Origin of the sequence: Nonomuraea sp. NPDC026600 (assembly GCF_040638335.1) — a bacterium.
Taxonomy (GTDB): Bacteria; Actinomycetota; Actinomycetes; order Streptosporangiales; family Streptosporangiaceae; genus Nonomuraea.
Map to the genome: position 1 here is coordinate 1 of NZ_JBEZYD010000031.1, position 109,666 is coordinate 109,666.

Annotated in this window: 116 protein-coding genes, 2 tRNA genes and 1 pseudogene (1 of these 119 cut by a window edge); 48 read left to right on the forward strand and 71 right to left on the reverse strand. The window is 68.7% G+C overall.

Annotated features, from left to right (window positions below; translation table 11 throughout):
* The first annotated feature begins 82 nt into the window (after positions 1 to 82).
* Positions 83 to 652, forward strand: coding sequence for an RNA polymerase sigma factor (locus AB0F17_RS46735; protein WP_358037558.1), 570 nt, complete (start codon positions 83 to 85; stop codon positions 650 to 652).
* The gene (locus AB0F17_RS46740; protein ID WP_358037107.1) at positions 649 to 1,245 is read left to right on the forward strand and encodes a hypothetical protein; all 597 of its coding nucleotides are present in this window, start codon (positions 649 to 651) and stop codon (positions 1,243 to 1,245) included. Before AB0F17_RS46735 ends, AB0F17_RS46740 begins: the two co-directional genes overlap by 4 nt.
* Positions 1,246 to 1,451: 206 nt before the next feature.
* On the opposite strand, the gene AB0F17_RS46745 is transcribed toward AB0F17_RS46740, so the two are convergent.
* The 3 genes from AB0F17_RS46745 to AB0F17_RS46755 all read right to left on the reverse strand — a co-directional run bounded on the left by AB0F17_RS46745 (position 1,452) and on the right by AB0F17_RS46755 (position 3,847).
* On the reverse strand, positions 1,452 to 2,297 hold the full coding sequence (locus AB0F17_RS46745) for a hypothetical protein (protein WP_358037110.1): 846 nt from the start codon (positions 2,295 to 2,297) through the stop codon (positions 1,452 to 1,454).
* A 144-nt stretch (positions 2,298 to 2,441) separates the two neighbouring features.
* Complete coding sequence (locus tag AB0F17_RS46750) at positions 2,442 to 2,828, reverse strand: SCO5389 family protein (RefSeq protein WP_358037113.1); 387 nt, start codon at positions 2,826 to 2,828, stop codon at positions 2,442 to 2,444.
* 77 nt (positions 2,829 to 2,905) lie between these two features.
* On the reverse strand, positions 2,906 to 3,847 hold the full coding sequence (locus AB0F17_RS46755) for an ATP-binding protein (RefSeq protein ID WP_358037561.1): 942 nt from the start codon (positions 3,845 to 3,847) through the stop codon (positions 2,906 to 2,908).
* A gap of 69 nt (positions 3,848 to 3,916) precedes the next feature.
* Between AB0F17_RS46755 and AB0F17_RS46760 the strand changes: the two genes are divergently transcribed.
* The gene (locus AB0F17_RS46760; protein WP_358037115.1) at positions 3,917 to 4,426 is read left to right on the forward strand and encodes a tetratricopeptide repeat protein; all 510 of its coding nucleotides are present in this window, start codon (positions 3,917 to 3,919) and stop codon (positions 4,424 to 4,426) included.
* On the opposite strand, the gene AB0F17_RS46765 is transcribed toward AB0F17_RS46760, so the two are convergent.
* Genes AB0F17_RS46765 through AB0F17_RS46780 form a run of 4 tightly spaced genes read right to left on the reverse strand, consistent with a single transcriptional unit; the run spans position 4,396 to position 7,481 of the window.
* The gene (locus AB0F17_RS46765) at positions 4,396 to 4,791 is read right to left on the reverse strand and encodes an Rrf2 family transcriptional regulator (protein ID WP_358037118.1); all 396 of its coding nucleotides are present in this window, start codon (positions 4,789 to 4,791) and stop codon (positions 4,396 to 4,398) included. The genes AB0F17_RS46760 and AB0F17_RS46765 overlap by 31 nt on opposite strands.
* A complete protein-coding gene (locus AB0F17_RS46770) occupies positions 4,791 to 5,645 on the reverse strand; it encodes an ABC transporter permease (RefSeq protein WP_358037120.1) in 855 nt (284 codons plus the stop codon). Before AB0F17_RS46770 ends, AB0F17_RS46765 begins: the two co-directional genes overlap by 1 nt.
* The gene (locus AB0F17_RS46775) at positions 5,635 to 6,438 is read right to left on the reverse strand and encodes an ABC transporter ATP-binding protein (RefSeq protein ID WP_358037123.1); all 804 of its coding nucleotides are present in this window, start codon (positions 6,436 to 6,438) and stop codon (positions 5,635 to 5,637) included. The genes AB0F17_RS46770 and AB0F17_RS46775 overlap by 11 nt, the downstream gene beginning before the upstream one ends.
* Positions 6,439 to 6,443: 5 nt before the next feature.
* Positions 6,444 to 7,481 (reverse strand): ABC transporter substrate-binding protein, encoded by a 1,038-nt coding sequence (locus AB0F17_RS46780; protein ID WP_358037126.1) that lies wholly within the window; start codon positions 7,479 to 7,481, stop codon positions 6,444 to 6,446.
* Positions 7,482 to 7,586: 105 nt separating this feature from the next.
* Here AB0F17_RS46780 and AB0F17_RS46785 point away from each other — a divergent pair, with 105 nt between their 5' ends.
* On the forward strand, positions 7,587 to 8,315 hold the full coding sequence (locus AB0F17_RS46785; RefSeq protein WP_358037129.1) for a class I SAM-dependent methyltransferase: 729 nt from the start codon (positions 7,587 to 7,589) through the stop codon (positions 8,313 to 8,315).
* Here AB0F17_RS46785 and AB0F17_RS46790 read toward each other — a convergent pair.
* Positions 8,312 to 9,604 carry an LCP family protein gene (locus tag AB0F17_RS46790; RefSeq protein WP_358037132.1) on the reverse strand — a complete coding sequence of 431 codons (1,293 nt, stop codon included), beginning with the start codon at positions 9,602 to 9,604 and terminating at the stop codon, positions 8,312 to 8,314. The two genes, AB0F17_RS46785 and AB0F17_RS46790, sit on opposite strands and share 4 nt — an antisense overlap.
* Before the next feature lie 202 nt (positions 9,605 to 9,806).
* Between AB0F17_RS46790 and AB0F17_RS46795 the strand changes: the two genes are divergently transcribed.
* Positions 9,807 to 10,658 (forward strand): class I SAM-dependent methyltransferase, encoded by an 852-nt coding sequence (locus tag AB0F17_RS46795; protein ID WP_358037135.1) that lies wholly within the window; start codon positions 9,807 to 9,809, stop codon positions 10,656 to 10,658.
* On the opposite strand, the gene AB0F17_RS46800 is transcribed toward AB0F17_RS46795, so the two are convergent.
* From AB0F17_RS46800 to AB0F17_RS46825, 6 genes are all read right to left on the reverse strand, one after another.
* Complete coding sequence (locus AB0F17_RS46800) at positions 10,613 to 11,497, reverse strand: NAD(P)-dependent oxidoreductase (protein ID WP_358037138.1); 885 nt, start codon at positions 11,495 to 11,497, stop codon at positions 10,613 to 10,615. The two genes, AB0F17_RS46795 and AB0F17_RS46800, sit on opposite strands and share 46 nt — an antisense overlap.
* Positions 11,494 to 12,660 (reverse strand): cytochrome P450, encoded by a 1,167-nt coding sequence (locus AB0F17_RS46805; RefSeq protein ID WP_358037141.1) that lies wholly within the window; start codon positions 12,658 to 12,660, stop codon positions 11,494 to 11,496. The genes AB0F17_RS46800 and AB0F17_RS46805 overlap by 4 nt, the downstream gene beginning before the upstream one ends.
* A gap of 17 nt (positions 12,661 to 12,677) precedes the next feature.
* Complete coding sequence (locus AB0F17_RS46810) at positions 12,678 to 13,628, reverse strand: ketoacyl-ACP synthase III (RefSeq protein WP_358037144.1); 951 nt, start codon at positions 13,626 to 13,628, stop codon at positions 12,678 to 12,680.
* Between the two features lie 58 nt (positions 13,629 to 13,686).
* Complete coding sequence (locus AB0F17_RS46815) at positions 13,687 to 14,256, reverse strand: hypothetical protein (RefSeq protein ID WP_358037147.1); 570 nt, start codon at positions 14,254 to 14,256, stop codon at positions 13,687 to 13,689.
* Positions 14,257 to 14,307: 51 nt separating this feature from the next.
* Complete coding sequence (locus tag AB0F17_RS46820; protein WP_358037150.1) at positions 14,308 to 14,979, reverse strand: hypothetical protein; 672 nt, start codon at positions 14,977 to 14,979, stop codon at positions 14,308 to 14,310.
* Positions 14,980 to 15,287: 308 nt separating this feature from the next.
* Positions 15,288 to 16,280, reverse strand: a complete 993-nt coding sequence (locus AB0F17_RS46825) for a hypothetical protein (protein ID WP_358037153.1) — start codon at positions 16,278 to 16,280, stop codon at positions 15,288 to 15,290.
* Positions 16,281 to 16,772: 492 nt separating this feature from the next.
* Here AB0F17_RS46825 and AB0F17_RS46830 point away from each other — a divergent pair, with 492 nt between their 5' ends.
* Genes AB0F17_RS46830 through AB0F17_RS46845 form a run of 4 tightly spaced genes read left to right on the forward strand, consistent with a single transcriptional unit; the run spans position 16,773 to position 19,627 of the window.
* On the forward strand, positions 16,773 to 17,174 hold the full coding sequence (locus AB0F17_RS46830) for a VOC family protein (protein ID WP_358037156.1): 402 nt from the start codon (positions 16,773 to 16,775) through the stop codon (positions 17,172 to 17,174).
* A 55-nt stretch (positions 17,175 to 17,229) separates the two neighbouring features.
* A complete protein-coding gene (locus AB0F17_RS46835) occupies positions 17,230 to 18,186 on the forward strand; it encodes a serine hydrolase domain-containing protein (protein ID WP_358037159.1) in 957 nt (318 codons plus the stop codon).
* Between the two features lie 57 nt (positions 18,187 to 18,243).
* Positions 18,244 to 19,080 carry an alpha/beta hydrolase gene (locus AB0F17_RS46840; protein ID WP_358037162.1) on the forward strand — a complete coding sequence of 279 codons (837 nt, stop codon included), beginning with the start codon at positions 18,244 to 18,246 and terminating at the stop codon, positions 19,078 to 19,080.
* Positions 19,073 to 19,627 carry a WHG domain-containing protein gene (locus AB0F17_RS46845; RefSeq protein WP_358037165.1) on the forward strand — a complete coding sequence of 185 codons (555 nt, stop codon included), beginning with the start codon at positions 19,073 to 19,075 and terminating at the stop codon, positions 19,625 to 19,627. Before AB0F17_RS46840 ends, AB0F17_RS46845 begins: the two co-directional genes overlap by 8 nt.
* Here the strand turns inward: AB0F17_RS46845 and AB0F17_RS46850 are convergent.
* Positions 19,624 to 20,577 (reverse strand): zinc-binding dehydrogenase, encoded by a 954-nt coding sequence (locus tag AB0F17_RS46850; protein ID WP_358037167.1) that lies wholly within the window; start codon positions 20,575 to 20,577, stop codon positions 19,624 to 19,626. The two genes, AB0F17_RS46845 and AB0F17_RS46850, sit on opposite strands and share 4 nt — an antisense overlap.
* Before the next feature lie 80 nt (positions 20,578 to 20,657).
* On the opposite strand from AB0F17_RS46850, the gene AB0F17_RS46855 reads away from it, so the two are divergent.
* Positions 20,658 to 21,263: a TetR/AcrR family transcriptional regulator gene (locus AB0F17_RS46855; protein ID WP_358037170.1), complete on the forward strand. Its 606-nt coding sequence runs from the start codon at positions 20,658 to 20,660 to the stop codon at positions 21,261 to 21,263.
* A gap of 94 nt (positions 21,264 to 21,357) precedes the next feature.
* Here the strand turns inward: AB0F17_RS46855 and AB0F17_RS46860 are convergent, their stop codons facing one another.
* Complete coding sequence (locus AB0F17_RS46860; RefSeq protein WP_358037173.1) at positions 21,358 to 22,227, reverse strand: LysR substrate-binding domain-containing protein; 870 nt, start codon at positions 22,225 to 22,227, stop codon at positions 21,358 to 21,360.
* An 88-nt stretch (positions 22,228 to 22,315) separates the two neighbouring features.
* Here AB0F17_RS46860 and dapA point away from each other — a divergent pair, with 88 nt between their 5' ends.
* Complete coding sequence (dapA, locus tag AB0F17_RS46865; RefSeq protein WP_358037176.1) at positions 22,316 to 23,176, forward strand: 4-hydroxy-tetrahydrodipicolinate synthase; 861 nt, start codon at positions 22,316 to 22,318, stop codon at positions 23,174 to 23,176.
* Here dapA and AB0F17_RS46870 read toward each other — a convergent pair.
* Complete coding sequence (locus AB0F17_RS46870) at positions 23,138 to 24,283, reverse strand: FAD-dependent monooxygenase (RefSeq protein ID WP_358037179.1); 1,146 nt, start codon at positions 24,281 to 24,283, stop codon at positions 23,138 to 23,140. The two genes, dapA and AB0F17_RS46870, sit on opposite strands and share 39 nt — an antisense overlap.
* Before the next feature lie 53 nt (positions 24,284 to 24,336).
* On the opposite strand from AB0F17_RS46870, the gene AB0F17_RS46875 reads away from it, so the two are divergent.
* A complete protein-coding gene (locus AB0F17_RS46875) occupies positions 24,337 to 24,813 on the forward strand; it encodes a MarR family transcriptional regulator (RefSeq protein ID WP_358037182.1) in 477 nt (158 codons plus the stop codon).
* Positions 24,814 to 24,817: 4 nt separating this feature from the next.
* Here AB0F17_RS46875 and AB0F17_RS46880 read toward each other — a convergent pair whose 3' ends face one another.
* From AB0F17_RS46880 to AB0F17_RS46890, 3 genes are all read right to left on the reverse strand, one after another.
* Positions 24,818 to 29,599: a DNA repair ATPase gene (locus AB0F17_RS46880; RefSeq protein WP_358037563.1), complete on the reverse strand. Its 4,782-nt coding sequence runs from the start codon at positions 29,597 to 29,599 to the stop codon at positions 24,818 to 24,820.
* 81 nt (positions 29,600 to 29,680) lie between these two features.
* Positions 29,681 to 31,777, reverse strand: coding sequence for a flotillin family protein (locus AB0F17_RS46885; RefSeq protein WP_358037184.1), 2,097 nt, complete (start codon positions 31,775 to 31,777; stop codon positions 29,681 to 29,683).
* A complete protein-coding gene (locus AB0F17_RS46890) occupies positions 31,777 to 32,331 on the reverse strand; it encodes a hypothetical protein (RefSeq protein ID WP_358037187.1) in 555 nt (184 codons plus the stop codon). Before AB0F17_RS46890 ends, AB0F17_RS46885 begins: the two co-directional genes overlap by 1 nt.
* A gap of 202 nt (positions 32,332 to 32,533) precedes the next feature.
* Here AB0F17_RS46890 and AB0F17_RS46895 point away from each other — a divergent pair, with 202 nt between their 5' ends.
* Positions 32,534 to 33,388, forward strand: a complete 855-nt coding sequence (locus AB0F17_RS46895) for an NADP-dependent oxidoreductase (protein ID WP_358037190.1) — start codon at positions 32,534 to 32,536, stop codon at positions 33,386 to 33,388.
* A gap of 47 nt (positions 33,389 to 33,435) precedes the next feature.
* On the opposite strand, the gene AB0F17_RS46900 is transcribed toward AB0F17_RS46895, so the two are convergent.
* Positions 33,436 to 33,933 carry a CGNR zinc finger domain-containing protein gene (locus AB0F17_RS46900; RefSeq protein ID WP_358037193.1) on the reverse strand — a complete coding sequence of 166 codons (498 nt, stop codon included), beginning with the start codon at positions 33,931 to 33,933 and terminating at the stop codon, positions 33,436 to 33,438.
* A 109-nt stretch (positions 33,934 to 34,042) separates the two neighbouring features.
* On the opposite strand from AB0F17_RS46900, the gene AB0F17_RS46905 reads away from it, so the two are divergent.
* The gene (locus tag AB0F17_RS46905) at positions 34,043 to 34,906 is read left to right on the forward strand and encodes an alpha/beta hydrolase (RefSeq protein WP_358037196.1); all 864 of its coding nucleotides are present in this window, start codon (positions 34,043 to 34,045) and stop codon (positions 34,904 to 34,906) included.
* A gap of 15 nt (positions 34,907 to 34,921) precedes the next feature.
* Here the strand turns inward: AB0F17_RS46905 and AB0F17_RS46910 are convergent, their stop codons facing one another.
* The 10 genes from AB0F17_RS46910 to AB0F17_RS46955 form a co-directional block, all read right to left on the reverse strand.
* A complete protein-coding gene (locus AB0F17_RS46910) occupies positions 34,922 to 35,797 on the reverse strand; it encodes an aminoglycoside phosphotransferase family protein (RefSeq protein ID WP_358037198.1) in 876 nt (291 codons plus the stop codon).
* An 804-nt stretch (positions 35,798 to 36,601) separates the two neighbouring features.
* Positions 36,602 to 36,868: a hypothetical protein gene (locus AB0F17_RS46915; protein WP_358037201.1), complete on the reverse strand. Its 267-nt coding sequence runs from the start codon at positions 36,866 to 36,868 to the stop codon at positions 36,602 to 36,604.
* A gap of 190 nt (positions 36,869 to 37,058) precedes the next feature.
* Positions 37,059 to 39,134 (reverse strand): DUF4132 domain-containing protein, encoded by a 2,076-nt coding sequence (locus AB0F17_RS46920; protein ID WP_358037204.1) that lies wholly within the window; start codon positions 39,132 to 39,134, stop codon positions 37,059 to 37,061.
* Between the two features lie 14 nt (positions 39,135 to 39,148).
* The gene (locus AB0F17_RS46925) at positions 39,149 to 39,274 is read right to left on the reverse strand and encodes a hypothetical protein (RefSeq protein ID WP_358037207.1); all 126 of its coding nucleotides are present in this window, start codon (positions 39,272 to 39,274) and stop codon (positions 39,149 to 39,151) included.
* A gap of 1 nt (position 39,275) precedes the next feature.
* A complete protein-coding gene (locus tag AB0F17_RS46930) occupies positions 39,276 to 39,668 on the reverse strand; it encodes a hypothetical protein (protein WP_358037211.1) in 393 nt (130 codons plus the stop codon).
* A gap of 83 nt (positions 39,669 to 39,751) precedes the next feature.
* Positions 39,752 to 40,921, reverse strand: coding sequence for a hypothetical protein (locus AB0F17_RS46935; protein WP_358037214.1), 1,170 nt, complete (start codon positions 40,919 to 40,921; stop codon positions 39,752 to 39,754).
* Positions 40,922 to 41,146: 225 nt separating this feature from the next.
* Positions 41,147 to 41,641, reverse strand: coding sequence for a hypothetical protein (locus AB0F17_RS46940; RefSeq protein WP_358037216.1), 495 nt, complete (start codon positions 41,639 to 41,641; stop codon positions 41,147 to 41,149).
* A 75-nt stretch (positions 41,642 to 41,716) separates the two neighbouring features.
* Entirely contained in the window at positions 41,717 to 42,301 is a 585-nt protein-coding gene (locus AB0F17_RS46945; protein ID WP_358037219.1) for a DUF1707 domain-containing protein, read from the reverse strand.
* Between the two features lie 96 nt (positions 42,302 to 42,397).
* Positions 42,398 to 43,276 carry a 1,4-dihydroxy-2-naphthoyl-CoA synthase gene (locus AB0F17_RS46950; RefSeq protein ID WP_358037222.1) on the reverse strand — a complete coding sequence of 293 codons (879 nt, stop codon included), beginning with the start codon at positions 43,274 to 43,276 and terminating at the stop codon, positions 42,398 to 42,400.
* 9 nt (positions 43,277 to 43,285) lie between these two features.
* Positions 43,286 to 43,798 (reverse strand): PadR family transcriptional regulator, encoded by a 513-nt coding sequence (locus AB0F17_RS46955; protein ID WP_358037225.1) that lies wholly within the window; start codon positions 43,796 to 43,798, stop codon positions 43,286 to 43,288.
* A gap of 76 nt (positions 43,799 to 43,874) precedes the next feature.
* Between AB0F17_RS46955 and AB0F17_RS46960 the strand changes: the two genes are divergently transcribed.
* Positions 43,875 to 44,465: a hypothetical protein gene (locus tag AB0F17_RS46960; RefSeq protein WP_358037228.1), complete on the forward strand. Its 591-nt coding sequence runs from the start codon at positions 43,875 to 43,877 to the stop codon at positions 44,463 to 44,465.
* Positions 44,466 to 44,552: 87 nt separating this feature from the next.
* Here the strand turns inward: AB0F17_RS46960 and AB0F17_RS46965 are convergent, their stop codons facing one another.
* The gene (locus AB0F17_RS46965) at positions 44,553 to 45,767 is read right to left on the reverse strand and encodes an alpha/beta hydrolase (RefSeq protein WP_358037231.1); all 1,215 of its coding nucleotides are present in this window, start codon (positions 45,765 to 45,767) and stop codon (positions 44,553 to 44,555) included.
* A gap of 139 nt (positions 45,768 to 45,906) precedes the next feature.
* Entirely contained in the window at positions 45,907 to 46,239 is a 333-nt protein-coding gene (locus AB0F17_RS46970) for a metalloregulator ArsR/SmtB family transcription factor (protein WP_214635030.1), read from the reverse strand.
* 86 nt (positions 46,240 to 46,325) lie between these two features.
* Between AB0F17_RS46970 and AB0F17_RS46975 the strand changes: the two genes are divergently transcribed.
* Complete coding sequence (locus AB0F17_RS46975; RefSeq protein ID WP_358037235.1) at positions 46,326 to 46,496, forward strand: DUF3073 domain-containing protein; 171 nt, start codon at positions 46,326 to 46,328, stop codon at positions 46,494 to 46,496.
* On the opposite strand, the gene AB0F17_RS46980 is transcribed toward AB0F17_RS46975, so the two are convergent.
* On the reverse strand, positions 46,459 to 47,754 hold the full coding sequence (locus AB0F17_RS46980; protein ID WP_358037238.1) for a cytochrome P450: 1,296 nt from the start codon (positions 47,752 to 47,754) through the stop codon (positions 46,459 to 46,461). The two genes, AB0F17_RS46975 and AB0F17_RS46980, sit on opposite strands and share 38 nt — an antisense overlap.
* A 63-nt stretch (positions 47,755 to 47,817) precedes the next feature.
* Here AB0F17_RS46980 and AB0F17_RS46985 point away from each other — a divergent pair, with 63 nt between their 5' ends.
* Positions 47,818 to 48,414, forward strand: coding sequence for a TetR family transcriptional regulator (locus tag AB0F17_RS46985; RefSeq protein ID WP_358037241.1), 597 nt, complete (start codon positions 47,818 to 47,820; stop codon positions 48,412 to 48,414).
* Here the strand turns inward: AB0F17_RS46985 and AB0F17_RS46990 are convergent, their stop codons facing one another.
* From AB0F17_RS46990 to AB0F17_RS47015, 6 genes are all read right to left on the reverse strand, one after another.
* Complete coding sequence (locus AB0F17_RS46990) at positions 48,415 to 49,821, reverse strand: LCP family protein (RefSeq protein WP_358037244.1); 1,407 nt, start codon at positions 49,819 to 49,821, stop codon at positions 48,415 to 48,417.
* Between the two features lie 89 nt (positions 49,822 to 49,910).
* Complete coding sequence (locus AB0F17_RS46995) at positions 49,911 to 50,201, reverse strand: DUF6510 family protein (protein WP_358037247.1); 291 nt, start codon at positions 50,199 to 50,201, stop codon at positions 49,911 to 49,913.
* 1 nt (position 50,202) lies between these two features.
* Positions 50,203 to 50,928 (reverse strand): ferredoxin reductase, encoded by a 726-nt coding sequence (locus tag AB0F17_RS47000; RefSeq protein WP_358037250.1) that lies wholly within the window; start codon positions 50,926 to 50,928, stop codon positions 50,203 to 50,205.
* Positions 50,929 to 51,528, reverse strand: a complete 600-nt coding sequence (locus AB0F17_RS47005) for a sulfite oxidase-like oxidoreductase (RefSeq protein WP_358037253.1) — start codon at positions 51,526 to 51,528, stop codon at positions 50,929 to 50,931.
* Between the two features lie 99 nt (positions 51,529 to 51,627).
* Positions 51,628 to 52,284 (reverse strand): response regulator transcription factor, encoded by a 657-nt coding sequence (locus AB0F17_RS47010; RefSeq protein WP_358037256.1) that lies wholly within the window; start codon positions 52,282 to 52,284, stop codon positions 51,628 to 51,630.
* A complete protein-coding gene (locus AB0F17_RS47015) occupies positions 52,281 to 53,504 on the reverse strand; it encodes a sensor histidine kinase (protein WP_358037259.1) in 1,224 nt (407 codons plus the stop codon). The genes AB0F17_RS47010 and AB0F17_RS47015 overlap by 4 nt, the downstream gene beginning before the upstream one ends.
* A 68-nt stretch (positions 53,505 to 53,572) precedes the next feature.
* Between AB0F17_RS47015 and AB0F17_RS47020 the strand changes: the two genes are divergently transcribed.
* From AB0F17_RS47020 to mptB, 3 genes are all read left to right on the forward strand, one after another.
* Positions 53,573 to 53,728, forward strand: a complete 156-nt coding sequence (locus AB0F17_RS47020) for a hypothetical protein (protein WP_358037262.1) — start codon at positions 53,573 to 53,575, stop codon at positions 53,726 to 53,728.
* An 83-nt stretch (positions 53,729 to 53,811) separates the two neighbouring features.
* Positions 53,812 to 54,426, forward strand: a complete 615-nt coding sequence (locus AB0F17_RS47025; protein ID WP_358037265.1) for an STAS domain-containing protein — start codon at positions 53,812 to 53,814, stop codon at positions 54,424 to 54,426.
* 74 nt (positions 54,427 to 54,500) lie between these two features.
* Positions 54,501 to 56,078 (forward strand): polyprenol phosphomannose-dependent alpha 1,6 mannosyltransferase MptB, encoded by a 1,578-nt coding sequence (mptB, locus tag AB0F17_RS47030; RefSeq protein ID WP_358037268.1) that lies wholly within the window; start codon positions 54,501 to 54,503, stop codon positions 56,076 to 56,078.
* On the opposite strand, the gene AB0F17_RS47035 is transcribed toward mptB, so the two are convergent.
* Positions 55,960 to 58,881: a hypothetical protein gene (locus tag AB0F17_RS47035; RefSeq protein WP_358037270.1), complete on the reverse strand. Its 2,922-nt coding sequence runs from the start codon at positions 58,879 to 58,881 to the stop codon at positions 55,960 to 55,962. The genes mptB and AB0F17_RS47035 overlap by 119 nt on opposite strands.
* A gap of 26 nt (positions 58,882 to 58,907) precedes the next feature.
* Between AB0F17_RS47035 and AB0F17_RS47040 the strand changes: the two genes are divergently transcribed.
* From AB0F17_RS47040 to serS, 4 genes are all read left to right on the forward strand, one after another.
* Positions 58,908 to 60,218, forward strand: a complete 1,311-nt coding sequence (locus AB0F17_RS47040) for a glycosyltransferase 87 family protein (RefSeq protein ID WP_358037273.1) — start codon at positions 58,908 to 58,910, stop codon at positions 60,216 to 60,218.
* A gap of 42 nt (positions 60,219 to 60,260) precedes the next feature.
* The gene (locus AB0F17_RS47045) at positions 60,261 to 60,656 is read left to right on the forward strand and encodes a DUF4446 family protein (protein WP_358037276.1); all 396 of its coding nucleotides are present in this window, start codon (positions 60,261 to 60,263) and stop codon (positions 60,654 to 60,656) included.
* Between the two features lie 76 nt (positions 60,657 to 60,732).
* Positions 60,733 to 61,653 carry a prephenate dehydratase gene (gene pheA, locus AB0F17_RS47050; RefSeq protein ID WP_358037279.1) on the forward strand — a complete coding sequence of 307 codons (921 nt, stop codon included), beginning with the start codon at positions 60,733 to 60,735 and terminating at the stop codon, positions 61,651 to 61,653.
* Between the two features lie 41 nt (positions 61,654 to 61,694).
* Entirely contained in the window at positions 61,695 to 62,957 is a 1,263-nt protein-coding gene (gene serS / locus AB0F17_RS47055; RefSeq protein ID WP_358037282.1) for a serine--tRNA ligase, read from the forward strand.
* A gap of 22 nt (positions 62,958 to 62,979) precedes the next feature.
* Here the strand turns inward: serS and AB0F17_RS47060 are convergent, their stop codons facing one another.
* Both AB0F17_RS47060 and AB0F17_RS47065 read right to left on the reverse strand, forming a co-directional pair.
* Positions 62,980 to 64,503: a hypothetical protein gene (locus tag AB0F17_RS47060; protein WP_358037285.1), complete on the reverse strand. Its 1,524-nt coding sequence runs from the start codon at positions 64,501 to 64,503 to the stop codon at positions 62,980 to 62,982.
* A 370-nt stretch (positions 64,504 to 64,873) separates the two neighbouring features.
* Entirely contained in the window at positions 64,874 to 65,077 is a 204-nt protein-coding gene (locus tag AB0F17_RS47065; RefSeq protein ID WP_219534920.1) for a cold-shock protein, read from the reverse strand.
* 223 nt (positions 65,078 to 65,300) lie between these two features.
* Here AB0F17_RS47065 and AB0F17_RS47070 point away from each other — a divergent pair, with 223 nt between their 5' ends.
* Positions 65,301 to 66,107, forward strand: a complete 807-nt coding sequence (locus tag AB0F17_RS47070; protein WP_358037288.1) for an HAD family hydrolase — start codon at positions 65,301 to 65,303, stop codon at positions 66,105 to 66,107.
* Here the strand turns inward: AB0F17_RS47070 and AB0F17_RS47075 are convergent.
* The gene (locus AB0F17_RS47075) at positions 66,098 to 66,610 is read right to left on the reverse strand and encodes a bacterial proteasome activator family protein (protein WP_214635013.1); all 513 of its coding nucleotides are present in this window, start codon (positions 66,608 to 66,610) and stop codon (positions 66,098 to 66,100) included. The genes AB0F17_RS47070 and AB0F17_RS47075 overlap by 10 nt on opposite strands.
* 5 nt (positions 66,611 to 66,615) lie before the next feature.
* Entirely contained in the window at positions 66,616 to 67,572 is a 957-nt protein-coding gene (locus AB0F17_RS47080; RefSeq protein ID WP_358037292.1) for an NAD(P)H-quinone oxidoreductase, read from the reverse strand.
* A gap of 114 nt (positions 67,573 to 67,686) precedes the next feature.
* Between AB0F17_RS47080 and AB0F17_RS47085 the strand changes: the two genes are divergently transcribed.
* On the forward strand, positions 67,687 to 69,732 hold the full coding sequence (locus AB0F17_RS47085; RefSeq protein WP_358037295.1) for an AAA family ATPase: 2,046 nt from the start codon (positions 67,687 to 67,689) through the stop codon (positions 69,730 to 69,732).
* Positions 69,733 to 70,218: 486 nt separating this feature from the next.
* Here the strand turns inward: AB0F17_RS47085 and AB0F17_RS47090 are convergent, their stop codons facing one another.
* On the reverse strand, positions 70,219 to 70,803 hold the full coding sequence (locus tag AB0F17_RS47090; RefSeq protein ID WP_358037297.1) for a WHG domain-containing protein: 585 nt from the start codon (positions 70,801 to 70,803) through the stop codon (positions 70,219 to 70,221).
* A 76-nt stretch (positions 70,804 to 70,879) separates the two neighbouring features.
* Here AB0F17_RS47090 and AB0F17_RS47095 point away from each other — a divergent pair, with 76 nt between their 5' ends.
* Positions 70,880 to 72,223, forward strand: coding sequence for an alpha/beta hydrolase (locus tag AB0F17_RS47095; protein ID WP_358037300.1), 1,344 nt, complete (start codon positions 70,880 to 70,882; stop codon positions 72,221 to 72,223).
* 167 nt (positions 72,224 to 72,390) lie between these two features.
* On the opposite strand, the gene AB0F17_RS47100 is transcribed toward AB0F17_RS47095, so the two are convergent.
* A tRNA-Ser gene (locus AB0F17_RS47100) sits at positions 72,391 to 72,480 on the reverse strand.
* Positions 72,481 to 72,504: 24 nt separating this feature from the next.
* Between AB0F17_RS47100 and AB0F17_RS47105 the strand changes: the two genes are divergently transcribed.
* Entirely contained in the window at positions 72,505 to 72,858 is a 354-nt protein-coding gene (locus AB0F17_RS47105) for an STAS domain-containing protein (protein WP_358037303.1), read from the forward strand.
* 51 nt (positions 72,859 to 72,909) lie between these two features.
* Here the strand turns inward: AB0F17_RS47105 and AB0F17_RS47110 are convergent, their stop codons facing one another.
* From AB0F17_RS47110 to AB0F17_RS47135, 6 genes are read right to left on the reverse strand one after another with little or no spacing between them, the layout of a single operon-like run.
* Entirely contained in the window at positions 72,910 to 73,755 is an 846-nt protein-coding gene (locus AB0F17_RS47110) for an NUDIX domain-containing protein (protein ID WP_358037306.1), read from the reverse strand.
* Positions 73,756 to 73,781: 26 nt separating this feature from the next.
* On the reverse strand, positions 73,782 to 74,522 hold the full coding sequence (locus AB0F17_RS47115; RefSeq protein ID WP_358037308.1) for a M15 family metallopeptidase: 741 nt from the start codon (positions 74,520 to 74,522) through the stop codon (positions 73,782 to 73,784).
* 54 nt (positions 74,523 to 74,576) lie between these two features.
* Complete coding sequence (locus tag AB0F17_RS47120) at positions 74,577 to 75,062, reverse strand: universal stress protein (RefSeq protein WP_358037311.1); 486 nt, start codon at positions 75,060 to 75,062, stop codon at positions 74,577 to 74,579.
* Between the two features lie 15 nt (positions 75,063 to 75,077).
* The gene (locus tag AB0F17_RS47125) at positions 75,078 to 75,317 is read right to left on the reverse strand and encodes a hypothetical protein (RefSeq protein WP_358037314.1); all 240 of its coding nucleotides are present in this window, start codon (positions 75,315 to 75,317) and stop codon (positions 75,078 to 75,080) included.
* Entirely contained in the window at positions 75,314 to 75,736 is a 423-nt protein-coding gene (locus AB0F17_RS47130; RefSeq protein ID WP_358037317.1) for a hypothetical protein, read from the reverse strand. The genes AB0F17_RS47125 and AB0F17_RS47130 overlap by 4 nt, the downstream gene beginning before the upstream one ends.
* Positions 75,733 to 77,538, reverse strand: a complete 1,806-nt coding sequence (locus AB0F17_RS47135; protein ID WP_358037320.1) for an MDR family MFS transporter — start codon at positions 77,536 to 77,538, stop codon at positions 75,733 to 75,735. Before AB0F17_RS47135 ends, AB0F17_RS47130 begins: the two co-directional genes overlap by 4 nt.
* A gap of 97 nt (positions 77,539 to 77,635) precedes the next feature.
* Between AB0F17_RS47135 and AB0F17_RS47140 the strand changes: the two genes are divergently transcribed.
* Positions 77,636 to 78,208 (forward strand): TetR family transcriptional regulator, encoded by a 573-nt coding sequence (locus AB0F17_RS47140; protein ID WP_358037323.1) that lies wholly within the window; start codon positions 77,636 to 77,638, stop codon positions 78,206 to 78,208.
* Between the two features lie 59 nt (positions 78,209 to 78,267).
* Here AB0F17_RS47140 and AB0F17_RS47145 read toward each other — a convergent pair whose 3' ends face one another.
* Positions 78,268 to 79,029, reverse strand: coding sequence for a metallophosphoesterase (locus tag AB0F17_RS47145; protein ID WP_358037326.1), 762 nt, complete (start codon positions 79,027 to 79,029; stop codon positions 78,268 to 78,270).
* A 134-nt stretch (positions 79,030 to 79,163) separates the two neighbouring features.
* On the opposite strand from AB0F17_RS47145, the gene AB0F17_RS47150 reads away from it, so the two are divergent.
* Together AB0F17_RS47150 and AB0F17_RS47155 are read left to right on the forward strand one after the other, a co-directional pair.
* Positions 79,164 to 80,189 (forward strand): hypothetical protein, encoded by a 1,026-nt coding sequence (locus AB0F17_RS47150; RefSeq protein WP_358037329.1) that lies wholly within the window; start codon positions 79,164 to 79,166, stop codon positions 80,187 to 80,189.
* A 101-nt stretch (positions 80,190 to 80,290) separates the two neighbouring features.
* Positions 80,291 to 81,076 carry an SDR family oxidoreductase gene (locus AB0F17_RS47155; protein WP_358037332.1) on the forward strand — a complete coding sequence of 262 codons (786 nt, stop codon included), beginning with the start codon at positions 80,291 to 80,293 and terminating at the stop codon, positions 81,074 to 81,076.
* A 19-nt stretch (positions 81,077 to 81,095) separates the two neighbouring features.
* Here AB0F17_RS47155 and AB0F17_RS47160 read toward each other — a convergent pair whose 3' ends face one another.
* Positions 81,096 to 81,557 carry a GNAT family N-acetyltransferase gene (locus AB0F17_RS47160; RefSeq protein WP_358037335.1) on the reverse strand — a complete coding sequence of 154 codons (462 nt, stop codon included), beginning with the start codon at positions 81,555 to 81,557 and terminating at the stop codon, positions 81,096 to 81,098.
* Between the two features lie 117 nt (positions 81,558 to 81,674).
* Between AB0F17_RS47160 and AB0F17_RS47165 the strand changes: the two genes are divergently transcribed.
* Genes AB0F17_RS47165 through AB0F17_RS47180 form a run of 4 tightly spaced genes read left to right on the forward strand, consistent with a single transcriptional unit; the run spans position 81,675 to position 83,287 of the window.
* Positions 81,675 to 82,103, forward strand: a complete 429-nt coding sequence (locus tag AB0F17_RS47165; protein WP_358037338.1) for a hypothetical protein — start codon at positions 81,675 to 81,677, stop codon at positions 82,101 to 82,103.
* A gap of 23 nt (positions 82,104 to 82,126) precedes the next feature.
* Positions 82,127 to 82,330, forward strand: a complete 204-nt coding sequence (locus AB0F17_RS47170) for a helix-turn-helix transcriptional regulator (RefSeq protein WP_358037566.1) — start codon at positions 82,127 to 82,129, stop codon at positions 82,328 to 82,330.
* A 42-nt stretch (positions 82,331 to 82,372) separates the two neighbouring features.
* On the forward strand, positions 82,373 to 82,819 hold the full coding sequence (locus AB0F17_RS47175; protein ID WP_358037341.1) for an AraC family transcriptional regulator: 447 nt from the start codon (positions 82,373 to 82,375) through the stop codon (positions 82,817 to 82,819).
* Positions 82,820 to 82,858: 39 nt separating this feature from the next.
* Positions 82,859 to 83,287: a VOC family protein gene (locus AB0F17_RS47180; protein ID WP_214634997.1), complete on the forward strand. Its 429-nt coding sequence runs from the start codon at positions 82,859 to 82,861 to the stop codon at positions 83,285 to 83,287.
* Between the two features lie 165 nt (positions 83,288 to 83,452).
* Here AB0F17_RS47180 and AB0F17_RS47185 read toward each other — a convergent pair whose 3' ends face one another.
* Both AB0F17_RS47185 and AB0F17_RS47190 read right to left on the reverse strand, forming a co-directional pair.
* On the reverse strand, positions 83,453 to 84,106 hold the full coding sequence (locus AB0F17_RS47185; RefSeq protein ID WP_358037344.1) for a hypothetical protein: 654 nt from the start codon (positions 84,104 to 84,106) through the stop codon (positions 83,453 to 83,455).
* Complete coding sequence (locus AB0F17_RS47190) at positions 84,103 to 85,293, reverse strand: helix-turn-helix domain-containing protein (RefSeq protein WP_358037347.1); 1,191 nt, start codon at positions 85,291 to 85,293, stop codon at positions 84,103 to 84,105. Before AB0F17_RS47190 ends, AB0F17_RS47185 begins: the two co-directional genes overlap by 4 nt.
* Positions 85,294 to 85,447: 154 nt before the next feature.
* On the opposite strand from AB0F17_RS47190, the gene AB0F17_RS47195 reads away from it, so the two are divergent.
* The 4 genes from AB0F17_RS47195 (at position 85,448) to AB0F17_RS47210 (ending at position 89,962) form a co-directional block, all read left to right on the forward strand.
* A complete protein-coding gene (locus AB0F17_RS47195) occupies positions 85,448 to 85,891 on the forward strand; it encodes a MarR family transcriptional regulator (RefSeq protein ID WP_358037350.1) in 444 nt (147 codons plus the stop codon).
* Between the two features lie 27 nt (positions 85,892 to 85,918).
* A complete protein-coding gene (locus AB0F17_RS47200) occupies positions 85,919 to 87,133 on the forward strand; it encodes an epoxide hydrolase family protein (protein WP_358037353.1) in 1,215 nt (404 codons plus the stop codon).
* A gap of 166 nt (positions 87,134 to 87,299) precedes the next feature.
* Positions 87,300 to 88,943, forward strand: a complete 1,644-nt coding sequence (locus AB0F17_RS47205) for a hypothetical protein (protein ID WP_358037356.1) — start codon at positions 87,300 to 87,302, stop codon at positions 88,941 to 88,943.
* Entirely contained in the window at positions 88,940 to 89,962 is a 1,023-nt protein-coding gene (locus tag AB0F17_RS47210) for a hypothetical protein (RefSeq protein ID WP_358037359.1), read from the forward strand. Before AB0F17_RS47205 ends, AB0F17_RS47210 begins: the two co-directional genes overlap by 4 nt.
* 8 nt (positions 89,963 to 89,970) lie before the next feature.
* On the opposite strand, the gene AB0F17_RS47215 is transcribed toward AB0F17_RS47210, so the two are convergent.
* From AB0F17_RS47215 to AB0F17_RS47235, 5 genes are all read right to left on the reverse strand, one after another.
* Positions 89,971 to 90,570 (reverse strand): ATP/GTP-binding protein, encoded by a 600-nt coding sequence (locus AB0F17_RS47215; RefSeq protein WP_358037362.1) that lies wholly within the window; start codon positions 90,568 to 90,570, stop codon positions 89,971 to 89,973.
* Positions 90,551 to 90,949 carry a DUF742 domain-containing protein gene (locus tag AB0F17_RS47220; protein ID WP_358037364.1) on the reverse strand — a complete coding sequence of 133 codons (399 nt, stop codon included), beginning with the start codon at positions 90,947 to 90,949 and terminating at the stop codon, positions 90,551 to 90,553. The genes AB0F17_RS47215 and AB0F17_RS47220 overlap by 20 nt, the downstream gene beginning before the upstream one ends.
* Positions 90,946 to 91,377, reverse strand: coding sequence for a roadblock/LC7 domain-containing protein (locus AB0F17_RS47225; protein WP_358037367.1), 432 nt, complete (start codon positions 91,375 to 91,377; stop codon positions 90,946 to 90,948). The genes AB0F17_RS47220 and AB0F17_RS47225 overlap by 4 nt, the downstream gene beginning before the upstream one ends.
* Entirely contained in the window at positions 91,374 to 93,758 is a 2,385-nt protein-coding gene (locus tag AB0F17_RS47230) for a nitrate- and nitrite sensing domain-containing protein (RefSeq protein ID WP_358037370.1), read from the reverse strand. The genes AB0F17_RS47225 and AB0F17_RS47230 overlap by 4 nt, the downstream gene beginning before the upstream one ends.
* A 173-nt stretch (positions 93,759 to 93,931) precedes the next feature.
* Positions 93,932 to 95,005: a hypothetical protein gene (locus tag AB0F17_RS47235; protein WP_358037373.1), complete on the reverse strand. Its 1,074-nt coding sequence runs from the start codon at positions 95,003 to 95,005 to the stop codon at positions 93,932 to 93,934.
* A gap of 635 nt (positions 95,006 to 95,640) precedes the next feature.
* On the opposite strand from AB0F17_RS47235, the gene AB0F17_RS47240 reads away from it, so the two are divergent.
* The 4 genes from AB0F17_RS47240 (at position 95,641) to AB0F17_RS47255 (ending at position 98,915) form a co-directional block, all read left to right on the forward strand.
* Positions 95,641 to 95,799, forward strand: a complete 159-nt coding sequence (locus AB0F17_RS47240) for a hypothetical protein (RefSeq protein WP_358037376.1) — start codon at positions 95,641 to 95,643, stop codon at positions 95,797 to 95,799.
* 283 nt (positions 95,800 to 96,082) lie between these two features.
* On the forward strand, positions 96,083 to 96,595 hold the full coding sequence (locus AB0F17_RS47245; RefSeq protein WP_358037378.1) for a hypothetical protein: 513 nt from the start codon (positions 96,083 to 96,085) through the stop codon (positions 96,593 to 96,595).
* Positions 96,592 to 98,421: an ABC transporter ATP-binding protein gene (locus tag AB0F17_RS47250; protein WP_358037381.1), complete on the forward strand. Its 1,830-nt coding sequence runs from the start codon at positions 96,592 to 96,594 to the stop codon at positions 98,419 to 98,421. The genes AB0F17_RS47245 and AB0F17_RS47250 overlap by 4 nt, the downstream gene beginning before the upstream one ends.
* Positions 98,418 to 98,915, forward strand: a complete 498-nt coding sequence (locus AB0F17_RS47255) for a S26 family signal peptidase (RefSeq protein WP_358037384.1) — start codon at positions 98,418 to 98,420, stop codon at positions 98,913 to 98,915. Before AB0F17_RS47250 ends, AB0F17_RS47255 begins: the two co-directional genes overlap by 4 nt.
* 56 nt (positions 98,916 to 98,971) lie before the next feature.
* On the opposite strand, the gene AB0F17_RS47260 is transcribed toward AB0F17_RS47255, so the two are convergent.
* From AB0F17_RS47260 to AB0F17_RS47270, 3 genes are all read right to left on the reverse strand, one after another.
* Positions 98,972 to 99,559, reverse strand: a complete 588-nt coding sequence (locus tag AB0F17_RS47260; protein ID WP_358037386.1) for a hypothetical protein — start codon at positions 99,557 to 99,559, stop codon at positions 98,972 to 98,974.
* A 322-nt stretch (positions 99,560 to 99,881) separates the two neighbouring features.
* Positions 99,882 to 100,397 carry a hypothetical protein gene (locus tag AB0F17_RS47265; protein ID WP_358037389.1) on the reverse strand — a complete coding sequence of 172 codons (516 nt, stop codon included), beginning with the start codon at positions 100,395 to 100,397 and terminating at the stop codon, positions 99,882 to 99,884.
* Between the two features lie 385 nt (positions 100,398 to 100,782).
* Positions 100,783 to 101,169: a hypothetical protein gene (locus tag AB0F17_RS47270; protein ID WP_358037393.1), complete on the reverse strand. Its 387-nt coding sequence runs from the start codon at positions 101,167 to 101,169 to the stop codon at positions 100,783 to 100,785.
* Positions 101,170 to 101,590: 421 nt separating this feature from the next.
* Here AB0F17_RS47270 and AB0F17_RS47275 point away from each other — a divergent pair, with 421 nt between their 5' ends.
* On the forward strand, positions 101,591 to 101,731 hold the full coding sequence (locus tag AB0F17_RS47275; protein WP_358037395.1) for a hypothetical protein: 141 nt from the start codon (positions 101,591 to 101,593) through the stop codon (positions 101,729 to 101,731).
* 74 nt (positions 101,732 to 101,805) lie between these two features.
* On the opposite strand, the gene AB0F17_RS47280 is transcribed toward AB0F17_RS47275, so the two are convergent.
* Positions 101,806 to 103,047, reverse strand: coding sequence for a family 16 glycosylhydrolase (locus tag AB0F17_RS47280; RefSeq protein WP_358037398.1), 1,242 nt, complete (start codon positions 103,045 to 103,047; stop codon positions 101,806 to 101,808).
* A 208-nt stretch (positions 103,048 to 103,255) separates the two neighbouring features.
* Between AB0F17_RS47280 and AB0F17_RS47285 the strand changes: the two are divergent.
* Positions 103,256 to 103,645: pseudogene (locus AB0F17_RS47285) on the forward strand (tyrosine-type recombinase/integrase); the annotation flags it as partial.
* A 347-nt stretch (positions 103,646 to 103,992) separates the two neighbouring features.
* Here the strand turns inward: AB0F17_RS47285 and AB0F17_RS47290 are convergent.
* Positions 103,993 to 104,862, reverse strand: coding sequence for a hypothetical protein (locus tag AB0F17_RS47290; protein WP_358037401.1), 870 nt, complete (start codon positions 104,860 to 104,862; stop codon positions 103,993 to 103,995).
* Positions 104,859 to 105,410 (reverse strand): RNA polymerase sigma factor, encoded by a 552-nt coding sequence (locus AB0F17_RS47295; RefSeq protein ID WP_358037404.1) that lies wholly within the window; start codon positions 105,408 to 105,410, stop codon positions 104,859 to 104,861. The genes AB0F17_RS47290 and AB0F17_RS47295 overlap by 4 nt, the downstream gene beginning before the upstream one ends.
* 302 nt (positions 105,411 to 105,712) lie before the next feature.
* On the opposite strand from AB0F17_RS47295, the gene AB0F17_RS47300 reads away from it, so the two are divergent.
* On the forward strand, positions 105,713 to 106,222 hold the full coding sequence (locus AB0F17_RS47300) for a hypothetical protein (RefSeq protein ID WP_358037407.1): 510 nt from the start codon (positions 105,713 to 105,715) through the stop codon (positions 106,220 to 106,222).
* 426 nt (positions 106,223 to 106,648) lie between these two features.
* Here AB0F17_RS47300 and AB0F17_RS47305 read toward each other — a convergent pair.
* A tRNA-Ser gene (locus AB0F17_RS47305) sits at positions 106,649 to 106,737 on the reverse strand.
* Positions 106,738 to 106,964: 227 nt separating this feature from the next.
* A complete protein-coding gene (locus AB0F17_RS47310) occupies positions 106,965 to 107,528 on the reverse strand; it encodes a YceI family protein (RefSeq protein ID WP_358037410.1) in 564 nt (187 codons plus the stop codon).
* Positions 107,529 to 107,631: 103 nt separating this feature from the next.
* Between AB0F17_RS47310 and AB0F17_RS47315 the strand changes: the two genes are divergently transcribed.
* Positions 107,632 to 108,126 (forward strand): MarR family transcriptional regulator, encoded by a 495-nt coding sequence (locus AB0F17_RS47315; RefSeq protein ID WP_358037413.1) that lies wholly within the window; start codon positions 107,632 to 107,634, stop codon positions 108,124 to 108,126.
* Here AB0F17_RS47315 and AB0F17_RS47320 read toward each other — a convergent pair.
* Positions 108,083 to 108,589, reverse strand: a complete 507-nt coding sequence (locus AB0F17_RS47320; protein ID WP_358037416.1) for a SigE family RNA polymerase sigma factor — start codon at positions 108,587 to 108,589, stop codon at positions 108,083 to 108,085. The genes AB0F17_RS47315 and AB0F17_RS47320 overlap by 44 nt on opposite strands.
* 217 nt (positions 108,590 to 108,806) lie before the next feature.
* Between AB0F17_RS47320 and AB0F17_RS47325 the strand changes: the two genes are divergently transcribed.
* Positions 108,807 to 109,666 carry the 5' portion of a hypothetical protein gene (locus AB0F17_RS47325; RefSeq protein WP_358037419.1) on the forward strand. Its footprint extends 82 nt past the window's final position, so the window shows 860 of its 942 coding nt (coding positions 1–860); its start codon is at positions 108,807 to 108,809; its stop codon lies beyond the right edge, outside the window.

Here is a 109,666-nt window from a genome sequence, read left to right on the forward strand (position 1 = left end):
ACGGGCGGCGATCCGGGGTCCTCGGCACCCGAAGATCATCCCACCGCGCGGGCGCTGCTCACGCCATCGCGATCTTGAGCTCCTGAATGCTTACGATCAACGAGCGTTCGAGGAGCTTTTCGACCAGTACGCCAAAAGCGTCTACAACCACGCTTACCGGCTGACCGGTGACTGGTCGGTGGCCGAAGACGTGGTGTCGCTGACGTTCCTGGAGGCGTGGCGGTTGCGGGAGCGGCTCGCCCCGGACGGTGGTTCGCTGCGGCCATGGTTGCTCGTGGTGGCCACCAACGTGGCTCGCAACCTGCGACGGGCCAGGCGGCGTCACCAGGACGCCATGGCCAGGATGCCCCGTGACGACGCCGTCCCGGATTTCGCCGAGGAGTTGGTCGGGCAGATCGCCGACAAGGAACGACTGGCCGAGGTGCGTACGGCGATCGGGCGGTTACGCAGACATGAGCGGGATGTGCTGCTGCTGTGCGCCGGGGCCGGGCTCGACTACGCCGAGGCGGCCGAGGCGCTGGGCATCCCGATCGGCACCGTCAGATCCCGGTTGTCCCGGGCCCGGAAAAAGCTGGAACTGGCCGTGAGCCGGCGACAGATAGATGGTGACCGCGGCACCGCGGTCCGGTCCACCCAGGAGAGCACCCCATGAACATTTTCCCGGAGGAACGGGATCTTCCTGAGGGCCGTCACCAACTGCTCAAGGAGTTCGTGATGACCGCTCTGCAGGATGAGTCCAAGCAGGCCAAGCCGCGCCGCAAGCTGCTGCGCGCCGGCGTACTGGCCCCCGTGCTGGGTCTGGCCGCCGCGGCGGCGGTGGCCTTCCCGCTGATGTTCGGGGGCACACCCGCGTTCGCGGTGGCCAAGAACGCCGACGGCACCATCACCATCACCATCAACGAGGCCAAGGACCCCGAGGCCCTCGAGGCCGATCTGAAGAGGATGGGCTACAACATCGTCGTCGACTACCTGCCCAGGGGCAAGAAGTGCGCCACTCGCCCGCGCGGCGAGAACTGGCTGTCGAAGGAGGAGGCCCCGCTCGCCGTCTTCCCGCCCACCGTCGAGACGGACGGCTTTCAGATCGACCCGCAACAGATCAAGCCCGGCCAGACCGGCGTACTGGAGTTCGCCGTGGACGATGACCCCAAGCCGGGTGGCGTCGTGGCAGCGATCTGGGCGCGAGTCTCCAACAGCCCGGTAGCGCCGTGCGACCTCGTCGACGGCGCCGCACCGCTCGGCGACTAGCAGAGACCTCCAGGCCGCACCGGTCACGGAGGGGGTACATCGGGAGCCCTCCTCCGTGACCTGGGATTTATCTCGCGTCAGAGACCCACACACCAAGCAGCGCCCTGGCGTTCGGCGTGGCGTTCGGCGTGGCGGGACCGCGGTCTTGAGATCGTGGCGAATATCGTCCCAGGCGCAGCAGGCCAGGGCCGCAATCCTCACAGAGGTCAGTCCGCCATCTGGGCGCCGTTGACGCCGTAATGGAGGGTCTTGCCGTCATGGCGCGCCGGATGTCCGACGGGAAGGAGCGCATCCCGGGACGCCGGGTCCCTCTTCGCAAGCCACTCCTCGGCGACCTGGGCGAGTGATCTGCCGGATAGCCGGGCAGGCCGGTGCGTTGCGACGTGGATTCCGCGCTCGTACTGGAAGGCCACTGGCTCGCTGATCTCCCAGGCGCAGGTGTCAAAGCCCCAGAGCTGTTCGAGGTCGCGCAGCACGACCCATCGGGTGACCGTGTCTCCGTTGTTGGTCACCAGCAGTTCAACCTGTAGGACGAAGTAGTCGAAGCGGTGAGACAGAGCTTCGTCAAGGTCTCCGGCCGCGGTGGCGGCCGAGTGGTCATAGCCCGCGATGCGCTGGTTCTCACGTAGGAGAGCCAGCCCGCCGGCGGCGGCGCTCGAATGGGGATCGAGCTGGAGTGCCCTTTCGTACAGGCCGCTTGCCTCGACGCTCCGCCGCTTCCTTTCTTCATCCCACCGTTTTGAGTGGCGCATCCCCGAGGCCATGTCCCGGAGTTGTCCGCACTGAATCGACAACAGGGTCGCCAAGAGGAGAGTCGCTTCAACGTCCTGCGGTCGTGCCGCCGCCGCTTGCCGCAGCCACTTCTCCGCTCCCGGCACGTAGCCATAGCCGTCGGTCTGCGTTTCCGACCAGGACACCTGCAGCAGCATGTGCCCTAGTTCTCGTGCCGCCTCCGGGTCTTTCGCCGCATCCGCACACAGCGTCTCCAGTTCCTCGCGGGACGGACGCTTGGCAGCGATCAACCGCCGAACGCGCTCGGGCCAGCTCGTCATGAAGCGGGAGTCTCCCATGCGCCGCTGACAATCCGCTGCCATTCGCCCCAGGCGCCGTTGGCGCCGGTCTGCCTGATGTGCCACAGGGTGTTGTCGGGCGCCGCTACGTGGCGGGCCGGGAGAACCGGCCCGCCACAGGGGGAATCAGCAGTCCACCAGTTCGGGTTTCTGGTTGAGGATCTGTGCGCGCGGCGTGACGAACTCTCGCAACGCGGCCGAGGCCGACGGAGCGAACACCGCCACCCGATGGCAGTTCTGGAAGGCCAGGCGGATGCCGAAGTGGCGCTCCAGGGCGTCCCGCATCGAGTCGCTGGCCAGGCAGCGCAGGAGCTGGCCGCGGGCCTCCTCGTCCGGTGGGGGCACCTGGTTGTCGGCGAAGTCGGCGCCGGTCCTGTCGCGGTGCTGGACCAGCTCGCTGATCACCGACCAGGCGTACGGCAGGGAGTCGCGGACGCAGGCGATGAACGCCGCGTCGTCGATCTCTCCCGCTCTGGCCTGATCGAGTAGATCGTTCGGAACGGTCAGCGACATGCTGTCTCCTCTCAACGGGGATTGATTCGAACGCTAGATGGGCTCGGCGGGGGCTTCCAGACGACCGGAGGGGACAGTCATGTGGTCGGGCAGCCGCCGTAGACGAACTCCGGGTCGATCTGGTCGGCCAGGTCGAGACCGGTCTTGGCGTTGGCCCAGGAGCGGGCGTTGCGCAGGTGGAACTCCTCGGCCTGGCGGCCGAAGCGGGCCCAGTCCTTGGTCTGCGCGTCGAGGTGCTTGAGCAGCATGGCCAGCGCGTCGGTGTTGCCGGGCTCCAGGTCGTCGAGGGCGAAGCGGCGGCCCTGCTCCATGGCGCGGACGGCGGAGGAGTGCTCCATCCAGGTGAGCAGGTCGTCGCCCACCTGGCTGTGCAGGAAGTCGACGTCGGACTGGCCGTGCACCTTGTTGCCGATCACGGCGAGCGGCACGTCGTAGTCGGCGGCGTAGTCGCGATATTGCCGGTGGACGCTGACGCCCTGCCTGGTCGGCTCCGCGACGAGGAACGTCAGATCGAAGCGGGTGAACAGGCCCGAGGCGAACGAGTCGGCCCCGGCCGTCATGTCGACCACCACGTATTCGCCCGGACCGTCCACCAGGTGGTTGAGCAGCAGCTCGACGGCTCCGACCTTGGAGTGGTAGCAGGCCACGCCCAGGTCGTCCGCGCTGAAGGGGCCGGTCGCCATCAGCCGCATGCCTTCGGCCGTGGTGACCCCGAACTCGCTGGTCGCCAAATCCTTGAAGCTCAGCAGCCGGGAGCCCCGGCCCGGCGGGGTCGTCTTGACCATGGCCTGGGCCGAGGGGATGCGCGGGTTGTCGCCGCGCAGCAGCTCCTTGATCTCGGTGAGCCGGGAACCCAGCGGCTCCGGCGGCTCCTCGACGCCGAGCACCAGGGCCAGGTGCTGGTTGATGTCGGCGTCCACGGCCACCACCGGGCCGCCCTGGCTCGCCACGTATCTCGCGAACAGCGCCGACATCGTCGTCTTGCCGCTGCCGCCTTTCCCGACGAACGCCACCCTCACGAGCACCCTCCCGATGATTATGAAAACCGTTACCGTTTCAGGTCACGCTCATCATGGCACACTGAGCGCGTGCGTGACGAGGAATTGGCCCCGGCCGTGGGGCTGCGTGAGGAATTGGCGCGGGCCGTGGGGCTGCGCGAGGCGGGCGAGCGTGACGAGGCTCGCGAGCTTCTGGTCGCGCTGGCGGCGCGGCATCCCGAGGACGCCGAGGTGGCCTATCAGGCCGCATGGGTGCACGACGCGCTCGGCCTGGAGGCCGAGGCGGTGCCGTTCTACGTACGCGCGCTGGCGGGTGACGGGCTGAGCGCCGAGGACCGGCTGGGCGCCTTCCTCGGGCTGGGCAGCACCTACCGGGTGCTGGGGCGGGTGGCGGAGTCGCTGGAGACGTTCGGGCGCGGGCTGGCGGAGTTCCCCGGAGACGCGGGGCTGCGGACGTTCAACGCCATGGCGCTCTACAACGCGGGCCGGGCGCGCGAGGCCGTCAGCTCGTTGCTCACGGTCGTCGCCGAGTCAGACCGGGCGGGTGGCTACGTCAGGGCCATCTCCTACTACGCCGAGAACTTGGACGAGACGATCTGAGCGAAGGTGACTTCGGTGAGCAGCCGTTCCTCGTGCTCGCGCAGCGCGCTCCAGACGTCGGCCAACGGCCCCGCGACACCTGGATAGCCACCGTGCGCGGGATATTCGGGTTTGCCCTCGATGACGGCGATCACGTCGGCGAGCGTGATGTCGTCGGCCGGGCGTGCCAGCCAGTAGCCGCCGTCGGGGCCGCGCAGGCTGTGGATGAGTCCGGCCCGTCTGAGCTGCAGCAGGATGTTGTCGAGGAAGCGGCGCGGGATGTTCTGGGCCATGGCGATGCGTTCGGCCGGCACCGGCCCCGGCGGTGCGGCCGCTAATTCGCTGACCGCCCGCAGCGCGTAATCGGTTCGCGCGGAGATCCGCATCACACCGGATTGAGGCCCCAGCGCCGCCGCAAGGCGCTGTCGGCCGCCTCGAATAGCATGTCGATCACTATACCGATCACCAGGATCACGATCATCGTGCCGATCAGGCCCGGCGAGTCGGACAGTTCCCGCGAGATCGCCAACTGCTCTCCGAGTGACGACTGATAGGCGATGATCACCAGCAGCTCACCGGCCATCAGCGAGCGCCAGGCGAACGCCCATCCCTGCTTCAGCCCCGCCAGGAACGACGGCAGCGACGCGGGCAGGATCACATGCCGGTAGAGCTGCAACCGCCGGAACCCGAGCACGTGCCCGGCCCGCAGGAGCAGCGGAGGCGTGTAGTCGACGCCGGTGATCAGCCCGTTGGCGATCGACGGCGCGGCGCCCAGGATCACCACGAACGTGATGGCGCTCTCGGTCAGCCCGAACAGCAGGATCGCGAACGGGAACCAGGCGATCGACGGCATGGTCTGCAGGCCGGTGATCAGCGCGCCGAAGGCGGCCCGCAGCACCTTCACCCGCGACACGGCCGCGCCGACGACCAGTCCGACGAGCATGGCCAGCGCGAAGCCGGTGACGGCCCGGCGCATGGTGGTCCCCACGGCCTGGTAGAACTCGGGGTCGCCGAGGCGGTGCCCGATGTCCTGGAACGTGGTGATCGGCCCGGCGAAGACGTACTCGGGCCAGCGACCGCTCAGCACGACCAGTTGCCAGGCGACCAGCACCAGCGCGATCGCGGTCAGCATCGGCCAGACCCGCGCCCAGACCCGGGACGCTATCCCGGCGCGCTGGTCACCGGCCAGCTCCAGCGCGTCGAGCCCGGCGATCTGCCGCGCGTGCGCGTCAACGGCCATGGCGCATGACCTCTTCCTTCAGCCGGTCGGTGATCTTCGCGGCCAGCTCGGCGACCTCCGCGGAGTCGGTGCGGCGGGGCCGGGCGAGCTCGACGGGGAACTCCTCGACCACGCTGCCGGGACGGCTGCTGAGCAGCACGACCTTGTCGCCGAGCCGTACGGCTTCGCGGACGTTGTGCGTGACGAACAGGACGGACAGCGACCGCTCCCGCCAGATGCGTTCGAGCTCGTCGTGCAGCAGGTCGCGGGTCATCGCGTCGAGCGCCGCGAACGGCTCGTCCATCAGCAGCACCGCGCCCCCCTCCTCAGAGGAGGACGAGGAGGACGACGAGGAGGACTGGGCGAGCGCGCGGGCCAGGGCGACGCGCTGGCGCATGCCGCCGGACAGCTCGTGCGGGCGCTTCTTCCCGAACCCGCCCAGGTGCACGAGGTCGAGGAACTCCGCCGCCCTGGTACGACGGTCCTGCTTGGACAGGCCCGCAGCGCGGAAGGCCATCTCGACGTTGGCCGAGACCGTGAGCCAGGGGAACAGCGCCGGCTCCTGGAACATCATCGAGACCTGCCGACCGACCGTGGAGATCTCCCCCTGCGTCGGCTTGTCGAGCCCGGCGACCAGCGAGAGCAGCGTGCTCTTGCCGCAGCCGGAGGCGCCCAGGAGGCAGACGAACTCGCCGGGCCGTACCGACAGCGAGACCTTGTCGAGGGCGAGCAGCCCGTTGCCGCCGTGACCGTAGACCTTGGAGACGGCCTCCAGCCGGACCGCCGTCGTGCGATCGACCACCTGCGTCGTCATGTGCGTCACCTGTCCGAAATCGACTGCTGGCCCTGCGCGGCCAGCACCTCGTTGAGGGGCTTCAGGTTGTAGATGCCGTTCAGGTCCACCGGCTTGAGCAGCCCGACCTTGACGGCGTGGTCCGCACTGCCGGTGAGTGAGGAGGCGATGGGGTCGTTCGTGAAGGTGATGTTCTTGAACGCGCTCGCCAGCACCTCGGGCTTGAGCGGCTTCTGGGTGAGCTTCTGGATCGCGGCGTTGACGGTCTGCGCGGCCGCGGCGGGGTCGTCATTGAGGTACTTGGTGGCCTCGACGTGCCCTTCGAGCAGCTTCTTGAGCAGGTCGGGGTTGGCCTTGGCCCAGTCCTGCCGGACGATCAGGTGGGTGATCACGAACTGCTTGTTCGGCCACAGGTCACGCTCGTCCTGAAGGATCTTGCCCTTGCTCTCGATGACCAGGCGGCTGGCGAACGGCTCGGGCACCCAGGCGCCGTCGATGTCGCCGGTCGCGAAGGTCTGCAGCGTCTGCGCGTTCTCCTGGGGCACGATGTGGACGTCGCCGCCGCCCTTGGTGTCGGTCTTGAGCCCCTTGCTGTCCAGCCAGTAGCGCAGCGCCACGTCCTGGGTGTTGCCGAGCTGCGGCGTGGCGATCTTCTTGCCCTTGAGGTCGGCGGGGGAGTTGATCCCGGGCTTGACGACCAGGTAGACACCGCCGGACGCGGCGCCCGCGACGATGTTGATGGCCTTGCCCTTGGACTTCTCCCAGGCGTTGATCGCCGGGTTCGGGCCGATGTAGGTGGCGTCGATGGCGCCGGAGAAGAGCGCCTCGATCGCGGCCGGGCCGGCGTTGAACGTGCTGGTCTTCACCGGTACGCCGAGGTGCTTGGCGTAGAAGCCCTTCTCGACGCCGACCAGGGCGGTGGCGTGGGTGATGTTCGGGAAGTAGCCGAGGCGTAGTTCCTTGGCGGCGCCGGCGCCGGTGGGAGACGCGCTGCTCCCGCAGGCCGCCGCGAGCGCGGTGAGTGCGGTTGCGGCCAGAGCGGCGAGCACCCTGCGAGCGTTCATGCTCTACTCCCTATTTCCTACTTAATCAGTCGGCTATGTGCATATGAAACCCCTCAAATCCCTACACGTCAAGTTGGTATAGGGGGATAACTAGGATCTGTCCATATGGAGAGACAGCTGATCAGCCACCTCGCGCACGCCGACCACCCCATCGCCTCCCCGATCAGCGAGGCGAACCTGACCCGGCTGCTGCGCCGGGCCAAGCTGCCGAGCGGCGCGCGGATCCTGGACCTGGGCTGCGGTGAGGCGTTCTGGAGCGTCCGGCTCCTGGAGCTGTACGGCGACGCCACGGCCGACGGTGTGGACCTGTCCGACGCGGGCTTCGCCAACGCCCGCCGGATGGCGGCCGAGACCGGGGTGGCCGACCGGCTGGCCCTGCATCACGGCTCCGCGACGGGCTTCACCTCGGCCGAGCCGTACGACCTGGTGCTCTGCGTCGGCGCCACGCACGCGTTCGGCGGGCTGACGCCGTCGATGGAGGCGATCGGCGGACTGCTCGCTCCCGGTGGGCTGGCGCTGGTGGGCGAGGGGTTCTGGGAGCGGCCGCCGGCCAGGGAGGTCGAGGCGGAGATCGGCGAGTACGCGGACCTGCCGGGCACCGTGGCACAGGCCGAGTCGGGCGGGTACCACACCGTGTACGCCCACGTCAGCGAGCGGGGGGAGTGGTACGACTACGAGTGGTCGTGGACCGGGTCGCTCATCGATTGGGCGCTGCGGCACCCCGGCGACGACGGCGACGCCGCGATGGCCGCGGCGCTGGAGCACCGGAAGATGTGGCTCGACGGCTACCGTGACCTGCTCGGGTTCGTGACGCTGCTGCTCAGGCGCGGCTAACGGCAGGCGGAGTCGAGGGCGATCGGGGTCTCGGGGCTCGGCGTCCGCGGGGTGGCGCGCGGGGGTGTGGTGCCCGAGTCCTGCTCGGCCAGGGCCTGGGTGACCTTGCGCCGGATCAGGCTCCAGTCGGGGTAGACCGTGTTGATCAGCGGCGGTACGAAGCTCAGACTCTTGATCTTGTTGGCCTTCACCCGCTGCGTCAGTTCGACCAGGTCGGGCAGCACGTTCTGGGGGATGTCGGTGGAGATGGCGCGCTTCGTCGCCGCGGCCAGCTTCTCGAAACTGTTCAGCACGGTGACCGGGTCGGCCTGCTTGGCGACGGCGTTGAGCAGGCATTTCTGGCGGCCCATGCGCACGTAGTCGTCGCTGTCCGTACGCGAGCGGCCGAACCAGAGGGCGTCCGCGCCCGAGAGCTTGCGGGTGCCGGGGCGCAACAGGCCCTCGCGGTACTTGCCGTAGACGATCGGCTGTTTGATGGTGACCGTCACGCCGCCCATCGCGTCGATGATCTGCGCGAAGCCCTTCATGTCGACCATGGCGTAGTAGGTGATGGGGATGCCGAGGATGTCGCTGATCGTCTTCTTGAGCAGGGTCGGGCCGCGCTGCCCCTTGCGTATGCCGGGCTCCATCTCGGGATAGTCCTCGGCGTACTGGAACACCTCGTTGAGCAGGCCAGGAGTCTCGGGGCCCGCGCCGGTGAAGCCGTCCGGGAAGCGCTCTCTGGGCGGACCTTCCGGCAGGCGCACCCGCTGCAGGTTACGCGGCAGGCCGAGCAGGATCGCCGCGCCGGTGGCCACGTCGACGCTGGCCACGGTCATGCTGTCGGTCCGCACCCCGGGTCGGCCGGGGGCGGCGTCGGCGCCGAGGAGCAGAAGGTTGATCCGCTTCGCGCCGTCCCACGGATCCTGGGACACGACAGGGGAGACGTTGGCGGTGAACAGGCTGTTGACCACGTCACGCGACACGTAGGTCACGCGGGCCGCGTAGACGGCCGGGGTCAGGATGAGCGCGCACAGGGCGATGGTCAGCGCGCTGGTCAACGCGCGGCCCACGCGGTTCACGGGGGCCGGCCGTACCAGCAGATACGACCAGATGACGACCCCCGTCCAGATGATCGCGATTGTGGCGATCATGATGGAGAAGGCGGTGAGCCAGGCGGGCTGGACGGCCAGCGGGAGCAGCTTGCTGCCGAACACGGTGATCACGGTGAGGATCATGGCGAGCATCAGCACGTGCGCCGCCATGAGGGCGAGGCCGGTTCTCCGGCGGTCGGCGGCCAGGTGGGCCACCCCCCACAGCAGGGTAGACGCGAGGGTGAGGATGATGCTGAAGCCAAGCCCAAAACCCCGTGTTCTCACTGTCATCCCTGGCAAGCCCCCCTGTTCTACGAATTACTCCCAAGGCTAGTAACGGGTGTCACGCTGACTATTTGCGGAAAAGGCAGTGTCACGGCAAGTTTCGGTGAAGTCCATCTTGCGATATAACGTGAGTGTGAAGCGCGGTAGCTATGGATTCGACGCGCCATGGGCCCTTGCCGGACTCTTCTTCGGCGCAGTGGTGCTGCTGGTGCTGTCAGCGGTCTCGTTCGTCTCCGATGTCCCGGCGGCGGCGATCGCGTTCCTGCTCGGCGCGGTCTACACGCTGGCCAGCGCAGGCAGCTACCTCTACACGACCCGCCGGGGGAAGTTCGCCGTCTGGGCCGAGGAGCTCGGCCGGATCGAGGGCGGCGAGCAGATTCTCGACCTCGGCTGCGGGCGCGGGACGGTGCTGCTGCTCGCGGCCCAGCGGCTGCGCGAGGGCCGGGCCACCGGCATCGACCTGTGGCGCGGCGTGGATCAGTCGGGCAACGCCGAGGGCGTCACCCAGGCCAACGCCGAGGCCGAAGGGGTGTCGGATCGGGTCGAGCTGGTCACGGGTGACATGCGTGAGCTGCCGTTCGACGACGGGCGGTTCGACATGATCGTGTCCAGCCTGGCCATCCACAACATCCCGACCGTGGAAGGACGCGAGCAGGCCGTCAAGGAGGCGCATCGGGTGCTGCGTCCGGGCGGGCTGATGCTGATCGCCGATTTCCAGCACACGCCCCAGTACGAGAGCGTGCTGCGCGAGCTTGGCGTGGTCGATGTGCGCAGGCGCGACCTGGGGTGGCGGTTCTGGTACGGCGGGCCGTGGTTCAAGTCGGAGATGCTGGAGGCACGCAAGCCGAGCCCGAACGGCGGCGAGCCGCGCTCCGCCGGCGGCAAGGCGGTCGCCGACGGCGGTGAGGCGCTGCCGGAGGGCAGTCGGGTTCGCGGACCTCACCAGGACGCGGCGCCTGCGAAAGACGTCGGCGAGGGCGCGTAACCGAGTCGTTCGCGGGCCGCGGTGATGTCCAGGGTGCGCTCGACGGCCAGGTGGCCGACGGCGTAGCGGGTCAGGCGCGGCTCGCGGGTGAGCGTCTCGGAGATCGCCGCCAGGCCGTGGGCGAGCCGCCGGGGCAGGTAGAGCGGGGTCGCGTCGATGCCCTTCTCGCGTAGTACGGCACGGAGCGCGTCGTCCAGGGCCACCGGCTCGGCGTCGGTGACGTTGTAGGTGCCGAGAGGACCCGTGACGGCCAGCAGGCAGGCCTGGGCGAGGTTGGCGACCGAGGTCAGGCTGACGCGCTGCCGCCCGTCGCCGACCGCGACCAGCCTGCGGCCCCTGACCGCCCGCAGCACCCGGGGGAGCAGCGTGGTGTCGCCGGGACCGTAGACGGCGTGCGGGCGCAGGATCACCGCCTGCCCCTCGACCAGTCGCTCGGCCGCCGCCTTGGACGCGCCGTACGCGTTGACGTACCGGCTCACCGGGGCCTCGTGCTCGCGGGCCATGACCGTCGGCCGTCGCGGGTCGTACACGCTGGCCGTGCTGACGTGCACGAACCGGGCGCCGGGGAAGGCGGCCATGGCGTTCCGGGTCCCGTCGAGGTTGGCCCGCCAGATCCCGGCCGGCGGGCCCCAGTCGGTGACGCTCCCCGCGCAGTGGATCACCGCGTCGAGGTCGAGGTCCGGGTGGTCGCGGCCGGTCAGGTCCCAGGTGAGGTACGGCACGCCGGGGATCTCCGTGGGCCTGCGCCCGAAGCCGTACACCTGCCACCCCCTGGCCACGGCCGCCCGGCAGACCGCGCCACCCACGAAACCGGACGCCCCGGTGACCCCGACCCTCATGCGGCCCTGATCAGCAGCCGCTCGTAGGTCGGGATGAGCACACCCCTGGCCGCCCGCCGCGCCACCACTTCGACCGGGCGGGCGAGCACGACCCGGGCCACCGCGCGGATCTCGGCCAGCGCCAGTGGGTAGCCGATGCAGAAGTGCGGCCCGGCGCCGAACCACAGGCGGCGCAGCTCGGGCGGATGCGGCCGGGACGGATCGAACGGTCCGTACGCGCGGGCGCAGTTGTGCGTGACGATCACCACGCGGTCGCCGGGCCTGGCCAGGACCCTGCCCAGGCGTACGGGCTCGGCGACGGAACGCAGCATCACCGGGGTCGGTGTGGTGACCCGCATCGCCTCCTCGATCGCCAGATCCAGGTCGGCGCCGAAGGCGTCGTGGTCGTGCAGCAAGGCGACCAGCCGGGGCACGAACGTGGCGACCGTCTCCGTGCCGGTGAGGAAGAACGCCCCGGCCGCCCCGCGGGCCTCCGCCGCCGACAGCCCGAGCTCGCGCATCCGGCCCATCACCGTGGCGGGATCCCCCGCGTCGTAGGCGACCTGCGCGATGTCGCCGATCCCGTCGAGCACCTCGCGGGCGACGGTGAGCCGGCGGGCGGTCAATCCCCGGGTACGCAGCGAGACCATCGACACCACCCGCTCCCCGTCGGCGAACAGCCGCCTCGCCCTGGCTGCCGGCACCTCGCCGAGGCCGACGACCCGGCAGATCACCGCTCCGGCCAGCAGCCGCATCTCGTCCACCAGGTCCACCGTGTCGCCGTTCGCCAGCCGTACGCGGAGATCGTCCAGTGGGCCGGCGAGCACGTCGGAGACCAGCGTGGCGACGGACGACGGTGTGAACAGCGGGGCCAGCTTGGCGCGGAGCGCCGCGTGCGGCTCGCCCTCCATGTTGAGCAGCACCGACGGGCCGAGCACGGGCGTCCACAGGTCGCCGGGCGAGCCGGGGCCGTCTTTCCGGAAGCGGCCGTCCATGAGCACGCGCCGGGCCAGTGCCGCGTCGTTGACCACCACGCCCAGCCCCGGCACCCGCACCACCGCGCCCAGCCGGGCCAGCAGGCGCATCAGCGGGTAGGCGAAGGGGTGGGCGGCGAGGTAGAGGCGAGTCTCGTGGCGCCCCCGGCGTCGGTCGAGTCCGTCGTGTCGCTCGTGTCGGGGATTCACGGGGCTGTTGATGTCGTTCACAGGTCCGCCAGCATGACGCCCATGCTGATGCCGCCGCCAAGGCCGAGCAGCGCGACGCGGTCGCCCTCGCGGGCGTGCGCGAGTTGGAGCGGGAGTGTGGCCGACGCGCAGTTGCCGTGGTCGGGCAGCGTGATCACCAGCCGGTCCTCGGGGAGGTCCAGCGCCTGCGACAGGACCTTCAGGTACGGCAACGCCACCTGGTGCACCGCGATCACGGCGAAGTCGTCCCAGGTCAGGCCGGTGTGTTTCAGGGCGTTGAGGAAGAGGTCGGGGCCGATGAGCTCGAACGCCTCCTTCAGCCGGCGGCCGTCGCCACGGAAGTAGGAGTAGTCGGGGTCGCGCGGGTGCATGGAGCCGCCGCCGGGGAGGGTGCCGATGGCCCACGCCCTACTATCAGCCGAAAATTCGCGATAAAAGATGCCGCGCGTGGGGTCAGCTTCGACGAGCACCGCCGCGCCCGCGTCCGACAGCGTGTATCCCGCGAACGCGTCCACGAACTGCGCCCGATCCCTGACCCGCCAGCGGATCGCCCGCGAGGGCGTCTCGCCCGAGCACACCAGCACCCTGCGGTACGACCCGGAGACGATCAGGCCCTCGGCCACCTGGATCCCGTTGAGCAGGCTGTTGCAGGCGTTCTTGACGTCGAACACCGGGCACGACAGGCCGAGCTTGGCGGCCACGATGTGCGCGGTCGCGGGCTCGACCAGGTCCTGCGAGGCCGAGGCGAAGATCAGCAGATCGACGTCGGCCGCCAGCTCCTTGGCGGCCTCGACGGCCAGGTCCGAGGCCTGCTGATCGTCGGAGGCCACATGCCGGCGCCTGATGCCGGTCATCCGCTCGACGATGCCGCGCGGCGGGCGGTAGCCCCGGATGCGCCGCTCGACCTCGTCGCTGGTCAGCGTGTCTGCGGGGAGGTACGTGGAAATCCTGGTGATGCGGGCCTTCATCTGCCGAAACCTAGCGGGTCGCTCTTGCAGAACGTTTGCGAGCCGTTCACCGAGGTGCCTATATGCGATGCGGATACGGTGCGGGCCGCATGACGCGCAGCACCTGCGTGCTGTCGGCGAGATACAGGTGCGGCACGTCCACGAACACCCGCATCGGACCGGTGCCCAGCCCCAGCCGTCCGGCCATTCCGGCCTGGACGTCCGCGAGCGGCAGGTAGTTGAGGTAGCTGGTGAAGGCGTTCTGCGACCGGAACGTGGCGGTCATGACCAGCGCGTCCTCCCTGATCCTGAAGGCCAGTCCGATCAGGCAGGGCACCGAGTCGTACGGCTCGCCCGGGGTGGTCAGCGAGATCCAGGCGCTCTTGCTGTACGGCTTGGCCCGCAGCAGGTCGGCCGCCCATTGGAGCTGGCCCTTGATCCTGGCGCCGTAGCTGTACTTGAACGGCGGCACGATCGTGTCCTGGCTGAACTTCCTGCGGTACAGCGCCAGCCGGTCCGTGTCGCCGTACCTCTCGATGATGGGGTCGTTCCCACTCGTGACCGCGATCTCGAACAGCACGGACGGCGCCTCGATGACGGGACCCCGGTCATCGTCGGCGAGCGCCCCCGCCGTCCAGACATGGCGCATCAGCCATATCCACGCCTCCCCACACGACGCCCAAAGTGTTGGGCCGGGCATTCAGGTCTCCAGGTTCGGGAATTCGTAGGGATTGTGCGGGAGCCGGCGCCGCCTGGTGACGTTGCAGCGCACGTAGTAAACGGAGTAGTGGACGAGAGCCACCAGCGTGATGCCGGTCAGCAGCATGAGCAGGTTCGGATCCTGCCGGCTGAGGCCGCTGACACCCACGGTCAGGTACGTCGAGTTGACGATCGCCAGCATCATCACGTTGATTCCCGGCCAGGCCAGCGGCGCGTACGTCTCGGGAAAGCGCGGATCGACCGGCAGGTTCGGCGACCAGTTGAGTTCGTTCTTGAGCCGGGCCACGTACAGCAGCCGGAAGTTGTTGATCGCCCTGGCCGTCCTGGCGTGCGCGTTGACCGCCTCGATGAGCCGCAGGAACGGCAGCACGCTGAGCAGCCCGAACGCCGCCACCAGGGCGAACAGGTACCACGGCACCCGGTGCCACTCCGTCAGGTTCTGCGGGTCGACGACCTTCGCGCTGGTGAGCGCGATCGTGGCCAGGAACGGTCCAGACAAGAGGCTCATCGCGAGCCTCGTCATCTTGAGGCGCTCTTCCTTGGCGGCCAGGTGGACCGCGTATACGCCGTTGAAGTCGATCGCGGCGAGTTGAAGGAAGTGGTTTGACTCCAGCCTTGACTCCGGAGCCATGCGTGGGGGTGTCTTCCGCATGATCGTGCTCCTGTGGGACCAGCTTCCCCAAGTATGAGCACACGTTCCCGGATTTGACAGGATTTCTACCAATCATTCCAACAAATCGCTATGGGCAGTCGGCTGTTTTTAAAGGAACTAGATCATTTGGGGAGACGGCCGATCCACAGCGCGGGGTAAGCCAGCGGGCGAAACAACGGTGTCATCACCTCTGGGGGATAGACCTTGTACAAGCACGCCATCACCGCTCTTGCGCTGACCGCCTCCGGCCTGCTGCTGAGCGCAGGACCCGCGGCTGCCGACGACGAGTTCGACAGCAGCGGCTTCACCTACTTCCCGATCAGTGCGATCGGGACGCACGACTTCAAGGCAACGGGCCGCTTCTTCATCGCCGACTCGAACGGCGTCCGCGCCGGTACTTTCAGCATCAGCCGCTCCAGCGTGACCAGCATCAGCCGCTCCAGCGTGAGCAGCGTCCGCACCGTCCCCGGGACCAGCGCCCTCACCATGACCTCCGCGTGCCCGGCGGCGACGGCCGCTGTCCGCCCGGCCACTGTCTGTCCCGACGCCTCGACCGCTGTCAGCCCAGAGGCCGCGACGTTCGTCCGCCCTGCCGCTCCGGCCTCTCCCTGCTCCGCCGCCCCGTTCGTGGTCCGCCCGATCGCCCCGGCCTCTTCCTGCCCGGCGGCCACGACCGCTGTCCGTCCTGCGACCACGGCGGTAGTCCGTCCCTCGGCCACAGTGCTTGTCCGCCCCTCGGCCACGGTGATGGTCCGCCCGATGGTGACGACGGTTTTCCATCCGATGCTCACGACGGTCATCAGTCCCACGGTGACGGCGGTTGTCCGTCCGACGGTGATGGTGGATGCCCGTCCGACGGCCACGGTGGCCGTCCGTCCGACGGTAACGACGGTTGTCCGTCCGACGGTGACGGCGGTTGTCCATCCGGCAGTGACGGCGGTTGTCCGTCCGACGGTGATGGTGGATGCCCGTCCGACGGCCACGGTGGCCGTCCGTCCGAGGGTGACGGCGGCTGTGTGGCCGAGGGTGAGCGCGGCTGTCCGCCCGACGGTCGCGACCGATGCCTGCTCTGCCGCCTCGGCGGCTGTCGGCGCGGCGGCCCCGGCCGCGGCCTGCCCGGCTCTGGCCGCCTCGACCGCTGTTCGGCCGGTGGCCCCGGCCGCTGCCTGCCCGGCCGCTTCGGTGGCGGCGGCTCCGGCCGCGGCCTGTCCGGTCGAGCCGACCGTTGTCCGCCCGGCTGAGCCGAAGAGCGACTGCATCGACGCCGCGACCGCGAACGTCAGCAGCCTCGAGCAGCGCACGCCGTCTGAGACCTACACCTGGGACAGGGGCTGGCGCGCCTACGCACACACCCGCGACTCGTGGCAGCGCGGGTCCGTCCCCGCCTACGCACACGGATGACGTACGGGAGGTAACGGAACCCGTGGGATGAGGTTCGGCGGTTCGATCCGCGACCTTGACGGAACCGCTCCGGGCCTGACCTGGAGCGGTTCCAACTCCCACTCCTGAGCTGTACTGCTCCTGCCACGCCTGCTCGGCCTGATCAGGACCGGCATCGAGCCCCCCGGCGGTCAGTGAGGACGCCAGGCGGCCAGCAGTTCCTCGGGCCCCCATGCCTGGTCCATCCTCGGGCCCCCATGCCTGGTCCAGCGGAAGGCCGGGCTCGAACCCTGTTTTGATCGCAGAACTCCTGCGCCAGTCGGGACTTACCGACCCTGCGGCGCCACTCCAAACTATGATCCAGACATACTATGAACGCGTCATAGCTTGCTTCGGGAGCGCATGATGGCGTGGTGATCGGACACATCGGGATAAGCGTCCCCGACCTGGTGCGGGCCAAGGCCTACTACGACCAGTTGATGCCGCTCCTGGCCTTCGACGAGTTTCTGAGTGACGTCGACCAGTTCGCCTATCGGCCCGCCGGGGGCAAGCCCGGCACCTTCCTGTTCTTCTATCCGGCGGCAGACGGAACGGCCGGTTACTCCCGCGACCACCCGGGCCTGCAGCACCTGGCGTTCATGGTCGGGAGCCGGTCCGCGGTCCGCGCGGTTCACGAGCGGGTGGTCTCGCTGGGGGATGTGGTCGTGGAGGGGCCGCGCGATTTCCCCGAATATCCGCCGCCCTACTACGCCACTTTCTGGCGGGATCCGTTTGGATTCCTCCTGGAAGCCGTCTGTCACCGTGAGCGCGATTGACCCTCACACCGTGTCAGGCCGTAGACCGGGAAGTCCCAGCGAAGAGGAGATCGTCATGGCATTGGCGGATCGGGTGGACAGTGTCCTGCGGGCGGGTAAGGCGCCGAACCTGCACGGGCTCGTGGTCGTCGAGAACGGGCAGATCATCCTCGAACGGTACGGCGCGGGCCAGGACTTCAAGCTCAACGAGCCCCTCGGGCACGTCACGTTCGAGCCGGACACGCTGCACGACGTCCGGTCCGTCACCAAGAGCGTCGTCTCGCTCCTGTACGGCATCGCGCTGGCCGAGAAGCTGGTGGCGCCGCCGGAGGAGGGCTTGCTCGCCCAATTCCCGGAATATCCGGACCTGGCCGAAGACCCCCAGCGGGCCCGCCTCACCATCGAGCATGCCCTGACGATGACGCTCGGGCTGGAGTGGGACGAGAGCGTGCCGTACACCAGCACCGCCAACAGCGAGATCGCGATGGAGTACGCGCCCGACCGCCACCGCTTCGTGCTGGAGCGGCCCGTCGTCGAGGAGCCGGGGCGGCGGCGTACGTACAGCGGCGGAGCGACGGCCCTGATCGGGCAGCTCGTCGTCAAGGGGACCGGCCGGTCGCTGACCGAGTTCGGCAGGAGCGCGCTGTTCGAGCCGCTGGGCATCGGTGAGTTCGAGTGGGGGCGGGGCGGCGACGGGGCCGAGATGGCGGCGTCGGGGCTGCGGCTGGCGCCGCGCGACCTGGCCGCCATCGGCACGCTCCTGCTCGACGGCGGGCGCGGGATCGTGCCGCGGAGCTGGATCGAGGAGCTGTCGCGGCCCCGGGTGAAGATCGACGACGAGTCCGCGTACAGCTATCACTGGTATGTCGGCACCGGTGAGCACCCCTCGCTCGCCGCGCACGGCAACGGCGGCCAGGTGCTCCACCTGGCCCCCGAGCGCGGGCTGGTCGTGGCCATGACCGCGGGCAACTATGACAACTTCGCACAGTCCACCTCCGCGGCCGTGCTCGACGCGGTCCTCCAAGAGGCTTGACAGCCCCGGCTAAAGCCATTAGCTTTTTGGCTATAGGGCTTAGCCGAGGAGGGCGACATGACCGAGTTCCTGACGCACGACGGCGGACAACTCGCGTACGACGTGACGGGCGAGGGCCCGCTGGTCGTGCTGGCGCACGGCATGGGCGACGGCAGGAAGGCGTACCGCTTCCTGATCCCGAAGCTCGTGGCGGCCGGATACCAGGTGGCGAACCTGGACATCCGCGGCCACGGCGAGTCGAGCATCGGCTGGGACTCCTACACGCGCGTCGACGTGGCGGGTGACATCCTGGCGCTCATCCGCCACCTGGGCGCGGGCCCCGCCGTCGTCGTGGGCCACTCGTTCTCCGGCGGGGCCGCCACCATCGCGGCGGCCCGGAATCCCCAGCTGGTCAGTGCCGTCGTCGAGCTCGGCCCGTTCACCCGGGCGCAGAAGTTCGACCTGAACGGTCTGCGGATCGCCCGCCACCGCAAGGGCATGACGCGGCTCTTCGGCACTGTCATCCTGCGCAGCGTCGGGGTGTGGAAGAGCTACCTCGACGTCGCCTTCCCCGGCGTCAGGCAGGCCGACCACGCCGCGTACATGGCCGCGCTCGAAGCCGACCTGCGCCGGCCGGGCCGGATGGCGGTCGTCATCAAGATGGGCGGATCCGCGCCCATCGATGCCGGTGCCATGCTCCCGGACCTCCAGGTTCCCGCGCTGGTCGTCATGGGCACGCTCGACCCCGACTGGGCGAACCCCGAGGCTGAGGCCCGGGGCATCGTCGCGGCCATGCCGGAAGGGCTCGGCACGGTCACGATGATCGAGGGCGCCGGGCACTACCCGCACGCGCAGTTCCCCGAGAAGGTCGCCGCGGCCGTGCTGTCCTTCCTCAAGGAGCAGGTCCGTGGCTAGGGCGGCGCTGTCCCCTGACGCGGTCGTCTCGCTCGCGGTGGCCATCATCGATGAGGAGGGCCCTGCCGCGCTGACCCTGTCGGCGGTGGCGGCGCGGGCGGGTGTCGCCACCCCGTCCCTGTACAAGCACGTGCGGAACCTCGCCGAGCTGCGCGAACTCCTGTCCGTGCGGATACTGAACGAGATGGCGGAGCACGTGGGCGCGGCCGTGCTCGGCCGGTCCGGCGACGACGCGCTGCGGGCGCTGATGAAGGCCTGGCGCTCGTACGTCACGCGGTATCCCGGCCGCTACGCCGCGGTGATCCAGGTCCCGGACCCGGCGACGGCCGAGGCGGCGGCGCGGCTGATCGACATCCTGTTCGCGGCCCTCAGGGCGTACGGACTGGAGGGCTCGAACGCGATCCACGCGGCGCGCTCCCTGCGCGCGGCCGCCCACGGCTTCTCGGTGCTGGAGGCGGCAGGCGGGTTCGGGCTTCCCGAGAAGCTCGACGAAAGCTACGACCTGCTGATCCACATGATCATCTCAGGCCTCCACAGCCCCCGCTAGGGGATCAGCACGATTCTGCCCAGTGCGGTGCGGCCTTCGAGGCGGCGGTGGGCCTCGGCGGCCGACTCCAGTGGCAGCGTGGCCTCGACGTACGCCCGGCTGCGCCCGTCGGCCACCCTGGCCAGCATCTCCGGGTAGTGGACGCCGAACACCTCGGCTCCCCACACGGGCCCGCCGCACCCGACGATGGTCACGCCGCGAGCCCACAGATCGGCGGCGCCCACCGCGGCGGGTTCGCCGCTCAGCGAGCCGTAGCAGAGCATGCGCCCGGAGCCGGGTGTGAGGTGATCGAGCACCGCCTTGGCCGACGCCCCGCCGATCGACTCGAAGACCACGTCCACGTCGGGCAACTCACCGGGCCAGCCGGGCTCGCGGTGGTCGATGACCTCGTCGGCCCCCATCTGCCTGGCTCGCTCCCGCTTCGCCTCGGCGCCCGCGGTGGCGATCACGCGTTCCGCGCCGAACTCCTTGGCGTGGCGCAGCAGGTACGTCCCGACGGAACTCGCCCCGGCCTCCACCAGCACGGTCTCCCCGCCCTTGAGCCCGGCCCGGTGCAGCAGCGCCAGCGCGATGGCGCCCGGCGCGGCGGCGGCGACGGCGTCGACCGGCGATACGCCCTCGGGCACCGGGCAGATCAGTGACGCGGGCACCGCCGCGTACTCGGCGTACGAGCCGATTCCGCCCGTCACACCGGCGATCGTGGTGCCCACCAGGGCCTCGTCGACTCCGGCCCCGACCTCGGTCACCACGCCGGCCGCCTCGGCGCCGAACACCGTGGGCAGCGGCACCGGCAGCGGGAAGACGCCCGTCCGCATCTGGGTCTCCGCGTAGCTGACCCCGATGGCCTGCGTACGGATGACCAACTGCCCCTCTCCCGCCTTCGGCTCCGGCCAGTCCTCGGCCTTGAGCACTTCGGGACCGCCCAGTTCGTGGACAACGATCGCGCGCATGCGAAACCCTTCTAAGTGAACCGTTGGTCCAGTTAATATATGGACCGGCGGTCAACTTGTCTATGGGGAACAATGATCTGATGGAACGGCGGGAGAGGGCCGACGCGGCACGCAACAGGCGGGCGATCCTGGCGGCCGCCGAGGCGCTGCTGCGCGAGCATCCGCCGGGGGAGGTCTCCGTCGAGCGGGTCGCCGCCGCGGCGGGCGTGGGCAAGGGGACGGTGTTCCACCGGTTCGGCAGCCGTGTCGGGCTCATGCAGGAGCTCATGACGGAGCGGGCGCGGGCGCTGGAGCAGGCCGTCATGGAGGGACCGCCGCCGCTGGGGCCGGGCGCTCCGGCGGGGGAACGGCTGGTCGCCTTCCTCGACGCGGTGGTCGCGATGGCGGCCGGGAACGCGGGGTTGATGGCCGCGCACGAGCACGCCAGGCTGACCCAGAAGGCGGGGGGCGGGTCGCGGCTGGCCAACCCGATCTACGTGGCGTGGCACGAGCACATCTCGGGGCTGATCGCCGAGGCGCGGCCGGATCTCGACGCCGAGCTGGCCGGCCACGTCCTGCTCGGCACGCTGCACACGGAGCCGATCAGCGGCCTGCTGCTCGGCGGCGAGTCGGCCAGGGTCGCGGCCACCCTCGGCGACCTGGTCAGGGGCCTGCTCAGCGAGGGCGGAGGTCCGCCCAGAGAGTGAGCCGGCTTGCTCGGCGAGGGAGGGGGCCCGCTCGGAGAGCGAGGAGGTCCGCGCGGCGAGGAAGGGGACCCGCTCGTAGAGCGAGGAGGTTCGCTCAGAGAGGGAGGTGGGTGATCGCGGTGTGGAAGGCCGCGATGGCCGCCTTGATCGCGGGATGCTCGCCGTACCCCCGACGGAAGGCGGCCAGGGTGCGGCGGCTGAGCGGCAGCCTGGTCAGCGTCACCCCGTGCGGCGGCGTGAGCGCGGCCAGGCGTGGCACGAGCGCCACGCCCTGACCGGCGGCGGCGAAGGCGAGCACGGTGTCGAAGTCGTCGATCTCGTGACGGACTCGCGGCTCGAAACCGGCCGCCTGGCAGGCCCGGATCGCCATCGCGTGGCACAGGGTGCCCGGCTTGCCGACGATCCAGGCGTCGTCGCGGGCGTCGGCGATCGTGGCCCGGTCGGTGAGGTACATCCGCTCCCCGAACAGCGGCTCCGTCTCCAGCGACGCGTCGGTGACCGGCGGCACGAAGTCGTACTCGTGCACGAGCGCGACGTCCACCTCACCCGCCCGCAGCGCGGCGGAGACGTCGGCGGGGTCGATCTCGGAGACCATCGGCCGCAGTCCCGGATGCGCGCGGGACAGCTCGGCGAGCGCGGGCGGCAGCAGCACCCGCGCCGCCGTGGGGAACGCGCCGACCCGCAGCGGTCCCGACGGGCCGCTCCGCACCGCGGCGAGCGCCGCGGACGCCCTTTCCAACTGCTCGAGTATGTCCTGCGCGTGCTCGACGAGCAGGTGACCGGCGGGCGTCAGGGTGACCGTACGGCCCGTGCGCCGCAGCAGCGCCACGCCCGCCTCCCGCTCCAGGGCGCTGAGCTGCTGGGAGATCGCCGAGGGGGTGAAGCTGAGCGCCTCGGCGACCGCGGCGATGGTGCCGCGCTGGGCGAGTTCGCGTAGGAGGCGGAGCTTACGAGGGTCGAGCATCAGGCAAGCTTAAGCTCAACAGCAGAAATCCGCGCTGGACCTAACGTATTGTTCCGGGTCAGGCTGAAGCATGCTGACAGGACTTCATGTGCCACTGGTCACGCCGTTCACCGAGGCGGGCGAGGTGGCCGTCGAGGCGATCGACAAGCTCGCCCGCCACGTTCTCGACCAGGGCGCCGCCGGGCTGGTCGCGCTGGGCACGACCGGTGAGGTCGCGGCGCTGACGCCCGCCGAGCGGGCGCGGGTGATCCAGGTCTGCGTCCGGGTCTGCGCCGAACGCGAGGTGCCGCTGACCGTCGGCATCTCCGGCAACGACACGCGCTCGACGGCCGTGGCGCTGAAGGAGCTGCCGCCGGGGGTCTCCGCCGCGCTGGTGGCCGTGCCGTACTTCCTGCGGCCCTCGGAACGAGGTGTCATCGCGCACTTCGAGGCGCTGGCGGAGGAGACGCCGGTGCCGCTGGTGATCTATCACGTTCCCTACCGGACCGCGCAGGTCGTGAGCGCCGCGACCCTGCGTCACCTGGGCGGGCATCCGATGATCGCCGGGGTGAAGTACGCGACGGGCGGGATCGACCAGGACGCCGTGGACCTGCTCGGGGACCTGCCTGAGGGGTTCGAGGTGCTGGGCGGTGACGACATGTTCATCTCGCCGCTGCTGGCGCTGGGCGCCGCGGGCGGCATCCTGGCCTCGGCGCATCTGGCCACCGACCGGTTCGCCGAGCTGGTCGCGGCGTGGCACGCGGGTGACGTGGCCAGGGGCCGGGCGCTGGGTCATCGGCTCGCCCGGCTGTCGGCCGCGCTGTTCGCCGAGCCGAACCCGACCGTCGTCAAGGGGGTCCTGCACGCCCGGGGCCTCATCCCGACCCCGGACGTGCGCCTGCCGCTGCTCCCCGCGAGCCCGGAGGCCGTCTCACAGGCTGACGTGGTGGCGGTACATCCAGGACAGTGACTCCTGGCTGGCCACCTTTTTCAGGAAGAACGGCATCATCAGATCGCGGAACACCCGGCCGACGGGCCCCGCGGCCTTGCTGTTGCTGATCGTCCGCGAGTAGGCCACGACCCGCTCAACGCGCTCGCGCCGCTCGGCCTCGAACCGCTCGAACGCCTCCCGGTGGTCCGCCGCGTCCCGCAGGCACCTGGCCAGCACGATCGCGTCCTCGATGGCCTGCGAGGCGCCCTGCCCCGAGCTCGGAGAGGTGGCGTGCGCGGCGTCGCCGGTGAGCACCACCCGTCCCTTGTGCCAGGTCCGCAGCGGTGGCAGGTCGTGGACCGGCAGCGCCAGGTCCACCTCGGAGCGGCTGATCAGCTCGGCGGAGAAGTTCGCGTCGTCCTTGAACGCCTCGACCAGCAGCGGCTTCCAGTCCGGTGGTACGTCCCCGAGTTCGCGCGGCAGGTTGGCGAACCACCAGGTCTCCCCGGAGGCGGCCACGGTGTAGCCGAAGAACGCGCGCTTGCCGAACACCATGTTGTAGACCCCCGGCTCGCCGGTGAAGTCGCTGTCGCGGACGATCCCGCCGAAGCTGTACAGGCCGCTGTAGCGGGGCGCGGGCGCGCCGGGGTCGAGCTGGGCGCGGGTGCGCGACTGCACGCCGTCGGCGGCGATCAGCACGTCGCCCGTCTCCTCCGTGCCGTCCGCGAAGTGGGCCGTCACCTGGTCGCCCGTGTCGTCGAAGGAGACCAGGCGCTTGCCGTACGAGATCGTGATGCCGCGGGAGGCGGCCTCGTCGCGGACGATGCGGTAGAGGTCGGAGCGCAGGATCGTGTGGCTCACCGTGCCGTCGTCGAGGGCCAGGCCGTTGGCCACCTCGCCGAGGCGCTTGCCGGAGCCGCTCCACATGACCATGTGCGGGGTGGGGATGCCGGCGGCCATAACCCTGCGGTGCGCACCCAGCACCCGCAGGGCGGCCAGACCGTTCGAGGCGACGTTGAGGAACGAGCCGACGCCTTCCGCCGTGTCCTGGTAGGCCTCGAAGATCTCGGCGTCGATGCCGGCCTCGCGCAGGGCCATCGCGGTTGCCGGGCCACCGATGCCGCAACCTATGATCAGAGCCTTCATGAGATGATAAACCTTTCGTTCGGTCGAACGAAATATATTCCGGAAGGAGGACTGTGTCCAGAGATATTTCGGAGCACCGAAAGAAATTGCTCGAAGCCCTGTTCGTGGCCGGTCGGGACAACAGCAACGCCGCCGTGATGTTCCACACCGCCATCGGCGAGCTGCTGGGGGTGGGGATGACCGAGGAGAAGGCCCTTGACCTGCTACAACGGCTGGGCCCGCTGACCGCGGGAGAGCTCTCGAAGCACACCGGCCTCGCGCCCGCCTCGGTGAGCGGGCTCATCGACCGGCTGGAGAGCAAGTGGCTGGTGCGCCGCACCCGCGACCCCAAGGACCGGCGGCGGGTGATCGTCGAGGTCAACCACGAGCAACTGGCCGGGGGCGCCGAGATCTTCGCGCCGTTCGTGGCCGGGCTGAGCGAGCTGTACTCCAGCTACTCGGACGAGCAACTGGAGCTGATCCTCGACTTCCTCGACCGGGCCACGGCCATCCAGCGAGCCTGTACGACGCAACTGACCTCGTCGCAGTGACGCGTCAGTCCGCCGCGTTCTCCCTGATGGCCGTGCCGACCTCGCCCACCCGGTCCGCGAGTAGGCCGATGGCGCCCACGGCCCTGGTCATCGGGTCGTCCTCGGCGCCGCCGAGCGCTTCGGCGCGCAGGTAGGCCGCCTTGATGTCGCGCCAGCGGGCCGCCTGGGCAGGGCTGAGGCGGCCGCGCAGCTCGGCGAGCTTGAGCAGGTTGGCCTCCGCGTCGCTGGTCAGCGTCTGGGCCTCACCGAGGTAGTGGTCGTCGATGACCGCCTCCAGCTCGGCGTCGTTCATGGCGGGCACGATCCGTTCGGCCAGCTTGTTCATGTTCCGGTACGAGCCCTGCAGGCGGAACGGCGGCTCGGTGCGGGCGGCGTCGGACTGCCCGGCCGAGGCGATGTACGCCTGGTTGTTGGCCAGCACGACCTCTTGCACCCGCACCAGCTTGCGCAGCACGCTGAGGATCTGGTCCAGCTCGGTCTTGGCGTACGGGTGCCGGAGCTGGTCCGGCTGGGCGGTCTGGTCGCCGTGGGCCAGGCGTACCAGCAGCTCGACGTCGGCCCGGTCACGGGCGGAGAGCGGTGCCAGCACCGGGTTGGAGGTGAGCGCGTTGTCGATGTAGCTCAGTGCGAACAGCTCTTCCTTGCCCGACAGCACGTCGCCGAGGTTCCAGACGTCGGCGCGGTTGGCCAGCATGTCGGGGATGCGGAAGCGCCGGCCCGACTCGGTGTACGGGTTGCCCGCCATGCACACGGCGAACCGCTTGCCGCGCAGGTCGTACGTGCGGGTCCGGCCGTTCCAGACACCCTCGATGCGGCGCTGGGCGTCGCACAGCGAGATGAACTTCTGCAGCAGCTCGGGCGAGGTGTGCTGGATGTCGTCCAGGTAGAGAAGGGTGTTGTTGCCGGTCTCCAGCGCGAAGGAGATCTTCTCGACCTCCTGCCTGGCCGTCGCGTCGGGCGCCTCCGCCGGGTCGAGCGAGGTGACGGCGTGGCCGAGCGCCGGGCCGTTCACCTTGACGAAGACCAGGCCGAGGCGGCTGGCGACGTACTCCATCAGCGTCGTCTTGCCGTAGCCGGGAGGCGAGATGAGCAGCAGCAGGCCCATCTGGTCGGTCCGCTTGTCCGCCCCGGCGGCGCCGAGCTGCTTGGCCAGGTTGTCGCCGATCAGCGGCAGGTACACCTCGTCGAGCAGCCTGTTGCGGACGAACGCGCTCATGACCTTGGGCCGGTACTCGTCCAGCCGCAGCCGGGCCCGCTCGGTGGCCACCAGCTCGGTGCGCCGCTTCTGGTAGGCGCGGTAGGCGGGGACGCGTTCGATGCGGAAGCGGCGGGTCCTGGCCAGGGTCTCGTCCAGCCGCAGCTCCAGCTTGCGGTCGGCGACGCGCGGGTGGGTGCCGAGCAGACCTTCCACGGTGGCGGTGAGCGCGGCGCTGGAGTCGTGCCGGGGCAGGTCGCAGAGCTGTACGGCGATGGACTCGGGCACCTCGGGGCCCTTGCCGAAGGCGCCGATCCAGGCCCGGGCCAGCTCCAGCCGATCAGGCAGCGCCACGGCCTTGAGATCCTCCTCGAACTCGCGTGACCTGGCCGGGCCGAGCGCCTGGTGGAAGCCTTGGAGGAGGGTACGGGCCGCCGCGCTGGTCACGAAGCCGGCGGGTTTGGTGGCGAGCTCCTCGACGAGGTACTCCCCGGCGAGCGCGGCCGTCTCGCCGGGCCCCGGGTGGAACGCGGCGATGTGCGAGCCCAGTTCCGTTGCCAGAGCGGCAAGCTCCGGAGTCGGGCCGAAGACCGTGCGGGCGCGCACCAGCGACACGGCCCGGGTGGCGAATGTTTTACGTGAAACCTCGTCCGTCCCGAACGCCCAGTACAGCTGCGCCGCCGCCCGGGCATCCGGCGGATACCGCAGCAGCCCCGCTCCCTCCCGGAGCCGGAGCAGCGTGTCGAGGATGGCGGTCGCGTCGTGGTCGTGGACGCCGCGCTCGTACCCCTCGTCATAGCGCTCTTCGGCGGCCTGCCGTACGAGGTCTTGGAGCGGCCCGCCCGGCACCGCCACGTCGAGCAGCGAGGCGGCCAGATGCTCGGCGCGGTAGACCTCCGGCGTCTCGGATGCGAGCAGTTGGTCCCAGAACGGCTGGGTATCGGCGAACGAGGCGGGGGCGGGGGACCGGTAGTCGGTGCCGGTGATGGCGAAGTGCATGGCGCTGTCGTGCGGCACCAGCGTGAGGTCGATGGGCTGGGTGTTGACCGCGAACCGGTGCCGGCCCAGGCGCAGCGTCTCGCCGCCGTCCGAGAACAGGTCGAGGCGGTCGCGCAGGGCCCGGCCCGCCTCCTGCTGCGCGGCCTTGATCCTGCCGTCCAGTTCCTCGGCCCGTACGGCGTCGCCGAGCCCGCGCAGCTCGACGGAGACCGAGCGGAGCTTGGCCACCATCGGGTCGGTGGCGAAGAAGGTGTTGACCTCGTCGAGCGAGCCCAGCGACGGCAGCCGTCTGGTGATGCTGCCCAGGATGCGCTCGGCCGAGGCGAAGATCCGGTCGGCCCGGCGGGCCAGCTCGTCGAGCTGCGTCTGCTTGCGGGCCGAGAACGCCTCGTAGACGTCGTCCCGCTTGCCCGCGAGCCGGGCGGCGAAGTCGTCGAACTCGCCGAAGCGCGTCTCCAGCGCCTCCAGCCGCAGCATCAGCCTGCCGAGCTGCTCGTCGCACCGCTCCGGCGTGTCCGCCACGGCCAGCGCGCCGGTGATGGCCTGCCCGAGCAGCGCGAACTCGGCCGCGAACGCCGCCCGTCCCTCGGCGCCCAGCAGCTCGCGCCGGCGGCCTTCCAGCACGGCCCGCGCCCGGTTCACGCCGCCGAGCACTTCGGCGATGCGTTCCAGGATGGAGGTGCGTACGGTGGCGTCGGCGATCTCGAGCGAGCCCACGACCTCGGTGACGACCTCCAGCCCCTCGGACTGGGTGGCCAGGCGTTCCGTGACGGGCTCGGCCTCGGCCACGGTGGTGATCGCGGCGGCCTCGGCGGCCAGCCCCTCCACCGCCTCGTGGTAGCCGGTGAACGCGTCGGCCCCCTGGAGGAACGCCACGGCCCGCTGTCCGACGGAGACCAGCTCATCGGCCAGCGATCCGGCCAGCGTGTCGAGCCGGGCGAGGTCCAGGTAACGGACCTCGCGCAGCGTCACCAGGCGGCCCTGGGCCCGGCGCAACGTGGCCAGCAGCGTCACCCAGGCGTCGGCGGTGGCGGGGGTGTCGCCGCGCGCGTGCCGGACGAGCCGGGTGGCCTCCTCCGTGGCCTCGGCCAGGGTGCGGGCGGCCTGGCGGGTGAGCGCCTCCACGTGCTCGTACTCGTCGAGCACCTGCTCGGCGGTGGCCCGAACGTCGGCGAGCGGGCCGCGCAGGCCCTGCTCGCCGAGCCAGTGGTAGTGGTCGAAGGCCCGCGTGCAGGCGGCGATCAGCGCCTCGAACGTGGCGGCCGACGGCGCCATCTCGCCGATCATGCGGGCCACCGACAGGCAGTCGGAGATGCCGCGCACCAGCTCGGCGTTGCCGATGCGCTCCAGCGGGCCGGTGCCGGTCGGCTGGGCGGCGGCGTAGGTGTCGGAGACGTACGGCGTCTGCCAGACCTGCATGGGGTGGACCCGCGTCGGCTCCTCGGAGGTGGCGCGGAAGACCACCATCGTGCCGTCGTCGAACAGGGAGTAGCCGTGGCAGACGATGGGGTTCGCCACCTCCTTCCTGATGACGTTGTACGGCAGGAGCAGCGAGCGGCCGTCGCCCCTGGCGTGGAAGACGTACAGGACGTCCTCGCCGTTGGGGGAGCGGACCACGCGGTCGAACTCCAGGTCCGTGACGTCCGTGTCGAACGTCTTGCTGACCCCGGTGGCCAGGTAGTAGCCGCCGGGGAAGATCAGCCCCTGGTCCTCCGGGAGGCGCTGGCACGCCTGGCCGATACCGTCGAGCCTGGTCACGGCCTTGGTACGGATGTTGAAGACCAGGTGGCGCCAGCCGGTCTCCTTGTACGGGCGGATCCTGATCAGGATGAGCGGGCCGATGACGGCATGCTCGACGTCGGCGTCGGCCAGGCTCTGGAGGGGTTCGGTGACGGGCTCGGCGTAGATGCCCTCGCCGGTCTCGGTGTTGTTCTCGATCTTGATGGTCAGGTCGCCGCCGACCGTCTCGACGAACACCTCGTCGCGGATGGAGATGTGCGGGTGACGGCCGAGCACGTGGTCGTCCCGGGTGGCCGGGGTCCACACGAAGTCGTGCGAGGGCGGGAAGGCATGATCCCGCTCACCCCTGTTGTCCTGATATTTCGTGACACTTTGGGGGTCGACCGTCCATCTGAAGACCCGGGTGTCGGCCGGGCCGGTCTGGAAGACGGCCAGCAGCTTGCCCTCGACGCGTCTCAGATGGTGGAGCCTGGACTCCTTGTAGTAGCGGTAGAGCTCGGCGAAGTCCTTCTGGAACGCCGGATCGTCGAGGGCCGGCAGCCGGTCGGGGTCGAACCTGAAGGCGTCGCCGTCCCTGGTGAAGCGGTGCACGGAGAAGACATCGGCGACCGCGGTCTCGGGCTTCAGCCCGATGAACACGTTGTAGCCGAACAGCATGACGCCGCCCAGCGAGACGATGTCCCGGGGGACGCAGTTGTTGTCCGTGCGGATGCGTTCGGTGCCGAGCAGGCGGAGCTCCGTGCCGCCGAAGACGGTCAGGCGTTCGGCGTTGACCGCCTCGGCCGCTCTGGCCAGGGCCTTGGCCTGCGCTTCCAGCCGGGACTTGAGTACCTCGTAGGTCCCGGCCGCCAGGCCGACCTGGTCGGTTGGATCGGTCGCGCCGGGCTCCGCCGTACGGGAGCCCTGGCGCTGTACGTCGTCGGTCACGCGCGATCAGACCTTCGCGGCGGTGAGCGCGGCCACCGGGGAGTCGGCCACGCCCAGGCGGCGCGCCGTCTCCAGGAGCTCGCCCAGCGGGGCCGAGTCGGGCCCGCCGTTCTGGATGAGCCGTATCAGCAGCGCCGACACGGTCAGGTTCTTCAGGTCCTCGGTGCTCACCCCGCCGACCAGCGCGCTGAGGTCACCCGCGAGACTGGCCGACCCGTTGAGGTACGGCGCCGCCAGCGAGCTCGCGACCTGCGAGTGCTCCACGAACCCGTCCACCACCTTGCCCGCGGTGATCGAACCCACCACCTTGTCGAAGAACATCGTGTCGCCGCCGACGATGTCGATGTTCGCCTTGGCCAGGCCGGCGGCCAGCACACTGGCCTGCGACTCCGCCACCTGCCGGGTGACGTCGATCTGCTTGAGGCGTACCTCCGTGTCGGCCTCCAGCCGCAGGCGGTACTCCTCGTGCGCCCGGCTCGCGTCGTCGAGCGCGGCCATCGCGGCCGCCTTCTCGGTGAGACCCGCGGCCTCGGCCTTGAGCTTCTCGCCCACCGCGGTCGCGGCGGCCAGGGCCATCGCCTGCTCGCCTTCGGCCCGCGCCTTGAGCCGGTCGCCCTCGATCGTGGCCATCGACCTGGCGCCCTCCGCCTCGGCCTGCAGCCTCTCGGCCAGGGCCACCGCCTCCGCGCGGCCGACCTTCTCGATCGCCTCCGCGTCACGCTCCCTGACCTGGACCTCGGCCAGACCGGCAGCCGCCGACTCGGCCTGCACACCCTCGGCCAGCCTGATCTTGGCCCGGGTGTCCAGCTCGGCGGCCTGCTGCCTGGACTCGGCGAGCGTCAGCTCCTCACGGGCCTTGAACTTCGACGCGGTCTCGGCGGCCTCGGCCGCCTTGATGTCCTTGACCAGGTTCTCCTGCGCCTCGGCCTCGGCGGCGATGATCACGACCTGGCGGGTGCGCTCGGCCTCCTCGACCACGCGCAGCCGCTTGATGCTCTCCTCCTGCTCGGCCACCGTCTTGTCGACGGCGATCCGCTCGCGTACCACCTCGGCGATCGACCGCTTCTCGGTCTCGACCTCTTTGTCCTTGGCGATGCGCGACAGCTCGGTCTCCCGCTCGCGGGCGATGACCTCCAGCATGCGGTCCTTCTCGATCCGCTCGGTCTCGATCGCGATCACCCGCTCGCGGTTCTTCTCCGCGACGGCGATCTCGCGGGTCTGGTTCTCCTGCTGGACGCCGAGCTGCTCGTCGGTCTTGATGTTGGCGGACTGCGACTTCAGCCGCTCCTCGGCCGCCACGCGGGCGATCTCCGCCTCCTCGCGGGCCTTCATGGTCTCGATCTCTCGATGCTGCTTGATCTCGGCGTCGGCCTGCCGGCGCTGCAGCTCCAGGATCGCCTCGCGGGCGTCCACGTTCTGGCGGGTGATCTCCTTCTCTTCGCGGCGCTGGAACTCGTTGGTCCGTACGTGCTCGATCGCGGTCAGTTCGGTGATCTTGCGGATGCCCTGGGCGTCGAGGATGTTGCTCTTGTCCAGCGCGGCCAGCGAGGTCTGCTCCAGGTAGTCGATGGCCGCGTCCTCCAGGCTGTAGCCGTTGAGGTCGGTGCCGATGAGCCGGACGATCTGGTCGCGGAACTCGTCACGCTTGGTGTACAGATCCACGAAGTCGAGCTGCTTGCCGGCGGTCTTGAGCGCCTCGGAGAACTTCGCGCTGAACAGCTCCTGCAACGTCGACTCGTCGCTGGCCCGTACGGTGCCGATGGCCTGGGCGACCTTGATGACGTCTTCGGCCGTCTTGTTGACGCGTACGAAGAAGGTGATCTTGATGTCGGCCCTGATGTTGTCCTGGCAGATCAGCCCCTCGCGACCGGTCCGCTCGATCTCGATGGTCTTCACCGAGATGTCCATGATCTCGGCCTTGTGAAAGACGGGGAGCACGGTGGCTCCGGTGAACGTCACGTCGACCTTGTTGACCTTCGAGATGATCAGCGCCTTGCCCTGCTCGACCTTCCGGAAAAGGCGGCTGATGGCGGCAAGCAGGCCGATCACGATGACCAGCACGACGGCGAGGAATATGCCGAATCCGGTGGAGATGACGTCCATCAGTGCTCGCTTTCGTAAGGCATGACCCAGAAGAATTCGCCGTTGGCGTCGTATTCGAAGATGAGCGCGTTGTCGCCGCGCGCGAGCCGGTCCTGGCCGGTCGTCCTGACCTGGACGACCGCGGAGGAGCCGTCGGTCGCGGTGACTTCGGCCTGGCCGAAGTCGGCGCCCGCGTGGCCGGTCCGGATCACGCACATCCGGCCGACGAAGTCACCGCGTGACGGGCGCCGCGCGTCGGGGAACAGCCGGCGCAGCGGAATGAGCAGACCTCGCATGCCCAACCAGGCCCCGAGCAGGGCAAGGATGGGTACGGCCAGCAGCGCGGCCCCCTGCGCCACCTGGCTGCCGACCAAGGTGAGCAGCCAGGCCAGTGCGATCAGCAGCGACAGCGCGATCCCGGCAGGCACTCCGCCCAGCCCCAGCCAGGGCGCCTCGCCGTCTTCGAAGTCGAAAAGGCCGGATATGACAATGAACCAGTAGCCGGCCACCACGACGAGAAGGAAGGTGAATACCACCGTCGGGAAGCTCAACGCGACATGTAAGAACTCGGTCATCGAACCCCGGTTACCCCGTCCCCTGCTGTGCCCCCGTCGGACTATATACAGATAAAGCAGGACTAAAGCTGAAAGTTCCCGAACTGCGATCTGACTTGACCTCAAGTGCGGTTGGGGATGCAGGGTCGGCTGTATGACCGACGGAAATTTCATGAAAGCAGCGGCGTTTGCCGACTTCGGGGGACCTGATGTGCTTCGCCTGATGTCCCGGCCCATGCCGGAGGCAGGGCCGGGACAGGTCCGGGTGCGGATCAAGGCCGCCGGGGTGCAGCCCTTCGACGCCGCGGTACGTGCCGGGTGGACACCGCCCGGCTTGACGGACCCGTTGCCGCGGGTCCCTGGCAACGAGTTCGCCGGTGTGGTCGACCGGGTCGGTCCGGACGTGACCCTGGGTGTGGGGGAGGAGGTGCTCGGATTCTCCCTGCTGAACAGCTACGCCGAGTACATCGTGGTCCCCGCCACCGACGTGACGCCCAAGCCGCCGGGTGTCCCCTGGGAGGTGGCGGGTGCGCTGACCGCCGCGGTGCAGACCGCCGAGATCGCCATCGACCAGCTCAACCCGGCCGCCGGTGACACGCTCCTCATCCAGGGCGCCGCCGGAGCGGTCGGCACGGCCGCCGTCCAGATCGCCGTTGGCAGGGGCGCCACCGTCATCGGGACCGCCCGCGAGGAGAACCACGCCTACCTGCGCGACCTCGGCGCGATCCCGGTCGTGTACGGGGAGGGTCTCGCCTCCCGGGTACGAGCGCTCGCGCCGGGCGGGGTGGACATGGCCCTCGACGGAGCGGGTGGCGCGGCGCTGGAGGTCTCACTGGAGCTGGTCCCGGACCCTGGCCGCGTTGTCACGCTGGTCGAGCATGCCAAGGCGGCCGGGCTGGGGGTCATGACCACGCGGGGCGTCCGGACGGCTGAGCGTCTTGGCCGGTATGCCGCGCTTTATGCGAAGGGGGAGCTGAAGTTCTTGATCCGCCGGACGTACCGGCTGGAGGAGGCGGCGGACGCGCACCGCGAGATCGAGACGGGCCACGGTCGCGGCAAACTGGCCCTCCTCATCTGACACCACGCTCCCGGCGTTGATCGGCCCCGCCTGCTTGGCTGGGCTGGTCAGCCCGCGGTGCGCTGGCGTTGGTTGAAGCGGCCGACCTTCGCCCGGTTGCCGCACGCCTCCATCGAACACCAGCGCCGGCTGCCGTTCTTGCTCACATCGAGGAACCACAGCACGCACTCCGGGTGCGCGCACTTACGCACCCGTTCGGGCCGCTCGCTGAGGACCCGCACCAGGTCCGCCGCCGCCACCCACGCCGCGTGCCACGCAGTCTCGTCCACGACCACCATCTCGTACGGCTGCGAGTTGGTGGTGCGGATCAATGGACGGCGGCTGCCATGGCCGAGCACGGCGTTGAGCCGCTCAGGCCCATGCCCGTCCAGCACGGCCCGCAGAGCGGCCCGCGCCTCCACCAGCCGATCCCGTACGCGCTCCAACTCGTCGTCACCCGGCAGCCCGTGATCGGCGAGCCAGGCCCGCACCCCTTCGAGCTCGTCGAACTGATCGACCAGCACCCCATGCTCCGTCCACACGGTGTTCGCCAGGTCGAACGCCACAGGCTCCCCACGAAGCGGCCGGACTCTCACTTAACCCCTCAAATCAGTTTGACTGGTTACTTGCCTCATGCTATCACTTAACCAGCAAAACATCTATAAGGGGTTAATTATGACGCTTGTTCGCTACCGCACCGCCGTGATCGACGGCCTGGACGTCTTCTACCGCGAGGCAGGCGACCCGTCGGCTCCCACCCTCGTCCTGCTCCACGGCTTCCCCACCTCGTCGATCGCGTACCAGGAGCTGATCGCCGACCTGGCGGACGAGTTCCACCTGATCGCCCCCGACTACCCGGGCTTCGGGCACAGCTCGGCCCCGGCCGCCTCGGAGTGGGACTACACCTTCGACCATCTCGCCGACGTGGTCGACGGGCTACTCGACTCGCTCGGCCTGACCAGGTACGCCATCTACGTACACGACTACGGCTCCCCCGTCGGTTTCCGCCTCGCCCTGCGCCACCCGGAGCGGATCACCGGCATCATCAGCCAGAACGGCAACGCCTACGAGGACGGACTGGCCCCCTTCTGGAAGGACCTCTACGAGATCTGGGCGAACCCCTCCGAGGCCGACCTCACACCGCTGCGCGCCCACTACACACGTGAGGCCACGCACTGGCAGTACACGCACGGTGTCCCGGACGTCTCCCTGGTCAACCCGGACAAGGAGGCTCTCGACCAGGCCCTGCTCGACCGTCCGGGCAGTGACGAGATCCAGCTCGCGCTCTTCCTCAACTACGCCACCAACGTGGCCGCGTACTCGCAATGGCAGGACTACCTGCGCACCCACCAGCCCCCGGTGCTCGCCGTCTGGGGCCGCAACGACGAGATCTTCGCCCCGGAAGGAGCCAAGGCGTTCGCCCGCGACGTGAAGGACGCCCACGTCCACCTCCTGGACGCCGGCCACTTCGCCCTGGAAACCCGCCGCCCCCAGATCGCCGCCCTCGTCCGCACCTTCCTCCACAGCCTGTCGGACTGAGCCCGGCGGCATGTCCTACAGGCGGTGGTGGACCGCCTCGGCCACGGCGAGCTGGATCTCGTGGAGCTCCCGCTCGCCCCGTGCCACGTCCCAGAGCGAGTTCTGCAGCACCCGGCCGAGCGTCCACCCCGCAGCCCGCTGCCGGTCCAGCCCGAGCCCGTCCACCATGAAGTCGAACCGCCGCAACACCGCCCGCCGTACATCCCCCGTCGCCACGGCCTCCGCCCACCGGTTGTGCAGCGCGGGCAACAGGTCGAACCCGGGGTCCCCGGCGAGCGGCTTGGGATCGATGGCCAGCCACGGCTCCCGTTCCGCGGCCAGTACGTTGTCGTAGTGCAGGTCCCAGTGCAGCAACCGATCGCCCGGCTCATCCACGAGCTCGCGCACCGCCCCCGCGCAGACCCGTAACCAGTCCCGATCCCGCTCCCTGCGCAAGGCCGCCACCGCATCGGGGACACGGCCGAGCATGTCACCCGCGATATCCCCCAACCGCCGCATCCCCTCGGGGGCGGGCAGCACCACCAGCCGCCGGAGCAACTCGGTGAGGACCCCGAGCGCCTTCATGACATCAGGCACGGACGACAACGGGTGCTCGGCATCGAGCCGTTCGAGCAGCAGGGTGCCGGTGGCGGGGTCCTCGTCGAGCAGCAACACCGACCCGTCACCCGCCCAGGCCCGCAGGCCCGGCCCCTCGCCGACGTTCTCGTGGCTCACGGGCTGCAGCTTGAGCGCCGCCCGCGTGCCATCGGCCCGCACCACGGGCAGCACCAGCGACACCATCCCGTGCGCGGACCCGCCATCGAGACGCAGCTCCCATCGCTCGAGATACCGCTCCGCCAGCGCGGGCAACCCCGCCGACCAGGCACGCCCGGCCTCTCCATCGTGCTTCACGTGAAACTCGGTCAAAGCGGCAGGCACAACGATCTCCACCAACCCAGTCTGCCGCACCTCTCTTGAACAGCATCCACGGAGACCGCTTCCCAGGCGGCGTCCCCTCTGACACCGTCTTCGCGAAGTTGTCGAGGGCGGCGCGCGACAGCTCGAAACGCATCCTGACCGGCGCACCGGCGTAGACCAGTGAGCCGACCAGCACCACGATCAGGGGCGGCACAGCCCAGAACGGCCAGCTATGGCGCAATGGGACGAGTCTCCCCCGCCTGACAAGGACGTAACCGAGCACGATCAGCCAGCCGCCGCCGAACAACAGCCAGCCGACGCCGACGAGCATGAGCCACGTGAAGTGCCCCCCGGGAGCACTCGTCGCATAAATCGTCACGAGCCCCAGCAAGACGGCGACCGTCCTCCATGCCCCGTCGCTGGCATCCATGGAAGCGCGCCGACGACGCGCGTCAGGAAGATCGCTCGTTGTGTCCACCGCGTGATCGTAACTATCGCTTGTGGTGATTCCGCCGAGCTTGTGCGTATCTTCCGTGCAGAAATCCACTAGCGGTATCGGAAGCGTTCCCTTTCGCCACGCGACCGGATGAGGTTGTACGCGGGCCGGCGTGAGCGCCATGAGCACCACCAACGGCTCGCCGCGCCGACATTGTCGTCGACCGAGGTGATCGTTCCCTGGGGCCCTCTCCGGAGAACTGGGCGGAGGCCTTACGGAGCAAGGGATGCTCCAACTCGTTCAGCGCCACCCGTGCGGGCGGGAGCTTGGTGAAGCCGAGGTCTTCGCGCAGACAGCGGGGTTCATCCTTCGGACACCCCTCCAAGCTCCTCGATCTGCTCCTCGGTCAGCCCGGCGACGAGTGCGACCCGCGCCGCGTGTGTCCCGTCCAGTTGAGCCATCGCCTCCTGCATGGCCGCGTGCAACTCGGCCTGGCGGACCTGGAGGTAGACCCGTACAGCTTGCGCGACGAACTCCTTCTTGGTCACGTGCAGGAAATGCGCTCCATGCGAGATCAGTTGGTCGGTCTCAGAATCGACCTTGAGCGGTGCGACATTCGATGCAGCCATGACATCCCTCCGGTACCCAATGGTACTTGTACCCACATGAGAAGACGAGATCCTTCGGGACGGCAGGCAGAGGCAACCTTAAATGCCGTACGTACCGGCGTCGCTGCCCGCGCTCGGTCGGCTCCTGACTTCGGAGTTTTGGAGGTCTTGATCGGTGGCGTGGGGTTCGGTGACGGCACGGACGACAGGCTCAGGGCCGGATCTGGCGGGTGATCGAGGGGTCGGTGATGGCGGTGTCGTTCGCCAGCAGGAAAGCCTTGCTGAGGATGAGCGCCAACCGGCCGTCCTCCTCGAAAGGGAGAAACAGCCCCGCGTGGGGGTCAACCGCGGAGACGATGCACAGGTAGGCGTCGTTGGGTTCCATCAGGATGTTCGCCGACCCCAGGTGGATCTTGTAGGTGCGCAGGTCGCCCTGGACCACCAGGAAGCGGTCGGTCATGGCGCACCGGTCGGCGATAGCCGTTCGCCTGATCAACCGAGACAGCACGTCCCGGCGCACCTCGGCGGAAGGCGGCAGGGCCGCGAACGAGCCGGTCCGCCAGTAGTCCCGCAACCGGTCCGGCCCGCTGTCGGCCCACTGGGGATCGGCCGTGATCGAAGTGACGGCAACGAACAGGTCCACGTCCCGCATCGCCTCGCTGAACACCAGCGCCGGGACCTCCGTCAACGGCGCTTCGTGCCACCTGCCCTCGGCCGGCCGGTGGAAGCGGACCTGGTCGGTGACCGCGTAGCCCTCGTCGTACAGACCGTGATCCAACGTCGCCCGCCACCGTCCGCCGGTCAGCAGCCGCTGCGCCTCCCCGTCGGCGCCGCCGTCCCACGGCCCCAGGAAGTTGGACTGCCAGCCGCGCTGCTTGAACAGCGCACGAAGTTTGCGGTAGTCCACCACGTGCCCGGCGAACCGGTTGGAGTAGGTCCCGGTCGCCTCCTCGGCGGGGGTGAGCAGGTAGACCTCGCGGAAGGCCTGCTTGTACGGCTGGCGCAGCTCCTTACCCTGCACCACCTCCCGCCAGGCGCGCACCTCCTCCAGGGACGCGCCGGCCGGATGCCACAGCCGCACAGGCACGTCCGGCACGATCAAACCCAACTCGCTGCGCCACACGCCCGGCGAGACCTCGAAGTCCCAGATCAGCCGATCGGTGACCGGGTGACCCTCCAGCTGCCGGTACGGCGGAGTCGTCTCGCTGGTGTATCCGGCTTCCAGTGCCCTGATCAGGGTGGCTTGCTGCTGCCGGGTCTGCTTGGCCAGCTCGCGCAGCCGCTTGACCTCGTCGGGGTGCTCCCGCCTGGCTGCCGCTGGGACCGCTTTCAGCTTCTTGTCCCCGTGCCACCACGACAGTTCGACCTCGCCGTCGGTTGAGATCATCGCCGTGTGCTCGCCGACGGCCTGCCGTACCCGCCCGTCGGGCAGGCGGAACGCCACCTCCAGCCGGTTGGCCAGGGCGGGCTCGATGCGCTTGAACATGCGGTCCAGCTGCTTGGGTACCCCGGCGTGCCGGGTGGTCTGGCGGGCGGTCCGCAGCGCGGAGATCGCCTCGGGGGTCGGGTGGTCCTCCACCGCGCGGGCGATCTCGAACAGCAGTCCTTGGGAGGGCAGGGTCTTGGCCTGGGTGGGCGCCACCGCGATCCCGCGCAGTAGCCTGTCCAACAGCCCGGGCAGCCAGGGCTCGTCCCGGAAGAGCGCTAACCGTACGGCCCGGCCGATGGTCGCCTTCTCCTCGTCATCGAACGCCTTTTCCGCTTTGTAGGGAATCTCTCCGGCGTGGATCGCCGCGACACGGGCCTCGGCCGCCTCCAGAGCCGTCCGGGCGAAGTCCAGGTAGCCGGGCAGGCCGCTGAGCCATTCGGTCACGCCGGGCAGCGGTGGGGCGCCAAAGTAGGGCAGTTCCCTGACTGCCTCGGCGAACAGCGCCCGCAGCTCCACGTCCCAGCCGAGCAGCACCTCCATCTCGGCGACCGCGATCGGCCCACGCTCCTCGGCGAGCTGGGCGCTCACCTCGGCGTCCATACCCGCGAGCCCCGCACTCACCAGCACGGAGAAGGGGTCGCTCGGTCGTCTCCCGTCCCGCAGCAGGAATCCGACCAGCTCGCGGGCCGGCTCGGCCAGCCGCTGCCTGATCTGCTTGTCGATCGCGTATCGCGCCGATGTCGAGACCGGCGTGCCCAGCCCGACGCTCAATTGGGAGGCGTCGGGCCAGTACGTGGGGTCATTCGCGGCCCCGGTGAGCAGATCGAGCAGGCGTTTCGCCAGGGGGGAGAGGTGCATGCCGATGGTCCCTGTCAGAGGTGGATCTGGCGGGTGATGGACGGGTCGGTGATGCTGGTGTCGGCAGCCAGGAGAAAGGCCTTGGACAGGATGATCGACAGCATGCCGCCGTCCTCCTCGAAGGGCAGGAAGACGCCCACGTCAGCCGCCGACCAGCGGGACGAGCTTGACGAAGGAGACGACCGGGTCGGCGATGAGGTCGATCTCGGTGTCCAGGTCCTCGATCTGGCGGTCGCCGGCCAGCAACAGGAAGCCGTTGCGGGCGAACGCGGCCTCGGCGGCGTCGGCCTGACGCTCCCAGTTCAGCTTGCGCGCGGTTCGCATCCGGTAGCCGTTCAGTTCGGCCTCGGCATCGCTGGGCTTGACCAGGCCGCGAAAATGGCGGGAGGGGGCGGCGTTGTATCGGGCCACCTCCTCGCGTACGCGCAGCCGTACCAGCTCCCTGGCCGAGATCCGCTCAGGCAGGTCCGGCAGGGAGAACTCCTCTAACGCTCGTCCTGTCGCCGTCTCATCGCGAAAAGTCACCAACGCCATGGAAAACCGCTTCCGTGTGAAGATCGGATAATGGCGTATTCATAACAGCGGTGGCCGACAGAATCGCGATCCCGGCCCGTCGTTCAGGGCTTGGCGGCGGAGCGGCGGCGCATGAGCAGGCCGCCGATGCCGGCCGCTGCCATCAGAGCGCTGCCCGTCAGCACGAACATCCGGCCGTCCGGACCGGCGTCGCCGCCCGCGCCCGTGTCGGCTCCGGCCTTCGGGGTTTTCGAGGTCTTGGAGGAGGGTTTGGTTGACTTGGGAGTTGAGGTCGGGGTGTCTTCGGGATCGGGAGTGGGGGAGGTGTTGCTGCCCGCGCCGATGGTGAGGGGGTACGTCTTCAGGGCGGAGGCGCTCTGAACCTCGCACTTGATGGTGGGGACGGTCGGTGAGGTGCCGATGTTGATGGCCCCCGGCTTCACCGTCGCCGAGCCGGAATTCTTGGACTTTGTCTTCATATCGACGCTGGTGGGCAGCGTGATGGGGTCGTCTGCGGTGACGGTTGCCAGTTCGCCCACTCCGTCTGCGGAGGTCAGTTCGGAGAGGCCGGAGATCGAGGCGTACGCGTACAGCTTGCTGCCGGCCGGGAGCCCGGTGGACGGGGCCTCGAGTTCGGAACCCGTCTCATAGGTGCCCGCCCAGCCGATGGAGAACTGTTCGCCGGCCTTGGGGGTGCTCGTCGGCATCGTGAGCGTGACCCGGATCTTGACGGTCTGGGGGCTGGCTTCCGTGCCGGTCCTGCACGAGTAGGTGACCACGTCGCCGGCTCCGGTCCCGCTGCCTTGCCCGACCGTGACCACCACGCTCGTCGTGCTGGTCGTCGTGCACGAGGTCACCTCCGACGGCGCGCTGGCCAGGCTCAGCTTCAGGCTGCCCTGGTCGGTGGCCCCCTTGACGGTCACTTCGCCACCCGTGGTGGCGGTTACCGACACCGTGCTCGTCACCTGTCCGGCCAGCACGGACGTGGATCCGGTGGTGACGCTCGCGCCTGTCTTTTCGAGATCCGTGTGCGTCCCGCCGGTCACCGCGAGTTTCCCGGCGACGTGGACCTGCGTGGTGGTGGTCGGCGCCGTGCGCAGGGTAAGGGCGGGGATTCTCCACTTGACGTCGAACGTGCCAGTCGCCGTATCGGGCATGGTGAGCAGGACGCTGAGCGATGTGTCGGTGAACGGGCCGCCTGTACAGGTGTAGGCCAGGGTGAGGGTCTTGTCGGCCAAGGCTTGGGCCGGAGCCGGCAGGGCTAACGCGATCACCGCGCCAACGAGCCAGAGAGCGGACGTGCGCCTGACGAAGCGGCGCCACACCCTGGATGCCGGCAACTGTCTCATCCCCATCCCATGGCTAAGTCAAATGACGTATCAGAATTGCAGTCCTTGGTCACGATTGGGTTGAGATGGGCGGTAAAGGAGGGGCCGAGGCCGCCTGGGTTCCCGGGGGCCTCACGTAGCTGTGGCCGACCGCCGAGGTCCGGGGCGAGCTCAAGGCCGGGTACGGGCGGCCACGGTGAGGCCACGGAGACGAGCGAGGAATGCCTGCCCGTCTGAGCCGGAGTCCAGAGGCAGCAGGTACGAGCTGGCCTGGCCGTGCCCCAGCCAACGGGCGTGAACGAACACGCCGGTCTCACCGCGGTGCACCTGGGGGTTCAGACCCTCAAGGACAGCGTCGGCCAAGGGCGCGCCGAGCCGTACCGACTCGCCGTCCATCCGGACCAGCACGATCACCACGAACGTGTCGGTGACCACTGCGGCGGCTCGGTTCTCCACCGTCATCGACGCGGATGCCAGCCTGCGGAAAAGCCCACGCCGCGACTGCTGCAGCGGAACGCTGTGGGTCTCGCAGCAGATCCGCGCCGACTCACGCAGATCCCCAAGGAGGTGTTGCTGGGCGTAGCCGTCGAGGAGCTCCTGCAGTCGTACGTCAAGGTCGTCGACCGCGCACAGCCGCGTCGACCTGTTGTAGGAAGGCGTGATCACGGAGGAACTTTAGGACCGCTGCCTTTACAGCTACTTGAATCGGGGCGGCCTGGTTCTGCTGCTGTACGGGACCGCTCACCACCGCCAGCGCCAGAAGCGGTGCTGGTGCCGGACGAGCAGTCGGCCGGCTCGCTGCTTGCCGCGGACCACGAAATGTCGCCCGTATCCCGGGATCGGCGAGCTCGGTACATCCCGCACCTTGGAGGGGCTCGCGATCAGCTCGACGTTGTCGATGTCCACGGAGGCGCCGGGCGGCAGTATGAGCGTGGTGGAGCCCGCCCACACGTCCAGCTCGATCTCCACGACCTGATGGGCCATGACGGCATCGGTGAAGTCCAGCTTCACCGCCCCGGCCTTGGCCGACACCCGCAGCAGCCGGGGCACGACCCATTGGCCGCGCCGCTTGAGAGCAGCCGCTGTGGAGCGCAGTTCGCCGCTCTCCGGTGCCGATGCCGCCACCCGGCTCCCCGGCAGGTCGGCGACGAACAGCTCGGCTTCGCCGAACGTTCGGGCGCCGAGCACCCCGCTCAACCGCTGCTCGAACTCCTCCATCGTCAGCCGCCCCTCGCTGACCGCCGTACGCAGCCTGCCCGCGACTCGCTCGCGATCCGCGTCGGACATCCGCGACTCTGGCGGCTGCGGGCCTAAATCTCCGCTCACGCCGCAACTCTAGATAATGGGGGACGGAATTCCGCGCCATCGGTCGGTGAACGTTGCGGGCGATGTGCCGCCGTCCTCAGGGCGGCGGCAAGCGGATCAGTAGTGCCAGGGGAACGGCGACCAGTCAGGAGAGCGCTTTTCCAGGAACGAGTCGCGCCCCTCTGCGGCCTCGTCCGTCATGTACGCCAACCGCGTCGCCTCGCCCGCGAACACCTGCTGCCCCACCAGCCCGTCATCGATCATGTTGAAGGCATATTTCAACATCCGCTGAGCCGTAGGCGACTTGCCGTTGATCTTGCGGCCCCACTCGAGCGCCGTCTCCTCCAGCGCGGCATGGGGTACGACGGCGTTCACCATCCCCATCCGATGCGCGTCGGCGGCGGAGTAGGTGTCGCCGAGGAAGAAGATCTCGCGGGCGAACTTCTGCCCGACCTGCCGGGCCAGGTACGCCGACCCGAAGCCGCCGTCGAAGCTGGCCACGTCGGCGTCCGTCTGCTTGAAGCGGGCGTGCTCCTCGCTGGCCAGCGTGAGGTCCGACACGACGTGCAGGCTGTGCCCGCCGCCCGCGGCCCAGCCGGGGACCACGCAGATGACGATCTTGGGCATGAAGCGGATCAGCCGCTGCACCTCCAGGATGTGCAGCCGGCCGGTGGACGCCGAGCCGTCGGCGTACTGGTAGCCGTCCTTGCCCCTGATCCGCTGGTCGCCGCCCGAGCAGAAGGCCCAGCCGCCGTCCTTGGGCGAGGGGCCGTTGCCGGTGAGCAGCACGCACCCCACGTCCGTGGTCTGCCTGGCGTGGTCGAGCGCGCGATAGAGCTCGTCGACCGTCTGCGGCCGGAACGCGTTGCGCACCTCTGGGCGGTTGAAGGCGATCCGCACGGTGCCCTGGTCGACCGCCCGGTGATAAGTGATGTCGGTGAAGTCGAATCCCTCGACCACCTGCCACGCCTTCGGATCGAACAGTTCGGAGACCATGGGGCGAGCCTAACGGATCTGGGTTTCCGCCCATTCGGCCCACTGGCGCTGCGTGGTGGCCAGGCGCAGGCCGTATTCCATCGCGATCCTCCCGTACACCGACAAGTTGTCCTGCCCGCTCTCCACGAAGTCCCGGATGCTCTCGATGTGTTCCAGTTGCTTGGCCATGATGTCGGCCTGCCGCCGCAGGTACTCCTTGGCCTGCTGCGCATCCACCTGGGCCAGGAAGAACACGCGCAGGAGCATGTCGCTGCGCGCGACCCTGACCGGCTCCACCTCGGTGATCCAATGGCGTAGCTCGGCCAGGCCCGTGTCGGTGAGCGCATACTCCTTGCGGCCGCGCGCTCCCTCGGCTGACACGCTCACCAACCCGGCGCCGGCCAGCTTGCCGAGCTCGGCGTAGAGCTGGCTCTGCGTGGCCGGCCAGACATTCGCGAGGGAGACGTCGAATATCTTCATCAGGTCGTAGCCACTCGCCGGTCCTTCGGAGAGCAGGCCGAGCACCGCGTGTCGAAGACTCATGTTCCTATATTGACATATCGACGCCGCAGGTTCTACCTTCGACATGTCTACATAGGAACGTCATGAGGAGCTCTAGATGCGCGGTCTGCTGGGATTCTCCCCCTGGATCCTCTACGCGATCATCGCCACCAGCGACGAGTGGCGCTGGGGCGCCATCACCGGCCTCGTCATCGCGCTGGTCCTCGTGCTCGTGGACCGCCGGTCGGGGCGGGCCTGGGACGAGATGGTGATCGAGTCGAGCGCCGCGGTGTTCTTCGCCTGCCTCACGGTCCTGTCGCTGGTCGATCCGCATTCGTTCCTCACCCCGTACGGCTCGGCGCTGGTCAACGTCTGGCTCGCGGGCACCGCCTGGGGCTCGCTGGCCATCCGCAAGCCGTTCACGCTCGGCATCGCGCGGACCATGGCGCCCAAGGAGGTCTGGGAGTCCCCGGTCTTCTACCGGATCAACGTGGTCATCACGCTGGCCTGGGCGATCGCGTTCACCGTCGCCGCCGTCTCGCTGACGTTCGTGCTGTCCGCCGCGCCGCACGCGACCGCCGTGGTCATCGCCATCAAGGTGCTCTCGTTCGTCATCCCGGCCGTCTTCACCGCCCGCTACCCCAAGGTCATCCAGGCCCGCGCCCGCCGTACGGCCGCCACCAGCCCCAGCGCAGGCGCCGACAAGTAAGAGCACCCCCGCCGTCAGGTGACGTCGCGCCGGAGGGTGAGAACCCTGGCCGGCAGCACGGTGCGCGGAATCGGCGGCCGATGTCCCTCAACGCGCTTTCCAGGGGTTCTGGAAAGAGACTTCGGGGTTGGCGGTGGACGGGCCGTCCAGCAGCTGCTGGTGTTCGCCTCGTAGGTGCTGGTCGAAGAAGGCGCCCACGTACGCCGTGGTGATCTCGCCCGACCGCTTTCCGGGGAGCGGTGCGGTGGGGTCGGTGATCCCTGCCTGCCCGCCCAGGATGGGCAGGTCGATGAAGGTGAAGTGGCCGGAGTCGGCCACTGTCAGCCAACGCTTCCAGCCGTCCAGGCGTTGCCAGTCTCGCGGCCAGCTCGTGTCGGTGGAGTCGGGCGAATGCTGGGCCTTGGTGCCGAGCATGAGGAATGGCCGTTTGCCGAGGCCGGCGTTCGGAACCGGCGCGAAGAACGTGCCGTCCATGTTCGCCCCGGCGCGAACACGGCGGTCTGTTGCCATGACGCTCGCCGCGGCATTGCCGCCGAGCGAGTGACCGGCGGCGCCGATCCGCTGCGGATCGATCATCTTCCAGCGCTTCCAGACGGGTGCATGCCCGCCGGCGCGGGTCAGTTGGTCGATGACGAAGGAGATATCGGCTGCCCGGCCGGCGGCTGCCTTGCCCAGCAGCTTCTTCTCCTCCTCATCGGAGGGAGCCTTCTCCACCGTCTCGCATGCGACGCAGGTCAGGGTGCGTCCGCCGGGGAAAGTGGTGCCGTACGACTCGTAGGCGTGATCGATGAGCGCGACGACGTAGCCCTTGGAGGCGAGCTCCTCGGCGAGCGTGGTCAGGGTGGCGCGGTTGAGGGTGAAGCCCGGGGAGAGCACCACCAGGGGGTGCCTGCCGCCGACGGGGCGGGCGCCGACGCGTGCGTTGGTGCGCGTGTCGGCGAGCAGTTCGGCCTTGAAGAGGGTGTCGAGCTTCTGTCCCTTGAGAAGGAGCCTGGCCTCGTCCATGGTCATGTACGGAGCGGCGCTCCCGCTGGTGCCGGCCGGGTAGTACATGGACACCATCAGCTCACGCGCACCCGCTGCCGGCACCCACAGGTCGCGGCGCTTGCCGTCGACGAGATGCAGGGTGTCGCGCCCGACGCCGTACTGACCGGTGGGGTGCGGGATCGCGAGGCGCACGTCGGAACGGTCCGCAGAGGAGGCCGCGGCGGCCGGGAACGACATCGAGGCGGCCGTCGCGACCGACAGAGGCAGGGTCAGAGTGAGGAGGACGGCCGCGACGTTGCGGGGAGTTCTGATCATGGGGCAGGAGCGTAGGAAAGATCCCGAGGCACCCGACACTGCCGAAAGACCAGATCGTGCTCCTACTTTCGTCAGGTTGACACGACTCGCGCTCTGAAGAGTCCGCCCTGGTCTGCGGGCTGTGCGGGTGAACTCCTGGTCAGGGGACCTCGGCGCGTAGTTCGGCGAGGAGTTCGCCCTGGTCGGCGAGCATGTCGGTCAGGATGCGGCGAGCGGCTCCGAGCAGGTCGGCCAGCTCGGGAGTGGCCAGCGTGTAGACGACGGTGCTGCCCTCGCGGATGGCGCTCACGATCCCGGCTCTTCGTAGCACCGCCAGTTGCTGGGAGAGGCTGGACGGCTCGATGTCGATCTGGGCCAGGAGTTCCCGGACGGGAAGCGGGCCTTCCTGGAGTAGCTCCAACACTCTGATGCGAGCGGGGTGGCCGAGTGTTCGGAAGAAATCGGCCTTGGCCTGGTTGACCTCCACGTGCATACTGCCAGACTAATCCAGCGCACTTGCATAATTCTTCAGGTCGTAACGTTGTTGGCTAAGATGACAGCGGGGACTAGGGAGTAGCCATGGGCCGAGGAAGAGCCAAGGCGAAGCAGACGAAGGTCGCTCGCCAGCTTAAGTACACCGATCACAACATCGACTACGACCGGCTCCGCGAGGAGCTGGGCGCCGACTCGCCGCATGACGAGATGCACCCGACTACGGCGTCCGAGCAGGAGTCCGAGCACGCGCGCTGACGCGTGTCAGCTTCGCAGGGGCAAGGGTGACGAGCTTGAGCCGCCTGGCCTCCGGCGCCGGATTCGGTGCGGAGAGCTCCAGGCGGTTCAGCACCTCTCGGAGGATGACGCGCATCTCCAGGAGGGCTAGCTGGGCGCCGACGCAGAAGCGTCGGCCGCCGCCGAAGGGCATCCACGCCTTGCCGTGGGCGTCCGCGCCATCCAGGAAGCGTTCGGGCCTGAACTCCTCTGGTGACGGCCAGACCGACGGGTCCTGGTGGATGAGCGCGATGAGCGGTGCCGCGTACCATCCGGCGGGCACCTCATAGTCGCCCAGCCGGAGCGGGGCGTCGACCAGCCGGGGCGCCTCGAAGACGACCGGCCTGACGCGCAGTGCCTCCTTGACCACGGCGTCGAGATACTCCTCGTCGTGCGGCAGCCGGTCGAGCGCGTCCGGGGTGCGCAGCAGTCGTTCGAACGCCCACGCCAGCCCGGTGGCCGTCGTCTCGTGACCGGCGATGAGCAGGGTGATCAGCTCGTCGCGCACCTCCTGGTCGCCGAGCTCGGTCTCCAGCAGCCTGCCCAGGACGTCGGTGCCGCCTGGCTCGGCGCGTCGCCGGCCGATCTCGTCGAACAGGATCTCGTCGACCGCTGCGCGTAACCTCACGAACCGCCCGTACCGCCCGTACGGCGCGAACGGCAGGCGCCGCGTGACCTCGCGCAGCCGTGGCGGCAGCAGCATCAAGGACGCCGAGCCGCCCACCTCGATCAGCTTCGGCAGCAGCACGCGCAGCCGGTCGAGCCGCTGGGCGTCGCGGATGCCGAAGATCAGCCGGATGATGACCTCCAGCGTGATCTCCTGCATGCGGTCGCGTAGCCCGAACGGCCTGCCGAGCGGCCAGGTCGCGATCTTCTCGGCGGCGATGGCGGCGATCTCGCCCTCGTACCCGGCGATCTGCTTGGCGCGTAGCGGCGGGGTGAGCAGTCGCCGGTGCCGCCACCACGGCTCGTCGTCCAGGGTGAGCAGCGAGTGCGCGCCGACCATCGGTTCGAGGAAGTCGCGCCGGACCCGGCCGGCCCGTCCGCCGCCCTGGTCGAGCTGGTAGACCTGCTCGGCCAGCTCGGGGGTGGTGACGTAGACCTCGGGAGGGAAGCCGAAGAAGCGCAGCGTGAAGATCGGCCCGTACTTGCGGTGGCACTTCTCGAAGGCGCCTACCGGGTCGGTCAGGAGCCAGGCGGTCTGGAGCAGCGCGGGGAGTTTCGGTCCAGGGGGGAGCATCTTTCTACCTCCGTATATATACGTACGTCATATACGCTCGTATATATCGATAGCATAGAACGCGTGTCGAGAACAGAGCTCGGTGGATACCGGGAGAGACTCCTGGCCGCAGCCGTCAACTGCCTGCAGGAAAAGGGCTACGCCCGGACGACCGCCCGCGACCTGGTCGCCGCGTCGGGCACCAACCTGGCCTCCATCGGCTACCACTTCGGCGGCAAGGACGCCCTGCTCAACGAGGCGATCGTGAGCGCCTACGACGCCTGGATCGTGCACGTGGAGGAGTCGGTCTTCGGCGGTCCGATGGCCGGACCGAGGGAGATGCTCGAACGCGCCATGGTGGCTCTGGTCGACGTGTTCGCCGAAATGCGCCCGCAACTGGTCCTGGCCGTGGAGGCCTACCCGGCCGCCCTGCGCGAGGACCTGCTGAGAGAGAAACTGGCCGCCGTCTACACCAGGGCCAGGCGGGCGGGCATCGACATGATCAACAGGGCGGCGGCGGAGCTGGGGGTGCAGCTGCCGTTCGCCCCGGACGCCCTGATCTCGGTGCTGATCGCGATCTCGGACGGCCTGATGATCCAATGGCTGCTGGACCCGGAGAGCACCCCGGACGCCCACCAGGTGGTGGAGGCGCTGGCCGCGCTGTCGGCCTTCATCGCCTGATCAGGACGCGGCGCACGTGTCGTGGGTCGCGTCGAAGCCCTTCAGCGACTCGGTGTCGTTGGTGGCGAGGGGCTTGGTGCCCTTCCAGTCGTCGCCGAGCACCAGCACCAGCCGGCTGGTCTGCGCTGCCGCGACCAGCTTCGTCCTGGAGACGAGCAGGTCCTTCGTCAGGGTCGGGACGCCCGTCTCGCCGTTCGGTCCGTAGAAGACGGTCGTCTTCGCCTGCGGCTTGCGGGGCGTGTCGCCGATCTTGGTGATGTGATACCCACGCTGCTCCAGCGCGGCGGCCACCTGCGTGCCGAGACCGCTGCGATAGGTGCCGTTGCGCAGCTCGATCTGCATCTTGGATCTGGACACCTTGGTCTGCCCGCCCTTGACGCCCTGCACGCTCTCGTCCTTGGACACGATCTGGAACAGCTTCCCGGCCTGCGGCTGGACCCACTCCACCCGCCCCGGCTGGGTGAGCGAGTAGTGCCACGGCGTGGTGATGAAGCGGATCTGTCCCGCGTTGAGGCCCTGCAGGCTGACCGCCAGGTCCTTCATGACGCTGGGCGTCAGGCCGGGGTCGGTGGTGACGGCCTTGGTGCCGGCGTCGAGGAATCCGAAGAGCTTGGCCGGATTGGTGAGCGTCTCCCCGCTCATGACCTTCTTCACCATCGACGCGATGAACATCTGCTGACGCTGGATACGCCCGATGTCGGAGCCGTCGCCCAGGCTGTAGCGGGCCCGGACGTAGCCGAGCGCCTGCTCGCCGTTGACCGTCTGCCGCCCGGCGGCTAGCTTGAGCAGCGCCTTCTTGTCGTCGACCGCCTCGGGCAGGCAGATCTCCACGCCGCCCACCGCGTCGACCATGCTCTTGAAGCCGGTGAAGTCGACCTTGACGAAGTGGTCGATATGGATGCCGGTGAGCGTCTCGATCGTCTTCCAGGTGCAGGCGATGCCGCCGGAGTTGAACGACTCGTTGATCATGCCCAGATGTGGCTGCTGGCCCGCCAGGCCCGTCTTGGCGCGGCAGGCGGGGAGCTGCACCAGCGAGTCGCGCGGGAAGCTGACGACCATCGCGTTGTCCCGCTTCGACGAGACGTGCGCGAGCATGATCGTGTCGGTGCGCTCGCCCGCGATGCGGCGGCCGTACTTGGCGTTCTTGCCGTCGCGCTGGTCGGAGCCGACGATCAGCACGTTCATGGCGGTGCCCGCGATCTTGGGCGGGCGGGTCGCGCCGAGGTCGTCGGCCGTGACGTCGTCGTGCTTCAGGTTGCCGGTCAGCTTGACGACGACGCCTACCGTGACGCCCGCGATCAGCAGCACGACCGTCACCCCGATCGCGATCACCCACCGCAGCCAGCGCTTGCGGCCGCGTGTCGGCGCGTGTGGGGACGGCGGCGCGTCCAGCAGCCCGTTGCTCACATGTCTCCCATGGGACAGGGCCGCGGGCCGCTGCCCATGGCCAAGACCTCCGCCGTACAGATCTCGGCCGGCTGGACGTGCAGAGTGTACTAAGCCGGATCGTGTGAGATCCGTTGTTCGGGCAGTCCCAGTCGCAACGACACGGCGCCGCGCAGGTCGAGCCAGGCCGCGCCGGGCCCGCGGACCAGGCGCAGCACGACCTCGTCGCAGCCGGGGCAGCGCGCGACCAGCCCGGGTTCGGGGCCGTAGACGCGGAGCGAGGCGATGGGACCGGTCAGCCCGCAGCTCGCGCACCGGCCGATGGCCGCGGTGATGTCCACGGCGAAGATCTCGCCGAGCGGGCCGGCCAGGGCGTTGCCGTCCAGGTGTTCGGTGGTCATGTCAGCCTCCGGTCGGGCCGAAGCGTTCGGTCCTGATGTGTTCGGGCGCGTGCCCGAGTGCGAGCAGAAGGTCGGCCGCCGCCTCGACGAACCCCGTCGGGCCGCAGACGTAGCACTCCGGCTCGAAGCCGGCCGGCCAGCCGCCTTCGGCCAGGTCGTCCAGCAGGATGCGACCGGCCGGACGCGGCCAGCCGTCCGGGACGGCCCGCGTGTAGAGGTAGCCGACGTCGAGCCCGGCATCGGGGCGGCGCAACTCCTCGGCGTAGTAGCGGCGGCCGGGATCGCGCAGCGAGTACAGCAGCCGGAACGGCACGCGGCTACCCGCCTGGCGGCGCGCGCGGATCATGGCCATCAGCGGGACGATGCCGGAGCCGCCGCCGACCAGCAGCACCGGCGCCTTGCTCTCAGCCCGCCAGACGAACCAGCCGCCGACCGGCCCGCGGATCTCCATCTGGTCACCGGGTTCGATGATCTCGGTGAGGTACGGCGAGACCTCCCCGTCGGGCACCCGTTCGACGGTGAGCTCGATCGTGTCGCCATCGGCCGGCGCGGCCACCGAGTAGCTGCGCTGGGTGCTGTAGCCGTCCTCGGCGGTCAGCCGTACGTCCACGTGCTGGCCGGCCAGGTGTCCCGGCCAGCCCGGCACCTGGAAGACCAGCGTGCGGGCGCTGTCGGTCTCCTCGCGCAGCCCGGTCAGCCTGGCGGCCCGCCAGGTCAGGCGGCGCACCTAGTCGCCCTCGTAGCGCTGCTCGCGCCACGGGTCGCCGTAGTTGTGGTAGCCGGCGGTCTCCCAGAATCCCGGCCAGTCCTCTTCGAGCAGCCGGATGCCGCGTACCCACTTGGCCGACTTCCAGAGGTACAGGTGCGGGACCAGCAGCCGGGCCGGACCGCCGTGGCGGGGTTCGAGCTCCTCGCCGTCGTACTGGTGGACGATCCACGCCTTGCCGTCGAGCAGGTCCTCCAGGGGCAGGTTCGTGGTGTAGCCGCCGTACGAGTAGACCAGCGCGTACTCGACGGCGGTCTCGACGTTCTCGAACAGCGTGTCGAGCGAGACGCCCTGCCAGCCGGTGCCGAGCTTGGACCACTTGGTGACGCAGTGGATGTCGACCGTCGGCGTCTCCTGCGGCAGCGCCATCAGCTCCGCCCAGGACCATCGGTGGGTCTGTTCGGCCTCGGTGTCGATGGCGAACTCCCACCGGTCCAGCGGGACCCGCGGCGTCGGCCCCGCCGACAGCACCGGGAAGTCGTCGACCAGGTACTGGCCGGGCGGCAACCGGTCGTCGTCCGCTCTGCGCCGGCCTCGGAAGCCGCGCGAAATGATGCTCACCGGCACTCCCTTCAGCGATGCGCCAGATCACGTTCGTACGTTCGGAAGGCCAACGCACCTCGCCTGGCGCGGCTTATGCCCAGTATGTCGCGTGGGGCCTCAGCCCCTTGGCAGGACCAGGCCCGTTTCGTAGGCGAAGACGACGAGCTGGGCCCGGTCCCGAGCGTGCAGCTTGGTCATGGCCCGGCTGACGTGGGTCTTGGCGGTGGTCGGGCTGATCACCATCTGGGTGGCGATCTCGTCGTTCGACAGCCCCTTGGCCACCAGCGCCGTCACCTCACGCTCCCGGTTGGTGAGGATCTCCAGCCTGGCGGGCGCGGGATTCGGGCGGCGGCCGACGTACTCGCCGATCAGGCGGCGGGTGATCGCGGGCGAGAGCAGCGCGTCGCCCCGCGCCGCCACCCGCACGCCCTGGAGCAGGTCGGTCGGCTCGGTGTCCTTCACCAGGAAGCCGGCCGCGCCCGCCCGCAGCGCGTTGTAGACGTACTCGTCCAGCCCGTAGTTGGTCAGGATCACCACGTGTACGCCGTGGAGCCGCTCGTCGGCGGCGATCCGCCGGGTGGCCTCGATGCCGTCCATCACCGGCATCTGCACGTCCACGAGCGCGACGTCCGGCCGGTGCTCCAGCGCCAGGGCGACGGCCTGCTCGCCGTTGGCGGCCTCGGCCACCACCTCGATGTCGTCCTCGGCGCTCAGCAGCGCACGGAAGCCCGCCCGGATGAGCGCCTGGTCGTCGGCGAGCAGTACGCGGATCAAGATCGTCCTTCCAGGGGGAGTCCGAGGGGGACGCCCGCGGGGGATTCGGCGCGGACGGTTGTGAGCACGCCGGGGAGTTCGGTGGGGAGGTTCACGGGGAGTTCGGCGCGGACGGTGAATCCGCCTTCCGGCCTGGCCTCGGCTCGTAGTCGGCCGCCCAGGGCCGCGACTCGCTCGCGCATGCCCAGGAGCCCCACACCGGGCACGTGGGTCGCGTCTCCACCGGCCCGGCCGTCGTCGTCGATCTGCACGACCAGCTCGTCCAGGCCGTAGTCGATGCGTACCGCCGCCGACGCGCCGCCCGCGTGCCGCGCGACGTTGGTCAGCGCCTCCTGCACGATCCGGTACGCGGCCCTGTCGACCTCGGCGGGCAGCGACCCGCGCGTGCCGGTGATCAGCATCGTGGCGGGCAGGCCCGCGGACCGCGCCCGGTCCAGCAGGTCGTCGAGCCGGTCCAAGCCGCTACCCGGCGCCTCACCGGCATCGGCGTCGGGGTCACGCAGCACCTCCAGCGTCGCCCGCAGCTCGCGCATGGCGTCACCGCTCGCCTCCTGGATGGCCAGCAGCGCCGGCGGCACTTCATCGCCGCGCTTGCGCGCGAGGTGCACGGCCACACCCGCCTGCACCTTGATGATCGAGATGCTGTGGGTGAGCGAATCGTGCAGCTCTCTGGCGATGCGCAGCCGCTCTTCTCCCGCCCGCCGCAGGGCGACCTCCTCGCGGGTGCGCTCGGCCTCGGCGGCCCGCTCCTCGACCTGGTGGAGGTACGCCTGCCGGTGCCTGCTCACCGTCGCGGCCACGCCCGCGGCGACGAACCAGCCGATCAGCAGGCTCGTGTTCTGGAGGATGCTCAGGGCGGGCTGGTCGGTGGTGGTGGCCAGGTCCGCCGCCAGGCTGCCGCCGAGGAACACGGCTCCCGCGCCCGCGGCCACCAGCCGATGTCCGGCATTGACCGTCGCGAACACGCTCACAATGACGGGAAAGGCCGCCGTCGGGCCCGGATGCGCGTCGACCGAGAAGACGAGCATGCAGGCCGTACAGATCACCAGCGCCACCACCGGCGCCCGGCGGACGAGGAGGAGCGACAGCGAACCGGCTACAACGACGACATAGTCCAGTACGCCCGTGCCCGGCGTCGACAGCGCGACCACCAGCAGCATGACGGTCAGCGCCACCGAGACGGTCGCATCGGCCGCGAACGGCCGCCACCGAGTGCTCATTCCTGCACAGTACGACGTTTCTCGATCTCCCTCCTCCGCACCAGGTCGGAACCGGCGCTACTCCCTGCGTGGTAGTCACGCCCGGCCCGCGGCCCCACGTCGTAGTCACAGGTGTCTTCCCCGGCACGACGACCCGGGCGAGGGCGGCCAACACCATCTCGGTCATGACACCGAAGTTCTTCCCCCTGCTACGCGCCATGGCCATCCTGCAGGCCGCGCTGTGATGGCCTTCACCCGTCCGGAACCGTTGGACATGGCGTTTCCCGGGCAGAGGAACAGCGACGCCGGCGGAAGGTGAGTGGAAACGATGAGCGCGCGTGCAGTGCGAATCGACACCATCCGGCACCTTCATTGCACCGTCCTTCGAGCGAGCGGCGAGCTGGATCACGCCGGTCGGGCGCGTCTGAGCGCGCGCATCCAGGAGGTGTGGGACTGGTCCGACGGGCCCATTCTCGTGTTCGACCTGGCTGACCTGGTGTTCTACGACTCTTCCCTGGTGGGGGCGCTGGCGGTGGCGTTGCAGCGCGTACGGGCCACGCGGAGTGGCCGGATCATCCTGGCGAATCCTCCAGAACGGTTGGTGACCGTTCTGGAACGTACCGGTCTGCTGCGGTACGTGGAGATCCGCGGTGACGTCCAGGAGACGGTGGCGGAGATCGTGCTCGCGGCGGAGCGAAGCCGCCGGGAAGGCGCCGGTGGCGCGCCCATGGGAGGCCGGGCGGGTGTCGGCGGCGTGCCCGAAGCCCGGGCGGGTGCCGGTGGCGCGTCCGTGGCCCGGGCGGGTGCCGACGGCGCGTCCGTGGCAGGCCGGGCGGGCTCCGGGGGCGCGTCCCAGGCAGGTTCCGGCGGTGCGCCCGGGGACGAGGGCCTCGACGCGCGGAGCTCTCGAACCGTCCTGCCGTATCTGCCGTATCCGCGGTAGGACGCTCTTCCGAGTTATCCACAGCCTGCTGAGCTCGGGCCTGAGCGTCCTGGCGAGTGTGCTGGAATTTGCGGGTGACTTCGGAGACGCGGCGCGGAAAGGCGCCAGGCCGGCTCGCGCAGCCGGCCACGGCGGCGATCGGCGCCTCGATCCTGCTGACGATCGCCATCGGACTTATGGGCCCGTCCGTCCTGGTCCCCGCGCTGAGCGGCCCCGCCTGGCAACCGCCCTACTCCCTGCACCTGGATCCCGGTCCCCACCTCGTGGTGGGCCTGGCCGCGGCCGCGATCGTGCTCGGCGCGCTCGGCTCACTGGGTCTTCTGCTCGCGCTCACCCGCGCGTCCCCGAGCGGCTTGCTCGCCACCGGTCCACCGGGCGCCGAGCCGCCATCTGGCGCCGGGCAGTGGTTGCCGGACCCTCGGCTGCTGGTGCGCCTCGGCTGCCTGGCCGCCGCCCTGCTGGCCTTCCTACCGCCCTCGGGCTCCGGCGACCACCTCAACTACGCCGCGTACGGCCGCATGGTCACGTTGGGCGTCAACCCCTACACCCACGGCGCCGTCGACCTGCCGACCGACCCCATCGCCCGCGCGGTCGAAGCCCCCTGGCAGGAGGAGCCGAGCGTTTACGGCCCCGTGGCGACGGCCGTGCAGGCCCTGGCGAGCTGGATCGGCGGCGACTCGCTCCGGCTGACCATCTTCGTCCTGGCTCTGGTCAACGCGGCCGCGTTCATCGCGACGGGCCTGCTGATCGACCGTTTCACCGAACACGATCCCGCCAGGCGGCTGCGAGCGGCCCTGCTGTGGACGGCCAACCCGCTGCTGCTCTACCAGTTGGTCGCCGGCATGCACATCGACACCCTGGCCATCGCCTGCATGGTCGCCGCCCTCCTGGCCAGGGGCCGCCCGGCCGGCTCCGGGCTCCTGCTCGGCGCCGGCGTGGCGGTGAAGATCAACTCGGGCCTGGTGGCGCTGGGCCCGGCCTGGGAGCTGCGCCGGCGGCCCGCCCGCCTGGCCCTGATGGCGGGCACCGCCCTGGCCGTGGTGGTCGTCGGCTACGTGATCGTCGGTCCGGAGGCGCTCGGCCCGATGACCCGCACCAGCAAGTCGATCTCGCTGGCCTCGTTCTGGAAACTCGTCCAGGGCCGGCTGCAGTCCATCATCGGCGAGGGCAGCGCCTACCGGGGCGAGATCCAGATCGGCTCGCTGCTCGTGCTCGCCCTGGTGGCCTGGTCGCTGTTCCGCCTGATGTCCAGACTCCACGCCTCGGGCTCACCGCACCCGCTCGCATCTCCCGGGTCGGCCGGGCTGAGCGCCCCCGTGGTCGCCGTCGTGATCGTCATCGCCTACCTGTTCGCGACGCCGTACATCCTGCCCTGGTACGACGGGCTGGCCTTCGGGGTGCTCGCCCTGGTCGGGGCGTCGGCGCTCGACGGGCTGCTGCTCACTCACCTGCTCATACTCTCCCTCGCCTACCTGCCCGCCCGCGTCCTCGACCACGTCATGCCGCAGGACCTCGACTGGCTCCGTACGGTCGTCAGGTCGCAGATCGCCCCGTGGGCACTGATGGTGCTGACCGCTGCTCTGGTGTGGTGGGCGTGGCGAGCTGCAGGGCGCGTACGGAAGCCGCGAGCGTCAACGGCACCGCCACCGTGAGCGCCATGGCCGGGATGGCGATGCCCGAGTCGTTGATGAGAAACCCGATGAACGCACACGTGAGCGCCCCGAACAGTCCTGCCCGGAGCGTCGGCGCGAGCGCGTACGCCTGACCGAGCGCGGGAGCACCCCAGCGCGACGGCCGATTGAGCACCCAGAAGAGGAACGCGAGCGCGACCAGCGAGAGCAGCGTGAGAGACCAGTTCCCGACGGTGACGCCGATCATCGCGCTGAACTTGCGCCAGACCACCGTCCACGCCTGACCGTCGATGATCTGCTGCACGAAATTACCCAGGTGAGTGCGCTGCGCCGCCGGCCGCAGCCAGTCGAAGAGGGAGATCCCCCCGATGAGGACACCTCCCGCCACCCCGACCAGCAGCAGCTTCATGATCGAGACCCGCCGCCCGGCCAGCAGGATGAGGAAGACCGCCAAGCCGATCACGAAGGCCGGCACCCCACCGAAGTCCGCCCCCCACGACGGCCACCCATCCGCGAACACCGCCAACCCCCCATAAGCGCCACACACCAGCACCGTTACAAACCTCGACACCCCCCTCCTGAGCAGCCACTGGGCAACCCCCGCCAACCCGAGCACGGTCCCCGTCGAGTAGACGGCGAAGGCGATGTTGGAGAACCCGTAGAACCGCCCCCCGGTGACGGGCTCGTACCCGGTCACCGCGTTGACCTGCAACGTCGACCCGGTCATGACGTCGACCAGCAGAGCGACGGAGGTGACGCCCGCGACCACGGCAAGAGGCCCGAGCACGTCCGCCCGCCACGGCCCGGCGAACGCCAGCCCCGTGATCAACCCGGCGATGGCGAGGATGGTCACGATGACGCCGAGCATCGGCGAGGGCAGGGCCCACCACGGCACCAACTGCGCGAGGAACGTGGAGACGGCGATGGCCCCACTGACCACGGCCACAACCTGCACAACCGCCAGCAGCCGAGAAGCACTCGCCGGCACCGCCCCCACCGCTGACGGCCCACCGACACCACCGGCACCACCGCGAGTCTCCGCAGAGATGTGTCTCGCAGACCCGGCTCCTACGGCCGCCGTTTCGCCGGACGAGATGCCCGCAGCTCCGGTTCCAGCGGGCGCGGCCTCTCCGGGCGAGGCGCCCGTTGGCGTGGGTCCGGCGGGCATCGACGCTTCGGATGAGATCCCCGTAGATCCGGCTTCAGCGGGCGCGGCCTCTCCGGGCGAGATGCCCGTTGGTGTGGGTCCGGTGGGTGTCGCGGCTTCGGATGAGATCCCCGTGGGCCCGGCTTCAGCGGCCGCCGTCTCTGCGGACGAGGCCCCCGTGGGCGTGAATTCGGCAGGCGGCGCTTCACCGGGTGAGATTCCCCCAGGCGTGGATCCGGCAGGCGCGGGCCGGGCGGGGGCGGCACCCTCGATCCCGTCGGCGCCCTCAGCAGAGTCCGTAGTCGGGGTGGGGATTTCCCCAGCGGAGGCGGAGCGGCGACGGCGGCGGAGGGCCAGGGCGGAGAAGGCGTAGAAGACCAGTTGGACCGTCACGAACACGGCGAAGAATGGGCCGCGGACCTCGCGGAGCACCTGGCTGGCCAGGTCGCTGTCCGACAGTTCGTTGACCGTGTCGGCGGGTGTGGCCGAGGTTTCCGTGACGTCGCTCTGCCAGGCGCGCCCGACCACCTCGCGGGGCGCCTCCAGGCCCAGCAGTTGGATCACGGTGGCGGTGAGGTCGGTGATCGTGACCAAGGCGTCCTGGCGGGTGGATGTCGCCGTCAGGTAGCCGTGCAGATACGGACGGCCGCTCGGGGAGGGGCCGGTGGCGATGGCGACGTGGAGGTGGGGGTTCGTGGTGATGTCGGAGATGCCCGCCACCAGGACGGTCGTATCGTTCGGCAGCTTGCCGAGCAGGGCGCCGATGCGGCGATCCGCCTGCGCGACGGCGGCCTGTCTCGTGGCGGTGGGGAGAGGAGTCGGCACGCCGTACTCGTCGAGCGGCTGACGGGCCCAGGCGGCGGCGAGGTCGGGGGCGTCCAGGACGATCAGGTTGTACGGAGTGGGGTCGCCGAGCGCCTCCGGGGTGTCGGCGTATTTGGCGATTTTTCCGGTTGTGTCGGCAGCGCCCAGTGCGGCGCCGGGGCCGATGGCGGCGACCTTGCCGCCCGAGGACATCACCAGCCCGCCCAGCGTGCCGAGCCGCGCGTCGTACCCGGTCTCGGCCTGGTACGCGACCAGCGCCGACCACCCCGGGACCGTGGCGCCCTCACCGGCACCCCGGGGCGCCGGGATCGCAGGACAACCACGCCCGGCCGTACCGGACCGCTGGCCCGCCGACACGGTCAGCCACCCGGCCATCGGGCAGGTGACGCCACGGTCGGGCGGTGGCACAGCACGCGTGGAAAGCGACGCGGAGCCGCCCTGGGCGACCAGCTTCCACAGGTTGGGGGTACGGGTTTCGTCCAGGTCACTCCACTGGAGCCCCGGCACCCCAATAAGGGCCACACGACCACGCACGGAGGCGGAGGCGGTGTCCGAGCTGGGTGCGGGGGTGGCGAGCAGGGTGGAGGCCGAGGTGTGGGTGGGCGTTGCCGCGGCGGCTGGGCGTGCGCCGAAGAGGGGCGCCAGAACGGTGGTGAGGAGCAGCGCGGCAACGACGTGTGTGGCCGAGCGGCGACGGTGGGGGTGCAGGTTCGAAGGGGGGTCTTGAGGGCTTGGGTGTGGGGTTGCCGTCGGGGTCGGGCGAGGGGTGGGGCGGGGGTTCGGGGTGGGGGAGGGCGTGCTGAAGGTGGCATGCGGCATGTGCGGGACCCCCAGTACGACGCGCTCGATCAACAACAGCCACGGTAACGTGCCACACCGTGACAGGTGGCAGGGCGAGGACGATCCGGCGGCAGTGGTGGGCGTGGGCGATTGCCGTCCTGGTCATCGCAGTGGCCGTCGCACCGCTGGTGCAGCAGTGGCTGACGAATCCCGACGATCAGCGGCTGGTCGATCTGGATGTGTACCGGACCGGCGGGCAGATGATCCTCCAGGGTCGGCCCGTCTACGAGTTCGCCACTCCCGCGCCTCAGTTGCTGCCGTTCACCTACCCGCCGATCGCGGCGATGCTGGCCGTACTGCTGGCCAAGATGTCCTGGGACACCGCCCAGTGGGTGTGGACCGCCGGGGTCTTCCTGTCGCTCGCCGTCGTGGTGGCGTACTCCTTCAGAGGGGTGCTGGGGGGACGCGGGACCGAGGACGGGGCGAACGGCGCGTCGGGGACGGCCGGAGCAGAGCGCGCGTCCGGGACCGACGCGGAGACCGGCTCGTCCACAGAAGCGCTGGGGCAGGGGGTGGCCGGTGGAGGGGTGGAGCGGTACGCGCCGTGGATCTTCGCCTTCCTCGTGGTGGCCTGCGCCTATTTGATGCCCATTCGCGACCAGGTCCGGTTCGGCCAGGTGGACATTCTGCTGGTCGCGTTGTGCCTGGTCGACTGTGTGGCCAGGCGGCCGTGGTGGCCGCGGGGGTTCCTGATCGGGCTGGCCACGGCGGTGAAGCTCACGCCGGGCGTCTTCCTGATCTACCTGCTGGTGACGCGGCAGTGGCGGACGTTCTTCATGGCGGCGTTCGCCGCGGCGCTGCTCACGCTGCTGCCGTTCCTGGTGATCCCGCACGACGCGGCCGGGTTCTGGTTCTCCGCGCTGTTCGATCCCGGGCGGCTCGGCGCGAACGAAGCCACCACCAACCAGTCGATGCGCGGCATGCTGCTGCGCCTCTACATGAACGACACGGTGACGTCCGTGATCTGGATCGGCCTGGTGGCGGTCGTGGGCTGGCACGGCTTCCGCGGGGCGCGTGACGCGTATCGGGCCAAGGATCCGATGACCGCCGTCGCGCTGGTCGGGCTCATGGCCGTGCTGCTGTCGCCGGTCGCCTGGATCCACCATCTCGCCTGGGTGGTCGTGGTGCTGGGGGCCATCGTGGGTGACGGGCGGGATCCGGTCAGGGTGCGGGTCGCCGTGGGGGTGTGGTTGTACTACGTGCTGCCTGTCCCCTGGTGGGGCGTGGCGTTGAAGGTGGCGGGTGTGCCGGTGCTCGACAAGATCGTGCAGAACGGGTTCGGGCTGGGGGCGCTGGGGCTGGTCTGGTTGTTGGTCGCCTGGTTGCCGAAACGGCGCGACCTGGCTTGACGACACATTACTCTCTGTTACGTGCTGATTACCGTATGGATTATGGTGGGTCTCGTTGCCGGGGTGAGCGGCGTCTGCCTCGGCTTCCGGGCGCTCAAGCAGGCCAGGGCCGCGCTCGACGAATGCCGACAGCAATTGGTCAGGCAGACGAGCGAGGGCAAGGGCGATCTCAAGGCCATCCGCGACGTGGCCGTGTGCCGTTACGACGCGCTTGAGGAGATGACCGGGAGGTTGTCGTTCTCGATCGCGATGATCAACGGGTTGGGCGATGGCATCGTGCTGACCTCGATCAACGGACGGTCCGAGACCCGCACCTATGTGCGGCCGGTGGTGAGCGGCAAGGGGGAGGAGCCGCTGTCGCCGGAGGAGGAGCAGGCGGTGCGAGCCGCCCGGCTGGGCCACGGCCCGCTGATAGACGCTCAGGCGGGCCGGTGGTGAAGAGGGCTCGGCTGCGAGATTTCCGTGTGAGTAAAGGTTCATACGCTGCCCGGTAACCTGCGGATACTCTGTACGCATGCCCAGACTCGCCTATCTCGGACCGGAGGGCACCTTCACCGAGGAGGCCCTGCGACTTCTGGAGCCCGAAGCCGAGCGCCTGCCCTGTGCCAACGTCGCCGCCGCCCTGAACGCCGCCCGCGACGGCGAGGCCGACGGCGCGGTCGTCCCGCTGGAGAACTCGATCGAGGGCGCGATCACGACGACCCTCGACGAGTTCGCCTGGGGCGAGCCGCTGCTGATCACGGCGGAGCTGCTTCTTCCCGTGCGCTTCTCGCTGCTGGCCAGGCCCGACACCGAGATCGTGCACATCAAGCGGGTCTACACGCATCCGGCGGCCATCACGCAGTGCCGCGCGTTCTGCGCCCGGGAGCTGCCCGACGCGGTCGTGGTGGCGGCGCCTTCGACGGCCGCCGCGGCGCAGGAGGTCTCGCTGCCCGGCTCGCCGTACGACGCGGCCATCGCGGCGCGCATCGCGGGCGAGCACTACGGGCTGGTGGAGCTCGCCGACGACATCGGCGACCGCGACGACACCGTGACGAGGTTCGTCCGGGTGAGCCGTGCGGGCGCGCTGCCCGCGCCGACCGGCACCGACCGCACCTCGCTCGTGGTGTTCCTGGCAGACGACCACCCGGGCGCGCTGCTGGAGATGCTGACGGAGTTCTCGGTACGCGGGGTCAACCTGACCCGCATCGAGTCGCGGCCGACCGGCAACGGCATCGGGCGCTACTTCTTCCACTTCGACTTCGAGGGTCACGTCGCCGACGCCCGCGTCGGTGAGGCCATTTCCGGTCTGCATCGCATCTGCGACGAGGTGCGCTTCCTGGGCAGCTACCCGCGTGCCGACGGCGTCGCTCCGCAGATCAAGAAGGGCACGGCCGACCCGGAGTTCGCCGAGGCGGGAGACTGGCTGGCCCGAATCCGGGCCGGACGCGTCTAATCCGGAGGCGGGCGGTCACCGGGCGCCGGTAGCCTTTATCTGTGATTGACCTGCGTACCCTTCGTGAGCATCCCGACCGGCTACGGGCCTCGCAGCGTGCCCGCGGCGAGGACGACTCCATTGTCGACACGCTGCTCGACCTCGACGAGCGCCGCCGCGCCGCGCTGACCTCGTTCGAGTCCCTGCGCGCCGAGCAGAAGAGTCTGGGCAAGTCGGTCTCCAGGGCGCAGGGCGAGGAGAAGGCCGGGCTGCTCCAGCGGGCCAAGGACCTGGCCGGCCAGGTCAAGGCCGCCGAGGCGGAGGCCGAGACGCTGGGCGCCGAGCTCGACGAGCTCGTGCAGTCGGTGCCCAACATCGTCGACGAGGACGCGCCCCACGGTGGCGAGGACGACTACGTCGTGCTCGAAACCCATGGCGAGCCCCGCGTGTTCGACTTCGAGCCGAAGGACCACCTGGAGCTGGGCGAACAGCTCGGCGCCATCGACATGGAGCGGGGCGCCAAGGTGTCCGGCTCGCGGTTCTTCTTCCTCAAGGGCGTTGGCGCGCGCCTGCAGCTCGGCCTGCTCAACATGGCCATGCAGCAGGCGATCGCCAACGGGTTCACCCCGATGATCACCCCGGTGCTGGTCAAGCCGGAGACCATGCAGGGCACCGGCTTCCACGTGTCCCACGACAAGGAGATCTACCGCCTGCCCGAGGACGACCTCTACCTGGTCGGCACCTCGGAGGTGGCGCTGGCGGGCTACCACGCCCAGGAGATCCTCGGCGGCGACGAGCTGCCGCTCCGCTACGCGGGCTGGTCGTCGTGCTTCCGCCGCGAGGCCGGCTCGTACGGCAAGGACACCCGGGGCATCATCCGGGTCCACCAGTTCGACAAGGTGGAGATGTTCTCCTACGTACGGCCCGAGGAGGCGCGCGAGGAGCACCAGCGGCTGCTCGCCTGGGAGCGGGACATGCTCGCCAAGATCGAGGTGCCCTACCGCGTCATCGACACGGCGGCGGGCGACCTCGGGATGTCGGCGGCCCGCAAGTTCGACTGCGAGGCGTGGATCCCCACCCAGGGGCGCTACCGCGAGCTGACCTCCACCTCCAACTGCACCGAGTTCCAGGCCCGCAGGCTGGGCGTCCGTTACCGCGACAAGGACGGCAAGCCCCAGCATCTGGCCACGCTCAACGGCACGCTGGCGACCACCCGCTGGATCGTCGCGATCCTGGAGAACCACCAGCAGGCCGACGGCTCGGTAGTGGTCCCCGAGGCGCTGCGCCCCTACGTCGGCCTCGATGTCCTGGAGCCGTCCAAGTAGCAGACCGCACCGGCTCAGGCGGCTAGTGGCTTGAGCCGGTCACGGTGGTGTCGGCCATCCGGGGGTGGGCCGCGCGTCTGATGAGCGCGCCGCTCACCGCCACCACACCCACGGTCAGCACGACGGCGAGCCCCACCGCCACGCCGTACGAGTCCGGCACCCCCCGCGCCCAGCCGTAGAAGGGCACGTACACGGTCGCGTACACCAGCGGCGCCGCCCCGAAGCCGACGGCCACCGCCACACCCCTGGCCTGCCCGGCGATGGCGAGGCCGAGGCACACCAGCGCCCCGAGCAGCGTCATGGCCAAGCCCATGACCAGGCTGATCGGATCGATGCCCCACAACAACGACGTATCGCTGCCCGAGTCGAACATGGCGTACAGCCCCGTGCACACCACCAACGCGGAAACGGCGTAGACGCCGCTGAGCCGCCGCAACCCCGCCCCGGCGGCGGAGAGCAGCATCAGGGCGGCCAGAATCAGCGCCGCGTGCCGCTCGGGATCGGTGTTCACCGAGTCGTCCGCAGGGGTCGCGAGCGGTTCCGGCCACCGCTGCCGCCGCCACGTCCCGGCGACGTCCCGTACGAGCACGCCGTCGAGCCCGTTGGCGACGACCACGACATGCCCTCCGGGCCGAGCCTGTACGGCCAGCGCGCTCAGCGCGGCCATGGAGTTCGTGTCGCGCCGCCTGGCCGATCTGTCGTCCTCCGGCCGGCTCCAGGAGTCCCGCCACGTCTTGCCTCCGTCGTCGGACTCGGCGACCGCCGTCCGCTCGGGAAGCACGTGGTAGCACCGCTGCGGCTGTCCGGGCACGCAGGCGGCGGTCTGGGGCGACCGCACCGGCCTCCCGTAGTAGGCGGACCAGGTGGCCCCTCCGTCCACGGAGGACATCCCTGTCAGGGCCATCGGACCGCCGCCGCGCACCAGCACGACGATCCGGTCCCCGTCCACCTGTACGGAATCCCGATCCTCGTCGACCTGTACGGAATCGACTTCGGCAGGCGGCGTATCGGCAGCCGTCGCCGCCACGGCGAACACCGCCAGCGGCACGACGACCAACACCCGCCACCGCTCCCCGAACCCCGTCGGACGCCACGGGCGTCCAGCCGGACGCCCCGAGAACGCGACCAGGCGCCCTGAGAGCCCGAGAAGGCTCCGGAGCCTGGCCGGGGACCGCAGAGGCGCTCTTGGACGCTCTGGGAGCCCTGCCGGACGCGCGGAGATGCTCTTCCGGCGGGCCCACCAGGCCAGTCCGAGCGCGGGCAACGCGAGCAGATCCGTGGGATCGGCCAGGACCCGTGACGGCCCGGCCACCAGACTCCACACCTGGGAAGCCCCCTCGGCCCCCGCGTCCGTCATCTTCACCAGCGCGAACAGCGCCCCGGTGCCCAGCACGGCCCCGAGATCGGCCCGGCGAGCGAGGACCAGCGCCACCAGAGGCGGCGCCACGACGAGTCCGGCCACGTCACTAAGCTTGCCGGTGACGAATCCGGGCCAGGCCTGCTTGAACAGGTGGTCGTTGAGCAGCAGCACGAACACCGCGACCAAGGTCGCAGGGTGACACAACCACGCGTACCTCATGTATCGGTCGATGGCGGTGGCTGGTCGATGGTTCGGGGGCTATGTGAGTTGAGTCACACCTGTGACCGATCTGTCACCACTGTTCGCGGCGCGCGTAACGGCGCCCGGCCCCGTGCGGGGTCAGAGGGCGTATTCCTGGAGGCCCCCGGCCCTGGTCGGCGGGAGGCGGGTGCCCGATGCTTGCCGTACAAGAAAAAGCTCCGACTCGGGCCTTTGAAGGAGGAGCAGTCCTGCACGGAGAGTGACAGGCGAGCCGGAGCGGTACGGTCCGCAGTCCGGAAACGCGAAAGACCGAGGTCCGCTGGAAACGAACCCCGGTCTGTCTCGCTGCTACAGGTCAGATGGCACGGACCTGGGAGGCCTGGGGCCCCTTCTGTCCCTGCGTGATCTCGAACTCGACCCGCTGCCCGTCTTCAAGGCTGCGGTAGCCGTTGCCTTGGATCTCGGAGAAGTGCACGAACACGTCCGGCGCACCGCCGTCCGGGGCGATGAAGCCGAAGCCCTTCTCGGCGTTGAACCACTTGACGGTTCCCTGAGCCATAAAAGCTCTCCCTCAGGATGTGAATCTATGGGACCCGCACCTCGCGAATCCCGGTGTGTCGTACAGCAAGCACCCGGGGTGGCTCAGACAAAGTCATGCTGGTTTTCACTACGGGATCAGCTAATACAACGCCATCACATCTAACACCATTCTGGCGCGTTGGTGTTCCCGTCCCTAGGAAGATTTCTGGCCGGCGGCATCACCGGGCAAACTGGAACGTGTTATGCGAACCCTTGCAGCGCCGCGCCTAGTGGCCACCGACCTCGACGGAACCGCTCTACGCACCGACGGAACCGTCTCTCCCCGCACGGCCGCGGCGTTCGCCAGAGTCGAGGAAACTGGTGCCGTCCTAGTGTTCGTCACGGGCCGTCCGCCTAGATGGATGAGCAGTGTGGCGGGTGCGGTGCGTCACCGAGGGCTGGCAATCTGTGCAAACGGTGCGTTGATCTACGATCTGCATACCGAACGGATAGTGGAATCTCACCTCATCGCGGTCGAGGTACTGGAGCAAGTCGTCTCTCAGCTAAGAGCGAACGTGCCCGAACTCGCATTTTCGGTCGAGTATGAAGGTGGGTTTGCGCATGAGTCCGATTTCCCACTCGGCGGATGGGACAGCAAGGCCATCGGCGGCCTTCGGGTGGGCGCGGCGACACTGACCTCGCGGCCCTGCGCCAAGCTGCTGGCCCTGCACCCGCACATGGCCCCGGACCCGCTGCACGAGGCCGTGCACGGCCTCGTGGGACACCTGGTGACCCCCACGCACTCCAGCGGCAGAGGGCTGATCGAGATGAGTGCTCACGGTGTGACGAAGGCCACCGCCCTGGCCGCGCTCGCCGGACAGTATGAGATCAAGCCATCACAAGTGGTGGCGTTCGGTGACATGCCAAACGACTTGCCCATGCTCAACTGGGCAGGCACGTCCTACGCGGTCGCCAACGCGCACCCCGCCGTGCTGGCCGCCGTGGACCATGTGACGGCGGCCAACAACGAGGACGGGGTCGCGCGCGTACTCGAGCGGCTCTACAGGTAAGGGCCCGAGCCGCCGGGCGGCCGCTGCATGTCGTCGTGGGGCACGCCGGGCAGCGCCCTGCGCATCTGCTCCAACTGGGCACGAGCCGCCATCTGCTGCGCGAACAGCGTCGTCTGGATGCCGTGGAACAAGCCTTCGAGCCATCCCACGAGCTGGGCGTGCGCGATGCGCAGCTCGGCCTCGCTGGGCGGGGTGCCGTTCTCGTCGGTGAAGGGCAGCGACAGTCGCTCCAGCTCGTCGACGAGTTCGGGCGCCAGGCCGTCCTCGAGCTCCTTGATGGAGGACTCGTGGATCTCCTTCAACCGCTTACGGCTGGCCTCGTCCAGAGGAGCCGCCCGGACCTCTTCGAGAAGCTGCCGGATCATGCTGCCGATGCGCATCACCTTGGCGGGCTGTTCGACGAGGTTCGTGACCGATCGCTCGTCTTCGCCGCTATCGCCCTGACCTTGGAAGTCCGGGCCCACCACCACGATGTGGGGGGTGTTGTTGTCCTCAGCATTCATAGCACTCACCGTACTAGCAGGATTTTGCCTATGTGCTCCCCCGATTCCAACATTCGGTGTGCCTCCGCGGCCTGCGCCATCGGCACCTCCGCGTACACCACGGGACGCACCGCCCCGGCACTGACCAACGGCCACACGTGGTCGACGACGCCACGCACGATGACGCCCTTCTCGTCGACCGGGCGGGCGCGCAGCGTGGTGCCGTGGACGGCCGCTCGCTTGGTGAGCAGGGCACCCAGATCGAGCTCGGCCTTGGCGCCGCCCTGCAGCCCGATGATCACCAATCGGCCGCCCGTACGGAGTGCCTGGATATTTCTGGACAGGTATTTGGCGCCCATGATGTCGAGGATCACGTCGGCCGTCACCCGCTCGGCGAAGTCCTCCTCGTGATAGTTGATCGCCTCGTCGGCGCCCAACTCCTTGAGGCGGCTCAGCTTCGCCTCCGACCCGGCCGTCGTGACGACCCGTGACCCGAACGCCTTGGCCAACTGGATCGCGAACGTCCCGATCCCGCTCGCCCCGCCGTGCACCAGCAGCGTCTCGCTGCGCCGCAGCCGCGCGGTCATGAACACGTTGGACCAGACCGTGCACGCCACCTCGGGCAGCCCGGCCGCCTCGACCAGCGTCACGCCTTCGGGGGCGGGCATGACCTGCTGCCACGGCACGGCCACCCGCTCGGCGTAGCCGCCCCCGGCCAGCAGCGCGCACACTTCGTCACCCGGAGTGAAGTGTTCCACGTCCTCGCCGATCTCGACCACCACGCCCGAAGCCTCCATCCCCGGGTACGGGGGCGCGCCGGGCGGCGGATCGTAAAATCCCTGACGCTGGTGGATGTCGGCCCGGTTCAGCCCGGCGGCCGTCACCTCGATGAGGACTTCGCCCCGGTCAGGACGTGGATCCGACACCTCACGCCACTCCAGAACCTCTGGTGGCCCCGGCTTGGTGATCTCGATGGCTCGCATGCCAACCACCGTAGCCGGGCAAGGAAGTTGTAGGTTGGCGACCTCTGCCGATACTGATGGCGTTAACCTGCAAAGTATTTGCTGCCCCTTTACACCCACCAGGGGGAGAACACGGTGGCAAGACACGATCGAGAGGAATCTCTCGAGGAACAGCTGGCATGGCTGGACGCGATCAAGGAGACGGAAGAAGCTCCGATCTCGGTCAGCGCCTCTGCCTCGGAGGACTCCGTCTCTTCGCCGTACCCCCAGGACCCCTGGCTCTCGGTGCCGGCTCAACATGAGACGCCGACGCCGCTGTTCAGGGCCGCGGTCGACTCGGTGTACGGCACTCCGCCCGCGGCGGAGCTCACCGAGAAGGCAGCCGGTACGAAGGACGAACCGGCGCCCGTCACTCCGCCGGCGAGTCTGGGCAAGGCCGACGACGCGTTCCTGGCGCCGCTCAAGCCGCTGCCCCGGCCCGACGACACCGACTCCTACTCGCTGCTGTCCTTCCCGAAGCCGGAGAAGAAGCCGGCGGCCGAGGAGCAGGAGGAGGAGACGAAGGCATCCTGGCCCGCGCCGCTGGAGTGGCCGCGTCCCGCGGAGACGTTCGACGAGCCGCGCCCGGTGGAGACGGCCGAGGAGCCCGCCCTGGGCACCTTCGAGCCACCCCCCGAGGACGCCACGGAGCCACGGCTGGAGGTCCCGCTGACCTTCGAAAAGCCGCTGACCTTTGACAAACTGCCGAGCTTCGACAAGCCCTCGGCCTTGGACAAGCCGTCAGCCTTGGACAAGCCGTCGGTCTCGGAGAAGCCGCCGAGCTTCGACCTGCCGCTGAGTTTCGACCTGCCGCCGGCCGCCGAGAAGCCGACCGCCTTCGAGGAGTCGCGGACTCTCGACGAGCCGCCGCCCCGCGCCTTCGACGAGCCGAAGCCGTCGCCCCATGCTTTCGACGAGCCGAAGCCGCCCCGCGCGTTCGACGAGCCGCTGTCCCGTTCGTTCGACGAGCCGCTTCCCCGCGCGTTCGACGAGCCGAAGCCGCGGCCCAGGGCCTTCGACGAGCCCCTCCCGTACGAGCAGGACCGCGCCTACGACCAGCCGCGCTCGTACGACCAGGACCGCGCCTACGAGCCGCCGTCCCGCGCGTTCGAGGAGCCGCCCACCTTCGACGAGCCCCTCGCCCCGCGGCGCCGTCCGGCCCCCGTGCCGGTCTTCAACGCCCCGCCCCGCCCCCCGATCACCGGCAAGCCCACGGCGGACAGCCTCGACCCCGAGTCGCTTCTCCGAGGCCGCCGCAATGCCCCGTCCAAGGGCTGGCGCCGCCTGATCTACAAGGCGTCGGGCGGCTGGATCAAGCCGGGCGAGCCGCCAGAGGTCCGCCGCCGCCGCGAGCTCCTGGGCAGGGCCCGCACCCCGGTCGCCACCGGTCACCACCGCGTGGCCGTACTGAGTCTCAAGGGCGGCGTGGGCAAGACCACGACCACGGTCGGCCTGGGCGCCACCCTCGCCGCGATGCGCGGCGACCGGGTGATCGCGGTCGACGCCAACCCCGACCGCGGGACGCTGTCCGACAAGCTCACCCTGGAGACCTCGGCGACCGTACGCGACCTGCTCAACGAGAGCGACCAGGTCAAGCGGTACGTGGACATCAGGGCGTTCACCTCGCAGGCGCCTTCGCGGCTGGAGGTGCTCGCGTCGGACCGGGACCCATCGGTGTCCGAGGCGTTCAGCGGCTCTGACTACCAGGCCGTCTCGCAGGTGCTGGAGAACTTCTACTCGATCTGCATCACCGACTGCGGCACCGGCCTGCTCCACTCGGCGATGGGCGGCGTGCTCGGCCTCGCCGACCAGATCGTGCTGGTCAGCTCGCCGTCGGTGGACGGCGCCAGGGCCGCGTCGGCGACGCTCGACTGGCTGGAGGCGCACCACTACGGCAACCTGGTCAGGGACGCGACCGTGGTGCTCTGCAGCGTCCGCCCGCGCTCGAAGTCGGCGGTCGACATCTCGAAGCTGGAGGCCCACTTCGCCGCGAGGTGCCGTGCGGTGATCCGCGTGCCGTACGACCCGCACCTGGAAGAGGGCGCCGAGATCGACCTCGACCGGCTCCAGGAACCGACCAGGGAGGCCTACCTGCAGCTGGCCGCCTGCGTCGGCGACGGATTCGCGGCGCGGGGGGAGTGAGCGGAGGGTGCGGGATTCGAGCGGATGATCTTGCTTGGCCTGGCTACTTGCCGGCGAAGAGACTTCCGCCCGCATCACCGCCGACGCCGGCTCTGTCACCCGGCGCCGCACCCCGTGACCTCCTTCTGACGAATCACCGCAGGCCGCAGAGAGTCCGTTGAATTTTCGGCCTGGCCTCGCCGCCTCCCCGGGTTGCGCTTGGGGAAGCGGCGACAAGCTGTCGAGGAGGCTGAGCGTGACACGCGGCGTTTGGTGCCTGGCGGGTCACCGCTTCGGGAGCGCTTGCCGGGATCCTCGGCATGGCGTTGACAATAGATGAAGATGTTGGCTTGACCGCCTGACCAGGCCTACTACAGCGCCGTCATCTCCACTGGCAAGATGTCATCAAGGCGCGCCTCTTTCAGGAGGCACATTCGGTCCGGCACGACTTCTCGCGAACTATGACAGCCCCCTCCACAAACGGCGGGGATCGGTGGGGGCAGCGGGTCACGTCGGCCGGATCGTCCAGCCGCGCAGCGTGGCGGGTATCGCCGATCGGAACGCGGTCTCGGCCGTGGCCGTGTCGAGCGCCCCGGCCAGTTCGAGGGTCACCAGTCCGTGCAGGGTCGTCCAGAGCGACAGGGCGATGGAGGTCGCGTCGCCGACGAGCACGGACGCCGCCAAGGCGCGGTCTATCGCCTCGACGAGGGGCCGTACGGGGTCGGCTGCACCCACCTCGCCGGAGGGGTCGAAGCGCTGCACGCCACCGAACAACACCGTGTAGAGGTGGCTGTGTTCGCGCCCCCATTGCCGGTAGGCGACGGCCAGCGTGTAGAGGTCGGCCAGGGGATCGTCGGAGGTCGGCACCGCCGACAGGTCCCGGGCCAGTCCCGCGACCGCCCTGTCGCGGACCTCCGCGATCAGACCGTCCTTACTGTCGAACAGCGTGTACACCGCCGCCGTCGCTGTCCCGGCGGCGGCGGCGAGGGCCCGGATGGTGATCGATTCCGGTGGACGGGTCGCGAACATCTTGGTCGCCGACTCGATGAGCCGGTCCTTCACGGCGTCGTCATTCGTTCTCGGCCTACCCACGCGACCAGCCTAGCGCAGCTGCTAACCTTTCCAAACAACGTTTTGAAACGGTGTTTGGAAAACCTGGGGAGCATCGATGCCGAAATTTCTCACCCTTCCCATCCGACTCATCGCTCGGATGTTCCAGGCCGCGGCGGCCGTCGTGGGGCTGGCCGGTTTGTTCCTCGTACTGATCGTGCTGACGAACGGGGCCCGCTCGGGGCTGGCCGCGTGGCTGACCACCCTCGCGGCCGGCACCGTCGCGGCACTGTGGCGGGGCCGTCGCCGTTCCTGGCCCAGCCGGATCAGGCCGTTCCTGCCGGTGGTCGTCGCCACGGCGCTCACGGCGTCGGTCTGCGTCCCCACCGTGCCCACGACCCGGCGATACCCGCCCGACCTGCCGTTCGTGGCGACGCAGCACTGGAGCCTGGCGACGGGAAGCCGGGTCGCGGTCTACCACTACACGCCCGCCTCCGGCTTCCGGCGCTCCACGCCCTTCGTGTACCTCCATGGAGGGCCCGTCCGCGGCATCTCCGTGCTCGACCACCGATTCCTGCAGTCCCTGGCTCGACAGGGATACGACGTCTACGCCTACGAGCAGGCCGGCGGCGGGCGGAGTGACCTGCTGCCCATGGAGGAGTACGCCATCTCCAGGTCCGTCAGTGACTTCGACGCCTTCATCGATCGCCTGGGAAAGGGCCCGGTCGACGTCCTCGGGTTCTCCTCGGGCGCGGTGGTGCTCACCCGGGCTCTGGCCACCCCGCGCGTCGCCGCCCGCGTGCACCGGGCGATCATCGCCGAACCAGGCCCGATGGACGGGCCCACCTCGCGAATCACCGGGCAGCAGGGACGGCCGTCCGCGCGCGGCCTCGCGCCGGCCATGACTGGACCGCAGGCGACGCGCGTCCCCCGGTACGCCGTCGCGCTCGGCCTCATACAACTGGGGCTCCTCCCGCCGGACACCGACCTGATCGGGCAGGCCGAGGGGGTCAACGCCTTCCAGGCGGCCGATCTCGGCAGCGACACCGCCTCCGCCTACTGCGCGCGGGACGCGCAGCGCATCCCCGCCGAGGACACCTCACAGAACTTCACCTTCAGCGCCGCCGCCAGCCTCCACGTCCAGCAGACGATCAAGGACTCCCCCTCGATCACCCCGCAGCTCAAGCGCTCCAGGACCCCGGCGATGCTGATGATCGCCGAGTGCTCGTCACAGGTGCGTCAATGGGCGACGGCCATCCTCGCCGACGACCCCGCCATCCAGCGAACCCAGTACATGCCCGGCGTGGGACACCACATGTGGAACGGCCTCGACGACAACAACGAACGAGCACTGGCCGTCATCGACGCCTTCCTGCAGGGCGAACCGGCGCCCCTGCGGAACTACCCGACCCGCGCCGGCGTCTCGACGTTCCTTCGCGACGACTTGCCCAACGTGGCTTAACGACTCTGACCAGCATCGGAAACCCTGGTCGATGGCCAGACCGAATGTGCTCGCCACGGCCGGCGGCATCGCGTGCGGCGTACTCGGCTTCGAAATCGATGCCGGGGCGGAGCAAGCGGAGGGCGTCGGCGTTGTCCCGTCCCTGAGCCACGACGGCGCCCACAGGGTGGCGGAGGGTGTGGGATTCGAACCCACGAGGCCATCGCTGACCTGGCCGCTTTCAAGGCGGCTGCACTCGTCCACTATGCGAACCCTCCAGTGCGCACACCACGATAGCGGCTGTGGTGACGGCGGTGTACGTTCAGGAGGTGGCGGATCTCAACGTCGAGGTGGAACGGGCCGACGGCACGGCGAGTGTGCGCCTGCGTGGTGATCTCGACAAGCTGACCGCGCCCCGGCTCAAGCAGGTCTTGGGTGAGCTCATCGCCGCAGGCCACGTCTCGATCGTCATCGACACGGCCGCCTTGGCGTTCTGCGATTCCAGCGGGTTGTGGGTGCTGGTCGAGCATCAGCGCAAGGCGGGCGAGCGTGGCGGATCGCTCCGGCTCACGGGCGTGCAGGGGGTGCTGCGCCGGGTCCTCGACGTGACCGGGCTGAAGGCCGCCTTCGACAGCGTCCTGACCGCCCAGCCGTGACCGACCCAGCTATGACCGCTCAGCCGTGACAGCCCAGCAGTGATCGGCGGCCTAGTCGTCCAGCTGTGACAGCAGCCACTTGGGGCCCACCGTCGTGGCTCCCAGCTTGCTGACGCGCTCCTTCAGCCCCCGGTCCGCCGTCACCACGAGCACCCGTTCCCACGGCCGCGCCTGCCGTACGACGTCGACGATCGCGTCGTCGCCGCTGCCCGTCGCGGCCACCACCTGGATGCCGGGCACGGCCGGCGCGCTCTTCGCGGCGCCCTCCACGACCGCCACGATCCGCGGGTACCACTGCGCGAGCACGGAATGCGCCAGCCGCAGCCCCGCGACGTCGGTCAGGAGTCGCGTCGCCGCGCCCAGCCGGTCCCGCCACCAGCCGTGCTCGGCGCGGGCGCCGATGATGTTCGCGATGTCGAGCACCAGCGTCTCGGGGGTGAGCTCCGGCTGGATCTTGTCCCACGTCTCGGCGAACCCGGGGTGCAGCTTCCTGGCCTTGACCTCGGGCAGCGGCACCCAGCGCAGGTCGGTGCTCTCGTTGTTGGCGGGCGCCGCGGCCAGCAGCTCGGCCGACTCGGCGATCACGGTCTCGAACGCCCACCCGCCGTGATCGTCCAGGTAAACACCCTGCACGCGCAGCTCGTCGCCGGGCAGGGACGCCTCTTCGTGCGCCTCGCGCAGCGCGCTCGTCACGGCGTCCTCGTGGCTGTCGCGCGCGCCTCCCGGCAGCCCCCACGTGCCGCCGTGGTGGCTCCACCAGACCCGCTTCTGCATGAGCACGTGCGGGACGCCGTGCTCGTCATGGTGTACGGCCAGGAGCCCCGAGGCCCCGTGCAGCCCCCAGTGCCGGTGCCCGCGCTCGCATTGGGTCCAACCGTCGCCGTCCTTCGCCGCCATGATCTGATTCTGTCAGCCCGGCGCCTCTAACGGCCGTTGCGGCTGAAGTGCTGGAAGTCCTTGGTGCCCGACCAGGAGCCGCCCCAGCCCCAGCCCACCGAGGCGAAGGCCCTGACGACCCGATCGCCCGGGTTGATCACGCCCTCGCCCTTCGCGGGGCGCTTGGCGAACTTCTTGGCGTTCTGGTGGGCGGTGCTGCCGCTCGCGGTGACGTACGGGTTCTCGCGCGGGTTGAGGTCGATCGCCTCGCCGTACGCATGGTTGGACCAGTTGCTGGACCCGGTGGCGGCGCGGCAGTTGAAGGCCGAGGTGTTGTCGGCGTCGATCGAGTCGTAGTCGTCGCCCTTGTAGACGTCGACGAGCCGCATCTGCTTGATCGGGTAGCGCATGGCGTACAGCTTCCCGAAGACCTTGACGATGTCGTCGGCGACCGTCTTGCGCACGACCAGCTCGCCGGTGTGCGCCTTGTCGTCGAAGCCCCAGTACGTCATCGTGATCAGCCGCAGGTCCTGGTAGGAGACCGGGCAGCCGGGCTTCCACGAGTAGGGCAGGCGGCTGCGGGAGATCTTGGTGACCTTGGCGGTGAACTTCGGCGGCCCCGCGGGCTTGGGCGCGGTGGTCTTCGCCGTCGGGGTGGGCGTCGCGGGCACCGGCGGCTGGGTCTGAGCTTGGGGCTGAACCTCGGGCCGCGCCGGTGCGGCGACCGGCGCCTGCCCGCCGCACGAAACGGACGCGAACACCACGAATGCAGCGGCAGTACGTTTCATGCGGCCACCCTACGCGACGTCCTACGAGGTCAGGGCGCTATTGGCCATGCCAGGTCAGGGCACGATCAGCACGGTACGGCGAGCGCGCCTGGCCAGCCCCACGGCCACCGAGCCGCCGAACGTGTGCCACAGCGAGCGGGACCGGCCCACCACGATGGCGTCGGCCATGCAGGAGTCCGCGAGTGTTTCCAGCTCACGCGCCGTGTCACCCCGTACCATGACGAACCGCCACGGAACGCCGACCCCGCTCAGCTCGGCCCGCAGGTCCTCGGTCAGGTCCCCGGCCGAGTCGGGGATGATCGGCGAGCCCGCGAAGAACCACAGCGTGGCGCTGGTGAGCGTCTCCACGAACGCGATGAGCAGCGCGGCGTTGTCCCGCCGGGCGAGCCCGGCCGCGTACGCGAGCGCGTTGCGGCTCGGGCCCGATCCGTCGAAGCCGACCACCAGCAGCCCGGTGCCGTCTTTGCCGATCTCGAACTGCTCGCTGGGGAGCCTGCCTAGGAGGGGCTCCCACCGGTCGTCTGTGCTACCGCCGTACACGGCATGCCTCGCACGTCAGCCGTCGGCGACGTGCTTGCCGCGGCCGGTGAGCTCGCGCAGCGCGTCGGCGGCGTAGATCACGATGGCCACGAACGAGACGCCGGCCAGCGCGCCGCCGACCCACAGATCGTTGACCGTCGCGTCGGAGTAGGCCGCGCCCCTGGGCTGGTAGCCCACCGCGAACGGCGCCGCGATCAGCCACAGGCCGGCCAGGAACAGCACGACAAGGGCGGAGACGCCCAGCTTGGCCTTCATCGGTTCTCCTCCACTCCCGCCAGGGCGGGCTTGCCGTTCTGGCGGTGGTCGCCGCCGCGTCCGGCGTTGTTCAGGTCCTCACGCAGCGCCTCGACGAGCGGGGCGAGCAGGCTGGCCAGCTCCGCCGACGACCCCTGCGGCGCGGGCGCCACCGGCTCGGGCTCCGGCTCGGCCTGCTTCTGCCGTACGGCCACCAGGCCGCGGACCACGAGCTGCTCGTGGATGGCCGCGACGAAGGCGGCCACGCCGATGAGCCCGACGACGGCGACGCCCAGGCCGGTGAAGAACTCGGAGGTGGTCGGGTCGGTCCAGTCGGCGTTCTCCGGCTGGGTGCCGAGGGCGAACGGGGCGATCGTCAGCCACAGCCCGGCCATGAAGGCCAGAGCGGCCGCGACGGCGCCCACGAACTTGCGAATCATGATGAGACTCCTCCTATGACGAGGTCTTTCCGCGGCGGCGCGGCCTGCGCGATCAGAGCGCGTGAGGTGGGACGCAGCACGCTCTGCGCGACCGATCTGGCGCGCTCCCGCTCGGTGCGGTCATCGGGCGGCGCCATCCTGGCGACCGCGGACAGCAGCGCGGACGGCTGGCCGTTGACCCGCTCGATCCGCTGGGCGATGAGCTCCAGCAGCAGCCCGGCCAGGACCAGGTCGTCCTTGCTGAGCGGCTTGGGCTCCGGCGCGGGCGTCGCGGGGCCTCTGAGCGGCAGTTCCTTGAGGAAGAGCGTCGCCACGAAGCCGAGCAGCGCGATCGGCACGCCGACCATGAAGACGGTCTCCAGGCCGCGGGTGAAGGCTTCGAGCACGATGTGCTTGATCGGCCCGGGCAGCGACTGGATGGCACTGGGGCTGCCCAGCTTGGGCGAGCCGCCGTCGGGCAGTGGGATGTGCGCCGCCTGCGCCATTTCGGCTATCTCGGATTTGAGGCGGTTGGTGAGGATGGCGCCGAACGCGGCCACGCCCACGGCGCCGCCCAGCGACCGGAAGAACGAGACACCCGCCGTGGTGGACGCCATGTCACGCAGTTCGGAGCCGTTCTGCGCGGCGAGGATGAGCATCTGCATCGACAGGCCGAGCCCGGTGCCCAGCACGGCCACGTCGAACCCGATGAGCCACTCGCTCGACTCCACGTGCAGCCGCGACAGCAGGAACAGTCCCACGGCCACGATCAGCAGTCCCGCCACCGGGAAGATCTTCCACCGGCCGGTCTGGGTGACGATCTTCCCGGAGATCACACCGCCCAGGAACAGCGCCACCACCATAGGCAGCGTCATCAGCCCCGACTCGGTGGGGCTCAGCCCCTTGACGATCTGCAGGTACTGCGGCAGGTAGATCATCGCGCCGAACATCGCCACGCCGACGAACAGCGAGGCGGCCCCGGTGAGCACGAACGTCCGGTTCCTGAACAGCCTGGGCGGCAGGATCGGGTTGCGGGCCGTGCGCTCGGAGAGCACCGCCAGGGCCAGCATGAGCAGGCTGATGGCCCCCAAGGCGTACGTCCAGAAGGAGTTCCACTCGAACTCCGTGCCGCCCAGCGTCAGCAGCAGCATCAACGCGCTCGCGCTGGCCGTGATGGTGGTCGCGCCCCAGATGTCGATGGAGGTGTTGCGCCGGATCCTCGGCAGCTTCAGCACCTTCTGGATCACGATGAACGCGATCAACGCGAACGGCACGACCACGTAGAAGCACCACCGCCAGCCGAGCCAGTCGGTGTCCACGATGAACCCGCCGAGCAGCGGCCCCGCGACCGTGGAGATGCCGAAGACGGCGCCCATGTACCCCGAGTAGCGGCCGCGCTCCCGCGGCGACACGATGTCGCCGAGGATCACCTGAGCGAGGGCCGACAGACCACCCACACCCAGCCCCTGTACGGCGCGCGCCGCGATGAGCTGCCCGATGTTCTGCGACAGACCGGCCACGAGCGACGCCGCGACGAACAGCCCCAGGGCGCTCTGGAACAGCAGTTTCCGGCCCCACAGGTCGGACAGCTTGCCCCACAACGGCGTGGAGACCGTCATCGTCAGCATGGTCGCCGACGCCACCCAGGAGTACTGGTCCTGGCCGCCGAGTTCCCCCACGATCGTCGGCAACGCCGTGCCTACCACCGAGGTCGAGATCATCGAGGTGAGCATGGCGAGCATGAGCCCGGACATGACCTCGAGAATTTCGCGGTGGGTGTACTGCCGCCTCGCGGGGGCCGCGGCCTGTGTCTGGGCTACCAAGACACCACATCCCCTTCTTACCGTTTTCTCCTCGGCGAGTATACGTCCGTTTACTAGCCGCGCGGCAAGTGGGGTGTTCTTGAGTAGAGTTCGGGCCATGGAAGCGCAGTTGACGGACGCCCGGCCGCGCGATCGTGCGGCCACCCGCCAGCGGCTGCTGGAAGCAGCGCGCATGCTGTTCGGCGAGTACGGCTACGAGCAGGTGACGGTCCGCATGATCGCCTCGGCGGCGGGCGCCAACATCGCCCTGGTGGGCCGCTACTTCGGCTCCAAGGCGGGCCTGTTCGGCGAGGTCCTGGCGGGCGAGCCGACGGTCCGTGCCGTGGTCGGGGGCGACCGGGCGGGCCTGCCCAGACGGCTGGCGGAGTACGCCGCCGAACGCATGTGCCACGACCCGGAGAGCCCCATCCTGCGCTCACTCGAACGGTCGGCGGGCGACCCGGAGATCCAGGCGCTCGTCCGCGATCGCCTCCAGGCTGTCGTGATCGAGCCCATCGAGGCCCTCCTCGGCGGCCCGGACGCGCACGCCAGGGCCCGGATGGCGACGGCGGTCTTCCTGGGCATCGGCTCGGTCCGCCGCCTCGTGGGCCCCGAGACACCGTCACCCGCCGACGTCGACCGGCTCACGGCGGTGTTCGAACTCTGCCTGGGCCTGGAGACCCTGCCCTAGCGGTCGTGTGCCTGCCACGCTCTGACCGTGGCGGCACTCCGCGCACCAGGCCATCTCCGTCACCTCGCTTCGTGGATCGGCAGCTCTTTCAGCGTGCCGTCCGAGGCGAGTTCCAGCACGCTCACCGCGTCGGGGCCGTAGGCGACCTGTGAAAGGCAGAGCACCTCCGTGACACCGACCCGCTCCCTGAACGGGGTGTGCATGTGACCGCAGGCGTGCACCTGAGGCGCGAGCCGGTCGGTCAGCGCCCGGACGGCGTCCCGCCCCACAGGCTCCTTCCCCCGGTGGAGGTACGAGAGCCCGGAGGGCCATTCGTGCGTGAGCAGGAGGTCGATCCTCTTGCCGCGGGCCTGATCGAGCAGCAGGTTGACCTGCGGCCTGGTGAAATAGCCGTACTCCTTGAGCCGCTCCGGCGTGACGGCGGGCGGCGCGTCGGGCTCGCTGAAGTGGCGTGAGTAGATGCCGGACAGGAAGGCGACGTGAAGGCCGGCCACCTCCCGCACGCCGGAGCGCCCCAGAAAGTGAAAGCCGGGCGCCCATTCGCCGGGACCGTGGGCATCGAGCGACGGCCAAGGCTCGTGGTTTCCGCCGATGAAGTAGACCGGTGCGCTCATGCTGCGCCACCCCGCGACGAACTCCGGGAAATCACCGACCTTGCGATATTTGGCCGGGCCACCGACACCGAGGCTGTCCGCCTCGGTCCTGTTGGGCTCGGCGTCGCCGACGCTGAAGATGGCGTCGACGGGACCGCAGTGCCGCCGGACTATCGCGTCGGCCTTGGCGAAGTTGGCATGGATGTCGCCGATGACCGCGAATCTCATGGGTCGATCATGCTGAGCGGCGGGCTGGGTGGACAACCGGATTTCAGCTGGGACAGGGACCTTACCTTCCGGCAAGCCGACCTCGCGGGCGCATCCGTGTTGGCTGAGATCCAGAGAAAGGACGTGATTGCCCCATGGACCCGGACCGGAAACGGACATCAGACGCGATCGCCGCGGCCAACTCGCTCGTCGAATGGCTCACTGAGACGTTCGACAAGGACAGTAATTACACCGTGGCGGTGACGACCGCAGGCGATCTGGTCGTCTCCAAGGTGAAGGGCCTGTCCGTGGGAACGGGGAGCAAGCCGACCGGACCCGGACAAAAGATTCTCAATCATGTCAAGGGCAACTCCGACTACAAGGATTATAACGTCTATGTGGCTGGCAAATTCACCAATGATGCGGCCAGCAACCACGCTGAAATGTGCATACTCGCCGCGTGTGGGAAAGGTGAGGTGGCCTATATTAAATGCACCTCGCCCAACTGTGCCTACTGCAAGACGACGATCGAGGCGTACGATATCACCAATGGCAATGACGAAAGCGAGGGAGAGGGCAAGAGCCAGATCGGATGGTGCCACCCGTACTTGCGGGTCAGCTACGGAACGGCGCACGGGAATGCTCCAGGCCAGCTCGAGGAGCTCAAAAAGGTAAGCGACATGGACGCTTCCGGCGAACCGGTAGATGACAGGCTGTTCAAGAAAGGTGGTCGTGCGACGAGTTCTCCGTCGGCAGGCAACCTGATATTGATGAGTCCCAAAGCCAAGTCTCGCGAAAAGGTCGCCGACAAGAGCGAGGCGAAGAAGCCGGGTGCGGGTAAGGCGGCCAGGTCGCCGATTTCTGAACGGAGTACCGTTTCGTTCGACAACAAGCGGGCGAAGGAGCAGATAATAAACTCGCCCCCGAAAAAGGGCAGCGGCGCGGCAAGCAAGGTCAGAGGCGGTGTCGAAAAGAAGGCCGAGGTCGGCAGCGACAGCGAAGACGACAGCCCCGAAAGCAGCGGCACGAGCCCGGAGAAGGCCGAGGTCGACACGGGCAAGGAGAAGACCAACGTCAGCACGAGCAAGAAGAAGTTCGAGGTCAAGCCGTCGCCGCGCCGGAGCGACCGGCTCCGCAAAAAAACTCTCAAGAAAGCCAAGAGTCCAGCCAAGCGGGGGTAGCCGCCCTTCGGGTCCGCGATCGTCGTTATTCTCGCTCGGCCGCATCCGCAGTATTGAAACAGGTTTCAGTTTTGCCCTAGGCTGCGGTCGGAGGTCATGACATGATTCTGGACCGCTTCCACGTCACCGGCCACGCCGCCATCGTCACCGGTGCCGGCCGGGGCATCGGCGCGGCGACCGCGATCGCCCTCGCGCAGGCGGGCGCGGACGTGGCGATCTCCGCCCGTACGGAGGAGCAGCTACGCGCCGTCGCAGCTCAAGTGGAGGAGGCGGGCAGGCGGGCGCTGATCGTTCCCGCCGACTTGAGCGTGCCGGGCGCCATGGAGGCGCTCGCGAAGCAGGCCGTGGACGCCTTCGGCCGGGTGGACGCGATCGTCAACAATGTGGGCGGAGCGCTTCCCCGCGCCTTTCTCGACACCACGCGGAAACATCTTGAGAACGCGTTCCAGTTCAATGTCGGGATCGCGCATGAGCTGACGCGGGCGGCCGTACCGTACCTGCTCGAGACCGGCGGCTCGGTGGTGAACATCACCTCCGCCGTGGGCCGCACGGCGGGCCGTGGTTACCTGGCGTACGGCAGCGCCAAGGCGGCGCTCACGCACTACACGCGGCTGGCCGCCCGTGACCTGGCGCCCAGGGTGCGCGTCAACGCGATCGCCGTCGGCGCGGTCGCCACCTCCGCCCTCGACATCGTCATGACCGACGAGAACCTGCGTACCCAGATGGAGCAGGCCACACCCTTGAAGCGGATCGGCGAGCCGGAGGACGTGGCGGCCGCGGTGCTCTACCTGGTCTCGCCCGCCGGGCGCTACCTGACCGGCAAGGTGCTGGAGGTCGACGGCGGCATCGACCAGCCCAACCTCGACCTCGCGATGCCCGATCTCTGAGGAGAGACCCTGCTCGCCCCTACCCGCGGCGGTGCGGCTCCAGCGGTTGGCTGAGCAGCCGGCGGCCCTCGTCCCGGAAGCCGCGCTTGCGGTAGAAGTCGAAGAGGTGGCTCACGTCCTGCCCGTTGGGGGCGATCACGATCTCGAGCCGGCCGCAACCGCGGCCGGCGGACCAGCGCAGGCTGTCCTCGATGAGCCGATGGGCCTCGCCGCGCCGCCGCGCGTCCGGGGCGACGTAGAGGTCTTCGAGCTCGGCGATCAGGCCGGATTCGAGCCCGAACGTGGTCGTGGTGATGGCGAACGCGACCACGCGACCGTCCGCCTCGCTCACCGCGACGCGAGCCGTGGGAGAGGCGATCAGCGTGGCCAGGTTGCTCCTCAGATCGGCTGCCGAGGTGGCGAAGCCGTCCTCCTCGTAGAAGTCCACGGCGAGGGCGAGCAGAGCCGGCAGATCTTCCGGGGCAGCGGTCCTGATGGGCATGCACACCATGATGGCCGAGGCCGCGTCGGCGACGCGATGTAAAATCTTCTAGACATGGAGTCGCATTCTGACTACCTTGATGATGTCAAAGATTCTATACATCGCAAGGGGTGGCCCATGACACACGAGGAGAAACGCGCGTGGATCAGGCTGGTCGTCGCCGTGGTCGTGTACGCCGCCTATGTGGTCATCATCATGAGCCGCGCGGACGGACGCCCCCTACCTGAGGTGCCGTACGCCACCACCCTGCTCTGGACCGTCGGTGCGGCCATCGTCGCGTCGATCGTGGCCGAGATCGGGATCGCGATCGTGAACCCGAGGGCGTCCCGCGCCACGGACGAGCGGGACCGGGAGATCGGCCGGCTCGGCGAATACACCGGCCAGTCGTTCGTCGTCATCGGCGCGGTCGCGGCGATGGTCATGGCGATGGCCGAGTGGGACCGGTTCTGGATCGCCAACGTGGTCTACCTCTGCTTCGTGCTGTCGGCGGTCCTCGGCGGGATCACGAAGGTCATCGTGTACCGCAGGAGCCTCCCGCAGTGGTGAAGTCGACGCGTGTCACGAACCGCATCCGCTCGCTGCGCTTCGCGCACGACGAGATGACCCAGGCCGAACTCGCCGAGCGCATCGGCGTGACCCGGCAGACCGTCATCGCCATCGAGCAGAGCCGGTATTCGCCGTCCCTGGAGATGGCCTTCCGGATCGCCCAGGTGTTCGGCGTCCCGCTCGACGACGTGTTCCAGTACCCCGAATCCCCAGGAGAGGCGTCATGAAAGCGATCGTTCAGAGCTGCCCGGTCGCATAGCCTCAAGGACGTGGCAGGCACGATGACCCGAACCGTGACCGTGGAACTGCTTCCCCACCTTCGCCGGGCGCACGACCACATCGACCGTCACTACCAGGCGGCGCTGGATCTCGACCAGCTCGCCGCCGTCGCCGGGGTGTCCAAGTTCCACTTCGCCCGCAGCTTCGAGGCGGCCTACGGCGAGACGCCGATCCGCTATCTCACCCGCCGCCGCATCGAGCGCGCCCAGGACCTGCTGCGCGTCGCGAACCTCACGGTGACCGAGGTGTGCATGGTGGTGGGGTTCGCCAGCCTCGGATCGTTCTCGTCCCGCTTCACGCGACTCGTGGGAGAAAGCCCCACCGCCTACCGCGATCGGTGGGCCGCTCGCGGTGGCCCGCACGTCCCCGGGTGCTACCTGTTCATGCGCGGGGTGCTCGACCCGAGCGGTACGGCCGGACCCAACACCGCAATCTGAAAGAAGCGGGCGCCGCAGGTCGCCGCATACCGTAGCCACATGATTACCAACATCTCACTGGTCACCGTCTACTGCCTCGACCAGGACAAGGCACGCGACTTCTACGTCGAGAACCTGGGCTTCGAGTCCCACACCGACATCACCATGGGAGAGGGCTTCCGCTGGGTCACCATCGGCCACCCCAGCCAGCCCGAACTCGAGGTCACCCTGATGATCCCCGGACCGCCGCTCGACGCCGACGCCGCCGACTTCATCCGGCGGCAGCTCGAAAAAGGCCAGATGGGCGGCCTCGGCCTGCAGGTCGACGACTGCCGCAAGACCTACCAGGAACTGAGCGCCAAGGGCGTGACCTTCCTCCAGGAGCCGTCCGACCGCCCGTACGGCGTCGAGGCCGTCATGCGCGACAACACGGGCAACTGGCTGGTCCTCGTCGAACCCAAGGAATTCACCCCGGAGGACTTCGCCTGATCGGTGCCACCTCAGCCCCTCCGGGCGGATCCCATCATGAGCTGCGGTGCTCATCTCCAGATGAGCCCTGCGGCTTCGCGCTTTCCGCTTCTCAAGCCGATCGGGTTCTGTTCGATCTATGGCGTTAAATCGGCTCACCATGGCCGGTGTGCCCACGTGGGCACACTATGGACCCTCGCCATCGACTAAGGCGGTGAGGGGAAGGTTGGTCTGCCGCCATTGGGTGTGAGCCGCGATCAGTGGGGTCTTTTCCAGCGGGAGGAGGCCGTCGCCGAATTCGCGGAGCCGGGTGTACGCCTGGCGAAGAGCGGAGACTGTGGGGAAGTGACCGAGGTGTATGGCGAGGGTGAGGATGTCCTCGACCGTGATGACGGGAACGTTCCAAACCGAGGCCAGGCGCTGGCCCTCTTGATCGTCGAGGGCGGCGATCACGTGGCGGCCTTGCTCGGCGAGGTGGACGCAGTGGGCGATCACCACGACTTCTCCAAGGTCGCGACGGGTCCGTACGGCCCGCTCGAGTTCCAAGCCGCGGATGTCCTCGATGACCTCGATCACTCGTGCCGGAGCGGTCACAATTTCCAACCGCGGCAGTACCTGAATCCGGCCGCTGGCTTCTAGACGCGCCCATCGTTGTCGCAGGCCCGGATATTTGCGGTCCTTACCGGCGACTTCATCGCATACTTCCCGCGGGATGAGCAAGGTGAGCCCGGAGCGAGCAAGAACGTCGATGAGCATGGGGTGCAGATTGGCGCCGGTGAAGTGAACGCAGACAACTGCGTCCAGTACGCATATCTCGTCGGAATCTGGCATGCGGTTCACGCCTCCCGGCCTGCCTGAGCGCGCCGGAGGAGACGGTTGAGGTCGGCATGTCGCACAGGGCCGTGGGGCGGGGTGATCCCGGCGTCGGCAAGCGCCGCTTCGGTCTCGACCGGGTCGCGGCCTTCGAGTCCGGCGAGGATACGGACGCCGAGCCGACCGTCGCCGTAGGCAGTGGTCGCACGTTCCAGGATGCGGCGGGGTGGGCGCCGCGTCCGGCTGATTTCCTGCTCACGCTCATAATGACGGCTCCAGCCGTAGCGGCGGGCGAGCCTGGCTCCGGTCAACCCGCGCATGGCTTCGACCTGATCGCGGGTGAGGAGTCCCATTCGTTCCAGCTGTAGCAAAATGACCATGAGGCTGGCGCCGAAGTGATGGGAGAGCAGGGCGCATGAACGCTCGTCCGGTTGGTCGTCGGGGCTGAGCCAGGCTCGAATCCCGCTTTGGGGGGCGAGCAGGTGGCGGGCAAAGGCGTCGCAGCGTTTCTCGGCGGGAGTTCGCCGGGCGTCTACGGTGTCGCAATGGCCGCCGTCTCCGAAGAGAAGGTGCCCCAGTTCGTGGGCGAAAGTGAAGCGTTGCCGCTCGCTGACGTTTTTGGCGCTGACCGCGATGAGCGTGACGTCCCGGGCGGGATCGGTAAGAGTGAAGCCGTCGATTCCGCTGGGAAAGTCCAGAACAGCGGTGTCGGCTCCGGTCAGCCATTCGGCGGTCTCGGCAGGATCGGCCAGAGGCGCGCCGCCCAGGTCTAGACCCAACCGCACCGCGTTCGCCATCGCGCGGCCCTGTTCCTCGGCGGGCGTATTCGGATCGAATGATGGTGGGCTCATGACGGGCCTGGCTGTCCTGCTCGGACGTTTCCCTACGAGCCGGTCGAGCCTGTCGTCGAGGATCAGGATGCTGACGGCCTGCTGAATCGCGCCTTCACGGAGGTTCGCGTCATCTTCGGTAATCCGAGCGGCGATGCGAATGCGATCGCGCACCGGGCTTCCAGAAGTTAGATCGCCGAGGGGGATGTCCAAGGTGGTGGCGATGCGGTCGAGTTCGGCGATGGTGAGGCTGGACCGGGTGCCGAGTTCGATTCTGGCCAGGGTGGGTTGCGACAGCCCCACCGCTTGGGCGAGCTCGCGCTGATTCAGGCCGGCGCTTTCGCGGGCCTGGCGTACACGGCGGCCAACGTGCAGAAGTTCCATGACCATCACCTCTGAATCAGAATTTTAGCATTGATTCAGAGGAGCCATGCGCCGCAGATGTCGATCAACAGACAGGGGGACGCTTGAGCGGCGCCGCCTACTCGCTGAGCCGACAGGCGGGAAGATTTACATCAAACATCGATATAGTACGAGCGTGGATCACCCCCTGAACGTCGACGAGCTGACCACCGCGATCGAGGACTTCAACACGGTCTTCATCCGGCTTCCGTCGGTCCGGAGGTTCAACTTCTCGACCTTGTCGGTGCTCCACACCCTGTCGCGCAAGGGACCGCTGCGCCTGACCGACCTGACGGCCACGGAGCAACTGAAGCAGCCGGCGCTCACGAGCCTGGTCGCGAAGCTTGAGCGAGACGGGCTGGTGTCACGCCGCCGCGACCCGAACGACGGCCGCGCGGTTCTGCTGTCCCTTACCGAGGAGGGCGGGCGCATTGTCCGCTCTCGTCACGCGGACCGGGTGGCGAACCTGGCACGTCTCGTGGACCGGCTGAACGACCAAGAGCGTGAAGTGCTCGCCGGTTCGGCGCGCGTCCTGGCTCGTCTGACCGAGATCGCGGCGTCCGATGTCGCGGGCGACTAGATGAGGCGACCAGATGAGGAGACAAGCGTGCCCCCTGAGCCGATGCCGCTCCACGTGTCCGACGAGGTGCTCGATGACCTGCGTCGGCGACTGACCACGACAAAGTGGCCGCTGGACGTCGGCAACGACGACGGCTACTACGGGGTGCGCCGCTCGTACCTGCAGAAGCTCGTGGCGTACTGGGCGGACGGTTTCGACTGGCGCGCCGCCGAGCGCGCGATCAACGCCTACGAGCACTACCGCGTCGACGTCGGCGGAGTACCGGTCCACTTCATGCGTAAGCCCGGCGTCGGGCCGAATCCGGTGCCGCTGATCCTCAGCCACGGCTGGCCGTGGACGTTCTGGCACTGGTCCAAGGTCATCGACCCGCTCGCCGACCCGGCCGCGTTCGGAGCTGATCCGGCGGACGCGTTCGACGTGATCGTGCCGTCGCTGCCCGGCTTCGGATTCTCGACACCGCTGACGAATCACCCGGACATGAACTTCTGGAAGATCGCCGATGTCTGGCACGAGCTGATGACCGGTGTCCTCGGGTACGAAAAGTACGCGGCCGGCGGCTGTGACGTCGGCGCGCTGGTCACCGGGCAACTCGGGCACAAGTACGCCGACGAGCTCTACGCGATCCACATCGGGTCCGCGCTGAAACTCACGTTCTTCAACGGCGACCGCGCCTGGGACATCAGCGGCGGCAGGCCCATCCCGGAGAACCTGCCGCCGGCCATCCATGAGCAGCTCATGGCCAGGGAAAAGCGCTTCGCCGTCCATCTGGCAGCGCACATGCTCGACTCGGCCACGCTCGGTTACGGGCTGGCCGACTCCCCGGTCGGCATGCTGGCCTGGATGCTGGAACGTTGGGCGAACTGGTCCGACAGCCACGGGGACGTGGAAAGCGTGTTCACCAGGGACGATCTGCTCACCCACGCGACGATCTACTGGGCGGGCGACGCCATCGACACCTCGATCCGCACGTACGCCAACAACAACCGCTACCCGTGGACACCGTCGCATGACCGCCGGCCGGTGATCGAGGCACCCACGGGCATCACCTTCGTCGGCTACGAGAATCCGCCCGGTGTGACGACCGGCGAAGAGCGGGTGCGGAACTTCCTCGACAGCGACCGCGCCGCTTGGTACAACCACGTCAACATCACCGCTCACGACCACGGCGGGCATTTCATCCCGTGGGAGATCCCGGACGAGTGGGTCGAAGACCTACGGCGTACGTTCCGCGGACGACGCTGACCGGACGTGCTCGCTTTGACGATGCCGAGGCCGGCGGCGTCGAAGCGGCACCATTTCGCGGCAAGGCTCACGCGATGTTGCGGCAAAGGCCGCGACGCCTCGTTTTCAGGTCTGACAGGGTCGACGCGGCCTTACTGATCGGGCGGCGAGTGTGGGCGGAGAGAATATGAACCTTGTCGGGGATGACGAGCAGTTCGGGCGGCTGCTCATCGCTGCCCGGTCATATGGGGAACATCGCCCTCCTCGGGACGACAGCGCGCCAGTGGTCGTGGCAGAGGCGATGCATGAGGACATCAGGGTCATCGTCCGCAACCTCCTGGTGGCGAACGCCATCTGTGAGCTGAGGTCGGCCCGGCTGGTCGTGCTCACCGGCACGGACCGGGAGTGGAACGAGGTGCTTTGGGAGGAGTTCGACATCGAGCGGATTCGGCGGCTGGCCGAGGCGTTCGGTGCCGCCAAGGTGTTCGACGTGCATGACCTCGTGAATCGCCACCTGGCCGACCGAGGTGACAGCCCGCCCGAGGCGAGTGACTCCGAGACCATCGACGCCGTGGAGAAGGCCACGCTGATCCGGCTCGGCCGGGTGCCGCGACTGCCGAGCGCCGAAGAGCCTTGGCATGGATCGCGGCGCAGCCGTACCAGGGCCTTCTCCGCCGTCTACGACCGGCTGTTCGCCGAGCTGTCGCCGGACGCGCTGGTCACCAGCCATGTCGACTACGACCAGTGGGGGCTGGCGGTCGATACGGCCATACGCCGGGAGATCCCGGTCGTGCATGTACAGAGCACCGGGACCCTGAAGGCTTACGCGCTCTTCCCGGAGCGGCGCAGGGGGTTCGCCACTTTCCGGGAGGAGCTGACCTGCGGGCTCGCCGAGTATTTCGAGGAGTTCGTCTGGCCGTACCGGGATCTCCTCAAGCCGAGCGCGGAGCTCCTGGCGTGGCGGGCGAAGGTCAACCTGGGCAGGCCGAGCTGGTGGCGGGCCGGAAATATCAGCGATTTCGAAGTGCATACCGAAACGGAGCGGCGCCAGATCCGCCGGCACGCGTGCGAGCGTTTCGGGATCGACCCGGACCTGCCTGTGTTCACCGTCTTCCACCATGCCGTCTCCGACGCTCTCGGCACCAACAGGGAGCTGTTCGATGATCTGGCGCAGTGGTTCGAGGAGACCGCGGACTTCGCCGCCGCGAACGACTCTGTGACCTGGCTCTTCCTGGATCATCCAAGCCAGTTCCGGTATGACACGACCGGCCATTTCGCCGCGGTCGCGGCCCGTCATTCAGCGCGCGCGCATATGGCCTTCATGCCGAGCCTTGCACTGTCGAAGAACGTGCTGTGGAGCATGACCGAGGTCGGGGTGACAGTCCGCGGAAGCGTCTCCAGCGAGTTGCCCGCTTTCGGCATCCCCGTCATCCAGGCCGGTTGGTCCGAGTGGAGCGGATGCGGGCTGTCGCACGTCGCCCAGACGCGGGACGACTATTGGCGGCTGCTCGGCGAGGCCGTCGCCAAGCACGCGAAGGGCGAGTCCGTCCTGGGGCCCGAGCAGCGGGAGCGGGCCCGACTGTGGCTCTGGCTCTACCGCAGCGGGGCCGACGTGCCCTCGCCGCTGGTGCCGCACTGGGAGGTCGGGGCGGGCAACGAGTACCTGACTACGCTCGTCGCCGGCCTGCGGCACGTGGAGCGCGACGGAGACCCGCTCTACTGCTCGGTACGCAGGATGTGGGAGCGGCGCGACCCGCTGCTGAGCCGGTTCGACTTCCAGGATGCCAGCGGGTTCGCCGCGGCCCTGGCCGCTTCGAGGAGCGCGTCATGAGCACATCGCCGATCGCCGGCACCGCCACCGACTTCGACAGGCTCGTCGTTCCCTGCGAGGTGCCGATCGAGATCGCCAGCGGCCAGGAGGCCGCGCTGCAGGTGGCCGACCAGGTGCATCGCGGCATCCAGATCGTGGGCCGGTTCGAGCGCTCGGGACTGGCCGGCTTCAAGGTGGCCGCCGCGGGCCGCCGTCTCCGGGTCACGGTCACACTGGCCGTGGACGCCGGTTCGGTGCGCGGTTGGCACGAGGAAGAGCCGGAATCGGCGGAGGCCGGTAAGGCACTGCCGCGGCTCATCCAGATCCGCTCTCAGGGGCGGTTGCGCCAATGCGTGCTGCTGAAGGCCGGCAGCCGCATCAAGAGGAGTGTGGTCGTCTTCGACCTGCTGCCCGAGGAGGTGCCCGACGATGGTCTGATCTGCATCGAGGCGCTGGACATCATGGAGGGCCGCGGCGTGTCCGGCGCACTCCGCGAAGCCGTGGCGGGATCCGTCATGGAAGACGGCGTGGTCGGGCTGCGCATCGACAGCGTGGCCTTCGCCGTGAGCCCGGCGGAGGGCCAGGTCATGGCCGCCGCCCGCCAGACGTGGAACGGCGCGGGCAGCGAGGACTCCTCTCTGATCAGCTGCGGCGGCTTGACCGGCCGCCGTGACCGTGAGAGCCGCTCTCTCCGCTCCGGCCTGCTCATCGTCAACCCCACACCTCCGGGCGTCTTCGGCTCGGGAGGCACCCTGACGGTTCGCCTCGGCAGCAGGGCGGAGGCCACCTCGGGCAGGCGAGTTCGCGCGCTGATCCGGAAGGCCCGGCCCGGGGGCAACGGCTGGACCTTCAGAGCAGGCGCGCCGACCGTACAGCAGGTCCTGAGCATTCAGGACGGCGACCTGGCGCCGATCCAGTCGACGAGTGGCAATATCACCGAGCTCGAGCTCCCGGCGCCCATGAACGCGCCGGTCCTCGTCGTCGTGACGGCCAAGCAAGGTGTCGTGCCCACCCTGCTGTCCACGACCTGGACCCCTTGACGGCTCGGTCAGGCCACGGGGTGGGGCGCGACGCGGGACTGAACGGCCATCAGATGGTCGACGAGCGCCAGCAGGACATCGCGGCCCGCCGCCCGGTCGCGGGCGTCACAGAGCACCAGCGGCACCTGCGGATCGAGGTCGAGTGCCTTGCGGATCTCCTCCTGCGTCCGGTCCTTGACGCCGTGGAAGCAGTTCACGCCGATGACGAAGGGGATACCGCGGCTCTCGAAGAAGTCGATCGACGCGAAGCTCACGTCCAGCCGGCGGGTGTCGACCAGGACGATCGCTCCCATCGCTCCGTTGACCAGGTCGTTCCACATGAACCAGAAGCGTTCCTGCCCGGGGGTGCCGAACAGATAGAGCACGAGCTGGCTGTTGAGGGTGATGCGGCCGAAGTCCAGTGCGACGGTCGTGGTGGACTTGCCGCTCAGCCCTTCCAGATCGTCCACACCGACGCTGGCGTGGGTCAGGTACTCCTCGGTACGTAGAGGAGTGACTTCGCTCACCGCGCCGACCAGAGTCGTCTTACCGACGCCGAAACCACCGGCGATAAGGATCTTCACCGCCAGGGGAGCACCGTCCCCGTGGTCAGAGATTGCGTAGCCCATCCCGCACCGCCTCAAGGATCGCCATACCGGGAAGGCCGCCCGCCTGGGCGAAGGCCAGGGGTGGCCGGGCCCGCAGTTGACGGGCCTCGATCAGATCGCCGATGAGGATCTTGGTCACCGACACCGGGAGGTTCAGCGCGGAGGCGACTTCGGCCACCGCCAGCGGCCGGTCGCACAGAGCGAGGATGGTGCGGTGCTCCGGCTGCATTCGCCGGCGGTCGTGTCCGGTCTCCGAAGAGACCTCGGGGATCGCCGTCAGCAGGGTGATCAGCGTGAGGTCGTCCCGTTCGGAGGCGGTGCGTCCGCCGGTGATCGTATAGGGACGGACAAGGGACTCGTCGGCGCCGGCGTCGTCGAAGCCCTCCGTCCAGTGTTTCATCCGTGTCTCCCCGCGTCGTCGGCCCGCGGGTTACGCGCGTCGGTTCCCAGCTTCTGGCCGACCTGCTGGACCAGGGTGTGCATCGCGACGGCCATCAGTTCGGCGTCGACCTCCTGGGACGCGACCACGGCCAGATGGGTGCCACGGCCCGCGGACGTGATGAACAGCCACAGGTCGGCCATCTCGATGATGACCTGGTGAACCGGTCCGCCGCTGAAGAGTTGCCCGACGCCGCGAGCCAGGCTCTGCTGGCCCGTGGCGATCGCGGCGAGGCGTTCGGCGTCCGCGCGTTCGATGGTCTGGGACCGGCTGATCACCAGGCCGTCGTCGGACAGCACGATGGCGTGCCGGGTGCCCGCGACCTGATCGACCAGGCCGTCCAGGAGCCAGTCCAGGTCTGTGTCGGTGGCGGTGGTTCGCTGCGTCATCCTTGATCTTCCGTCCTTGGGGAACCGGGTTCGGCGGATCCGTCCTGCCGGGGCTGGAAGGTGTCGTCACCGGTCCGGCTCCTGCGGGACTGCCTCTGGAACGCACCGATTGTGGCACTGGATCGGCTGGGTTGGTCACGTACGGCCCAGTTCTCCTGATCGGTCTGTTCGTCCCGGTCCGCCGGGACTCTGAGCTCGGTGACCAGGCTCGCCTGGCGCACCCGCTGAGGCAGCGGGCCCAGGGGTGCGTCCCCCTGATCCGGTGATTCGGTGGCGGGTGCTGTCACATGTGCCATCGCGCGTCCCCTGGAGCGAGTCGGCAACTGTGACTGCTCCTGAGGTGGGGCATCTTCCTGCGGGTGCGGCTGCGGCCCGGTGGGGGCCTCCTCGGGGACCGCGGCCGGCTTGGGTACCGCCCGGGGGCGCTCCACCACCAGCGACGTCGGCAGCAGCACGATGACACGGGTGCCGCCGAAGGCCGACGTCCGCAGCGTCACCTGGAGCCCCAGGCTTGCGGCGAGCCGTGCGACCACGTACAGGCCGAGCCGCACATCGTCGGCGTGGGTCATCACATCGAGCTGCGGCGGCGACTGCATCAGGGCGTTGGCGGCCACGTACTGCTCGGGTTCCATGCCCAGGCCGCGGTCTTCGATCTCCACGGCGATGCCCCGGCTGACCGATGCGGCCCGCACCTCGACGGGGGTCGGCGGCTTGGAGAAGGCGGTGGCGTTCTCCATCAGCTCCGCCAGGACGTGGACCAGCGGCCCCACCGCGCGCTCGGCTATCCAGGGCTCGCCCCCGACCTCGATCAAGATCCGTCGGTAGTCCTGGACCTCGCCTTGCGCGGCGCGCAGTACGTCGAGCAGCCGTACCGGCTTGCGCCAGCGGCGCTGCGGCTGGCCGCCGCCGAGGATCACCAGGTTCTCCTCGTAGCGGCGCAGCCGGGCGGTGAGGTGGTCCAGGTCGAACAGGCCCTCCAGCACCTCGGGGTCCTCGTGCTTGCGCTCCATTTCGTCAAGCTTCTTCAGCTGAAGACCGATGAGGATCTGGGTACGGCGGGCGATGCGCTGGAGCATGCGCTGGAAGCCACGGTGCTGTTCGGCCTGCCGTACGGCGGTGAGCACGGCGCTGCGGCTGGCCAGATTGAGGGCCTGCCCGAGCTCGCCGAGCTCGTCGGGAGTGGGCTCGACCATGTGGACCTCCGCGTCCACGTCGACGTCCTCGCCGCGCCCCAACCGGGCGACCACGTCGGGCAGCCGCTCCTGGAGTTCCTGGGCCTCCTCGCGCAGGTGGAGGATGCGCCGGCGAAGGACGGCGGTCAGGCGCCAACTGGTGACAATGACCAGGATCAGGGCGAGCAGGCCCACGCTGCTGACGCTCATGAAGACCACGAAGAGCGTCTTGGCGTGGGCGTAGCCGATCTTGCTGACGTTGTCGAGCCGGAGGCTGAGGACTTGCAGCAGTTGCGGGGAGATCGTGTCCACCGAGGAGCGCCACGCGCCGCTGACCTCGCGGAGTGACACCTGGCCGGTCTCGCCGCCGGTCCCGGAGGTGACCAGCCGCTCCTCCAGGGCGGTCAGGGCCAGCCACGCCTTGCTGGCCGTCAGCGTTCCGTACTGGCTCTCGTTCGGCAGGAGGCTGGGGGCCACCCGGGAGCGCAGAAGGTGCTCCTTGGTGCCGATGGCGTCGGCGACCAGGTCCCACTCGTCCTTCGACAGGTGCCCCGTGTTCCAGCCGCGGGCCAGAACGGCGTCTTCGCGGCCGAGCATGTCGATGACCCAGAAGAGGTCGACCAGTGTCTGCGCCTTGATGCCCACCTCGCCGTGCTCGGTGTGGCTGAGGGCGGTCAATACGCTGAGGTCGGACTCGATGACGCCGCTGTAGTAGTCGAACGCCTTCTGCTCGCTGGCCGAACCGCCGTCCACCGACCGGCGCTGCTGGTCGAGGAGGCCGAGGCCGCGTACGGTCCGGATGACGGCCTCGGTGAGCCCCTCCTGCGCGTTGGGGGCGTCCAGAGTCGCCAGCGGACGGAAGACGCTCACGGCCTTGTCGGTCACCGCGCGCTGCTTGTCGAGCTTGTCACGGGAGGCGTTACGGGGGTTGGCCTGTGCCTCCGCGGTGAGTCGCCGCTCCTGGTCAAGGGAGAAGAACAGGTTGGCCGCGGGTCTGCCGACGGTGGTGGTGGCCAGATCCATCTGGGCCTTCTCGGACTGCCACTGAGTGAACAGTTGGTTCATGCCCGAAGCCAACAGCGGGGCGAAAGTGATGCTCGGTACGAACACCACGATGATCAGCACCGTACGCAGGGGCAGTCGGCGGCCACCGGCCGGTCGACGCGGCCGGCCGCTGGTCGACCCCGGTAACCCGTTCTCGTCGCCCACGGTCCGTGTTCTTCGCCGCCCGGCCCTGCCCAATCCAGCCACGTGCCGGACACTCCTCACCGGTCGATGCGCCCATGACAAAAATCGTCAAAGTAGATGATTAGTGCCCGATGGTAGCGATACGGCAGTTGAGGCCGAAAGCCCCGCTTCGTCGGCCCCGTCGGGTCTGGAGTTCAGCGCGCCGTGCCCGACTGGACGTCGAGCGCCGAGGTGCTGCCCGGCCAGACGCCGCTGAGGTCGATCTGGCGTACGCCGCCGGCCCACTGACCCAGCGGTGTGTTCCATTCGAAGCGGTGGTGCTCGTCGGAGAACACGCCCTTGAAGGCGAGATCGAGAACCAGGTTGGTGGCGTCGAGGGGGACTGCCCCGATGGTCGCACTGAGCCCGGCGGGAATCAGGGCTGTTCTGGTCACGGACCGGCCCGCGTCCGTGTCGTAGGTAAGGGTCGTGTGCACGACGTAGGTGCAGCCGGGGACGCTGTTCAGCAGCAGTTCAAAGGAGCCGAGGACGCTCGTCCACTTCTCGATCACCGTCCTGCCGTCGAACGAGGCGAAGGTGTAGGCGATGGGCGCGGGACATGGGGCCAGGGATTCGGGCGTCTCCGGCCAGAGGTGGCGAGAGACGCTCTTGTCGGCAGAGGCGGTCGCGAACGATCCCTGTCCTGACCCCTGCCCGAGCATGTCGTGGACCGCGCCTGCAGAGCCGCTCAGGGAGAACGTCGTGTTCTCCGACTGTGCCGCGATGTTCACGCCGCTCTTCGCCCAGACCACACTCGTGACAACGCCGAAGCCCTGACTGATCCGGTCGTCGGCGCACATGCTGTGCGTTTCGGCGGTCGCCGCCAACCATTCCAGCCGGCTGCTGAGCAGGCTCAGGTCCAGAAACTCCTCCGAGGTCACCGCGAACTCCGAGAACATCGATCCGGACCGCTCCAGACTCCAGGAAACCGTGACCTCCGCATTCACCTTGGTCCCCGTGTCCGGGTCGATGACCGTTCCGGCGGCGCCGAGGTCGATCTCCTTGCGGGACACGTGCTCGGACATGACCGACCATCGTTGTGAGATCGGCCGCGATGTGGTCGTCAGACCGGGGATGGCCACCCCGACCGGCGTGAACGCCCCGGTGCCCGGGTCCAGAACACCGACGGCACCGGGAACGATCGCCGGGTTCAGCGACCAGTTGCCCCAGTAGCCCTGGCGTTCTATGCGGATGAGCTGAGCGAAGACGACATCCCATGTGACAGTCAATCTCTCGGCCTCCTCTTGTGGGCGGATTTCGTTCCGCTCCATCTTCGGAATTCCCGGGAAGGGAAGCGAGGAGAATCATGAGAAAGGGGTTCAACTGTGGCTGGCGAGATGTATCGGTAACTCCGTCAACGCAGATATGCCTGGCTTTTAGTTGTTCACCGGATATGGATGCGAGTAATTATTATGATTTATGGATAAATGTCCCCTGGGTTCGCTCCTGAGATCGGCGGCGAGGCCAACTCGCGTCCCCGCGCGGTGGTCCCGCCTCGGCGGCCTCCAGGTCGCGCGGGAACGGTCCGATGCCCTCGTACGACCTGAGCATCACGGGGAACACGGGTTGGTAGCGGACCTCGACCACGTCATCCGACGCGGGTTGCACGATCACCCGCCACTCGCCCGGCAGGAACTCGGGCGCCGCCGTGACGGCGGCCGGTCGCGGCGGGATCCAAGCGCGGAGGCGTTCAGCAGGACTTTCGGTCCTATTTGGGATGCGATATCTGTTGTCCGAAATTACGAAAACCTGTACCTCTCGACCATTGTTCGAGAAATTAATCTTGACCGTTGCGCCGTAATTCGGAAGACCGGATCATCGTGATCATCATCATCACGCCCCGCAAGGCCAGAGAGGAGACATCATGCTCGGTCTCGTCGACCGTTTGCTGACGCGCGTCGCCCACAAGGTGACCGTCGAGGCAGGCTGCAGCAACTACTACTACTGCTCGGGTGGCATCAAGTACCTCCGTCAGTGCTGTCTGGACGAGGGTTGCCAGGTGGTCAAGGTCGGCACCTGCTGATGCGGCTGAAGTAGGCGCTCCGCGGGTGGCGGCCGGCCGCCGCCCGCACGGAGACGGGGACAGAACGCGCTCTGCCGCTGCTTCGATACGTCCGCCGCCCCCTTGGGGCCCGTCACCTGATCCGTAACAGCCCGCTGATCATCGCAGCCGCACTCGGCGTACTGCTGCCTGGTGGCCTGCCCGCACTTGGCGGCGCGGCTCTGGCGGATGCGGCGGGGCTCATCGGGGCGATACTGATCGCCTCTTTCGACGACATCGTCGATCTCTTCGCGAGGAACGTCTGATGCCTTACCTGACCGCAGCCGTCGTGCTCATCGGTCTGCTTTGCGTGTTGAATCTGCTGCTCACCCTGAGCCTGATCCGCCGGTTGAGGCAGACGAGCGGGGGAGGCGTCCAGCATGCCGGCCCGCCCATCGCGTTGCAGCCTGGCTCGCCCGTCGGCGAGTTCGCCGCCGTGACCGTCGCCGGCGAGCCGGTGTCCCACGATACGGTCGCCGGCCTGGTCGGGTTCTTCTCCGCCGGATGCGAACCCTGCCACAAGCTGCTTCCCAGCTTCACCGAGCGTGCCCGCACCCTCGGACGGGAGAACGTGCTGGCGGTGGTCGCCGGGGACGACGCGGAGGCGGTCGAAGCGCTCGCGCCGGTGGCCCGTGTGATCGTGGAGGACTTCGACGGCCCGGTGGCAGGCGCGTTCCAGAACACCTGGACCCCGGCGCTCTACCTGCTCGGCTCCGATCACCGCGTCGTCGCCACGGGCGGACGCCTGGAGGACCTTTCCGTCGCATCGACGGCATGAGCGACCCGGGGACGAGCCGACAGGCCGGGATCCGGGACTTGGCCTCAGCCGCCGCGGAGGCCATATCGCTGACCTGGCGGTCGGCGCCAGGAGGGGTCAGCGGCTACGTCTTTCTGACACTCGCCGAGGCGGTGGCCCCGATCGCCACCGTATGGCTGACCAAGTCGGTCATCGACCGGCTGGCGACCCCCGACGGCGCGGTCGCGGGCCTCGCGCTCGGGCTGGCCGCGGCTGGTCTGGCCGCCGCCGCGCTCCCGGGGATCGGCCGCTATCTGCGCGCCCAGACCGGGCGCCTCGCCCGAGCCGCCGCGATCGACCGGCTGTTCGCGGCGGCCGAGCGGCAGGTCGGCCTCCGGCGTTTCGAGGATCCGGTGTTCCTCGACCGGCTGCGCCTCGCGCAGGAGGGCGCCGGGAGCACCGGTGACCTCGTCAGCGGAATCTGCGGGAGCCTGAACGGAGTCCTGTCCCTCATCGGCTTCGTGGGCTCCCTTCTGATCCTCAGCCCTGCCATGACCGCCCTGGTACTGCTGGCCGCCGTCCCAGCACTCGTCGCTGAACTGCTGCTGACGCGGAGACGGGCCACCATGCAGTGGGACATCGAGCAGATCCACCGCCGCGAGTTCTTCTACAGTCGGCTGCTCACCGGAGTCCAGGCCGCCACGGAGATCCGGTTGTTCGGCATCGGCGCGTTCCTTCGCGCACGGATGATGGCCGAGCGAGGCAGGGCCGACACCGCCGAAAGCCGGATGGACCGCCGCGAACTGGTCGCTCAGGGTGGCCTGACCACGCTGAGCGCGGCGGTCGCGGGCGTCGGTCTGTGGTGGGCGATCATGGCCGCCCGCGGGGGGTCCCTCAGTATCGGCGACGTCGCCATGTTCGTAGCGGCCGTCGGCGGGGTGCAGGTCGCACTCAACATGCTCGTCTCCTCGATGGCGTCCGTCCACGAGCGGCTCCTCGCCTTCTCGCACTACGTCGCGGTGATCAGGACCGAGCCCGACCTGGCGAGCGTGGACGAGGGCACGGCCCCCGCGCTGCGCCAGGGCATCGAACTGCGGGACGTTTGGTTCCGCTACAGCGACGACCATCCATGGGTGCTACGCGGGGTCGATCTGACGATTCAGCACGGCTGTACGGTCGCCCTCGTGGGATTGAACGGCGCGGGCAAGAGCACCCTCATCAGGTTGCTGTGCAGGATGTACGACCCGACGCGCGGCCAGATCCTGTGGGACGGTGTGGATCTGCGGGACATCCCGCCCGTCGATCTTCGCGAGCGGATCAGTGCCGTGTTCCAGGACCACATGAATTACGATCTGTCCGCCACCGAGAACATCGGACTCGGCGACCTGCCCGCCCTGGACGACCTGGCCCGGATCAAGGAGGCGGGCGTCCGCGCGGGCGTGCACGAGACGCTCTCGGGGCTGCCGCGAGGCTACGACACGCTGCTCACCCGCATCTTCTTCTCCGAGGCCGACAAGGGCGATCCGGAGACGGGAGTGGTGCTGTCCGGCGGACAGTGGCAACGCCTCGCGCTGGCCAGGGCCCTCGTCCGCGACGGCAGAGACCTGATGATCCTCGACGAGCCCAGCTCCGGCCTGGACCCGGAGGCCGAGCACGAGGTCCACACCGGCATCCGGGAGTATCGGGCGGGTCGTACGAGCCTGCTGATCTCCCACCGGCTCAGCGCCGTACGGGATGCCGACCTCATCGCCGTGCTCTACGACGGGCGGATCGCCGAACAGGGACCGCATGAGGCGCTGCTCGCCGCGGACGGACACTATGCCCGTCTGTTCCGGCTCCAGGCCTCGGGATATCAGGAGGTGCGATGACGGCAGGCAATCTGCTCCTGCCGGCAGCCGGCTTGCTGACATTGGGAATGTCGCTGTGGTGGATCCGCCGGCGGTACCTGGTCGCCACTGTCAGCGGGCCCAGCATGGAACCCACCCTGCGTTCCGGGGACAGACTGCTCGTCCGCAGGACAAGGCGAGTCCGCGCCGGCCAGATCGTGGTCGTCAGGATCCCGAATCCTCCACCGCTGGACGGCTTGCCGCCGGGTATCGAACCCGGCGACGAGGACAAGGTGCCGGAGAGATGGGATCCTGGCTGGCACTTGCTCGTCAAGCGGGCGGTCGCGGTGGCCGGCGAACCTGTGCCGAGACAGGCATTCCCTGTGCTCCGCGACGTACCCGAGACCGTCGTGCCTCCTCGCGCCCTGGTCGTGCTGGGCGACAACCCGGACACCAGCTGGGATTCCCGGGAATTCGGCTTCGTGCGGGGCGACCAGTTCATCGGCGTCATGACGCGCCGCCTGCCATCGCGTTGACCCAATGCGTTCGGCTGGTCTACTTGGGACGGCGCTGGATTGCCGCAAAACTGCCACTAGGGAGCAGCCACCACGGGTGGCATGACTTCGATGATGCGCGCTGTTCCGGCGGGTGGCCGCACCTCGTGCATAGTGATCACGTCGCCCGGCTTGAGATGCTGCCAGTGCTCGGGTCTCAGGGGAAGTAGCCTCACCGGTGCGCATGCGCCCGGCTCCAAACGGCCGTAGCCCTCGGCCCAGAGTAAGGCGATGCTGAGCAACGGTTCACCCTCAGACGTGAGGCGGCCGATGTCCCACAGTGGCCGCAGCACTCCGCGGGGAAGCACGGGTCCCTTCCGTCCGCCGTCCTCGGTACGCATCAGACAAAGTTCAGCCCGGAGGGCACCGCTACGGGCTTCACTACTCCGCCACGCATACCAGTCCGCGTCCCTCTTGAGCCACATCAGGCGAGCAGCGTCGGCCAGCAAACTCCAGAATTCGGGTGGCTGCGGATACACGTCGCCTAAATCTTCGAGAAGAAGGAGCGCTGCTTCCCAGTCGTCGCCTTCCAGGTACTCCAAGACGCGGACAGCGGCCTTCTCGCTACGGGTGTCGGCGAGACAGAGCCGGGCAGCCTTGAGAAGCGCGGAGCCCTGGAAATCCACGGTCTGATTGTGGCAGCTTCTCCCGAAGGGGCATTTCTCGGGACGATCGCCCCTGGCGCCCCGCTCAAGTAGGAGCCGTGGTACGTCACCGCTGCCAATCGGCCGGAGAACCTGGCCCGCGCCTTCGATCTAGCGATGGAACTCGAAACATCCCCCTCGGCGACGAGATCAACGTCAACCGGCCTAACCGCATCTCCATCTGCGGCCCGAAGCTCTTTCCCGTCGTACGTGAGCTTCGGCACGTGATCTGAAGCCCTGTCAATCGCACTCACGAGGAACCCGGGTGGTTTCCGAGACCGCAGGCCACCAGGTGGGTCCACGGTCACAAGGACATCCAGCAGTAGAGCAGCTGGCCGTTTTCTCTCGCTCGACGTGCCAGGCCGACGAGGTCCGTGATGAGGGACAGCGTGTACCCGTCGTCATCGTTGGTGAAGTTCGAGAACTCCTCGATGGCTGCCCATTGCTCTGCCAGAGTCGGCAGGCATGCGTGGTCGACGTCGGCGAGCACGTCGCGTACGTCCACCGGCAGTTCCACGATGCCTGGCCCTTCCATGTAAGGAGAGTCCTCCGGCAGGGCATCCCACTCCTCGGCATTTCGCGGGGCGCCCTCTGGAGGCGGGTACAAATCCACGGTCTCGACCAGGCCCACAGAAAAATCCACTTCGCCGGCAAACGCTACGAGCTGCCCCAGGATCACTTCAGGGTCGATCCATTTGGTCTCCACCACATCGAACTCCGGAACCCCACGAGTTGCGTCGGAGATCACACGGGAATGCTCCGGCTGGACAGCCGCCGCGGCACGGTCCGCGGCGCGGTAGTACTCATAGAAGACACCCACGCAAGTGCTCCTGCCCTGGTCCTTGCCAGCATGGTCAACTTCTCGGCAGACGGACACGTTAGTGCATGTGACCGACGTTCCCGCGAAGTGACGACTCGGTCCAGGTGAGCGCACCGTCCATGGCCAGAACAGGCCCTTCATCAGCGGAAACGCGGAGCGGGCCTTTCTCGATGATCGCCCGTGGGTGCCCGTGGTTCCTCCTGCCGTGGCGTCTGGCACGGGGATCACCGGTCGCCTCACCGTGCGGACGCACGCACCGCTCCCGCCGGCTCTTCCTGTCCGGCCCGTCAGGGGAGCGGTTCTCGGTCTGGCCGGCTCGTCCTGGGCGACGGCGACGGGAAGAGCTGGTCAGCATCAGCTACTGACAACGCAATGCTTGTCGCGATCATCTTCGAATCAGGTCGACGCCCCTGCGCGGTCCTGCGTCTCCGCTTGTCGGGCGTGCGGTCTTCCCGAAAAGCAGCCCGCAGAGCAGGGCCGTGACCATGAAGCCGGCCACCACGGGGACCGCTATCAGGGTGTAGAACGCGAGGTTCTCGTTGGCCACCCAGGAGTCGTAGCTCGGCTGAAGCCAGAAGATCGCCAGCATGGCAAGGGGTGACACGAGCCCAACGGCCGGCCAGTGGGGCAGGCGGGTCAGTAGCGCGGCCACCATGCTGAGCGGGAAGGGCGCCAGCGCGAACGCCATTGCCAACTTGAGCTCGGAATCGGAGTCGGAAGTCGGCCAATGGAGGAGGAGCAGCAGTGCCGCCGCCACTGCGGACCCTGCCAAGGCCGACCTCAATAAGAGATGCACAAAGCGATTGTCGCGGATCAAGGGTGGACAGGTCGATGCCCGGGAAGCTGCCCTGCTGATGCTCGACGATCACCGAGGGCGGAGTCCAGACGACGATCTTTCCGATCAGGCATCCTGGAGCATCGTGACCGCACCAGCCTTCGCCTGTGCGATCGCGCTCCCGATCCCATCGGTCACATAGGTCACCAGCGGACTGACGATGGCCCTACTGCACCGCGAATCTCAAGATCTCTGAATGTAGTACTCGGCCCCCGGGAAGATCGAGTTCGGAAGTATCGCCCTTGGCGAGATCATCCGAGGTGCGATGGATAGCGGGCCGTCTCGAGGTCCTCGGTGGAAGCGGCATCCTCCCGAGAGAGCGCGTTCTTGTTATCCGCGACATTCCACCAAAACAAGGGTGGCGATATTCACCGTCGCCGCGCTCCCACTGCTGCTCGTTCTGGGACCCGCTGCCGTCTACTCCGCCGCCCTGGCCGGCGGCCGGCGCTGCTCGCACCGCGCCGGCCGCCGTCTCGACATCGCTCTAGACCTGAGCTAGGGCCTCGGTGTGGTAGCCGCCTTTGCGGAGGCGGCGACCCTCGACAGGAAGGTGATGTTGGCAGGATGCGCGTGTCAGGCGCGTGTCCACCGCTGGTTGGCGCCGCCGGAGCAGTCCCAGATCTGCAGCCGGGTGCCGTTGGCCGAGCTGGCGCCGGTCGCGTCGAGGCACTTGTTGGCCTGGGGGTTGACTATCTGGCCGGTGCCGGAGTTGTAGGTCCATCCTTGAGCACCGCTGCCATTGCAGTCGTAGAGCTGCACCTGTGCGCCGTTGGCCGTGGAGCCGCCGCTGACGTCCATGCACTTGCCGAGCGCGCGCACCGAGCCGTCGCTGTTCCACGTCCAGCTCTGGGCGGCGGTGGAGTTGCAGTCGTAGAGCTGGATGGCTGTGCCGTTGGCGGTGTCGGCACTTGCCACGTCGACGCACTTGCCGCCGATGCCGGTGATCTGGCCACCGGAGCCGCTGGTGGGCGGGGCATAAACGCGGACGTAGTCGACGGTCAGGGTCTGCGGGAAGGTAGTGGAGCTGTCAGGGTAGCCGGGCCAGTACCCGCCGACCGCCACGTTCATGATCATGAAGAATGGGTGGTCGAAGACCCAGCGGTTGCCGCTGAGGCTGGCCGGCGTCCGGCGCTGGTATTCGACGCCGTCGACGTACCAGATGATCAGGTTCGGGGACCAGTCGACGGCGAAGGTGTGGAACGCGTCGGCGAACGCGCCGGCGATCGAGTATGGGGCGCCGATGCCTGCGGAGCCGGAGTAACCGGGGCCGTGGATGGTGCCGTGAACGGTGCTGGGTTCGCGGCCGATGTTCTCCATGATGTCGACCTCGCCGCTGTTGGGCCAGCCGACTGACCCGATGTCGTTGCCGAGCATCCAGAAGGCGGGCCAGATGCCCTGGCCACGGGGCAGTTTCATGCGCGCCTCGAACCGCCCATAGGCCCGGGTGAAGGTGGCGGAGGTGAGCAGGCGGGCGGAGGTGTACTGGCAGGTGCCGTAGTGGCACTGGTAGTTGGACGGGTTCTCCCGGCGGGCGGTGATCGCCAGGTTGCCGGCGCCGTCCATGGCGGCGTTCCGGGTGCTGTTGGTGTAGTACTGCTGCTCGTTGTTGCCCCAGCCGCTGCCGCCGATGTCGAAGCGCCACTTCGACTGGTCGACGGCGCTGCCGGCGGATCCGTTGAACTCATCGGACCAGACCAGCGGGCCGGGAGCGGGGGCGGCGTTGGCGGTGCCGGTCATCGGGACGAGCATCCCGATGACGGTGGCGAGAGCGGCACCGATGGCGAGCAACGTTCTGGAACGGGGGGTGCGGTCCATACGAGTTACCTCACCGGATTCACGGATGTGACTTTACCGAAACCTTCCAGCAATATCAGCTACGGTGTCAAGAGAGCGCTCTCTAGAATTAGATGCCATATAAGGCCGCGATTACTGCGGTGCAAGGCGTCGGGTCTCGGCCGACTGCCGTCGCATGAGGAGCCTCCCGTGTTCGGCCACACCTGCCGCGACAGCGGTCGGCTGGTGAGTGACTGCCGCGGCGGGGCCAGGACTGGGCTTGCGGGCATCCACGGCGTGGGGTCGTCTGCCACCGGCAGGGGGAGCACCACTCCGGGGCGGCCCAGGGGTCGGTTGTCTTGCCCTCGGCTTTGACGCCGGCCGGGTTGTCCGAGCGGATCGCGCCGCTGTTCACTTGGCCCGAGCCGCGCTCCACTTTCCCCGACCTGCCGGCGGCCCGATCGAGCGCACAGAGGACTGGAAGCAGTGGAAGTCCATCCTCAAGCAGGCAGGCGTACGAGACGCCAGAGTCCACAACGCCCGGCACACCGCAGCGACCATGCTGGTCGAGCAAGGCGTAAATATCCGGGTGGTTCAGGAGATCCTCGGCCACACCCGAGTCACGACCACAGAGCGCTACACCCACGTAGCAACGATGCAGAGAGCGACGCCAGCGACCGCATGGGCAAGGCGCTCCGGGGCCCTGGCTGAGAGCCAACTGCAACCCCGAGCCCCACAGAGATCGAAGAAGGCCCTTCGACAGAATCTTGGAAGGGCCTTCGACGTGCGGAGGATCGGGGATTTGAACCCCGGATGGTGTTGCCATCAAACCGCATTAGCAGCCCTGATCTTGTTGCCCCGATTGGTTCAACCTGGACCAACGGATGGGGTCGGTCTCTCCGGAACGGGTGCGAACGAAGCCGGATTGCAACTAGAAATGCGACTCGGGTCCCGTGGAGCTGTTTCTTGGATCACGCGGGAGCGCCATCACATGCCGGGGCAGCCGTCGGCCTTTCTCACGTTCTCCACCAGGTCGGCGGGCATCGGTGAGGAGAAGACGCCGATCGTGGCCTTGCCGGGCATGGTGAGGGAGCCACCCTGGACGTACCAGGAGTCGGGGACTGAGGAGGCCTGCTTGAAGTCCAACGCGCGCCGGGGATCGGCCACCGTGAACCCCTCGATGGCGATGCCGCGCTCCTTGAGCAGCGCTCGCACCTCGGCCACGGTCTTGTTGAGGTGGGGGACACAGTGCAGAGGCTCACCGAGAGCGGAGATGGAGGTGGTCGACTGGAAGCTCTCGCCCGGCTTGGCTTCGCGCCCCAGCGTGATGTACGCCGATCCGGCGTAGCCCACGGGAACCTTGAGTCCGATCGGGCAGCCGCCCATCTTGTCGCACGGTCCAGACTGATCAATTGTCTTGATCCGGTCATCCACCTTTTTGCCGTTGGTGGCCAGGACGTGGCCGACGAGCCCGGGAGTGGCCGGGATGACCCGGAGCGAGAGGTCCAGGCCGACCGCCCTGAGCTGCGCCTCGTAGTTCTCCGGATCGGCGTAGATGTCCTTCACCTGGACGACGTAGTAACCGTCCTCCTGCTTGATGTCCAGCGCGGCCACCGGTCGCGGGCCGAAGCCGGGCAGCCCCGTCGTCCAGCCCAGGACGGTCACCGTGGCAACGATCACTGCGGCGGCAGGCAGCGCGATCCGCCAGCTCAACCTGCGGCGGCGGCGGGCGGGTGCGAGGGTGGGCGTGGGCTCGGTGTCCATGATCGCATTCATCAGGTCCCGCGCACCCGGCACCAGACCTGGGCCCGGGTCGGGAGCGATTGCCGAGACAATGTGGTGAAGATCGTTCGTCATGTGCACTCCTTGGCAAGGGTGACGGCGCGGGTGCCGTACTTGGTGAGATCAAGTTCGGCGGCGGCCAGCTCTGCGGCCAGCCTCTTGCGGGCGCGGTGCAGGCGGATGCGTACGGCGCCGCGGGAGCATCCCAGCACCTTCGCGATCTCGGCGTTGCTGAGCCCCTCCCAGCCGACCAGTGACAGCAGTTCCCTGTCGTCGCCCGACAGCCGCGAGAATGCCTCGCGGGCCTCGTCGTGCGGCTGGTCGATAACGGATTCCGCCCAGAGAATCAGATTCTCCCGAAGGCGTACGGCCAGTGCGTTCCGCCGGGACTCCGCGCGATGGTGGTTGGCAAGGACGCGTCTGGCCACGCCGTACAACCACAGCCTGGCCTCGTCACCTGCGGGCAGGTCGGCGAGCCTTCGCCAGGCGGTCAGGAATGTTTCGGCGATCAAATCCGCGATCTCGTCCGGTGAGGAGGCGCGGCGGGTCACGTAGCTGGAAACGGCTTGATAGTGCGCCAGGTAGATCTCTTCGAAACGCTGCCTGGCTTCTGGCGGTCCCACGTAGCTGTTCCTTCCGACAGTTGGTGTCATCAGTGGAAATGTCCGGACCTGGGAGAGCGTTTCAGGCGTGTCGCGGTATCCGGCATCGGTCACCACCACGAAGCCGTCAGGGTCCAGGTGGTGAGCTCACCGAAGAAGCGGCTCGCGTCCTCCCAGCAAGATCTTCCAGAGCTGCGCAATCTCGGAGCGCCGCAACGGAGTGACGCCATACCCTTACCGCGAGCCATCCCTGCGCTTGGCCGAAGGCTCCCCCTCTGACCATTCGGGTACCAGCTCTCGCTCCCAAGAAAGGGACGACACACATGAGCGCTCTTGTGGGGATGAAGACCGGCATCGCTCTGCTCGAAGACCCCCGCTACCCGGGGGATGCCGCCGCTGCGGGCGCCCTCTTCGACCGCATCGCAACCCGCATAGCACGGGAGCACAACATCCCGAAGGACACGGCAGGCCGCGCGCTCGGACAGGCGATCATCTTCGTCACAGTGGCCGCGCAGGACACGTCCCGGGCCCTGTCACCGTCACCGGAGGTCGACAAGGCGTGGGATACGTTCTTCCTCTACAGCGTCGAGTACCACCACCACTGCGCGCGGTACGGGCGGTTCGTCCACCACACCCCAAACGACAACCCGGAGGTCCTGGCATCGGATCTGCGGCGCTTCTATAGCCCCGCCGAAACCGCTGACCTACTCCGGCGCGAGGGCTACCTCGTGGAAGATGCCCTGTGGCCGCGCGATGCCATTGCCGCGTCCAAGGCCAACTGCACCGCGTGCTACACCGGTGATCATGTGAGCGACGGCGACGACGACATCTAGCCGCGACGTCCCTGACATCGCTTCCCCAAGCAGCGCCGACGATTACGTCGGCGCGCTGCTGCTTTCTGCGGGCATGTAGCGGGAAGGGGGGCGTGATGGTGTCGATCCGGAAGCGGCCACGAAAGTGACGGCGTGCTCGGTGGCAGGCGACCGTACGGCTGCCCGACGGGTCGCGGCACAGTCGAACGTTCGACTTGCGAGAGGACGCGCGTTACTGGGCGCGCGGACCGACTTCGAGATCAAGACGGGGGTGTGGGTGGACCCTCGACCGGATTGCTCGCCAGCGGCTCCGTGGGTGGACGAGGTGATCCACGGGATTCTCCAGAATGCATGATCGCCAGGGGAACGGTCCGGCAATGGTCCGGCAACGCCCTCTAGGAGATCGAAAAGCCCTCTTCCGAAAATTCGGAAGAGGGCTTTCACCTGCGGAGGATCGGGGATTTGAACCCCGGATGGTGTTGCCACCAAACCGCATTAGCAGTGCGGCGCCATAGACCTGACTAGGCGAATCCTCCTGGTAGCCACGCGGCTCAGGACAGCGTACCGGCCTTCTGCCAAGGCAGCAAAGTCGTTCCCCATCCCGGTCTGTCCAAAGGTTATCCACCGCCTGTGAATAACTCCCTGTGGACAACGCGTCAGACAGCAAGCCCGCCCCAAGACGTGCAGGGACGGGCTCAGCGTGGAGGTCCGGCGCAAGGACCCGTCGAGCGGGTCCGGCGCGCGGAGCTCAAGGTCAAAGGGGTTACGCGGCCGGGTTGGCCTCGCCCTCGATCTCGATCTTGATCTTCTTGCCCACCAGGACGCCGCCCGTCTCCAGGGCCTGGTTCCAGGTCAGCCCGAACTCCTCGCGGTCGATCTCGGCGGTGATGGAGAAGCCCCATACCGCCTGGCCCCACGGGTTCGTGCCGGCGCCGCCGTACTCGACCGTGAGCTCGACCGGCTTGGTGATGTCGCGGATGGTCAGGTCGCCGACGACGGTGAACTCGTCGCCCGAGTGGCTCACCACGCGGGTGCTCTTGAAGGTGAGCTCCGGGAACTTCTCGGCCGACAGGAAGTCGTCGCTGCGCAGGTGGCCGTCACGGTCGGCGACGCCGGTGGTGAGGCTCTCGGTCTTGATCGTGAGCTCGGCGGACGACTCGAGCGGGTTCTCGGCGACCGACACGGAGCCGGTGAAGTCGCCGAAGCTGCCGCGCACCTTGCTGACCATCATGTGCTTGACGACAAAACCGATGCTGGTGTGGGCGGCGTCCAGGTTGTAGGTGCCGGCGGCGGGGACGGTCAGGCCTTCCCAGGTGCGGGTGGTCATGGGGTTCTCCTCAGAAGGGGTTAGGTGCTTGCTGTGCGGATGTTTGCGGCAACAAATGTCTACACGAGGAATATTCCTCGCGTCAACTATCGTCCGTTACAGTATGAACGTGGTCAACATTGACGACCCCCGGTTGACGGCCATGGGCCTGCTCCAGGAGGTTCACGCAGGTCTTACGGCCCGGCTGCAGCCAGTGTTCGGTGCTGCTGGGCTGTCCGACATCGATTTTGAGACGCTGCTGCGGTTGGGGCGCTCTCCCCGGCAGAGCTTGCGGATGAGCGATCTGGCCGCGCAGACGGGACTGTCCACGAGCGGCGTGACCAGAGTCGTCGACCGGCTCGAACGCGACAGCCTGGTCGCCAGGGTGGCCTGCACCACCGATCGGCGAGCGTCCTACGCCACGCTCACCGACGCCGGTCGGGAGAAGCTCGAAACGGTGCTGCCCCGCCACCTCGACGACATCGACACGTGCCTGACCGGTCTGCTCGGCGCGGAGGAGCTGGAAGTCTTCCTGGCCACCCTCCGCAGGATCCGGGATGTCGTACGGCCCTGCGCTACGGTGGGGGCTGTTGAGGAGGAATGCCCAGCTCAGCCCTGAGCTTGGCCATGGCGCGCGACATCGTGCTCTTGACCGTGCCCAGGGTGATGCCCAGCGTTCTGGCGATCTCCGGCTCCGTCATGTCCTCGTAGAAGCGCAGCACGATCGCGGCCCGCATCCGGTCGGGCAGTCGCCGCAATGCAAGCTCCAGGAGTTCGTGCAGGTCACCGCAGGCTTCGGGCTCGAGGGCGACCTCCGGAAGGTCCTCTGACGGGTACTCCTCCAGTCGACGCCGCCGCCACTGCGAGATGTTGATGTTGACCATCGCCCGCCGTACATATCCGTCGAGCGCGGCTCTGTCCTGGATGCGGTCCCATGCGAGGTACGTCTTGGTCAGCGCGTTCTGCAGCAGATCCTCCGCGTCCAGCGGATGCCCGGTGAGCTGGTGGGCGGTGCGCAGCAGGGCGGGCCCGCGCGCAACGACGTACTCGCGGAACTCCTCTTCCCACCTGAAGGTCTGCATCGTGGCCAGAATCGCAGCCAAAGGCCGAGATCGGGCGTAACCGGAATTCAGGATTCGGCCCGCCGACGATAAAGGTAGGTCAAGGTCGGTGGCGGTTTGTACGTCGCCGGGGGTCAACTCCTGTCCTGAGGGGTGCGTATTTTGCTCTCTATGCACGGGTGCGGCGAAGCAGCCCTTGTAGTCGTGTGACCCTATTAGTGCGACTAGGGAGGGACTGATGGGGTATCCGAGCGTGGAACGCCGCCGGATGCTCGCGGCTGCGGCACTGGGCCGGGAAGTCGGCGCCCCAGGTCCCGAGCAAGGCGATCCGCTGCGCGCGGTCATGGGGGACATCCGCGACATCAGCCCGCACCTGGTCATCATCGAGACCCCCGAGGGCGACGAAGAGCGGCTCGTCATCGCGCCATGGGCCACCGCCTGGCACGGCGGCGAAACGGTGCCGGGCGATCTGCCCGTGGGCTCGACGGTCATCATGCGCACGCTGCGCGACGGCCGGGTGGTCGAGCGGCTCTGGGCCGGCATCACGCGGCTGACCGGGACCATCCTGTCCGTCGAGGGACGCAAGGACGTGACGGTCCAGCTCGACTGCGGGCCGCACCGGGGCCGCCGGACGATCGTCGTCCCGTACCGCGCGACCGGCCGCATCCTGGTACGCCATGCGCGGTTCGAGCCGGGGTTCCTGTTCGACGCGATCGGTATCAGAAAGGGCGGGGCGAGTCTGGCCCTGCTGCCCGCGACCTCGCAGCCCGCCTATCCGGCGCGGGCCGTGCCCGCTCCGCCGCCCGCCTACGCGGGCCTGCAGTCACGCATCTCCGGGACCGCGACCTGGTCCGACGTCTTCGACGAGGAGGATCGGGGGGCCGCCTATCCCATGGTGGAGCGCTCCGACGTGGGCTGCCCGGACGCCGAGGTGTCGTGCGTGGGCCTGCCGTACCTGGCCATCGGGTCGATGCTGCAGGTGCGGAACGCCTGTACCGATCGATCCGCTAACGTGCCGATCGTGGCGTGTGGTTGCGTGGCTGGGCGCTTCTGCGACCGATGCGTCGAGTGCGATACCTCTCCCCGCGGGCGGATCGT

Bases quoted from the DNA above. Each gene is read 5' to 3' on its own strand.
- AB0F17_RS46740 (WP_358037107.1), top strand. From the start codon at position 649: ATGAACATTTTCCCGGAGGAACGGGATCTTCCTGAGGGCCGTCACCAA.
- AB0F17_RS46745 (WP_358037110.1), bottom strand. From the start codon at position 2,297: ATGACGAGCTGGCCCGAGCGCGTTCGGCGGTTGATCGCTGCCAAGCGT.
- AB0F17_RS46750 (WP_358037113.1), bottom strand. From the start codon at position 2,828: ATGTCGCTGACCGTTCCGAACGATCTACTCGATCAGGCCAGAGCGGGA.
- AB0F17_RS46765 (WP_358037118.1), bottom strand. From the start codon at position 4,791: ATGCGGATCTCCGCGCGAACCGATTACGCGCTGCGGGCGGTCAGCGAA.
- AB0F17_RS46770 (WP_358037120.1), bottom strand. From the start codon at position 5,645: ATGGCCGTTGACGCGCACGCGCGGCAGATCGCCGGGCTCGACGCGCTG.
- AB0F17_RS46775 (WP_358037123.1), bottom strand. From the start codon at position 6,438: ATGACGACGCAGGTGGTCGATCGCACGACGGCGGTCCGGCTGGAGGCC.
- AB0F17_RS46780 (WP_358037126.1), bottom strand. From the start codon at position 7,481: ATGAACGCTCGCAGGGTGCTCGCCGCTCTGGCCGCAACCGCACTCACC.
- AB0F17_RS46785 (WP_358037129.1), top strand. From the start codon at position 7,587: ATGGAGAGACAGCTGATCAGCCACCTCGCGCACGCCGACCACCCCATC.
- AB0F17_RS46800 (WP_358037138.1), bottom strand. From the start codon at position 11,497: ATGAGGGTCGGGGTCACCGGGGCGTCCGGTTTCGTGGGTGGCGCGGTC.
- AB0F17_RS46810 (WP_358037144.1), bottom strand. From the start codon at position 13,628: ATGAAGGCCCGCATCACCAGGATTTCCACGTACCTCCCCGCAGACACG.
- AB0F17_RS46815 (WP_358037147.1), bottom strand. From the start codon at position 14,256: ATGCGCCATGTCTGGACGGCGGGGGCGCTCGCCGACGATGACCGGGGT.
- AB0F17_RS46820 (WP_358037150.1), bottom strand. From the start codon at position 14,979: ATGCGGAAGACACCCCCACGCATGGCTCCGGAGTCAAGGCTGGAGTCA.
- AB0F17_RS46835 (WP_358037159.1), top strand. From the start codon at position 17,230: ATGGCATTGGCGGATCGGGTGGACAGTGTCCTGCGGGCGGGTAAGGCG.
- AB0F17_RS46840 (WP_358037162.1), top strand. From the start codon at position 18,244: ATGACCGAGTTCCTGACGCACGACGGCGGACAACTCGCGTACGACGTG.
- AB0F17_RS46850 (WP_358037167.1), bottom strand. From the start codon at position 20,577: ATGCGCGCGATCGTTGTCCACGAACTGGGCGGTCCCGAAGTGCTCAAG.
- AB0F17_RS46855 (WP_358037170.1), top strand. From the start codon at position 20,658: ATGGAACGGCGGGAGAGGGCCGACGCGGCACGCAACAGGCGGGCGATC.
- AB0F17_RS46860 (WP_358037173.1), bottom strand. From the start codon at position 22,227: ATGCTCGACCCTCGTAAGCTCCGCCTCCTACGCGAACTCGCCCAGCGC.
- AB0F17_RS46870 (WP_358037179.1), bottom strand. From the start codon at position 24,283: ATGAAGGCTCTGATCATAGGTTGCGGCATCGGTGGCCCGGCAACCGCG.
- AB0F17_RS46885 (WP_358037184.1), bottom strand. From the start codon at position 31,777: ATGGACGTCATCTCCACCGGATTCGGCATATTCCTCGCCGTCGTGCTG.
- AB0F17_RS46890 (WP_358037187.1), bottom strand. From the start codon at position 32,331: ATGACCGAGTTCTTACATGTCGCGTTGAGCTTCCCGACGGTGGTATTC.
- AB0F17_RS46895 (WP_358037190.1), top strand. From the start codon at position 32,534: ATGTCCCGGCCCATGCCGGAGGCAGGGCCGGGACAGGTCCGGGTGCGG.
- AB0F17_RS46905 (WP_358037196.1), top strand. From the start codon at position 34,043: ATGACGCTTGTTCGCTACCGCACCGCCGTGATCGACGGCCTGGACGTC.
- AB0F17_RS46915 (WP_358037201.1), bottom strand. From the start codon at position 36,868: ATGGCTGCATCGAATGTCGCACCGCTCAAGGTCGATTCTGAGACCGAC.
- AB0F17_RS46920 (WP_358037204.1), bottom strand. From the start codon at position 39,134: ATGCACCTCTCCCCCCTGGCGAAACGCCTGCTCGATCTGCTCACCGGG.
- AB0F17_RS46930 (WP_358037211.1), bottom strand. From the start codon at position 39,668: ATGGCGTTGGTGACTTTTCGCGATGAGACGGCGACAGGACGAGCGTTA.
- AB0F17_RS46950 (WP_358037222.1), bottom strand. From the start codon at position 43,276: ATGGTCTCCGAACTGTTCGATCCGAAGGCGTGGCAGGTGGTCGAGGGA.
- AB0F17_RS46955 (WP_358037225.1), bottom strand. From the start codon at position 43,798: ATGAGTCTTCGACACGCGGTGCTCGGCCTGCTCTCCGAAGGACCGGCG.
- AB0F17_RS46960 (WP_358037228.1), top strand. From the start codon at position 43,875: ATGCGCGGTCTGCTGGGATTCTCCCCCTGGATCCTCTACGCGATCATC.
- AB0F17_RS46965 (WP_358037231.1), bottom strand. From the start codon at position 45,767: ATGATCAGAACTCCCCGCAACGTCGCGGCCGTCCTCCTCACTCTGACC.
- AB0F17_RS46970 (WP_214635030.1), bottom strand. From the start codon at position 46,239: ATGCACGTGGAGGTCAACCAGGCCAAGGCCGATTTCTTCCGAACACTC.
- AB0F17_RS46975 (WP_358037235.1), top strand. From the start codon at position 46,326: ATGGGCCGAGGAAGAGCCAAGGCGAAGCAGACGAAGGTCGCTCGCCAG.
- AB0F17_RS46980 (WP_358037238.1), bottom strand. From the start codon at position 47,754: ATGCTCCCCCCTGGACCGAAACTCCCCGCGCTGCTCCAGACCGCCTGG.
- AB0F17_RS46995 (WP_358037247.1), bottom strand. From the start codon at position 50,201: ATGACCACCGAACACCTGGACGGCAACGCCCTGGCCGGCCCGCTCGGC.
- AB0F17_RS47015 (WP_358037259.1), bottom strand. From the start codon at position 53,504: ATGAGCACTCGGTGGCGGCCGTTCGCGGCCGATGCGACCGTCTCGGTG.
- AB0F17_RS47025 (WP_358037265.1), top strand. From the start codon at position 53,812: ATGAGCGCGCGTGCAGTGCGAATCGACACCATCCGGCACCTTCATTGC.
- AB0F17_RS47045 (WP_358037276.1), top strand. From the start codon at position 60,261: ATGGTGGGTCTCGTTGCCGGGGTGAGCGGCGTCTGCCTCGGCTTCCGG.
- pheA (WP_358037279.1), top strand. From the start codon at position 60,733: ATGCCCAGACTCGCCTATCTCGGACCGGAGGGCACCTTCACCGAGGAG.
- AB0F17_RS47065 (WP_219534920.1), bottom strand. From the start codon at position 65,077: ATGGCTCAGGGAACCGTCAAGTGGTTCAACGCCGAGAAGGGCTTCGGC.
- AB0F17_RS47070 (WP_358037288.1), top strand. From the start codon at position 65,301: ATGCGAACCCTTGCAGCGCCGCGCCTAGTGGCCACCGACCTCGACGGA.
- AB0F17_RS47075 (WP_214635013.1), bottom strand. From the start codon at position 66,610: ATGAATGCTGAGGACAACAACACCCCCCACATCGTGGTGGTGGGCCCG.
- AB0F17_RS47080 (WP_358037292.1), bottom strand. From the start codon at position 67,572: ATGCGAGCCATCGAGATCACCAAGCCGGGGCCACCAGAGGTTCTGGAG.
- AB0F17_RS47095 (WP_358037300.1), top strand. From the start codon at position 70,880: ATGCCGAAATTTCTCACCCTTCCCATCCGACTCATCGCTCGGATGTTC.
- AB0F17_RS47110 (WP_358037306.1), bottom strand. From the start codon at position 73,755: ATGGCGGCGAAGGACGGCGACGGTTGGACCCAATGCGAGCGCGGGCAC.
- AB0F17_RS47115 (WP_358037308.1), bottom strand. From the start codon at position 74,522: ATGAAACGTACTGCCGCTGCATTCGTGGTGTTCGCGTCCGTTTCGTGC.
- AB0F17_RS47125 (WP_358037314.1), bottom strand. From the start codon at position 75,317: ATGAAGGCCAAGCTGGGCGTCTCCGCCCTTGTCGTGCTGTTCCTGGCC.
- AB0F17_RS47130 (WP_358037317.1), bottom strand. From the start codon at position 75,736: ATGATTCGCAAGTTCGTGGGCGCCGTCGCGGCCGCTCTGGCCTTCATG.
- AB0F17_RS47140 (WP_358037323.1), top strand. From the start codon at position 77,636: ATGGAAGCGCAGTTGACGGACGCCCGGCCGCGCGATCGTGCGGCCACC.
- AB0F17_RS47145 (WP_358037326.1), bottom strand. From the start codon at position 79,029: ATGAGATTCGCGGTCATCGGCGACATCCATGCCAACTTCGCCAAGGCC.
- AB0F17_RS47150 (WP_358037329.1), top strand. From the start codon at position 79,164: ATGGACCCGGACCGGAAACGGACATCAGACGCGATCGCCGCGGCCAAC.
- AB0F17_RS47155 (WP_358037332.1), top strand. From the start codon at position 80,291: ATGATTCTGGACCGCTTCCACGTCACCGGCCACGCCGCCATCGTCACC.
- AB0F17_RS47160 (WP_358037335.1), bottom strand. From the start codon at position 81,557: ATGCCCATCAGGACCGCTGCCCCGGAAGATCTGCCGGCTCTGCTCGCC.
- AB0F17_RS47165 (WP_358037338.1), top strand. From the start codon at position 81,675: ATGACACACGAGGAGAAACGCGCGTGGATCAGGCTGGTCGTCGCCGTG.
- AB0F17_RS47180 (WP_214634997.1), top strand. From the start codon at position 82,859: ATGATTACCAACATCTCACTGGTCACCGTCTACTGCCTCGACCAGGAC.
- AB0F17_RS47190 (WP_358037347.1), bottom strand. From the start codon at position 85,293: ATGGAACTTCTGCACGTTGGCCGCCGTGTACGCCAGGCCCGCGAAAGC.
- AB0F17_RS47205 (WP_358037356.1), top strand. From the start codon at position 87,300: ATGAACCTTGTCGGGGATGACGAGCAGTTCGGGCGGCTGCTCATCGCT.
- AB0F17_RS47210 (WP_358037359.1), top strand. From the start codon at position 88,940: ATGAGCACATCGCCGATCGCCGGCACCGCCACCGACTTCGACAGGCTC.
- AB0F17_RS47215 (WP_358037362.1), bottom strand. From the start codon at position 90,570: ATGGGCTACGCAATCTCTGACCACGGGGACGGTGCTCCCCTGGCGGTG.
- AB0F17_RS47220 (WP_358037364.1), bottom strand. From the start codon at position 90,949: ATGAAACACTGGACGGAGGGCTTCGACGACGCCGGCGCCGACGAGTCC.
- AB0F17_RS47225 (WP_358037367.1), bottom strand. From the start codon at position 91,377: ATGACGCAGCGAACCACCGCCACCGACACAGACCTGGACTGGCTCCTG.
- AB0F17_RS47240 (WP_358037376.1), top strand. From the start codon at position 95,641: ATGCTCGGTCTCGTCGACCGTTTGCTGACGCGCGTCGCCCACAAGGTG.
- AB0F17_RS47245 (WP_358037378.1), top strand. From the start codon at position 96,083: ATGCCTTACCTGACCGCAGCCGTCGTGCTCATCGGTCTGCTTTGCGTG.
- AB0F17_RS47250 (WP_358037381.1), top strand. From the start codon at position 96,592: ATGAGCGACCCGGGGACGAGCCGACAGGCCGGGATCCGGGACTTGGCC.
- AB0F17_RS47255 (WP_358037384.1), top strand. From the start codon at position 98,418: ATGACGGCAGGCAATCTGCTCCTGCCGGCAGCCGGCTTGCTGACATTG.
- AB0F17_RS47280 (WP_358037398.1), bottom strand. From the start codon at position 103,047: ATGGACCGCACCCCCCGTTCCAGAACGTTGCTCGCCATCGGTGCCGCT.
- AB0F17_RS47290 (WP_358037401.1), bottom strand. From the start codon at position 104,862: ATGACGAACGATCTTCACCACATTGTCTCGGCAATCGCTCCCGACCCG.
- AB0F17_RS47300 (WP_358037407.1), top strand. From the start codon at position 105,713: ATGAGCGCTCTTGTGGGGATGAAGACCGGCATCGCTCTGCTCGAAGAC.
- AB0F17_RS47310 (WP_358037410.1), bottom strand. From the start codon at position 107,528: ATGACCACCCGCACCTGGGAAGGCCTGACCGTCCCCGCCGCCGGCACC.
- AB0F17_RS47315 (WP_358037413.1), top strand. From the start codon at position 107,632: ATGAACGTGGTCAACATTGACGACCCCCGGTTGACGGCCATGGGCCTG.
- AB0F17_RS47320 (WP_358037416.1), bottom strand. From the start codon at position 108,589: ATGCAGACCTTCAGGTGGGAAGAGGAGTTCCGCGAGTACGTCGTTGCG.